Annotated in this window: 118 protein-coding genes and 5 pseudogenes (2 of these 123 only partly in view); 64 read left to right on the forward strand and 59 right to left on the reverse strand. The window is 70.2% G+C overall.

Annotated features, from left to right (window positions below; all coding sequences use genetic code 11):
• The 3 genes in view from IEZ09_RS00525 to IEZ09_RS00535 are tightly spaced (at most 14 nt apart) and all read right to left on the reverse strand, a layout consistent with a single transcriptional unit that may run on beyond the window.
• Positions 1-922: the 5' portion of a carboxylesterase/lipase family protein gene (locus tag IEZ09_RS00525; protein ID WP_229812126.1), read on the reverse strand. Its footprint begins 557 nt before the window's first position; only the first 922 of its 1,479 coding nucleotides appear in the window; the start codon lies at positions 920-922; its stop codon lies beyond the left edge, outside the window.
• A gap of 5 nt (positions 923-927) precedes the next feature.
• Positions 928-2,427, reverse strand: a complete 1,500-nt coding sequence (locus IEZ09_RS00530) for a carboxylesterase/lipase family protein (protein ID WP_189251509.1) — start codon at positions 2,425-2,427, stop codon at positions 928-930.
• A 14-nt stretch (positions 2,428-2,441) separates the two neighbouring features.
• The gene (locus IEZ09_RS00535; protein ID WP_229812127.1) at positions 2,442-3,941 is read right to left on the reverse strand and encodes a carboxylesterase/lipase family protein; all 1,500 of its coding nucleotides are present in this window, start codon (positions 3,939-3,941) and stop codon (positions 2,442-2,444) included.
• A 146-nt stretch (positions 3,942-4,087) separates the two neighbouring features.
• Here IEZ09_RS00535 and IEZ09_RS00540 point away from each other — a divergent pair, with 146 nt between their 5' ends.
• From IEZ09_RS00540 to IEZ09_RS00550, 3 genes are read left to right on the forward strand one after another with little or no spacing between them, the layout of a single operon-like run.
• The gene (locus tag IEZ09_RS00540; RefSeq protein ID WP_229812128.1) at positions 4,088-4,741 is read left to right on the forward strand and encodes an HAD family hydrolase; all 654 of its coding nucleotides are present in this window, start codon (positions 4,088-4,090) and stop codon (positions 4,739-4,741) included.
• Positions 4,738-5,742 (forward strand): phosphotransferase family protein, encoded by a 1,005-nt coding sequence (locus IEZ09_RS00545; RefSeq protein WP_189251510.1) that lies wholly within the window; start codon positions 4,738-4,740, stop codon positions 5,740-5,742. The genes IEZ09_RS00540 and IEZ09_RS00545 overlap by 4 nt, the downstream gene beginning before the upstream one ends.
• A 1-nt stretch (position 5,743) precedes the next feature.
• On the forward strand, positions 5,744-6,961 hold the full coding sequence (locus tag IEZ09_RS00550; RefSeq protein ID WP_189251511.1) for an acyl-CoA dehydrogenase family protein: 1,218 nt from the start codon (positions 5,744-5,746) through the stop codon (positions 6,959-6,961).
• A gap of 62 nt (positions 6,962-7,023) precedes the next feature.
• Here the strand turns inward: IEZ09_RS00550 and IEZ09_RS00555 are convergent, their stop codons facing one another.
• A complete protein-coding gene (locus tag IEZ09_RS00555; RefSeq protein ID WP_229812129.1) occupies positions 7,024-7,737 on the reverse strand; it encodes a poly-gamma-glutamate hydrolase family protein in 714 nt (237 codons plus the stop codon).
• A 54-nt stretch (positions 7,738-7,791) separates the two neighbouring features.
• Entirely contained in the window at positions 7,792-8,223 is a 432-nt protein-coding gene (locus IEZ09_RS00560) for an Hsp20/alpha crystallin family protein (RefSeq protein ID WP_189251513.1), read from the reverse strand.
• Between the two features lie 70 nt (positions 8,224-8,293).
• Here IEZ09_RS00560 and IEZ09_RS00565 point away from each other — a divergent pair, with 70 nt between their 5' ends.
• A complete protein-coding gene (locus IEZ09_RS00565; protein ID WP_229812130.1) occupies positions 8,294-8,872 on the forward strand; it encodes an HSP18 transcriptional regulator in 579 nt (192 codons plus the stop codon).
• A 149-nt stretch (positions 8,873-9,021) separates the two neighbouring features.
• On the opposite strand, the gene IEZ09_RS00570 is transcribed toward IEZ09_RS00565, so the two are convergent.
• Together IEZ09_RS00570 and IEZ09_RS00575 are read right to left on the reverse strand one after the other, a co-directional pair.
• Positions 9,022-9,870, reverse strand: a complete 849-nt coding sequence (locus IEZ09_RS00570) for a S66 peptidase family protein (protein WP_189251515.1) — start codon at positions 9,868-9,870, stop codon at positions 9,022-9,024.
• On the reverse strand, positions 9,867-11,753 hold the full coding sequence (locus IEZ09_RS00575; protein WP_189251516.1) for a prolyl oligopeptidase family serine peptidase: 1,887 nt from the start codon (positions 11,751-11,753) through the stop codon (positions 9,867-9,869). The genes IEZ09_RS00570 and IEZ09_RS00575 overlap by 4 nt, the downstream gene beginning before the upstream one ends.
• Positions 11,754-11,831: 78 nt before the next feature.
• Here IEZ09_RS00575 and IEZ09_RS00580 point away from each other — a divergent pair, with 78 nt between their 5' ends.
• Both IEZ09_RS00580 and IEZ09_RS00585 read left to right on the forward strand, forming a co-directional pair.
• Positions 11,832-12,398 carry a DUF3090 domain-containing protein gene (locus tag IEZ09_RS00580; protein WP_189251517.1) on the forward strand — a complete coding sequence of 189 codons (567 nt, stop codon included), beginning with the start codon at positions 11,832-11,834 and terminating at the stop codon, positions 12,396-12,398.
• Between the two features lies 1 nt (position 12,399).
• Positions 12,400-13,188, forward strand: coding sequence for an SCO1664 family protein (locus tag IEZ09_RS00585; protein WP_189251518.1), 789 nt, complete (start codon positions 12,400-12,402; stop codon positions 13,186-13,188).
• Here IEZ09_RS00585 and IEZ09_RS00590 read toward each other — a convergent pair.
• Positions 13,185-15,662 carry a KAP family P-loop NTPase fold protein gene (locus IEZ09_RS00590; RefSeq protein WP_189251519.1) on the reverse strand — a complete coding sequence of 826 codons (2,478 nt, stop codon included), beginning with the start codon at positions 15,660-15,662 and terminating at the stop codon, positions 13,185-13,187. The two genes, IEZ09_RS00585 and IEZ09_RS00590, sit on opposite strands and share 4 nt — an antisense overlap.
• A 262-nt stretch (positions 15,663-15,924) precedes the next feature.
• Here IEZ09_RS00590 and IEZ09_RS00595 point away from each other — a divergent pair, with 262 nt between their 5' ends.
• From IEZ09_RS00595 to IEZ09_RS00630, 8 genes are all read left to right on the forward strand, one after another.
• A complete protein-coding gene (locus IEZ09_RS00595) occupies positions 15,925-16,365 on the forward strand; it encodes a hypothetical protein (RefSeq protein WP_189251520.1) in 441 nt (146 codons plus the stop codon).
• Between the two features lie 5 nt (positions 16,366-16,370).
• Positions 16,371-17,072 (forward strand): aminoglycoside phosphotransferase family protein, encoded by a 702-nt coding sequence (locus tag IEZ09_RS00600; RefSeq protein WP_189251521.1) that lies wholly within the window; start codon positions 16,371-16,373, stop codon positions 17,070-17,072.
• A gap of 60 nt (positions 17,073-17,132) precedes the next feature.
• Entirely contained in the window at positions 17,133-17,945 is an 813-nt protein-coding gene (locus IEZ09_RS00605) for a DUF3097 domain-containing protein (RefSeq protein WP_189251522.1), read from the forward strand.
• Positions 17,946-17,987: 42 nt separating this feature from the next.
• Positions 17,988-18,413: an NfeD family protein gene (locus tag IEZ09_RS00610; RefSeq protein ID WP_189251523.1), complete on the forward strand. Its 426-nt coding sequence runs from the start codon at positions 17,988-17,990 to the stop codon at positions 18,411-18,413.
• 21 nt (positions 18,414-18,434) lie between these two features.
• Entirely contained in the window at positions 18,435-19,640 is a 1,206-nt protein-coding gene (locus tag IEZ09_RS00615; protein WP_301324600.1) for an SPFH domain-containing protein, read from the forward strand.
• Between the two features lie 181 nt (positions 19,641-19,821).
• Positions 19,822-20,244 (forward strand): YciI family protein, encoded by a 423-nt coding sequence (locus IEZ09_RS00620; RefSeq protein ID WP_189251524.1) that lies wholly within the window; start codon positions 19,822-19,824, stop codon positions 20,242-20,244.
• Positions 20,245-20,257: 13 nt separating this feature from the next.
• The gene (locus tag IEZ09_RS00625; RefSeq protein ID WP_189251525.1) at positions 20,258-21,535 is read left to right on the forward strand and encodes an RNA polymerase sigma factor; all 1,278 of its coding nucleotides are present in this window, start codon (positions 20,258-20,260) and stop codon (positions 21,533-21,535) included.
• Positions 21,536-21,619: 84 nt separating this feature from the next.
• Positions 21,620-22,696, forward strand: coding sequence for a hypothetical protein (locus IEZ09_RS00630; protein ID WP_189251526.1), 1,077 nt, complete (start codon positions 21,620-21,622; stop codon positions 22,694-22,696).
• 36 nt (positions 22,697-22,732) lie between these two features.
• Here IEZ09_RS00630 and IEZ09_RS00635 read toward each other — a convergent pair whose 3' ends face one another.
• Complete coding sequence (locus IEZ09_RS00635; protein WP_189251527.1) at positions 22,733-24,157, reverse strand: amidase; 1,425 nt, start codon at positions 24,155-24,157, stop codon at positions 22,733-22,735.
• A 50-nt stretch (positions 24,158-24,207) separates the two neighbouring features.
• On the opposite strand from IEZ09_RS00635, the gene IEZ09_RS00640 reads away from it, so the two are divergent.
• Both IEZ09_RS00640 and IEZ09_RS00645 read left to right on the forward strand, forming a co-directional pair.
• A complete protein-coding gene (locus IEZ09_RS00640; RefSeq protein ID WP_229812131.1) occupies positions 24,208-24,714 on the forward strand; it encodes an NlpC/P60 family protein in 507 nt (168 codons plus the stop codon).
• Positions 24,715-24,784: 70 nt separating this feature from the next.
• Complete coding sequence (locus IEZ09_RS00645; protein WP_189251528.1) at positions 24,785-25,618, forward strand: pentapeptide repeat-containing protein; 834 nt, start codon at positions 24,785-24,787, stop codon at positions 25,616-25,618.
• Here the strand turns inward: IEZ09_RS00645 and IEZ09_RS00650 are convergent.
• Positions 25,606-26,106 (reverse strand): CGNR zinc finger domain-containing protein, encoded by a 501-nt coding sequence (locus IEZ09_RS00650; RefSeq protein ID WP_189251529.1) that lies wholly within the window; start codon positions 26,104-26,106, stop codon positions 25,606-25,608. The two genes, IEZ09_RS00645 and IEZ09_RS00650, sit on opposite strands and share 13 nt — an antisense overlap.
• Positions 26,107-26,132: 26 nt before the next feature.
• Here IEZ09_RS00650 and IEZ09_RS00655 point away from each other — a divergent pair, with 26 nt between their 5' ends.
• Both IEZ09_RS00655 and IEZ09_RS00660 read left to right on the forward strand, forming a co-directional pair.
• A complete protein-coding gene (locus tag IEZ09_RS00655; RefSeq protein WP_189251530.1) occupies positions 26,133-26,339 on the forward strand; it encodes a hypothetical protein in 207 nt (68 codons plus the stop codon).
• Positions 26,326-26,940 carry a TetR/AcrR family transcriptional regulator gene (locus tag IEZ09_RS00660; RefSeq protein WP_229812132.1) on the forward strand — a complete coding sequence of 205 codons (615 nt, stop codon included), beginning with the start codon at positions 26,326-26,328 and terminating at the stop codon, positions 26,938-26,940. The genes IEZ09_RS00655 and IEZ09_RS00660 overlap by 14 nt, the downstream gene beginning before the upstream one ends.
• Here IEZ09_RS00660 and IEZ09_RS00665 read toward each other — a convergent pair.
• The 5 genes from IEZ09_RS00665 to IEZ09_RS00685 form a co-directional block, all read right to left on the reverse strand.
• On the reverse strand, positions 26,894-27,571 hold the full coding sequence (locus IEZ09_RS00665; RefSeq protein WP_189251531.1) for a hypothetical protein: 678 nt from the start codon (positions 27,569-27,571) through the stop codon (positions 26,894-26,896). The two genes, IEZ09_RS00660 and IEZ09_RS00665, sit on opposite strands and share 47 nt — an antisense overlap.
• Positions 27,572-27,580: 9 nt before the next feature.
• Complete coding sequence (locus IEZ09_RS00670) at positions 27,581-28,129, reverse strand: AAA family ATPase (RefSeq protein WP_189251532.1); 549 nt, start codon at positions 28,127-28,129, stop codon at positions 27,581-27,583.
• Between the two features lie 9 nt (positions 28,130-28,138).
• On the reverse strand, positions 28,139-29,002 hold the full coding sequence (locus tag IEZ09_RS00675; RefSeq protein WP_189251533.1) for a ferredoxin family protein: 864 nt from the start codon (positions 29,000-29,002) through the stop codon (positions 28,139-28,141).
• A gap of 83 nt (positions 29,003-29,085) precedes the next feature.
• Positions 29,086-29,409, reverse strand: coding sequence for a hypothetical protein (locus IEZ09_RS00680; protein WP_189251534.1), 324 nt, complete (start codon positions 29,407-29,409; stop codon positions 29,086-29,088).
• A complete protein-coding gene (locus tag IEZ09_RS00685) occupies positions 29,406-29,993 on the reverse strand; it encodes a PadR family transcriptional regulator (RefSeq protein ID WP_189251535.1) in 588 nt (195 codons plus the stop codon). Before IEZ09_RS00685 ends, IEZ09_RS00680 begins: the two co-directional genes overlap by 4 nt.
• A gap of 48 nt (positions 29,994-30,041) precedes the next feature.
• Here IEZ09_RS00685 and IEZ09_RS00690 point away from each other — a divergent pair, with 48 nt between their 5' ends.
• Both IEZ09_RS00690 and IEZ09_RS00695 read left to right on the forward strand, forming a co-directional pair.
• On the forward strand, positions 30,042-30,740 hold the full coding sequence (locus IEZ09_RS00690) for an SDR family NAD(P)-dependent oxidoreductase (RefSeq protein ID WP_189251536.1): 699 nt from the start codon (positions 30,042-30,044) through the stop codon (positions 30,738-30,740).
• Positions 30,741-30,795: 55 nt separating this feature from the next.
• Complete coding sequence (locus IEZ09_RS00695; protein WP_189251537.1) at positions 30,796-31,425, forward strand: class I SAM-dependent methyltransferase; 630 nt, start codon at positions 30,796-30,798, stop codon at positions 31,423-31,425.
• On the opposite strand, the gene IEZ09_RS00700 is transcribed toward IEZ09_RS00695, so the two are convergent.
• Genes IEZ09_RS00700 through IEZ09_RS00715 form a run of 4 tightly spaced genes read right to left on the reverse strand, consistent with a single transcriptional unit; the run spans position 31,422 to position 34,599 of the window.
• Positions 31,422-31,781, reverse strand: coding sequence for a VOC family protein (locus tag IEZ09_RS00700; RefSeq protein ID WP_189251538.1), 360 nt, complete (start codon positions 31,779-31,781; stop codon positions 31,422-31,424). The genes IEZ09_RS00695 and IEZ09_RS00700 overlap by 4 nt on opposite strands.
• Positions 31,782-31,791: 10 nt before the next feature.
• Entirely contained in the window at positions 31,792-32,718 is a 927-nt protein-coding gene (locus IEZ09_RS00705; protein ID WP_189251539.1) for an isopenicillin N synthase family dioxygenase, read from the reverse strand.
• A gap of 42 nt (positions 32,719-32,760) precedes the next feature.
• On the reverse strand, positions 32,761-33,510 hold the full coding sequence (locus IEZ09_RS00710) for a ZIP family metal transporter (RefSeq protein WP_189251540.1): 750 nt from the start codon (positions 33,508-33,510) through the stop codon (positions 32,761-32,763).
• Positions 33,511-33,513: 3 nt separating this feature from the next.
• Positions 33,514-34,599 carry an epoxide hydrolase family protein gene (locus IEZ09_RS00715; protein ID WP_189251541.1) on the reverse strand — a complete coding sequence of 362 codons (1,086 nt, stop codon included), beginning with the start codon at positions 34,597-34,599 and terminating at the stop codon, positions 33,514-33,516.
• A gap of 51 nt (positions 34,600-34,650) precedes the next feature.
• Between IEZ09_RS00715 and IEZ09_RS00720 the strand changes: the two genes are divergently transcribed.
• Both IEZ09_RS00720 and IEZ09_RS00725 read left to right on the forward strand, forming a co-directional pair.
• Complete coding sequence (locus IEZ09_RS00720) at positions 34,651-35,595, forward strand: helix-turn-helix transcriptional regulator (RefSeq protein ID WP_189251542.1); 945 nt, start codon at positions 34,651-34,653, stop codon at positions 35,593-35,595.
• A gap of 2 nt (positions 35,596-35,597) precedes the next feature.
• Positions 35,598-35,864 carry a hypothetical protein gene (locus tag IEZ09_RS00725; RefSeq protein WP_189251543.1) on the forward strand — a complete coding sequence of 89 codons (267 nt, stop codon included), beginning with the start codon at positions 35,598-35,600 and terminating at the stop codon, positions 35,862-35,864.
• Here the strand turns inward: IEZ09_RS00725 and IEZ09_RS00730 are convergent.
• Complete coding sequence (locus IEZ09_RS00730) at positions 35,824-38,709, reverse strand: NACHT domain-containing protein (RefSeq protein WP_189251544.1); 2,886 nt, start codon at positions 38,707-38,709, stop codon at positions 35,824-35,826. The genes IEZ09_RS00725 and IEZ09_RS00730 overlap by 41 nt on opposite strands.
• Before the next feature lie 29 nt (positions 38,710-38,738).
• Entirely contained in the window at positions 38,739-39,203 is a 465-nt protein-coding gene (locus tag IEZ09_RS00735) for a cadmium resistance transporter (protein ID WP_189251545.1), read from the reverse strand.
• Between the two features lie 93 nt (positions 39,204-39,296).
• Between IEZ09_RS00735 and IEZ09_RS00740 the strand changes: the two genes are divergently transcribed.
• A complete protein-coding gene (locus IEZ09_RS00740; RefSeq protein ID WP_189251546.1) occupies positions 39,297-40,181 on the forward strand; it encodes an SDR family NAD(P)-dependent oxidoreductase in 885 nt (294 codons plus the stop codon).
• A 10-nt stretch (positions 40,182-40,191) separates the two neighbouring features.
• Positions 40,192-40,752: a TetR/AcrR family transcriptional regulator gene (locus tag IEZ09_RS00745; protein WP_189251547.1), complete on the forward strand. Its 561-nt coding sequence runs from the start codon at positions 40,192-40,194 to the stop codon at positions 40,750-40,752.
• Here the strand turns inward: IEZ09_RS00745 and IEZ09_RS00750 are convergent.
• The 3 genes and pseudogenes from IEZ09_RS00750 to IEZ09_RS00760 all read right to left on the reverse strand — a co-directional run.
• Positions 40,741-41,538: an LLM class flavin-dependent oxidoreductase gene (locus IEZ09_RS00750; protein WP_189251548.1), complete on the reverse strand. Its 798-nt coding sequence runs from the start codon at positions 41,536-41,538 to the stop codon at positions 40,741-40,743. The two genes, IEZ09_RS00745 and IEZ09_RS00750, sit on opposite strands and share 12 nt — an antisense overlap.
• Positions 41,539-41,574: 36 nt before the next feature.
• Positions 41,575-42,375 (reverse strand): LLM class flavin-dependent oxidoreductase, encoded by an 801-nt coding sequence (locus IEZ09_RS00755; protein WP_189251549.1) that lies wholly within the window; start codon positions 42,373-42,375, stop codon positions 41,575-41,577.
• A 36-nt stretch (positions 42,376-42,411) separates the two neighbouring features.
• Positions 42,412-42,828: pseudogene (locus IEZ09_RS00760) on the reverse strand (DinB family protein); the annotation flags it as partial.
• A 699-nt stretch (positions 42,829-43,527) separates the two neighbouring features.
• On the opposite strand from IEZ09_RS00760, the gene IEZ09_RS00765 reads away from it, so the two are divergent.
• The 5 genes from IEZ09_RS00765 to IEZ09_RS46110 all read left to right on the forward strand — a co-directional run bounded on the left by IEZ09_RS00765 (position 43,528) and on the right by IEZ09_RS46110 (position 48,781).
• Entirely contained in the window at positions 43,528-44,505 is a 978-nt protein-coding gene (locus IEZ09_RS00765; RefSeq protein WP_229812133.1) for a tyrosine-type recombinase/integrase, read from the forward strand.
• Between the two features lie 73 nt (positions 44,506-44,578).
• Positions 44,579-45,403 carry a non-homologous end joining protein Ku gene (ku, locus tag IEZ09_RS00770; RefSeq protein ID WP_189251551.1) on the forward strand — a complete coding sequence of 275 codons (825 nt, stop codon included), beginning with the start codon at positions 44,579-44,581 and terminating at the stop codon, positions 45,401-45,403.
• Positions 45,404-46,849 (forward strand): non-homologous end-joining DNA ligase, encoded by a 1,446-nt coding sequence (gene ligD, locus IEZ09_RS00775; protein ID WP_189251552.1) that lies wholly within the window; start codon positions 45,404-45,406, stop codon positions 46,847-46,849. It abuts the gene before it with no gap.
• Positions 46,839-47,711 carry a non-homologous end-joining DNA ligase gene (gene ligD / locus IEZ09_RS00780; protein WP_189251553.1) on the forward strand — a complete coding sequence of 291 codons (873 nt, stop codon included), beginning with the start codon at positions 46,839-46,841 and terminating at the stop codon, positions 47,709-47,711. The genes ligD (IEZ09_RS00775) and ligD (IEZ09_RS00780) overlap by 11 nt, the downstream gene beginning before the upstream one ends.
• 32 nt (positions 47,712-47,743) lie before the next feature.
• On the forward strand, positions 47,744-48,781 hold the full coding sequence (locus IEZ09_RS46110) for a GrpB family protein (protein ID WP_229812134.1): 1,038 nt from the start codon (positions 47,744-47,746) through the stop codon (positions 48,779-48,781).
• Here the strand turns inward: IEZ09_RS46110 and IEZ09_RS00795 are convergent.
• Positions 48,759-49,730 (reverse strand): GlxA family transcriptional regulator, encoded by a 972-nt coding sequence (locus tag IEZ09_RS00795; RefSeq protein WP_189251554.1) that lies wholly within the window; start codon positions 49,728-49,730, stop codon positions 48,759-48,761. The two genes, IEZ09_RS46110 and IEZ09_RS00795, sit on opposite strands and share 23 nt — an antisense overlap.
• A gap of 49 nt (positions 49,731-49,779) precedes the next feature.
• On the opposite strand from IEZ09_RS00795, the gene IEZ09_RS00800 reads away from it, so the two are divergent.
• Both IEZ09_RS00800 and IEZ09_RS00805 read left to right on the forward strand, forming a co-directional pair.
• Complete coding sequence (locus tag IEZ09_RS00800; RefSeq protein WP_370467606.1) at positions 49,780-50,175, forward strand: cupin domain-containing protein; 396 nt, start codon at positions 49,780-49,782, stop codon at positions 50,173-50,175.
• Positions 50,176-50,223: 48 nt separating this feature from the next.
• The gene (locus tag IEZ09_RS00805) at positions 50,224-52,947 is read left to right on the forward strand and encodes an AfsR/SARP family transcriptional regulator (protein WP_189251556.1); all 2,724 of its coding nucleotides are present in this window, start codon (positions 50,224-50,226) and stop codon (positions 52,945-52,947) included.
• Here the strand turns inward: IEZ09_RS00805 and IEZ09_RS00810 are convergent.
• Genes IEZ09_RS00810 through IEZ09_RS00830 form a run of 5 tightly spaced genes read right to left on the reverse strand, consistent with a single transcriptional unit; the run spans position 52,868 to position 58,691 of the window.
• A complete protein-coding gene (locus IEZ09_RS00810) occupies positions 52,868-53,629 on the reverse strand; it encodes a hypothetical protein (protein WP_189251557.1) in 762 nt (253 codons plus the stop codon). The two genes, IEZ09_RS00805 and IEZ09_RS00810, sit on opposite strands and share 80 nt — an antisense overlap.
• Before the next feature lies 1 nt (position 53,630).
• Positions 53,631-55,154, reverse strand: a complete 1,524-nt coding sequence (gene nikE / locus IEZ09_RS00815; protein WP_189251558.1) for a nickel ABC transporter ATP-binding protein NikE — start codon at positions 55,152-55,154, stop codon at positions 53,631-53,633.
• A gap of 4 nt (positions 55,155-55,158) precedes the next feature.
• Positions 55,159-55,977, reverse strand: a complete 819-nt coding sequence (locus tag IEZ09_RS00820) for an ABC transporter permease (RefSeq protein ID WP_189251559.1) — start codon at positions 55,975-55,977, stop codon at positions 55,159-55,161.
• Positions 55,974-56,936: an ABC transporter permease gene (locus tag IEZ09_RS00825; RefSeq protein ID WP_268247589.1), complete on the reverse strand. Its 963-nt coding sequence runs from the start codon at positions 56,934-56,936 to the stop codon at positions 55,974-55,976. The genes IEZ09_RS00820 and IEZ09_RS00825 overlap by 4 nt, the downstream gene beginning before the upstream one ends.
• Positions 56,937-58,691: an ABC transporter substrate-binding protein gene (locus tag IEZ09_RS00830; protein WP_229812135.1), complete on the reverse strand. Its 1,755-nt coding sequence runs from the start codon at positions 58,689-58,691 to the stop codon at positions 56,937-56,939. It lies immediately after the preceding gene.
• Between the two features lie 45 nt (positions 58,692-58,736).
• On the opposite strand from IEZ09_RS00830, the gene IEZ09_RS00835 reads away from it, so the two are divergent.
• The gene (locus tag IEZ09_RS00835) at positions 58,737-59,564 is read left to right on the forward strand and encodes a M55 family metallopeptidase (protein ID WP_189251560.1); all 828 of its coding nucleotides are present in this window, start codon (positions 58,737-58,739) and stop codon (positions 59,562-59,564) included.
• Between the two features lie 64 nt (positions 59,565-59,628).
• Positions 59,629-60,915, forward strand: a complete 1,287-nt coding sequence (locus tag IEZ09_RS00840; protein WP_189251561.1) for a M20/M25/M40 family metallo-hydrolase — start codon at positions 59,629-59,631, stop codon at positions 60,913-60,915.
• Here the strand turns inward: IEZ09_RS00840 and IEZ09_RS00845 are convergent.
• From IEZ09_RS00845 to IEZ09_RS00855, 3 genes are all read right to left on the reverse strand, one after another.
• Positions 60,892-61,395: a pyridoxamine 5'-phosphate oxidase family protein gene (locus IEZ09_RS00845; protein ID WP_189251562.1), complete on the reverse strand. Its 504-nt coding sequence runs from the start codon at positions 61,393-61,395 to the stop codon at positions 60,892-60,894. The genes IEZ09_RS00840 and IEZ09_RS00845 overlap by 24 nt on opposite strands.
• Positions 61,396-61,468: 73 nt before the next feature.
• On the reverse strand, positions 61,469-62,044 hold the full coding sequence (locus IEZ09_RS00850) for a pyridoxamine 5'-phosphate oxidase family protein (RefSeq protein WP_189251563.1): 576 nt from the start codon (positions 62,042-62,044) through the stop codon (positions 61,469-61,471).
• Complete coding sequence (locus IEZ09_RS00855; protein ID WP_189251564.1) at positions 62,037-62,963, reverse strand: helix-turn-helix transcriptional regulator; 927 nt, start codon at positions 62,961-62,963, stop codon at positions 62,037-62,039. Before IEZ09_RS00855 ends, IEZ09_RS00850 begins: the two co-directional genes overlap by 8 nt.
• 63 nt (positions 62,964-63,026) lie before the next feature.
• On the opposite strand from IEZ09_RS00855, the gene IEZ09_RS00860 reads away from it, so the two are divergent.
• Positions 63,027-64,094, forward strand: a complete 1,068-nt coding sequence (locus IEZ09_RS00860; protein ID WP_189251565.1) for an epoxide hydrolase family protein — start codon at positions 63,027-63,029, stop codon at positions 64,092-64,094.
• Positions 64,095-64,620: 526 nt separating this feature from the next.
• On the opposite strand, the gene IEZ09_RS00865 is transcribed toward IEZ09_RS00860, so the two are convergent.
• The 3 genes from IEZ09_RS00865 to IEZ09_RS00875 are packed head-to-tail and all read right to left on the reverse strand — an operon-like array spanning position 64,621 to position 66,546.
• The gene (locus IEZ09_RS00865) at positions 64,621-65,214 is read right to left on the reverse strand and encodes a DinB family protein (RefSeq protein WP_189251566.1); all 594 of its coding nucleotides are present in this window, start codon (positions 65,212-65,214) and stop codon (positions 64,621-64,623) included.
• A 5-nt stretch (positions 65,215-65,219) separates the two neighbouring features.
• Complete coding sequence (locus IEZ09_RS00870; RefSeq protein WP_229812136.1) at positions 65,220-65,831, reverse strand: DinB family protein; 612 nt, start codon at positions 65,829-65,831, stop codon at positions 65,220-65,222.
• Positions 65,824-66,546 (reverse strand): class I SAM-dependent methyltransferase, encoded by a 723-nt coding sequence (locus tag IEZ09_RS00875; RefSeq protein WP_189251567.1) that lies wholly within the window; start codon positions 66,544-66,546, stop codon positions 65,824-65,826. The genes IEZ09_RS00870 and IEZ09_RS00875 overlap by 8 nt, the downstream gene beginning before the upstream one ends.
• A gap of 104 nt (positions 66,547-66,650) precedes the next feature.
• Between IEZ09_RS00875 and IEZ09_RS00880 the strand changes: the two genes are divergently transcribed.
• Entirely contained in the window at positions 66,651-68,309 is a 1,659-nt protein-coding gene (locus tag IEZ09_RS00880) for a M14 family metallopeptidase (RefSeq protein WP_189251568.1), read from the forward strand.
• Between the two features lie 18 nt (positions 68,310-68,327).
• On the opposite strand, the gene IEZ09_RS00885 is transcribed toward IEZ09_RS00880, so the two are convergent.
• The gene (locus tag IEZ09_RS00885) at positions 68,328-69,545 is read right to left on the reverse strand and encodes an FAD-dependent monooxygenase (RefSeq protein WP_189251569.1); all 1,218 of its coding nucleotides are present in this window, start codon (positions 69,543-69,545) and stop codon (positions 68,328-68,330) included.
• Between the two features lie 85 nt (positions 69,546-69,630).
• Here IEZ09_RS00885 and IEZ09_RS00890 point away from each other — a divergent pair, with 85 nt between their 5' ends.
• Positions 69,631-70,167, forward strand: coding sequence for a TetR/AcrR family transcriptional regulator (locus tag IEZ09_RS00890; RefSeq protein ID WP_189251570.1), 537 nt, complete (start codon positions 69,631-69,633; stop codon positions 70,165-70,167).
• A 15-nt stretch (positions 70,168-70,182) separates the two neighbouring features.
• Here the strand turns inward: IEZ09_RS00890 and IEZ09_RS00895 are convergent, their stop codons facing one another.
• A complete protein-coding gene (locus IEZ09_RS00895) occupies positions 70,183-70,968 on the reverse strand; it encodes an SDR family NAD(P)-dependent oxidoreductase (RefSeq protein ID WP_189251571.1) in 786 nt (261 codons plus the stop codon).
• Between the two features lie 86 nt (positions 70,969-71,054).
• Between IEZ09_RS00895 and IEZ09_RS00900 the strand changes: the two genes are divergently transcribed.
• Positions 71,055-71,906, forward strand: coding sequence for a helix-turn-helix transcriptional regulator (locus IEZ09_RS00900; protein ID WP_189251572.1), 852 nt, complete (start codon positions 71,055-71,057; stop codon positions 71,904-71,906).
• 123 nt (positions 71,907-72,029) lie between these two features.
• Positions 72,030-72,794 carry an alpha/beta fold hydrolase gene (locus IEZ09_RS00905; protein ID WP_189251573.1) on the forward strand — a complete coding sequence of 255 codons (765 nt, stop codon included), beginning with the start codon at positions 72,030-72,032 and terminating at the stop codon, positions 72,792-72,794.
• A gap of 7 nt (positions 72,795-72,801) precedes the next feature.
• On the opposite strand, the gene IEZ09_RS00910 is transcribed toward IEZ09_RS00905, so the two are convergent.
• From IEZ09_RS00910 to IEZ09_RS00920, 3 genes are read right to left on the reverse strand one after another with little or no spacing between them, the layout of a single operon-like run.
• Complete coding sequence (locus IEZ09_RS00910; protein WP_189251574.1) at positions 72,802-73,215, reverse strand: hypothetical protein; 414 nt, start codon at positions 73,213-73,215, stop codon at positions 72,802-72,804.
• A 43-nt stretch (positions 73,216-73,258) separates the two neighbouring features.
• The gene (locus IEZ09_RS00915) at positions 73,259-74,029 is read right to left on the reverse strand and encodes a pentapeptide repeat-containing protein (protein ID WP_189251575.1); all 771 of its coding nucleotides are present in this window, start codon (positions 74,027-74,029) and stop codon (positions 73,259-73,261) included.
• Between the two features lie 10 nt (positions 74,030-74,039).
• Entirely contained in the window at positions 74,040-74,915 is an 876-nt protein-coding gene (locus IEZ09_RS00920; RefSeq protein ID WP_189251576.1) for a hypothetical protein, read from the reverse strand.
• 731 nt (positions 74,916-75,646) lie between these two features.
• Between IEZ09_RS00920 and IEZ09_RS00925 the strand changes: the two genes are divergently transcribed.
• The 3 genes from IEZ09_RS00925 (at position 75,647) to IEZ09_RS00935 (ending at position 79,425) form a co-directional block, all read left to right on the forward strand.
• Entirely contained in the window at positions 75,647-76,753 is a 1,107-nt protein-coding gene (locus IEZ09_RS00925) for a response regulator transcription factor (protein ID WP_229812137.1), read from the forward strand.
• 258 nt (positions 76,754-77,011) lie between these two features.
• The gene (locus IEZ09_RS00930) at positions 77,012-78,037 is read left to right on the forward strand and encodes a coiled-coil domain-containing protein (RefSeq protein WP_189251577.1); all 1,026 of its coding nucleotides are present in this window, start codon (positions 77,012-77,014) and stop codon (positions 78,035-78,037) included.
• Positions 78,034-79,425, forward strand: coding sequence for a tyrosine-type recombinase/integrase (locus tag IEZ09_RS00935; protein WP_189251578.1), 1,392 nt, complete (start codon positions 78,034-78,036; stop codon positions 79,423-79,425). Before IEZ09_RS00930 ends, IEZ09_RS00935 begins: the two co-directional genes overlap by 4 nt.
• Here the strand turns inward: IEZ09_RS00935 and IEZ09_RS00940 are convergent.
• The 3 genes and pseudogenes from IEZ09_RS00940 to IEZ09_RS00950 form a co-directional block, all read right to left on the reverse strand.
• Positions 79,397-80,638, reverse strand: a pseudogene (locus tag IEZ09_RS00940) (xanthine dehydrogenase family protein molybdopterin-binding subunit); the annotation flags it as partial. The gene IEZ09_RS00935 and the pseudogene IEZ09_RS00940 overlap by 29 nt on opposite strands.
• Positions 80,638-81,207: pseudogene (locus tag IEZ09_RS00945) on the reverse strand (FAD binding domain-containing protein); the annotation flags it as partial. The pseudogenes IEZ09_RS00945 and IEZ09_RS00940, both read right to left, overlap by 1 nt.
• Positions 81,194-81,652: a (2Fe-2S)-binding protein gene (locus IEZ09_RS00950; protein WP_189251579.1), complete on the reverse strand. Its 459-nt coding sequence runs from the start codon at positions 81,650-81,652 to the stop codon at positions 81,194-81,196. The gene IEZ09_RS00950 and the pseudogene IEZ09_RS00945, both read right to left, overlap by 14 nt.
• Positions 81,653-81,771: 119 nt before the next feature.
• On the opposite strand from IEZ09_RS00950, the gene IEZ09_RS00955 reads away from it, so the two are divergent.
• Positions 81,772-82,338: a TetR/AcrR family transcriptional regulator gene (locus IEZ09_RS00955; RefSeq protein WP_189251580.1), complete on the forward strand. Its 567-nt coding sequence runs from the start codon at positions 81,772-81,774 to the stop codon at positions 82,336-82,338.
• Here the strand turns inward: IEZ09_RS00955 and IEZ09_RS00960 are convergent.
• The gene (locus IEZ09_RS00960) at positions 82,335-83,594 is read right to left on the reverse strand and encodes an ArgE/DapE family deacylase (protein ID WP_189252165.1); all 1,260 of its coding nucleotides are present in this window, start codon (positions 83,592-83,594) and stop codon (positions 82,335-82,337) included. The two genes, IEZ09_RS00955 and IEZ09_RS00960, sit on opposite strands and share 4 nt — an antisense overlap.
• Positions 83,595-83,725: 131 nt before the next feature.
• Here IEZ09_RS00960 and IEZ09_RS00965 point away from each other — a divergent pair, with 131 nt between their 5' ends.
• Positions 83,726-84,163, forward strand: a complete 438-nt coding sequence (locus tag IEZ09_RS00965; RefSeq protein WP_189251581.1) for an Lrp/AsnC family transcriptional regulator — start codon at positions 83,726-83,728, stop codon at positions 84,161-84,163.
• Positions 84,164-84,170: 7 nt separating this feature from the next.
• On the opposite strand, the gene IEZ09_RS00970 is transcribed toward IEZ09_RS00965, so the two are convergent.
• Complete coding sequence (locus IEZ09_RS00970) at positions 84,171-84,353, reverse strand: hypothetical protein (protein ID WP_189251582.1); 183 nt, start codon at positions 84,351-84,353, stop codon at positions 84,171-84,173.
• A 460-nt stretch (positions 84,354-84,813) separates the two neighbouring features.
• Here IEZ09_RS00970 and IEZ09_RS00975 point away from each other — a divergent pair, with 460 nt between their 5' ends.
• On the forward strand, positions 84,814-85,338 hold the full coding sequence (locus IEZ09_RS00975; RefSeq protein ID WP_189251583.1) for a hypothetical protein: 525 nt from the start codon (positions 84,814-84,816) through the stop codon (positions 85,336-85,338).
• 39 nt (positions 85,339-85,377) lie between these two features.
• A complete protein-coding gene (locus IEZ09_RS00980) occupies positions 85,378-86,046 on the forward strand; it encodes a hypothetical protein (protein ID WP_189251584.1) in 669 nt (222 codons plus the stop codon).
• Between the two features lie 68 nt (positions 86,047-86,114).
• Here IEZ09_RS00980 and IEZ09_RS00985 read toward each other — a convergent pair whose 3' ends face one another.
• Positions 86,115-86,681: a TetR/AcrR family transcriptional regulator gene (locus tag IEZ09_RS00985; protein WP_189251585.1), complete on the reverse strand. Its 567-nt coding sequence runs from the start codon at positions 86,679-86,681 to the stop codon at positions 86,115-86,117.
• 66 nt (positions 86,682-86,747) lie between these two features.
• On the opposite strand from IEZ09_RS00985, the gene IEZ09_RS00990 reads away from it, so the two are divergent.
• The gene (locus IEZ09_RS00990; protein ID WP_189251586.1) at positions 86,748-87,239 is read left to right on the forward strand and encodes an FBP domain-containing protein; all 492 of its coding nucleotides are present in this window, start codon (positions 86,748-86,750) and stop codon (positions 87,237-87,239) included.
• Positions 87,240-87,243: 4 nt separating this feature from the next.
• Here the strand turns inward: IEZ09_RS00990 and IEZ09_RS00995 are convergent, their stop codons facing one another.
• A complete protein-coding gene (locus IEZ09_RS00995) occupies positions 87,244-87,420 on the reverse strand; it encodes a hypothetical protein (protein ID WP_156093641.1) in 177 nt (58 codons plus the stop codon).
• Between the two features lie 138 nt (positions 87,421-87,558).
• Here IEZ09_RS00995 and IEZ09_RS01000 point away from each other — a divergent pair, with 138 nt between their 5' ends.
• Positions 87,559-88,113 carry an RNA polymerase sigma factor gene (locus IEZ09_RS01000; protein ID WP_189251587.1) on the forward strand — a complete coding sequence of 185 codons (555 nt, stop codon included), beginning with the start codon at positions 87,559-87,561 and terminating at the stop codon, positions 88,111-88,113.
• Positions 88,110-88,517 carry a hypothetical protein gene (locus IEZ09_RS01005; RefSeq protein WP_189251588.1) on the forward strand — a complete coding sequence of 136 codons (408 nt, stop codon included), beginning with the start codon at positions 88,110-88,112 and terminating at the stop codon, positions 88,515-88,517. The genes IEZ09_RS01000 and IEZ09_RS01005 overlap by 4 nt, the downstream gene beginning before the upstream one ends.
• Here the strand turns inward: IEZ09_RS01005 and IEZ09_RS01010 are convergent, their stop codons facing one another.
• Genes IEZ09_RS01010 through IEZ09_RS01020 form a run of 3 tightly spaced genes read right to left on the reverse strand, consistent with a single transcriptional unit; the run spans position 88,518 to position 89,772 of the window.
• Positions 88,518-88,970, reverse strand: coding sequence for an SRPBCC family protein (locus IEZ09_RS01010; RefSeq protein ID WP_189251589.1), 453 nt, complete (start codon positions 88,968-88,970; stop codon positions 88,518-88,520).
• The gene (locus IEZ09_RS01015) at positions 88,967-89,311 is read right to left on the reverse strand and encodes an ArsR/SmtB family transcription factor (protein ID WP_229812138.1); all 345 of its coding nucleotides are present in this window, start codon (positions 89,309-89,311) and stop codon (positions 88,967-88,969) included. The genes IEZ09_RS01010 and IEZ09_RS01015 overlap by 4 nt, the downstream gene beginning before the upstream one ends.
• Positions 89,308-89,772, reverse strand: a complete 465-nt coding sequence (locus IEZ09_RS01020; protein WP_189251590.1) for an SRPBCC domain-containing protein — start codon at positions 89,770-89,772, stop codon at positions 89,308-89,310. The genes IEZ09_RS01015 and IEZ09_RS01020 overlap by 4 nt, the downstream gene beginning before the upstream one ends.
• A gap of 132 nt (positions 89,773-89,904) precedes the next feature.
• Here IEZ09_RS01020 and IEZ09_RS01025 point away from each other — a divergent pair, with 132 nt between their 5' ends.
• The 4 genes from IEZ09_RS01025 (at position 89,905) to IEZ09_RS01040 (ending at position 93,790) form a co-directional block, all read left to right on the forward strand.
• On the forward strand, positions 89,905-90,963 hold the full coding sequence (locus IEZ09_RS01025) for a hypothetical protein (RefSeq protein ID WP_189251591.1): 1,059 nt from the start codon (positions 89,905-89,907) through the stop codon (positions 90,961-90,963).
• 30 nt (positions 90,964-90,993) lie between these two features.
• Positions 90,994-92,040, forward strand: coding sequence for a M4 family metallopeptidase (locus IEZ09_RS01030; RefSeq protein ID WP_189251592.1), 1,047 nt, complete (start codon positions 90,994-90,996; stop codon positions 92,038-92,040).
• Between the two features lie 49 nt (positions 92,041-92,089).
• On the forward strand, positions 92,090-92,446 hold the full coding sequence (locus tag IEZ09_RS01035; RefSeq protein ID WP_189251593.1) for a DUF2019 domain-containing protein: 357 nt from the start codon (positions 92,090-92,092) through the stop codon (positions 92,444-92,446).
• Between the two features lie 138 nt (positions 92,447-92,584).
• Complete coding sequence (locus tag IEZ09_RS01040) at positions 92,585-93,790, forward strand: tetratricopeptide repeat protein (RefSeq protein WP_189251594.1); 1,206 nt, start codon at positions 92,585-92,587, stop codon at positions 93,788-93,790.
• Here the strand turns inward: IEZ09_RS01040 and IEZ09_RS01045 are convergent.
• Both IEZ09_RS01045 and IEZ09_RS01050 read right to left on the reverse strand, forming a co-directional pair.
• Positions 93,780-93,932, reverse strand: a complete 153-nt coding sequence (locus tag IEZ09_RS01045; protein WP_189251595.1) for a DUF397 domain-containing protein — start codon at positions 93,930-93,932, stop codon at positions 93,780-93,782. The two genes, IEZ09_RS01040 and IEZ09_RS01045, sit on opposite strands and share 11 nt — an antisense overlap.
• On the reverse strand, positions 93,910-94,863 hold the full coding sequence (locus IEZ09_RS01050) for a Scr1 family TA system antitoxin-like transcriptional regulator (protein ID WP_189251596.1): 954 nt from the start codon (positions 94,861-94,863) through the stop codon (positions 93,910-93,912). The genes IEZ09_RS01045 and IEZ09_RS01050 overlap by 23 nt, the downstream gene beginning before the upstream one ends.
• A gap of 62 nt (positions 94,864-94,925) precedes the next feature.
• On the opposite strand from IEZ09_RS01050, the gene IEZ09_RS01055 reads away from it, so the two are divergent.
• From IEZ09_RS01055 to IEZ09_RS01075, 5 genes are read left to right on the forward strand one after another with little or no spacing between them, the layout of a single operon-like run.
• Entirely contained in the window at positions 94,926-95,540 is a 615-nt protein-coding gene (locus tag IEZ09_RS01055; protein ID WP_189251597.1) for a dihydrofolate reductase family protein, read from the forward strand.
• Between the two features lie 22 nt (positions 95,541-95,562).
• A complete protein-coding gene (locus tag IEZ09_RS01060; protein ID WP_189251598.1) occupies positions 95,563-95,886 on the forward strand; it encodes a YciI family protein in 324 nt (107 codons plus the stop codon).
• A complete protein-coding gene (locus IEZ09_RS01065) occupies positions 95,883-97,109 on the forward strand; it encodes an RNA polymerase sigma factor (RefSeq protein ID WP_189251599.1) in 1,227 nt (408 codons plus the stop codon). The genes IEZ09_RS01060 and IEZ09_RS01065 overlap by 4 nt, the downstream gene beginning before the upstream one ends.
• Positions 97,110-97,142: 33 nt before the next feature.
• Positions 97,143-97,709 (forward strand): TetR/AcrR family transcriptional regulator, encoded by a 567-nt coding sequence (locus IEZ09_RS01070; RefSeq protein ID WP_189251600.1) that lies wholly within the window; start codon positions 97,143-97,145, stop codon positions 97,707-97,709.
• A gap of 5 nt (positions 97,710-97,714) precedes the next feature.
• Positions 97,715-99,199 carry a carboxylesterase/lipase family protein gene (locus IEZ09_RS01075; protein WP_189251601.1) on the forward strand — a complete coding sequence of 495 codons (1,485 nt, stop codon included), beginning with the start codon at positions 97,715-97,717 and terminating at the stop codon, positions 99,197-99,199.
• On the opposite strand, the gene IEZ09_RS01080 is transcribed toward IEZ09_RS01075, so the two are convergent.
• Positions 99,196-99,786, reverse strand: a complete 591-nt coding sequence (locus IEZ09_RS01080; RefSeq protein ID WP_189251602.1) for a hypothetical protein — start codon at positions 99,784-99,786, stop codon at positions 99,196-99,198. The two genes, IEZ09_RS01075 and IEZ09_RS01080, sit on opposite strands and share 4 nt — an antisense overlap.
• A gap of 39 nt (positions 99,787-99,825) precedes the next feature.
• Here IEZ09_RS01080 and IEZ09_RS01085 point away from each other — a divergent pair, with 39 nt between their 5' ends.
• From IEZ09_RS01085 to IEZ09_RS01095, 3 genes are read left to right on the forward strand one after another with little or no spacing between them, the layout of a single operon-like run.
• Positions 99,826-100,194 (forward strand): hypothetical protein, encoded by a 369-nt coding sequence (locus IEZ09_RS01085; protein WP_189251603.1) that lies wholly within the window; start codon positions 99,826-99,828, stop codon positions 100,192-100,194.
• A gap of 54 nt (positions 100,195-100,248) precedes the next feature.
• Entirely contained in the window at positions 100,249-100,851 is a 603-nt protein-coding gene (locus IEZ09_RS01090; protein ID WP_189251604.1) for a DsbA family protein, read from the forward strand.
• Positions 100,848-101,384, forward strand: coding sequence for a vitamin K epoxide reductase family protein (locus IEZ09_RS01095; protein ID WP_189251605.1), 537 nt, complete (start codon positions 100,848-100,850; stop codon positions 101,382-101,384). Before IEZ09_RS01090 ends, IEZ09_RS01095 begins: the two co-directional genes overlap by 4 nt.
• Here the strand turns inward: IEZ09_RS01095 and IEZ09_RS01100 are convergent.
• From IEZ09_RS01100 to IEZ09_RS01115, 4 genes and pseudogenes are all read right to left on the reverse strand, one after another.
• Positions 101,381-101,668, reverse strand: a pseudogene (locus IEZ09_RS01100) (cation efflux transmembrane domain-containing protein); the annotation flags it as partial. The gene IEZ09_RS01095 and the pseudogene IEZ09_RS01100 overlap by 4 nt on opposite strands.
• 37 nt (positions 101,669-101,705) lie before the next feature.
• A pseudogene (gene cmtR, locus IEZ09_RS01105) lies at positions 101,706-101,985 on the reverse strand (Cd(II)/Pb(II)-sensing metalloregulatory transcriptional regulator CmtR).
• Between the two features lie 25 nt (positions 101,986-102,010).
• Positions 102,011-102,553: an HAD family hydrolase gene (locus tag IEZ09_RS01110; protein WP_189251606.1), complete on the reverse strand. Its 543-nt coding sequence runs from the start codon at positions 102,551-102,553 to the stop codon at positions 102,011-102,013.
• The gene (locus IEZ09_RS01115) at positions 102,550-103,287 is read right to left on the reverse strand and encodes a DeoR/GlpR family DNA-binding transcription regulator (protein ID WP_229812139.1); all 738 of its coding nucleotides are present in this window, start codon (positions 103,285-103,287) and stop codon (positions 102,550-102,552) included. Before IEZ09_RS01115 ends, IEZ09_RS01110 begins: the two co-directional genes overlap by 4 nt.
• A gap of 74 nt (positions 103,288-103,361) precedes the next feature.
• Here IEZ09_RS01115 and IEZ09_RS01120 point away from each other — a divergent pair, with 74 nt between their 5' ends.
• The 4 genes from IEZ09_RS01120 to IEZ09_RS01135 all read left to right on the forward strand — a co-directional run bounded on the left by IEZ09_RS01120 (position 103,362) and on the right by IEZ09_RS01135 (position 106,135).
• Complete coding sequence (locus tag IEZ09_RS01120) at positions 103,362-104,519, forward strand: MFS transporter (protein ID WP_189251607.1); 1,158 nt, start codon at positions 103,362-103,364, stop codon at positions 104,517-104,519.
• 11 nt (positions 104,520-104,530) lie between these two features.
• A complete protein-coding gene (locus tag IEZ09_RS01125; RefSeq protein WP_189251608.1) occupies positions 104,531-105,202 on the forward strand; it encodes an RraA family protein in 672 nt (223 codons plus the stop codon).
• Between the two features lie 109 nt (positions 105,203-105,311).
• Complete coding sequence (locus tag IEZ09_RS01130; RefSeq protein WP_189251609.1) at positions 105,312-105,716, forward strand: VOC family protein; 405 nt, start codon at positions 105,312-105,314, stop codon at positions 105,714-105,716.
• Positions 105,713-106,135 carry a YciI family protein gene (locus tag IEZ09_RS01135; RefSeq protein ID WP_189251610.1) on the forward strand — a complete coding sequence of 141 codons (423 nt, stop codon included), beginning with the start codon at positions 105,713-105,715 and terminating at the stop codon, positions 106,133-106,135. The genes IEZ09_RS01130 and IEZ09_RS01135 overlap by 4 nt, the downstream gene beginning before the upstream one ends.
• A gap of 36 nt (positions 106,136-106,171) precedes the next feature.
• On the opposite strand, the gene IEZ09_RS01140 is transcribed toward IEZ09_RS01135, so the two are convergent.
• Positions 106,172-109,020: the 3' portion of a S8 family serine peptidase gene (locus IEZ09_RS01140; RefSeq protein WP_229812140.1), read on the reverse strand. It continues 211 nt past the right edge of the window; 2,849 of the gene's 3,060 nt are visible here — the last part of the coding sequence; its start codon lies off the right edge, out of view; it ends in the stop codon at positions 106,172-106,174.

Consider the following 109,020-nt stretch of genomic DNA (forward strand, 5'->3'; position numbering starts at 1 on the left):
GCATGCGGCCGGTCCGCTGCGCCACCACCGGATCCACCGGCAACACCGCGGTGTCGTAGGCGGGCGCGTTGAACAGGTCGTGCACGGTGAGCAGCTTGTCCACCGGCTGCTGCCGCAGGCACGCGAGGTCTGGGCACCCGAGCGTGCCCGCGCCCTGCTTCTCCACGTCGGTCCGGGTCCGCCAGACGTGGACGAACTCGCCGGGCTTCGTGCCCGGTGTGCTGAGCCCGCACGGACCGGACTGGATGATCGCCTTGTGGAACAGCCCCGCCGCGCGGGGTGAGGCGAGCTGGGCGCAGACGCTCAGCCCACCGGCCGACTCGCCGAACACGGTGACGTTGCGGGGGTCGCCGCCGAACGCGCGGGCGTTGCGCTGCACCCAGCGCAGCCCGGCCTGCTGATCGGCCAGACCGAACGCACCCGAGCCCGGCAGGCCGGGGTGGCCGAAGAAGCCGAACACGCCGAGCCGGTAGTTGACCGTCACCACGACGACGTCGTTCTTCGTCGCGAGCCACCGCGCGTCGTACTCCGACGCCGAGCCCCCGGTGAACGCGCCGCCGTGAATCCACACCATCACCGGCCGCGGCTTGTGCGAGCGCCCCGCTGGGGTGGTGACGTTGAGGTACAGGCAGTCCTCGATCTGCGACGGCGGCTGGCCCAGCTGCGAGTTCTGCGCGCACGCCGGCGCGGGCTTCGTCGCGTCCCGCACCCCCTGCCACGCCTCGGCCGGTTGCGGGTCCCTCCACCGGTTCTCACCCACCGGCGGGGCCGCGAACGGAATGCTGCCGAAGGAGCGGTAGTTGTCGGTCACCGTCCCCGCCACCAGGCCCTTGTCCGTCCGCACGACCGCGCCGCTGTTCTCCGCGACGGCCGGACCGGCGACCGCGAACGCCATCGCCGCCGCGATCACGGCGGTCAGCACCTTTCTCACTGTTGCCCCCAAAAGCCGCACTGGTGGTCCTTCGCGAAGTCCGCGGGCCTCACTGCACCGGGAGCCAGCGACTGCACCTCGGCACGCCACCCCGGATCACCGGTGCGCGCGAACCGGCCCCACGCCGCGATCAGGTAGTCCGACAGCCGCTGCTGAGCCGGAGTCAACGTCGCGCCGAAGTCGAACAGGTACGCCAGCTCCGAGGCGTGATACGCCCGGTAGCCGCCGGGGAACGACGGAGGCAACGGGAACACCACCGGCGCCTGCGGGTCGGCGAACTCGTAGCCCGACACCGGCATCCGCCGCGCCAGACCGTCCCGCGTGTCCTGCGTCGGGCAGGCCCACGAGTGGTCGGTCAGCGCCGCCGCCAGCTCGTCACGGGCGTCACCGTTGCCGTTGAGCGGATAGCGGGCCACGATCGCGTCCGCGTTCTTCTCACCGAACAACGCGCTCACCCGCGAGCGGTACTGCGCGTCCGGCACCGGCGCCGGTTCGATCAGCGCCATGAACAGCGTCGCCTCGTCGTGCGTCGAGCCCACCATCGTCGGCACCCGGTGCACACGACCGGTCTTCTGCGCGACCGCCGGATCCACCGGCAGCACCCGCGAGTCGTAGGCGGGGAACGCGAACACGTTGTGGACCCGCAGCAGCGTCGTCACCGGCAACGCCCGCAGGCACGCGATGTCCTGGCAGCCCAGCGGCTGCGCGGCACCCGTCTTCTCCACCTCGGCCCGAGGCCTCCACAACGTGGTGAACGTGCCGGGACGCTGCTGGTCAGGCGCCGTCAGAGCACACGCGCCGGACTGGATGACCGCCTTGTGGAACAGGCCAGCCGCCGGCGGTGACGCCAGCTGCGCGCAGACGCTCAGGCCACCGGCCGACTCGCCGAAGATCGTCACGTTGCGGGCGTCGCCGCCGAACGCGCGGGCGTTGCGCTGCACCCACCTCAGCGCGGCCTGCTGGTCGGCCAGGCCGAACGTGCCCGACCCCGGCAGGCCGGGGTAGCCGAAGAACCCGAACACCCCGAGCCGGTAGTTGATCGTCACGATCACGGCGTCGTTCTTCGTCGCCAGCCACCGCGCGTCGTACAGGCGCGCCGCACCACTGACGAACCCGCCGCCGTGGATCCACACCATCACCGGCCGCGGCTTGTGCGAGCGCCCCGCCGGGGTGGTGACGTTGAGGTAGAGGCAGTCCTCGTTCTCCGACGAGGGCTGGTTGAGCTGCGGTGTCTGCGCGCAGTCCGGGCTCGGCTTGGTCGCGTCCCGCACGCCCTGCCACGGCGTCACCGGCTGCGGATCACGCCACCGGTTCTCACCCAGCGGCGGTGCCGCGAACGGAATGTTGCCGAACGTGCGATAAGTGCTGGTCACCGTGCCTGCGACCAGGCCCTTGTCGGTGTGGACGACCCGGCCGTCGCCGTCCGCCTGCGCCGGTGGCTGCGTGGCGCCGAACGCCAGCGCGGCCGCGATCGCCGTCGTGAGCAGTCGTTTCATCGGTTGAACACCCCTCACTGTTGTCCCCAGAAGTCGCACTGGTGATCCCTGGCGAAGTCCGCCGGCCCGACCGCCCCCGCGGCCAGCGACTGCACCTGCGCCCGCCACCCCGGCTGACCGGTGCGGGCGAACCGCCCCCACGCCGCGACCATGTACTCCGACAGCTCCCGCTGTCCCGCCGTGAGCGGCAGGTCCGCGAACTCGAACAGCAACGGCAGCTCCGAGGCGTGATAAGCCCCGTAGCCACCGGGGAACGGCGGCAGGTCCGGGTAGATCAGCGGAATACCGCGGTCCGCGAACTCGTAGCCCGCCACCCGGCGGCCCAGCCGTTGCCGCGTCTCGTGCGTCGGGCACGCGAACGACCGGTCCGTCAGCGCCGCCGCCAGCTCGTCGCGCGCGTCACCGTTGCCGTTGAGCGGATACCGGGCCACGACCTGCGCGCCGAGCTCGGCGCCGAACATCGCCGCGGCCCTCGCCGGGAACGCGGAGTCCGCCACCGGCTCGGGCTCGAACAGCGCCAGGTACAGGGTCATCTCGTCGTGTGTCGACCCGACCATGACCGGCACGCGGTGCAGGCGGCCCGTGTTCTGCGCGACCAGCGGGCTGATCGGCAACGCCCTCGTGTCGTAGGCGGGGCTCGCGAACGCGGCGTGCACCTTGAGCAGCTTCGCCACCTCCAGGCCCCGCAGGCACGCGATGTCCCGGCACCCCTCGAGCCGCAACTCCGCTCCCTGCTTCTCGACCTCCGCGCGGGGCTTCCAGAACGACACGAGCTCGCCCGGCCGCTGACCCGGCGACGTCAGCCCGCACGGACCCGACTGGATGATCGCCTTGTGGAACAGGCCCGCCGAACGCGGCGAGGCCAGCTGCGCGCACACGCTCACGCCACCCGCCGACTCACCGAAGATCGTCACGTTCCGCGGGTCACCACCGAACGCACGCGCGTTGCGCTGCACCCACCGCAACGCCGCCTGCTGGTCGGCCAGGCCGAACGCGCCCGACCCCTCGACGCCGGGATAGCCGAAGAACCCGAACACCCCGAGCCGGTAGTTCACCGACACCACGACGACGTCGTTCTTCGTCGCGAGCCACCGCGCGTCGTACTGCGAGGCGTTGCCGTTGGTGAACCCGCCGCCGTGGATCCACACCATCACCGGCCGCGGCTTCACCGTCTTCCTCGCCGGTGTCGTGACGTTCAGGTACAGGCAGTCCTCGACGTCGGAGGCCTGCTCACCCAGCTGCGGCGTCTGCGCGCACACCGGCGCCGGCTTCGTCGCGTCCCGCACCCCCTCCCAGCCCGCCACCGGCTGCGGATCACGCCACCGGTTCTCACCCAGCGGCGCGGCAGCGAACGGAATGCTGCCGAACATGCGATACGTGCTGGTCACCGTGCCTGCGACCAGGCCCTTGTCGGTCCTGACGACCCGGCCGTCCCCGTCCGCCCGCGCCACCGGGACCTGGACGAGGGCAAGCGCCATCGCGGCGGCCGAAGCCACCGTCACCATCCTCTTCATCAAGTTGTCGAACCCCCTTCGGGCTCGAACGTATCGAGGCCCGCAATGGGTTAAAAGCGCTGAAGGATGACTTGTTCCATCCTCCGAAAGTCGATGTTCGCGACCACCGGTTGCCGACATACCGACCGGTCGGTACCCTCCGATCCGTGGGTGACACGACACTTCCGGAACCGCTCGTCGACGCGCTCGTCTTCGACTGGGGCGGCGTCATGACGGTCTCCGTGCCCGAGTTCGTCGGCGCGTGGCTGCACGCCGAGGCCATCGACCGCGACGTCTACGGCCGCATCATGCGCGAATGGCTCAGCCGCGACGCGCAGCCCGGCAACCCGGTGTTCCGCCTGGAGACCGGCGAGCTGAGCGTGCGTGAGTTCGAACGGCTGCTGGCCGCCGAGCTGATCACCACCAGCGGTGCGAAGGTCGACGAGAACGGGCTGCTGCGGCGCATGTTCGGCGGCGCCAGCCCCGACCCGGCGATGGTCGAACTCGTCCGCAAGGCCCGCGCCGCCGGCCTGCACACCGCGCTGCTGTCCAACAGCTGGGGCGAGGGCTACCCGAAGGACCTGCTGATCGAGCTGTTCGACACCGTCGTCATCAGCGGCCGCGTCGGCCTGCGCAAACCCGACGAGCGCATCTACCGCCACACCCTGGAGCAGATCGGCGTCCCCGCCGATCGCGCCGTGTTCTTCGACGACGCGCCGATCAACGTCGAAGCCGCCCACGCCGTCGGCATGCACGCCTTCCGCCACACCAATGCCGACACCACCCGCGCCCACCTCGCCACCCTCGGAGTGACCCTGTGACCGATCTGCCCGGCCTCGACCTGGAGGCACTCGCCACACACCTGGGCACAGGTCCGCTCACCGGCGAACTGTTCCCCGGCGGCCGTTCCAACCTCACCTACCGCGTCACCGACGGCACCCAGCGCTGGGTCCTGCGCCGCCCGCCCCTGGGCCACGTCCTCGCGACCGCGCACGACATGGCCCGCGAGTTCCGCGTCATCTCCGCCCTCGCACCCACCTCGGTGCCCGTGCCGCACGCCCACCAGCTCGTCGAGGACACCTCCGTCATCGGCGCGCCGTTCTACCTGATGGAGGAGATGCCCGGCGCCGCGCTGCGCGAGCGGTCGCAGTGCCCGTGGCTCACCCCCGACATGGCCCGCACGCTGTCCGAGCGGCTCGTCGACGTGCTCGCCGACCTGCACTCCGTCGACCCGTCGTCGGTCGACCTGCAGGACTTCGGCCGGCCGGAAGGGTTCCTCGCCCGCCAGGTCGCCCGGTGGGGCAAGCAGCTCGACGCCTCCCGCAGCCGCGACCTGCCCGGCATCGACGACCTGCGCGCCAAACTCGCCGACACCGTGCCCGTCTCGCCGCGCGCCGCGATCATCCACGGCGACTACCGCCTCGACAACGCCCTCGTCACCCGCGACCCGCTGGAGATCAGCGCCGTCCTGGACTGGGAGATGGCCACCCTCGGCGACCCGCTCGCCGACCTCGGCCTGCTCTACGTCTACTGGGCGGGCCTCGGCGTCGACAACGACCCCATCACCGGCAGCGTCCCGTCGATGCCCGGGTTCTCCTCCGCCGACGAGCTCGTCGCCCGCTACACCGCCCGCACCGGCACCGACACCTCCGGACTCGGCTGGTACATCGCCTTCGGCTACTTCAAGCTCGCCGTCATCGTCGAAGGCATCCACTACCGCTTCGCCAGCGGGAAAACCGTCGGAGCCGGCTTCGAGAAGCTCGGCGCCTTCACCGTCCCCCTCGTGCGGCAGGGACTCGCCGCCGCCCACAAGGAGCTCTGACATGGACTTCGCCTACGACGCCAAAACCGAGGAACTCCGCGCACGCCTGCTGGCGTTCATGGACGAGCACGTCTACCCGGCCGAAGCCGTCCTGGAGCAGCAGCTGCACGACGCCGCCGACCCGTGGGAACGCCAGCCGATCCTCGAGGAGCTCAAAACCGAAGCCCGCCGCCAGGGCCTGTGGAACCTCTTCCTCCCCGACAGCGAGCACGGCGCGGGCCTGACGAACCTGCAGTACGCGCCGCTGGCCGAGATCACCGGCCGCAGCCCCCACCTCGCCCCCGAGGCGCTCAACTGCGCCGCACCGGACACCGGCAACATGGAGGTGCTGGCGATGTTCGGCACCGACGAGCAGAAAAAGCAGTGGCTCCAGCCCCTGCTCGACGGCGAGATCCGCTCCGCGTTCTGCATGACCGAACCCGACGTCGCCTCCTCCGACGCCACCAACATCGCCACCCGCATCGAACGCGACGGCGACGACTACGTCATCAACGGCCGCAAGTGGTGGTCCTCCGGCGCGATGAACCCCAACTGCGCCATCTTCATCGTGATGGGCAAAACCGACCCCGACCCCGACGCCGACCGCCACCGCCAGCAGTCACAGATCCTCGTCCCGCGCGGCACCCCCGGCATCACCGTCAAACGCGCCATGCACGTCTTCGGCTACCAGGACTACGCCCACGGCGGCCACGCCGAGATTGAGTTCAAGGACGTCCGCGTCCCCGCGTCCAACCTCATCGCCGGCGAAGGAGAGGGCTTCGCCATCGCCCAGGCCCGCCTCGGCCCCGGCCGCATCCACCACTGCATGCGCCTGATCGGCATGGCGGAACGCGCCCTCGAACTCATGTGCCGCCGCGCCGCCTCCCGCGTCGCGTTCGGCAAGCCCATCGCCGCCCAGGGCGTCGTGCACGAGTGGATCGCCGAGTCCCGCGTCCGCATCGAACAGGCCAGGCTCCTAGTCCTCAAGACCGCGTGGCTGATGGACACCGTCGGCAACAAGGGCGCCCACACCGAGATCCAGGCCATCAAGATCGGCACCCCGCTGATGGCCGAATGGGTCATCGACAAGGCCATCCAGGCCCACGGCGGCGCCGGCGTCAGCCAGGACTTCCCCCTCGCCGAACTCTTCGCCGCCACCCGCACCCTGCGCATCGCCGACGGTCCCGACGAGGTCCACCGCATGTCGCTGGCCAAGCGGGAACTCAAGAAGTACCTGTAACCGCGCCACGGGGCGGGCCGACGTCGCGGCCCGCCCCGCACAGCGCTGATCGAACCGACCGGTCAGTTGTTCAGGGCCTCGCGCGCCGCCAGCGCCGCCCGGCACGCGTGCACGAAGTCCCAGAACACCTCGGTCGTCGTGTGCCGCCGGTCCGACCGCGAGTTCTCCGCGAACATCGCCGAGCGCAGGGGAGTGGTGAGCTCCAGCTGCCCGCCCTGCCGGCCGCGCGTGCGGTTCGCGATGTTGGACCGGTCGTAGCCGCCCAGTATCGGGTGGTCGACGGCGTCGATCGTGTGGAACCCGGCCCGCCGCAACCGCGTCAGCAGCTCCAGCCGCAGCAACGCGTCACGGCCACCGACCAGCACCGCCCGGTCGTGGTCCTCCAGGCCCGCCGCCGCGGCGGTGCAGCCGTGCAGGCCGAGCGCGTGCGAGGCGCCGGACACGAGATCACGGGCCACGCGGTCGTCGCAGTTGGACGAGGTGACGTGCAGCTCGTCGTTCGCGACCGACCGCAGGCCCTCGAACATCCAGTAGTCGTGCGTCTGGCCGATCGGCACGCGCGTGGACGGGTGGTAGCCCGCGATCGCGAGGCACAGTTCCGACGTGCCGACCTCGATGCCACCGCCGTGCGGGGCGAGGACGACGGACGGCGTGCGGGGGCGGTGCCGCTTGAAACGGCGCCGGTAGTCCACCCGTTCCACCAGTCGGGGATCGGCGTAGAGGTCGGAGTTGGACGCGTAGACGTCTAACGCCGTCCACTGGGGCTGGGGTCTCATGGCGGGCGGAAGCCTACCTGGCATCACCCGATCGGCCGCCGCCCGCCAGGCGTGTCACGCGTCGATCTGCTTGGGCGCGTCCTCGCCCGCGTTGATCGCGATCTTGCGGGGCTTCGCGCGTTCGGCGATCGGAATCCGCAGCGTCAGCACACCCGCGTCGTACTTGGCGTCGATGTGGTCGGTGTCGAGGGTGTCACCGAGGAACAGCTGGCGCGAGAACGCGCCCAGGGGCCTCTCGGACACCTGCATCTCGACGTCCTTGCCGACCGGCCGGCGCTCGGCCTTGACGGTGAGGACGTTGCGCTCGACGTCGAGCTCGATGGCGTCCGGCGTGACACCGGGCAGGTCGAAGCACACGACGAACTGGTCTCCGTCGCGGTAGGCGTCCATCGGCATCGCCGTCGGCCGCGACCACGTCCCCGGAGTACCGAACACCTGCTGGGTCAGCCGGTCCAGCTCGCGGAACGGGTCAGTGCGCATCAACATCTGACACCTCCTGTGATCCCTCGTGGACTGTCAATGCGCTGTACCACCGTTGTAGCATGTCGTCGGAACGATGACAAGAGCCGAGCGTCATCGGAAGGACGACATGACGAGCGACTACGAAACCGTCCGCGCGACGGCCGCCGAACCGGGCGACGCCAACCAGGTCCTGGCCGCCCTGATGCTGCTGCGCAGGCTCCGCGACGAACTGTCCGGCTGGGAACCCCAGCTCATCGAAGCCGCCCGCGCCCTGGGCACGAGCTGGGCCGAGCTCGCCCCGGCACTGGGCGTCGCGAGCAGGCAGGCCGCCGAGAAGCGCTACCTGCGCGTGCGCCGCACCGGCGAGTCCGGCACCGGCGACGAACGCGTCCAGGCCGAACGCGACCGGCGCGCCGGCGACAAGGCCGTCGCCGCCTGGGCCCGCGAGAACGCGAGCGTGCTGCGCATGCTCGCCGCGCAGGTAGGGCCACACCACCCCGCGGTGCAGCAGGCCCTCGGCCACGAGGACGCGGCAGGCCTGCTCGGACCGTTGACCGAAGCCGCGCCCGCGTTGCAGGACGGGCAGCCGGGACTCGCCGAGCAGATCGCGAAGATCGGGCAGCACACCGACCAGCTGCGCCTGAACGCGCAGAACCGGAGGTCCGGCACATGAGAACCGGGTGCCGGTCGTGCAGGATCAACCAGCGTGACGTTCGTCCGTCGTGGCTGCCGGGGGGCTCGCCGGGCGCTGACCATGCCGCCCCACCTGCCGGCGTTCGAGGCGAGACGGACCAGGCACGGCGAAAACACCCGGTCCATCGGTCACACCAGCGCGAGCGTCCCCGCCGACGCGTCCAGCACCGCCTCCACCCCCAGCGGCAACGACCACTGCCCGGCGCAGTGACCGAACCCGAACTCGCCCAGCACCGGCACCCCCAGCCCCGCCAGCCGGTCGTGCAGCACCGCCGCCACGTCACCGCAGTCCGTCCACGACCCCAGCACGATCCCCGACACCGGCTCGAACCACCCCGCCCGCACCAGCTGCGTCAGGATCCGGTCCAGCCGGTAGGGCTCCTCACCGATGTCCTCCAGCAACGCGATCGCGCCGTCGACCGGCGGCGCCCACCGCGGCCCGCCCACCGCCGCCGCGAGCAACGCCGCGTTGCCTCCCGTGAGCACCCCGCGCGCGGTCCCCGGCACCACAGGTGTTCCAGCCGTCCACGACCGCGTGCCGTCGAACAACAACGCCCGCAGCCGCTGCTGCGCCACCGGATCGTCCACGAAGTCCGACGTGCCCGGCATCGGCCCGAACACCGTCGCCTGACCCACCGCGTTCAACTCCGCGTGCAGCACCGTCACGTCCGACGACCCCACGAACACCCGAGGCGGCAGCGTCTTCCACGGCACCAGATCCGTTATCCGCAGACACCCGTACCCGCCCCGCACGCACACCACCGCGGCCACGTCCGAGCACCACGCCGACACGAACTCCGCCGCCCGCGCCTCGTCCGACCCGGCCAGATACGGCAACGACCACCGCTCCACCACAGGTGTGGTGACCTGCAGGCCCCACGACCGCAGCACCGCCACACCCGCGTCGACCTTGGCTGCCGGGGCCGGGCCCGCCGGTGACACCAGCGCGACCCGGTCCCCGGCGGACAGCAAGCTCACTCGGACAGTTCCAGCACCGGAACGCCCGGCGGCGTGAACCCGAAGACCTGCCCGTAGAACGACAGCTCCGCCTCCAGCGCCGCCTTGATGTTCTCGGCCTTGCGGAACCCGTGCTGCTCACCCTCGAACCTCAGGTAGGCGTGCCGGATCCCCGACCCCGCCAGATCCGCGGCGAACCGGTCGGCCTGCTCCGGCGGGCAGATCTCGTCCTCCAGGCCCTGCAACAACAGCACCGGCCCGGACACCTGCCGCGCCTTCAGCGACGGCGACCGGTCCCGATAGCGGTCCTCGGCCTCGGGCAGCTTGCCGACCAGGCCCTCGACGTAGCGGGACTCGAAGTCGTGCGTCTCACCGCCCTCCGACGTCCAGCCCTTCAGATCCAGGATCGGGAACGCCACCATCCCGCACTGGTACACGTCCGTCGAGGTCAGCGACGCCGCCGACGTCCAGCCGCCCGCCGAACCGCCCCGGATGCCCAGGCGCTGCGGATCCGCCGTGCCCTCCTTCGCCAGCTGCTGGGCCACGAACGCGCAGTCCTCCACGTCCACGACACCCCACTGCTCCCGCAGCCGCTCCCGGAACGCCCGCCCGTAGCCGGTCGAGCCGCCGTAGTTCACCGCCACCACACCGATGCCGCGGCTGGTGAGATACGCGATGTCGGTGTCCAGCTTCGGCAGCGCCCGCCCCGTCGGGCCGCCGTGCACGTGCACCACGTACGGCGGCAGCTCACCTTCCGGCGCCGCGAAGTCCGGGTTCGACGGCGGATACACGTACGCGGGGATCTCGCCGAACATCCGCTCCACCGGCACCGGCACGTACGCGTCCTCCGGCGACGACTCGCCACCGGTCAGATACGTCAGCTCACCGTTGGACAGATCCAGCCGCACGACCGCGAACTCCGACGTCGGGCTCGCCGCACCGCAGACCACCACACCGTCACGCACCGACAGGTCCGGCGCCCACGTCGGCAGATCGGTCTCCACGTCGGTCACCGTCGCCGACCGCTCGTCCAGCACCGCCAGGTGCCCGGACCGCACCACCAGATAGCGGCCGGGGGCGAGCATCGCGAACCAGCGGTTGCCCAGCCGCCACATCGGGCCGCCCAGCTCCTCCTCGCACGGCGCCAGGTTCGTGCGCGACCCGTCCAGGCCCACGCGGAACAGGTTCCACCAGCCGTCCGGGTCCGTCAGCGCCAGCAGCGAGTCGCCCTCCCACTCGAACTGGCACACCGCCTCCGTCTCCGACCCGCACAGCACCCGGTGCTCCGGCGAGCCGACCTCGGCCACGCACAGCTCGGTGCCGTCCCACGGCATCTGCGGGTGGTTCCAGCCGATCCACGCGAACTTCGTGCCATCAGGGCTGATCTTCGGGCCGGACATGAAGTGGTGCGAGGAGCCCAGCACCCGCACCTCGCCCTCGGCGGTGATCGCCACCAGGTCGCGGCGCACGTCGGTGCGCGCGTCACCGGTGATCGTCTCCCGCACACACCACACCTCGCCGTCCGGACCCGCGGAGAGGTCGGCGTAGCGCAGCCCGTGGTGCCGCTGCGGCTCCGGCGTCAGCGGCACCGGCCTCGGATCGTCCGGGTTGAACACGTACACGCGCTGGTCGTCCCAGTGCGTGAACGCCACCCTGTCCTCGGCCAGCACCACGAACGGCCTGCCGCCGTACTCGTGCACCCGGTTGCGGGCGTTCCATGGAGCGGGCAGCACGTCCACGCCGTCGCGCACCAGCGCCACTCTGCCGCCCTCAGCCGGACGGCTCTCCGCCCACCACACCCGCTCACCACGCAGGTCGGCCCACTGGAACCCACCACCCGGCTTCGAGGTGTCGCCGGCGCTGATCGGCGAGGTCCACGTCCCGTACGAAGCGATCTTCACCACAACCCGACCCTATACGCGGAGTGTTTGGTGGGGGAGGACCTGCCGACGATCTCCGCGTGGCCTAGGGTCGTAAGGGCCATGGCTCGCGTCATTCACGTATTCCGCGCACCCGACCGGTTCGTCGCAGGAACCGTCGGGCAGCCCGGCGACCGCACCTTCTACCTGCAGGCCTCCGAGCAGAGCAGGCTGATCAGCGTCGCCTTGGAGAAGCAGCAGGTCCAGGTCCTCGCCGAACGCATCGGCTCGCTGCTCGAGGAGGTGCACCGCCGCTTCGGCACCGACGTGCCCGACGACGCACCGCCCGACGACCTCGACACCGAACCCCTCGACGTGCCCGTCGAGGAGGAGTTCCGCGTCGGCACCATGGGCCTCGGCTGGGACGCCGAGTCCAAGGCCGTCGTGATCGAACTCCTCGCGATCTCCGAGGAGGAGGTCGACGAGGCCGTCGTGCTCGACGACACCGAGGAAGGCCCCGACGCCGTGCGGGTCTTCCTCAGCCCGTCCGCGGCCCGCGCCTTCGCCGAGCGCGCCGACCGCGTGGTCAACGCCGGCCGCAAACCCTGCCCCCTGTGCGCCGAACCGCTCGACCCGGACGGCCACATCTGCCCGCGGCAGAACGGCTACCGCCGCACAGAAGAAGACTGAGATGGACACCGCCGCGGCCCTGGAGTTGCTCCACCACGGCCGCATCGAGGTCGAGGGCCGCCTCGTCGACGCCTCCAACGCCACCTTGTTCTGCAAGATCACGTTGGACGGCGTCGAGGCCCAGTGCGTCTACAAACCCGTGCGCGGCGAACGCCCCCTGTGGGACTTCCCCGACGGCACCCTGGCGGGCCGCGAGGTGGCGACCTACCTGATCTCCGCGGCCGCCGGACTCGACCTCGTGCCGCCCACCGTGCTGCGGCCGGGCCCGTTCGGCAGCGGCATGGTCCAGCTCTGGGTCGACACCCGCGAAGAGGACGAGCTCGTCGACATCGTCGGCGTCGAGGCCGTCAAACCCGGCTGGATCCCCGTCTTCCACGCCCACGACCGCTTCGGCGACCCCGCCGTCCTCGTCCACGCCGACCACCCGCGCATCGCCCTGATGTCCGCCTTCGACGTCGTCGTCAACAACGCCGACCGCAAAGGCGGCCACGTCCTGCACGCCGTCGACGGCGCGGTCTACGGCGTCGACCACGGCATCTGCCTGCACACCGAACCCAAACTCCGCACCGTCCTGTGGGGCTGGGCCCGCGAACCCCTCCCGGACCCCGTCGTGGAGTCGCTGCGCCGGCTGAGATCCGCCCTCGACGGCTCGCTGGGGGAGTCCCTGCACGACCACCTCACCCGCGCCGAGGTCAGGGCCGTGGGCGAACGCACCGACAAGCTGCTGGCCGCCGGCGTCTACCCCGAGCCCTCCGGCGACTGGCCCGCCATCCCCTGGCCCGCCTTCTAGGTCAGCTGTTCGGCCAGCGCCGCGATCTCGCTTCCGTCGTACTCGCGCAGGATCCGGCGCAGGCCGGTGCGGAACGACTGGTGCTGATCCCCGGACAGCCCGTACCGCCGCACCTCGATCTCCCACAGAGCGTTGTCGTTCACCGCGTCGGTGAGCGCCCGCAACCCGTGCCTGCCGTCGACGCGCCGGTGCAGACACCGCTGCGCCGCCGGCCAGCGCGCCACGATCTCCGCCAGCAACACCAGGTGACACGCCCGGCTCACCCCGTCCACCCCCGTCTCCGGCCGCAACCGGTCCAGGACGCGGACGTAGAACATCCACACCGTCAGGATTCGCTTCGCCTCCCGCACCGACAGGTCCGGCTGGGCCTGCAGCCGCTCCGCGAACCGCGCCCGCACCCGCTCGTCGTGCTCCAGCGTCACCACCGCTGCCGCCGTTTCGATCTCCCCGGTCACCGGGACGTCCGACACCTCGATCACCGGCTGCCTGACGGTTGGCGTTGCCGCCGTGGCCTCGGTGATGTTGTTCTCCGTGGCCGTGATCTGCGTGCCGAGCAGACCGGTCAGCAACGGCTCGACATGCGTGCGCACCACCCGTGGCAACGGCAGGGGCAGCTGGATCAGCTTGCGCAGAAACGTCCAGCCAGGACTCGGATCGGCCGTGTCCCGCCCGGCGTCCGCGACGACCAGCGCCGAGTAGGCCGCGTCCAGATGCGCCGCGGTGGCCGCCGCGTCGATGCCCAGCACGAACCTGATCGTCGGGAACGACGCGCTCAGAAACCCGTTGATCGCCTCGAACACGTCCGCGGTCGTGCGCGGCGAACACCGGTCCAGGTCGTCGATGAACACCACCAGCTGCGAACCGGAGTCACCCAGCTCCCGGATCAGCTCCTGCACGTCCTGCTGGGCGCTGTGCAACGGACCTGTTCTGGCGCGGCGGTGCGGATCGCGCAGCGGATCATCCGTTCCCGCACCGGCGGTGTACCCGGTGAGCGGGCCGAACAGCTCGGCGGGCAGCAGCGTGTCGGCAGCCCTCGCCACATAACGCACAGCGGTGTGCAGCAGACCGGCGCCCAGCAGGACACCGGTGATCCACAACGCCAGGTCGACCGGTGCGACCTGGTACCCGATGACGGTGTACGGGTCGGGTGACTTCAGCAGCTGGGCCAGCAACGGCACCGGCAACGCGAACACTCCCAACCGCAACAACGGCGAGATGAGCCGCTTGCGCAGCGTCCGCTGCACGTGTCGCCGGTCCAGCCGCTCGATGTTGTGGGTGAACCAGAACCGCTGCAACGACGACCCGGCGTGCCCGGCGATCACCGGCGCACCCGTGCTCACGATGCACTCGTTGAGCCCGGCCCACACGTGCTCGCCCGTCTGGTACGACCACGGGTTGAACATCGCCGTCAGCACCCGAGGAGCCGCGACGTCCTTGCGCGGCTTCGACCGGGCGAACCAGCCGCTCAACGTCAGGTCGGCGTCCCACGCCCGCAGCTTCCTCCGCCGCCAGCGCTTCAACACGTCGCTCCAGGGTCTGCGCCGGCGTGACGGGGGCCCGATCGCGTCGAGCCGCGCCCGCGTCATGTCCATGAGCGTGCTCTTGCCCGCGCCCCACGCACCTTCGATGGCGATCACGGTCGGGCCCGCGAGGTCCTCGTCGCTGTCTGCGGGAGCCGCGTACGCGAGCAGTTCGGCCAGCGACTCGACGAACGCCTCCCGCGCCAGCAGGTCCGTGCGTGCGACCCGGTCGCCGTGGCCCCTGGTGCGCAGCCGCCGCACCACGTCCTCGGCGTCCGCGTCGAGCTGGACAGCCAGGGCCAAGGCGAAAGCGACCAGGTTGCTGAGCGCGGAAGACGGCCCCGTTGTACTCGAAACGTCCACACCGATGTTGGCGTGGCCTGTGACGCCGTAGATGTCGAGCGTCGGCGCGTCCAGAGCGGGCCGTGCGCTGTCAATCACGACGGCATCGCGGAAGTCGAACGTCACCGGCCGCGTCAGCGTTGTCGCGTCGCGCACGACTGCAACCGGCCCGAAGTGGAGGTCGCAGGGGGCCTCCGGGTTCGCTCCCCGCCAGCCGGCCCGCGCCAACCCGAACGCGCGGGCCTGCAGCGTGCTGTCGGGCAGCCAGGTCATCACCTCGTTGCCGAACACCTGCGAGTCCTGTCCCAGGTAGTGGTCGAGCCGGGTGGCCACCACGACGTCGTCGACAGCGACCTCGTAGCTCAGTGCCTCACCAAGCCTCGCGACCAGGATCGCCTTCGGACGGAGGTCCGCGATGGCCACCAGCACTTCCTCTGAAAGGCCAAGGCCGAGCGCGACCTCAACGGTCGTGCCCCGGATCGTTCCCACGGCTGTCAGCGGACGGTCGGACGTACCCGTCTGCACGTGGTCGAGTTGCTGCCTCACCGCGTCGAACTCGAGGTCCGACCCGGCCAGCACCAGGACGTTGACTGCGCGGTCTGACTCGGCCACCGGTCGCCCCTCGAGCACGTTGTTCGACGCCTGGTATCCCTAGGTCGCGGCCTGCCCACTCGGCGTTACCAGGCTCGGTGACCATGTCGTTGATCTACCCGCCAAGCCGCGGTGCGGTGAGCGGGGCGCGATCAGGGTCCACGGGCCGCAGCGCGCGATCACGGTGACCTATTGATCCCAATTGAGATGCGTTTGACGCGCGGATCACCGGGCCCTATCGTCGTGAAGGGGGTCCTGACCTGCGGAAACATCTGATTTGTGAATGCGGGAGACCATGGCGCAAAGAGAACGGATCGTCGTGGTCGGCGCGGCCGATCTCGGCGCGAGAGCCGCCGCGTGCCTGGCCCGCAGATTCGGGCCGGTGGACTTCATCGGCCCCGGAGCCGACGCGCTCGCCGGGATCGGGGTGCGGCGCTACCCGCGCGCGATCGTCCGCGACTTCGACCTCGACACACCCGCGGTGATCGTCGACAACGACGGCGGCCGCCTGCAGCGCCTGGTGTGCGACCGGCTCGTCGTGGTCGGCTGGCCCGTGCCGCTGTTGCCGGTCAACCGGTGGGTGATCGACGGCAAGGTCGCCGTGGCCGGCACCGGCGCGGACCTGACACTGCTCTCCACCTGCTTCGACCTCAACGGCCGGTGGCGCCCGGCCCTGGCCGACTACCAGTTCCGCCGCCAGGCCGCGGCGGACTCGCTAGCCTGAACCAGGTGATCGACGAGGACGCCAGATCCCGGCTCATCAGACGTTTCGGCCACGACGTGACGCGGTGGATCGACGCACTGCCCGGCCTGATCGACACCCTGACCGCCCGCTGGGGCCTCACCGTCGTGGGCCATGTGCCCGGCGGCACCGGCGCCACCTTCCTGTGCACCGACGCCGTGCTGAAGCTGACGCCGGACCTCGACGTCGCCGCCCTCGAAGCCCGCGCCCTCACCGCCTGGGCCGACACGCCCGCGATGGTCGACGTGCTCGACACCGACCTCGCCCGCGGCGCCCTGCTGCTGGAGAGGATCGAGCCCGGCACCCCCGCCGACGAGCCCGCGCGAGTGCTGCCGGAACTGCACGCCGCGAAGCCGGCGGGCTTCCCGCCGCTCAGGGCCCGCGTCGACTTCCTCTTCGAAACCCTGCTGACCCGCCGCACCGGCACCTACTACGCCACCGAACACCACCGCGCCCGCAAACTGGCCGAGGACGACGTCACCCAGGTGCTGCTGCACGGCGACATGCACCCCGGCAACGTCCTGCAGGGCCCGCACGGCCCGAAAGCCATCGACCCGCGCGCCCACGTCGGCGACCCGGCGTTCGACTGGATGGACTTCGTGCACGACGGCCACGACCTGCACGGCGCCGACGTGGACCTGGACCGCGTCCACGAGTGGCTCACCGCCTTCAAACCGTTCTACAGCTAGAAGCGGGGACCCCGCACGTCCACGCCCTCTCGTCGATCACAACGGCTAGGGTTGCGGGTCGTGCGATCTCACGACTACGGCCGCGACGTCCTGTCCACCCCGAAGCGCAAGAAGGTCCCCGAGATCCCGGCCGAACCCGGCCTCGTCGTCGAGGACCCCGCCAGCGGCTTCTGCGGTGCCGTCGTGAGGTTCGAGCACGGTCAGGTCGTCCTGGAGGACCGCCACGGCCGCCACCGCCTGTTCCCGCTCACCCCCGCCGGGTTCCTGCTCGACGGCCGGCCCGTCACCCTCGTCAAACCCGCGCCGCAACAGCACAAGCCCCGCATCAGCGCGTCCGGTTCCGTGCGGGTCGAAGGCCTGCGCGCGCAGACCGCCAAGGCCAGCCGCATCTGGGTCGAGGGCAAGCACGACGCCGAGCTCGTCGAACGCGTCTGGGGTCACGACCTGCGCGTCGAGGGCATCGTCGTGGAACCGCTCGACGGTGTCGACGACCTGCCCGCCCGCATCGCCGAGTTCGGCACCGCGCCGCACCGCCGCCTGGGCGTGCTGGTCGACCACCTCGTCGCGGGCTCCAAGGAACAGCGCATCGTCGAGCAGATCCACGACGCCAACGTCCTGGTCACCGGCCACCCCTACGTCGACATCTGGCAGGCCGTGAAGCCGCAGGCCGTGCGGATCGAGGCCTGGCCGGTCGTCCCCATGAACGTCCCGTGGAAGGAAGGCGTCTGCGCGGCGCTGGGCTGGGGCGAGACCTGGGAGGGCTGGCAGCGCGTGCTCGGCGCCGTCGGCAGCTACCGCGACATCGAGTCCGATCTGCTCGGCGCGGTCGAGCGGTTGATCGATTTCGTCACGGTCGGGGGCCCAGCACGGTGAATCTCGGCGCCGCGTGCTGCCCGGTGGTGTATGTATGGGCGCATGGCCGCGCTGATCTGGCTGATCGTCGGGATACTGCTCGTCGTCGCCGAGGTTCTCTCCGGTGACTTCGTGCTGGTCATGCTCGGCGCCGCCGCTCTGGCCGCGGCGGGTGTGTCCGCACTGGGCGCCGCCGACCTGGTGAGCGTGCTCGTCTTCGCCGCGACGTCGCTCGGTCTGATCGTCGGTGCCCGGCCGGTGCTCAAGAGGCGGCTGCAGCTCGGCTCGGGGATCAAGATGCACCACGAGGCGCTGCTCGGCAGCAGGGCCGTCGCGTTGACCGCGGTCGACGAGAACGGCGGGCAGGTCAAGATCGGCGGCGACACCTGGAGCGCGCGCACCCTCGACGGGTCCGTGATCGAAGCAGGCGAAGCCGTCACCGTTGTCGAGATCTCGGGTGCGACCGCCGTGGTCATCGCGGCTGTGTGACCCAGAAGGATGTGAACCGAGTTGGACCCGATCACCGCTGTGGTCGTGGCCGTCATCGCGATCTTCGTGCTGACCGTCGCCGTGAAGTCGGTGCTGGTCATCCCGCAGGCGCAGGCCGCCGTCATCGAACGCCTCGGCCGCTTCCGCACCACCGCGGCGCCCGGCCTGAACATCATCGTGCCGTTCATCGACAAGGTGCGGGCCCGCATCGACCTGCGCGAGCAGGTCGTGTCGTTCCCGCCGCAGCCGGTGATCACGCAGGACAACCTGACGGTGTCCATCGACACGGTCGTGTACTTCCAGGTCACCGACCCGCGCAGTGCGGTGTACGAGATCTCCAACTACATCGTCGGTGTCGAGCAGCTGACGATCACGACGCTGCGCAACCTCGTCGGTGGCATGAGCCTGGAGGAGACCCTCACCTCCCGCGACCACATCAACGGCCAGCTGCGCGGTGTCCTCGACGAGGCGACCGGCCGGTGGGGCCTGCGCGTCGCCCGCGTCGAGCTGAAGTCCATCGACCCGCCACCGTCCATTCAGGACTCGATGGAGAAGCAGATGCGCGCCGACCGCGAGAAGCGCGCCATGATCCTCACCGCAGAGGGCCAGCGGGAGTCGTCGATCAAGACCGCGGAGGGGCAGAAGCAGTCGCAGATCCTCGCCGCCGAGGGCGCCAAGCAGGCGGCGATCCTCGCCGCGGAGGCCGAGCGGCAGTCCGCGATCCTGCGCGCGCAGGGTGAACGTGCCGCCCGCTACCTGCAGGCGCAGGGCCAGGCCAAGGCCATCGAGAAGGTCTTCGCCGCCATCAAGGACGGCCGCCCGACGCCGGAGGTGCTGGCCTACCAGTACCTGCAGACGTTGCCGCAGATGGCCCAAGGCGACGCGAACAAGGTGTGGATGATCCCGTCCGACTACGGCAAGGCCCTGGAAGGGTTCGCCCGCATGCTCGGCGCGCCCGGCGACGACGGCGTGTTCCGCTACGAACCGCCCGCCGACACCGGTGAGCGCGTCAAGCCGGAGGAGGACGACCCGTCGGTCGCCGACTGGTTCGACACCGCGCCGGACCCGAAGGTCGCCGAGGCCGTCGCCGCCGCGGAAGCCGTGGCGCGCAAGGAGGTGCCCGGGCCGCTGAGCACCCCGCCGCGGTCGGTCGGTACCGCCGCGCCCGTGCCGGAGCTCGAGGCGGAGCAGCCTCGCTCCCTGCACCAGCCCGACGACGAGGCCTGAGCCCCGCACGACACGAGCGGCCCGCCCGGCACCCTCGGGCGGGCCGCTCACGTGTGTGACCAGCTCGAACCGCAATCCGTCAAAAATCTTCAGCCACCGTGTCGATCCAACGTGCTCCTCATCCGACCTCCGGATGCATAGGGTCCCCGACGAACGTGCACCACCACTGGGAGGAACCACCATGAAGTTCATGCTCATCTGGCGCCAGACCTCCGACGACGCGTGGGAGAAGCTCGGCGACATCGACTTCGACCAGATGCTGGAGACCGTGGGCCGCTTCAACGAGTCGATGATCGAGGCCGGTGTGCTCGTCGCCGCCGAGGGCCTCGCGCCCGCCGAGGAAGGCGTGGTCGTGGACTTCTCCAGCGAGCCGCCGGTCGTCACCGACGGCCCCTACGGTGAGACCAAGGAACTGTTCAACGGCTTCTACCTGATCAACGTCGCCTCCAAGGAGGAGGCGATCGAGTGGGCCAAGCGCTCCCCGCTCACCGGCCCCGGCTTCAAGACCGAGATCCGCCGCGTCCCCACGATCGACGAGTTCCCGCAGGACAACGAGTGGATCAAGAAGGAGCGGGCGTGGCGCGAGGCGAACAACCAGCTCTGATTTGATCTGACCCATGAGCGACCCCACCGGCCGCAAGGCCGTCGCCGCGGTGTGGCGCATCGAGTCCGCGCGGATCATCGGTGCGCTGACCCGCTACACCGGCGACTTCGCGCTGGCCGAGGACCTCGCCCAGGAAGCACTGGCCGAGGCGCTGGTGACCTGGCCGCGTGAAGGCGTGCCGAACAACCCGGCCGGGTGGTTGCTCACGGTCGGCCGGCGCCGCGCGATCGACGCGTTCCGCCGCCGCAGCACCCGTGACGAGAAGTACGCCGCCCTCGCCCGCAACCTGGCCGAGGGCGGCGCGCTCACCGGTGCCGTCGACCCCGCACCCGCGCCCGACGACGTGCTGTGGGACCCGGACCAGATCGACGACGACACCCTCGCGCTGATCTTCACCTCGTGTCACCCGGTGCTGTCGCGCGAGGCGGGGGTGGCGCTGACGTTGCGCGTGATCGGCGGTCTGACCAGCGACGAGATCGCGCGGGCGTTCCTGGTGCCGACCGCGACCGTGCAGGCCCGCATCACCAGGGCGAAGAAGACCCTGGGTGCGGCGAACGTGCCGTTCGAGGTGCCGCCCGCCGGCGAACGCCCCGCGCGCCTGGCGCAGGTGCTCAGCGTGATCTACCTGATCTTCACCGAGGGCTCGTCGGCCAGCTCCGGTGACGAGGTCATGCGTCTGGACCTCGCCGGGGAGGCCCAGCGCCTGGCCAGGATCCTGTCGCGGCTGATGCCGGGCGAACCCGAGTGCCACAGCCTGCTCGCGCTGCTCGAGCTGACCGCCGCCCGGTTCCCGGCCCGCCGCGGCCCCGACGGCGAGACCGTGCTGCTGGAGGACCAGGACCGCCGCCGCTGGGACCGTTCCGCGATCGCCCGCGGCCGCGCGGCGCTGGCCAAGGCCGCCGAGGCGGGCCGCGGCTACGGTTACTACGGGCTGCAGGCCGCGATCGCCGAGTGCCACGCGCTGGCGCCGTCGGTCGAGGAGACCAACTGGAACCGCATCGTCGCCCTCTACGAGGCCCTCGGCCGGCTCGCCCCGTCCCCGGTCGTGGACCTCAACCGCGCGGTCGCCGTGTCGATGGCGAAGGGGCCCGCCGAGGCGCTGCCGATCGTCGACGACCTGGCCGCGACCGACGCGTTCAAAGGCTCGCACCAGCTACCCGGAGTGCGCGGCGAGCTGCTGCGCCGCCTGGGCCGTCTGGACGAGGCGCGCACCGAGCTGGAGCAGGCCATTCGCTTGTGCGGCAACGAACGCGAACGTGCCGTGCTGACGCGGAAACTCGCCGAGCTGTAGGCGTCTGACCACGCGGGGTCAACCTTAAATCCGTTAGGGCGACATCTGTAGCACTCGACCGGGCGACGCGGGAATGATGTTGTGATGACCTCGCTGCCCGCCACAGTCGCCTCCGCGTTGCTCGAGGCCGACGGCGAGGACGCGGACTGGCCGGCCCGCTGGCAGGCCCTCACGGGCGTGTCGGTGGAGCTGCAGTCGTTGCTGGTCACCGACCCCGGCCCGGAGCTGGTCGGGCTGATCGAGCAGATCGTCACCCAGCTGGCCGACGGAGTGGCGAGCACCCGAAGACACCGGGTCGAGCTCGCCGAGCTCGCCCACCGCGTGCTGGGCACCCACGCCCGCGCGTGCGCCCAGACCAGGCCCGACCCGGTCCGGCTCGCCGACTGGCTGCTCGACCTGCAGCTGCAGCACCCCGACGCGCCCGACGTGAGCCTCGCCGCCTACGCCGACGCGCTCGACGAGGAGGGGCTGAGCCACTACCGGGAGCGCGCGGTGGCGTTGTTCGAGCCGCTGCCGGTGATCGGATTCGGTGAGACCGGCCGCTACGACCGGGCTCGCTGGGCGTTGCTGCGGGTGATGGAGGAGCTCGCCGAGTACACCGACGACGTCGATTTGCAGCTGCTGGTGCTGTCGAAGGACCTGTCGTCGGGCTGGCACTACCTGCAGGTCGCGACCGTGCTGCGGGACAACGGCCGGGGCGACGAGGCGCTGGAATGGGTCGAACGCGGCCTGCACGCGGTCGGCGGGCGGGGTGCCGCGCTGCGGCTGATCGACCTGGCCGTGGAGGAGCACCTGCGGCGGGGCAGTCCGCAGCGGGCGGTGCAGGTGTGCAAGGAGGCGTTCTTCGCCCGGCCCAACCTCGACGTCTACCTCAAGATCCGGGCGCTGGTCGTGCACACCGACGAGTGGCCGCCGGTGCGGGCGGAGCTCGTGAACCACCTCGTGCAGGACGGCAGCCGGCTCGCGATCGAGGTCTACCGGCGCATCGTCGAGGTCGAGCTCGCCCGGCGCGGCATCGAGGAGCAGGACCTCGTCGTCGAATGGCTCGAACAACTACGCGGCCTGCAGCCCGACGCGTTCGCCGACTACCTGGAGCACATCAAGTCCCGGCACGTCGCGGACCGTCAACTGCTCGACGAGTTGTCCCGACGAGGACTCTGACCATTTCCGGTTCGGATAGTCCGTCCTCGTACTATCCTAGTTCGCATGACCGAGGCCGGAGGGGGTCCGGTCCGCCCACGGCCGAGCACGCTCCAGCTGGGCGGACACCGACAGCAGCGTGCACTCGTCGTGGCGGCGGCCCACCAGCTGCACCGCGAGCGGCAGGCCGGAGGACGTGCGGCCCGCGGGCACGACGGCGGCCGGGTTGCCCACGACGTTCCAGATCTGCAGGAACGTCGTGTAGTGCGAGGCGGCCAGCAGCGCCGCGACGACGTTGCGGTGGTCCCACTCGCCGACGCGGATCGGCGGCCGGGTCAGTGCCGGGGTGAGCAGCACGTCGACCGAGCCGAAGATCCGGTTCGCGTACGCGGTGAGCGCCGCGTCGTCCTTGCGGGCCCAGCGGACCAGCCCGCGCGGCAGGCGCCGGCCCAGCTCGGCGACCGCGCGGGTGCGGGGCTCGACGAGGTCGGGGAACTCCATGCCGGCGCGCGCCAGGTGGGCGTTGTGCAGGTACCGCACGGCGAACTGGGTCGAGGCGACCAGGTCGCGCAGCGGCGGGTCGATGCGCACGACGTCGTGGCCGAGGTCGGTGAGCAGCGCGGCGGTGTCCTGCACGGCGTCGCGGACCTCGTCGGCGATCGGGATGCCCGGCCCCCACGGCCGCAGCGACACCCCGATCCGCAGCGTGCCCGGATCGGTCGTGGCCGCCTCGCTGAAGCTGGTCCGCGGCGGGTGCGCGACGTGCAGGTCACCGGGTGCCGCGCCGTGGATCTGGTCGGCGACCAGCGCCCAGTCCAGCACCGTGCGGGTGATCGGCCCCGCGACGACGAGGCCTCCCCACACCTCGCGGTCGGGTGCGAGCGAGACGCGGCCGCGCTGGGGCTTGAGCCCGAACAGTCCCGTCACGGCGGACGGGATGCGGATCGACCCGGCGCCGTCGGTGCCGATGGCCGCCGCCGCGAGCCCGGCCGCGACCGCCGCGGCCGACCCTCCGCTGGAGCCGCCGGGGGAGTGCGTCGGCGACCACGGGTTGCGCGTCGGCCCCGCCCAGCCGCTCTCGGTGTAGGGCCACAGCCCCAGCTCGGGCATCCGGGTGCGGCCGATGATCACCGCTCCCGCCTTGCGCAGACGGGCGACGATCGCGGAGTCCGCCGGTTCCGGCGTGCGGGCGGCGTTGGTGCCCTTCGTCGTCGGCAGACCCGCGATCGCGATGTCCTCCTTGACCGCGATCGGCACCCCCAGCAGGGGCAAGTCCTCGCCGCGCGACTTCCGTTCGTCCGCGGCCTCGGCTTCCGCGAGGGCCTGCTCGGCGAACACCGCGCGGAACGCGTTGAGCTGCGGATCGACGCGCTCGATGCGCGCCAGGTGCCCGGCGACCAGGTCACGGGCGGTCACCTCACCGGACCGCACGGCGTGCGCCTGCCGCGCGACCCCGGCGAACCACAGCTGTGTCAGCTCCATGAACCGACCCTAAGCGCCGACAGGTGATCTACGGAATGGGAGTTCCGCGCATGAGAGTTCTCGCGATGGCGGCCACCGTCCTCGTTGCCATGAGCACGACCCTGGTCTCGGCGTTGCCTGCCCAGGCCGCGACGATCAGCCGCGCCGACATGATCGCGCGCGCCAAGACGTGGCTGACGGCCAACAACGGCGGGCCCGTGCCGTACAGCCAGACCAGCTACTGGGGCGCGGAGGGCTACCGGCAGGACTGCTCCGGCTACGTCTCGATGGCCGCCAAGATCGGCGCGCCCGGCCAGCGCACCGTCGAGCTGTACGACACCTACTCGACCGCGGTCGCGGCCAAGGACATGCGGTGGGGCGACATCGTCGTCGACCCGGTCGGCACCGGCACCACCCGGCACGTCGTGATCTTCGAGAAGTGGGCCGACCCGTACAAGAGCGCGTACTGGGCCTACGAGCAGCGCGACGTCTACGGCACCACGTACCGCGTCCTGAAGTACGGCCTGAGCGGCACCGACGGGTACTACCCGCGCAAGCTCAACAACGTGACCGGCTGACAGGTCAATGGGTGCCGCGTTGAACTCCGCCACTGTCTGATGGAATGGCCCAGGTCACATCATCGAGTGCATGGTGTCTCTCTCGCGCTGGCTGACCAGGCTGACCTTCCACCACGACGTCGAGGTGCTCCCGTCTCGCCCAGCACGAACACCGTTGCAGGACATCCGCTCCCGGCTGCTGGCCCGCGACGCCGACGTGCGCCTGGGCGGTCTGCGTGACTGGGCCGAGTACGGCGCACGGGCGGTGGAGCACCGGCAGCCGGCGCTGGACGTGCTGTGCGGGGCGCTGCGGGAGCTGCCGTGGCCGGGCACCGAGATCGACCAGCGGTGGCGGATGGTCCTGCAGGCCAGCCTGACCGCGCACCTGCGGCCGGGACCCGGTTTCTGGCTGGACAGCGAGATCGACCTGCGGCACACCACGCTCGTCGGCTTCGACCTGTCGCAGTGCCGGGTGGGCCGTGCCCGGTTCGACGGCACCCGGTTCCTCGGCGACGCCCGCTTCGACCAGGCCACGTTTCTCGGCGACCTCGACCTGAACGGCGCGTTCTTCGGGCGGCACGTCGTGTTCACGCAGTCGGTGTTCGCCCGCGGGCTCGGGCTGCGCGGGGCGACGGTGTGCGGCAACGGCGAGTTCTCCGGCGTCCACGCCGCCGGCGCGGTGACGCTGCGCGGCACCCGGTTGTCCGGGCGCGCGGATTTCACCGGTGCCCGGTTCGGCTCGGACGTGGACTGCTCGCACGTGCGGTTCGGCGGGCGGGCGCTGTTCCGGCGGGCCTGGTTCGCCGGCGCGGCGTCGTTCGCCGGCACGTGGTTCCGCGGCCGCGAGGACTTCGTGGACGCCGCGTTCGGCGGCGAGACGTCGTTCGAGAACACCCGGTTCGGGCACCGCGTTCACGCCGACTGACGGCTGCGGTGATTCGCCACGGCGACGCGGTTGGCGCACTTGGTGGAGCAGAACCGGCGTCGCCCGTTCCGGCTGGTGTCGACGAACACCGTGTCGCAGCCGTCGCGGTCGCACCAGCCGATGCGCCCGGCGTCCTCGCAGAACAACGCGGCCATGCCCGCCGCCGTGTAGGCCTTGACCCGCACGTCGGTTGGGGCGTCCTCGCGCGCGTAGTGCAGGTGCGGCGCGCGGCCGTCGTGGGTGGAGATGTAGTGCGTGGTCGACGATTCGGCCAGCAGTTCGTTGAGCAGGTCGACGGCCGGTGCGCGGAAGACCTGCCGCAGCCGCTCGATCCAGTCTCGTACGTCACGTTCCTGACGGGCGTCCAGCGAGCCCAGCGGCTTGTAGTCGGAGGCTTTCAGCACGTCGAGCACGGGTGTGGCGGGGTCCGCGTTGACCAGCTTCGCGGCGAGCTCGGCCGCCGCCCCGCCGTAAGGGTTGAAATGCACTAGACCATGACATCAGGCTGGGGTGCATGATCGCCACCTGCCCCGCCTGCCGCTGGCCCTGCTCGTCCGCCGTCTCCGCCCACCGCTTCGTGTCCTACGTCCGCTGTGTCTGCGGCCTGTTCCTGGTCGTCGAACGCGGGGTGATCATCGCGACCGCCGGGACCAGCACGTTCGCCCCGATTCACCACACCCGTGGTGATCTTGCTAGTGTCCCGGACCGTGAGCCGTCGTGATCTTCTGTGCGACACCGCGATCCAGATCCTCGCGGTGGAAGGCGGCCGGGGACTGACCCACCGCGCGATCGACCGCGAGGCCGGCGTCCCCATCGGCACCACCAAGAACTACTTCCCGACCCGCGAGTCGATCCTCGAGGCCGCGGCGGCGCGCATGACCGCGTTGCACCGCGCCGCCGTCGACCGCCTGCGCGAGACCACCCCGGCCGACATCAGCGCCTCCGACGTGGCCGAGCTCTACCCGGCGCTGCTGCGCCGCGCGGTGGCCGACGACCCGACCCAGATGCTCGCGATGGTCGAGCTGTACCTGGAGGCCGTGCGCCGTCCCGGGGTGCGCGCGGCCCTGTCGGGGATGGTGGTGGCCAACGCCGAGGCCGGTGCGGCGTTGCAGCAGGCGGCCGGGCTGCCCTCGACCGTGCGCGACACCGGGCTGCTCGACGCCTACTTCCTCGGGGTGGCGATCTCGCTGCTGGCGTTGCCGGTGGAGACGCTCGAGACCGTCGGGCTGGACGACCCGTACGCGCTCGGGATCGGCGTGTTCTCCGCGACCGTGCCTAACGCCGGCCCGTCACCAGAACGGCGATCAGCAGAATCAGGCTGATCACCGCGGGCACCACGCACGCGACGGCGAGCATCGCCAGCCCGAACTGGTCACCGCCGTCCGGTGTGCCGGGAACCGCCGACATGGCCCACGCGGCGACACCTCCGCCGACGAGCGTGATCGACCCCAGCACCGCGACGGCACGCCCCTTGACCTGCTTGCGCACCGGTTCACGGGCCGCGGCGGCGCAGTGGGTGCCCAGCGCGGCGACGATCACGCGGCTGTCCTGGGTGAGGCCGGTGAAGTGCAGCAGCGCCCCGTCGTCGAAGCGGATCGTGCAGTCGATGTCCGAGCCGGTGTAGGAGTAGGTGCCGCGTTCGGCGACGTCGACGGCCGTGACCTGGTCCCACGTCCACTCCCGGCGCACGCCGCCGAACTCGTGCGCGAGACCGTCCTCGTAGAGCTCGATCACCTCGGGCTTGCCCGCCTTGCGCAGCAGCACCACCGCGGCCGGGCCGGCGATCAGCAGGGGGAAGGCGGCGAAGACCAGCGCGTACTGCGCCCCGCCCAGGTCGATCACGAACATCAGCGCCAGCAGCAGGGCGCTGGCCAGCGCGACGATCAGCAGCACGCGGCCCAGGACGCGTCTTCGGCCGTTGGCGACGACATGTGTGCTCCGCAGGGGACCCATCCGATCAACCTACCGACCGGGTCCGACAGTTCCCGGTTCTTCCGCCAGGGCGGCCATCAGCGTTTCGTACGTCCGGCCGGGGTCGGCGCCGTCGGTCTCGATCACGACGCTGGCGGGCGTGAGGTAGGCGGCGAGGTGCTGGTGGATGCGGCGGATCACGGTGGCGCCGCCCATCGCCTCGACGGCGGCGTCGACGTGGTGGTCACGCCCCCGGAAGCGGTCGATCGTGGTCTCGGGCGCGGCGAGCAGCACGAACTCCCGGTACCGCGCGCCCGCCGCCGCGGCGGCCTGGGCGAAGGCCGCGCGCTGGCCGCGGTCGGTGACCAGCTGCGGCATGACGACGTCGTGGCCGGAGGACAGGTGCCGGGCGGCCATGGCGAGGGCGAGCGGGCGGACGAGGGTGACGGTGCCGAGGAAGTCCTCGCGCCAGCCGCCGATGAGCCGGACGATCTCGTCGGCGTCGAGGTTGAGCGTCTTGGGGTGCTCGTCGGCGTAGCGGGCGGCGATGGTCGACTTGCCGACGCCGGTGGGGCCGTTGAGGTGGATCAAGCTGGGCACGAGGCCACGTTAGCGGCAGACCTTCGCGAGCTCGTCGATCGCGGTGGCGACCAGGGCGATCGCGATGTCGGGGAACTTCCCGCAGCTCGCGGGCCGCGGCGGCACCGGCTGCTCGGCGAGCGTCACCCGCCACTCGCGGCCGTCGGCGTGCCGCACGGTCGCGGAGTCGTCGGTCTCGCCGACGACGGTGAGCACGTCGCGGGTCTCGCCGATCTGGGCGCGGACGGCGACCTCGGCGACCTGCCCTCGCGGGGTGAAGCAGGACCGGCCGCGGCACCGGTCGGCGAGGATGCCCTCGGTGACGACGCGTTGGGCCAACTGGTGGTCGAGTCGTCCGTACAGGTGACCGGTGGGCAGCAGGACGCCGGTGGGGGCGAAGCGGTGCCCGCCGGTGTGCGTGCACTCCCACAGGTTCAGCGCGGTGGCGATCGGGCGGCCGTACAGGGCGCAGCAGACGTCGCGTTTGCTGTTCGTGCAGACCAGCAGCAGCGGGTCGTCGACAGGGGTGCCGAACGCGGTGGAGCGGCCCTCGCCGAGTGCGGCGAAGTCGAGTTCGAGCGCCTCTTCCGGGGCGGCCAGGTCGGCCTGTTCGAGCCAGGACGCGCCGGGCTTCGTCGAGGCCAGGTACACGCGGCGGCTGCCGGGGACGCGGTGGTCGGCGTGCTTGCCAGGACGGCGGATCAGCAGGATGCGCACACCGGTGCCGGCGGCGCGGCGCTGCAGTTCGGCACCGAGCTCGGGGTCGAGGTGGCTCTCCACGATCGCGTCGCGGCCCCACGGGCCCGGCTGCTCCAGGCACAGCCACGCCGTCGCGGTCGCGGCCGTGCCGGCCAGCGGTTCGCCCGCGAAATCGGAGAGTATCGAGCACCTCATCTGCACACTCTATACGGCCGTTCGGGTGAGGAATAAGGTCACCCTTACCTGGTTTCACTGTGACGGCCGGGTCGAAACGCGGGTCAGCTTTCGAGCTGGGCGATCCGCTCGCGCAGCCCCTGCTCCAGGCGGGCCCGGTAGCCGAGGAACAGCTTGTTCGCCAGATACGGCGCCCAGTTGCCCTGGCGGGAGATGTTGTAGACGCGGTGCACGAGCAGCGCGCCGTCGAGGTGGGGGTGCAGCGAGTCCTCGCCGCGGTACCACCAGTCGCCCCAGTAGGCGATCACGCCTCGTTCGCGGTCGACGAGCCGGTGCGACCCGGACTCGCCGGCGTCGGTGAACATCCGTTCCCGCACGTGCTCCAGCGGCGCGCGCACGACGCCGGACACCTCGAACAGCAGTCTCATCGGTGCTTGTCCTCCCAGTCCTCGTAGCCGCCGACGGTGCCGTCGCGGGTGGCGGCGGCGAACCAGGCGAGCCAGGCGCGTTCGGCGCGCAGCATGGCCATCCGGTAGTCGAGCTCGATCCACGCGAGCTGCGGCAGCCCCATGCCGGCGAGCTTCTCCAGCAGCACGGCCAGCGCGGTGAGCTGCTCACCGACGGCCGCTTCGCGTTGTTCGACGACGGCGAGCGCGTCGTGCGGTGGCAGCAGGCCGACCATCGAGATCCCGGCCTCGAACCGCCGGTACTCCTTGGCGGGGACGGCGATCAGCTCGCGCAGCCAGTCGTGCAGCTCGGCGGTGCCCGCCTCGGTGACCGCGTAGACGGTGCGTTCGGGGCGGTTGCCGGCCTTCTGCGTGGCGCCGGCGGTGATCAGCTCGTGGCGGTGCAGCTGCTCGACGACGGTGTAGAGGGAGCCGTAGTTGAGCTTGATCACCTCCTCCTGGTGGCGTTCGCGCATGGTCTGCGCCATCTCGTAGGGGTGCATGGGCCGTTCCGACAGCAGTGCCAGCACCGCGAGGGCCAGCGGGTTCGTGCGCTTGAACGTCATATCCGCTCCCGTATATCCGGCGCAGAATATACTGGTAGGGTGGGTGGCATGACAACGGTGATCACCGGGGGAAGCCGGGGTATCGGTGCCGCGACCGCGCGCAGGCTCGTGCGCGACGGGCACCGGGTCGTGATCAGCTACCGCCAGGCCGCCGAGGAGGCCCGGCTGCTGGAGAAGGAGCTCGGCGTGCTCGCCGTGCAGGCCGACACCTCCGACGAGGACGACGTCGCGCGCCTGTTCGACGCCGCGGGCGACGACATCACCGGCGTGGTGAACAACGCCGGCATCACCTCACCGTCGGGTCCGCTCGCCGAGCTGCGCACCGAGGACCTGCGCCGCGTGGTGGACGTGAACGTGATCGGCGCCTTCTTCGTCGCCCGCGAGGCGGCACGGCGGATGACGCGCGGCGCGATCGTGAACGTGTCGTCGGGGGCGGCGACGCTGGGCAGCCCGGGGGAGTACGTCCACTACGCCGCCACCAAGGCCGCCGTGGACGCGTTGACGATCGGCCTGGGCAAGGAGCTCGCGCCCCGCGGGATCCGGGTCAACGGCGTGCAGCCCGGCACCATCCGCACGGACATCCACCAGCTGTCGGGCCAGCCGGACCGGCCGGACAAGGTCGCGGGCCGGGTCCCGATGGGCCGCCCCGGCGAGCCGGAGGAGATCGCGAACGCCATCGCGTGGCTGCTGTCGGAGGAGGCCTCCTACGCCACGGGCGCGATCCTGCGCGTCACCGGCGGAACGTGAGTGCGGACTTTCGCCTCTGAAGCCGCGCGGACCGCTGCCCCTAAGCTTCACCGTCATGTCCGCGCCCACGCTCACCGACTTCGTGCTTGCCCACACGACCCTCACGCCGGTGCCGCTGGTGCCCGAGGTGGTCCTGCACAGCGCGGTCGAGGCGATGGACCTGTGGGAACTGACCGAGAACGACCAGCCGCCGTTCTGGGCGTTCCCGTGGGCGGGCGGCCAGGCCCTGGCCAGGCACCTGCTCGACCACCCCGGCCTGGTGCGCGACCGGAAGGTCTTCGACCTCGCCTCCGGCTCCGGCCTCGTCGCGATCGCGGCGGCGCTGGCGGGCGCGGACGCGGTGACCGCCAACGACATCGACCCGCTGTCGCTGGCCGCGGTCGAGCTCAACGCCGCGGCCAACGGCGTCGCGGTCCGCACCCTGCCCGGTGACCAGCTCGACAGCGACGCCCACGGCGCCGACGTCGTGCTGGCCGGCGACGTCTTCTACGACGCGCGGATCACCGCGCTGGTGCTGCCGTTCCTGACCAGGGCCGCCGCACGGGGCGCGCTGGTGCTGATCGGCGACCCCGACCGCGCGCACCTGCCACGCGACCGGTTCACCGCGCAGGCCCGCTACGAGGTGCCGGTGCCGCTGACGCTGGAGAGCACCGAGACCCGCAGCGCCACGATCTGGCGCGCCTAGCCGGTGACCAGGCAGAACGGGTGCCCGGCCGGGTCGGCGTAGACCCGGAACCCGCCCGGCTTCGCCGACCCCTTCAGCAGCGTCGCACCCAGCTCCAGCACGAGAGGCTCGGCGGCGTCGAGGTCGGCGACCAGCACGTCGAGGTGAATCTGCTGCGGGTGCTCCTGGCCGGGCCACTGAGGTGGCGAGTAGTCGTCGACGCGCTGGAACGACACCCGTCCGCGCGAGGTCACCAGGGTCGTCCACGCGCCGTCGGAGTCGGTGATCTCGCCGCCGATCACCTGCCGGTAGAACCCGGCCAGGTCGTCCGGATCGGGGCAGTCGATCACCACGTCGTAGAGCTCACCGATCGCCATGACCCCTGTTCTACCCGATGGAGATCGCGGCGAGCTTCGCTTTCAGGTACTCCCCGCCACCCACCTCGGGGTAGCGGCCGTCCAGCGACACGATCCGCGCGCCGGGGTCGGTGTTGTAGAAGAAGATCAGCGACACCAGGTCCTCGTCCGGTGCCGAGGCGTCCGGCGGCAGCACGCGGTGCGGGGTGGAACGCCACCGGTCCGACACCCAGCGGGCCATCAGGTCACCGATGTTGATCGTGAAGGCGGCCGGGTCGAACGGCGCGTCCTCCCACCTCCCGTCGGCACCGCGGACCTGCAGCCCGCCCACGCCGTGCTGGCGGTCCAGGATCGTCACGGTGCCGAAGTCGGTGTGCTCGCCGATGCGGAACTGTCCCGGCTGCGCGGGCCCAACCTGCCGCAACGGCGGGTAGTGGTTGACGTTCATGTTGTACGAGGGCGTGCGCGTGTGACGGGTGAACAGGTCCTCCTGCTCGCCGAGCGCGACCGCGAAGATCGTCAGCAGCTCGTCCGCCAGCGTCCGCATCCGCCGCAGGTAGTCGGTGACCACCGGTTCGAGCTCCGGCACCTCGCTGGGGAAGACGTTGGGGCGGAAGAAGAACGGGTCCTCGCCCTCCGTGTCGTCCGAGCCGAACGTGAGCGTCTCCTTCAGATCCGGGGGAGCCATGCCGCCGTCGGCGCGGCCGGTGGCCTGCTCGTCCGGCGGCAGCCAGCCCCGCCCGCCGGTGCGCACGGCGTAGCGCTGCTTGTCCTGCGCGGGCAGCGCGAAGAACCGGCGCGTCAGCTCACGCGTCCGCTCGCGCAGCTCGTCCGGCACGCCGTGCCCGGTGATCAGCAGAAACCCCGACTCCCGCAACGCCGCGTCGACCCGCGCCGCCACCTCGGCACGCCCCGTGCCGTCGAACCACCCGGTCAAGTCCACCAGCGGAACACCCATGGCTGCACTCCTACCGCCGCCGCACCGATCGCACCAGGTGAACTAACCCAGCCGTTCCACCACGAACGCGGTCAGGAACCCCGCGGTGGTGCACAGACCGGTGTAGAGCCGGGCCCGTTCGTAGGCCTCCGGGATCATCGTGTCCGCGATCATCGCCAGGATCGCCCCCGCCGCCACCGCCGTGATCACCGCGATCAGCTGCGGCGAGGCGCCGTCGAGCAGAACGTTGCCCACAGCCGCGGCGACACCACTGGCCACCGCGATCGCACCCCACACCCCGAACACGTAGCCCGCCCCGCGGCCCGCCTGCTTCATGCCGGCGACGCTGGACAGTCCTTCCGGGACGTTCGAGATGACCACCGCCGCCAGCATCGCCACCCCGATCCCGCCGCCACCCAGCAACGACACCCCCAGCACCACCGACTCCGGGACCCCGTCGAGCAACGCGCCCACCGCGATCGCCGTGCCACTACCGGCCTGGTCCTGTTCGGACGGCTGGTTGCTGCTGCGCTTGCGATGCCGGGCACCCCGCCGCGCCAGCACCACGTTCGCCAGCACGTACACCACCGCGCCACCGAGAAACCCGACGGAGGTGGCGAGCAGACCACCGTTGCGCTCCGCCTCGTCCATCAGCTCGAACGCCGCCGCCGCGGTCAGCACACCCGCACCGAACGCCATCACCACCGCGACCACGTCACGGGGGACACGCACGAACCAGGCGACCAGGGCGCCCACCAGGAGCGCCCCGCCACCCGCCAACCCCCACAACCCGGCCTCAGCCCACTGCGCCACGACCTACATCTTCGCGAAGAACGCCTTGAGATCACCGGACAGCTCCTCCGGCGCGTCGTGCCCGGAGTAGTGACCACCCGTCGCGAACTCCGACCAGTGCACGATGTTGTGGTGATCGCGCTCGGCGAAGCGCCGCACGGTCTGGAAGTCGTCCCGGAACACCGCCACCCCCAGCGGGAACGTCGTCGGCTCGGTCGGCGTGTCCTCGCGGTGCTTGTCCTCGAAGTACAACCGCGCCGACGACCCCGCGGTGCGGGTGAACCAGTAGATCGACACGTTGGCCAGCAGGAAGTCCCTCGTCACCGCCGGCTCACCCATCAGCTGCATCGTCCACGCCAGCTGCCCGACGGGGGAGTCCGCCAGCGCGAACGCCACGTTCTGCGGCCGCGCCTGCTGCAGGCTCGCATACCCCGACAGGTTCTCCCAGAAGTTCTGCAGCACCCCGAGCCGCCGGAAGTCCTCCTCGGTCAGCCCCTCCATCTCCGCCGGATCACCCGACGGGAACGAGAAGACCTGCGTCACGTGCACCCCCGCCACGCGCTCCGGCGCCACCCGCCCCACCTCGGGCGCGATCAGCGACCCGGCGTCGTTGCCGTGCACCCCGTACCGCTCGTAGCCCAGCCGCGCCATCAGCTCCGCGAACGCCCTCGCGATCCGCCCCGAGTGCCAGCCGGTCTCGGTCGTCGGCCCGGAGAACCCGAACCCCGGGATCGACGGGATCACCAGGTGGAAGTCGTCCCGCAACCGGTCGATCACCCCCACGAACTCCATGATCGACCCCGGCCAGCCGTGAATCATCAGCAACGGCAACGCCTCCGGGTTCGCACTCCGCACGTGCAGGAAGTGAACGTTCGTCCCGTCGACCTCCGTGACGAACTGCGGGTGCGCGTTGAGCGTGCGCTCCACCGCCCGCCAGTCGAACTCCTCGGCCCAGTACCGCGCCATCTCCTGCACCGTCTCGACGGCGTCCCCGTACCGCGCGCCCGCCCCCGGCACCTGATCCGTCCACCGCGTCCGCGCCAACCGGAACCGCAGCTCCTCGACGTCCGCCTCGTCAACCGCGATGTGGAACTCCCTGATCTCCGTCATAACCCAAGGCTAGAAGGCCTTGTGGCCAACTCCTGTCCTAAAGTCTCGGTCATGTTGGAAACCTCGGCACGGCTGCTGCGCCTGCTCGCCCTCCTGCAGTCCCGCCGCGACTGGCAAGGCGCGGAACTCGCCGACGAACTCCAGATCAGCCAGCGCACGGTCCGTCGCGACATCGACCGCCTGCGCGAACTCGGCTACCCCGTCAACGCCACCACCGGCACCTTCGGCGGCTACCGCCTCGGCGCCGGCGCCGAACTCCCACCCCTGCTGCTCGACGACAACGAAGCCGTCGCCGTCGCCGCCGCCCTGCGCACCAACGCCGTCACGGGCCTCGAAGAAGTCTCCCTGCGCGCCCTGCTCAAACTCGAACAGGTCCTGCCCTCCCGCCTGCGCCACCGCGTCTCCGCCCTGCAGCACATCGAATCCGTCCCCCGCGACACCCCTGGCCCGGCCCTCGACCCCGAACTGCTCTCCACCCTCGCCGCCGCCTGCCGCGACAGCGACACCATCCGCTTCGACTACCACTCCCACGACGGCACCCCCTCCCGCCGCCGCGTCGAACCCCACCGCCTCGTCAACTGGGGCCGCCGCTGGTACCTCGTCGCCTGGGACTGCGACCGCACCGACTGGCGCAGCTTCCGCGTCGACCGCATCAGCCCACCCCGGCCCCCGTTCGGCCCCCGCTTCACCCCGCGCGACTTCGACGCCACCACCTACGTCGCCTCCAGCACCACCTCAGCCGCCTGGCGCTTCCAAGCCCGCGTCCTCGTCCACGCCCCAGCCGACGTCATCGCCGCCCGCATCACCGCCGCCGTCGGCACCGTCGAAGCCGTCGACGCCACCACCTGCGTCCTCGTCACCGGCGCCGACACCGTCGAAACCCTCGCCGTCTGGATCGGCATGCTCGGCCACGACTTCGAAGTCACCTCACCACCCGAACTCGTGGCACACGTTCGCACTCTTGCGGCCCGCTACGCCCGCGCCGTACAAGACTGACCATGGCCATCACCGGACGGGACATCGAGCGCCTGCTCTACACCGACACCCCGGACCCGATCCTGGTGGTGCACAACGACACACCCGAAATCGTCGCCGCCGCCCAACTCGGCGGCTACACCGGCGCCGTCGTCGTCTGCTCGCGCACCGAGATCCTGCGCAGGGTGGGGGAGCGCGACCTCAGCGAGCAGGATCTCGCTCAGCTCGCGGAGTCCCTTGTGGCCGCAATTAGACACCCAGATCAGCAGCCGCCGCCTTGGCCCGCTTGAGCAGGTCCGGCCGTCCTGCGGCCACGACGGGGACGTCGATCTTGCGCAGGTATTCGGCCACATCGGGGACACCGAGATCGTCCGGGAACCGGAAACCCCACTCGTGCAGCCGCAGCCAGGCGTCCAGCACATCGGGGAGCCCCACACCGGTCAAGGCCGCGCCGAAATGCCCCACGATCGACAGATCGTCGCCACCGCGTCCGATCCGCCCGCAGACTTGCTGGAGAAACAGTTCTGTCGGCACGAGAAGGCTCGTGAAGCGCAGGAGTGCGGGCAGACACTTCTCCACCGGCGTCGCCGTCAGTTCGATCAAGGCCGAGGTGATCTCGATGCCGTATGGTCCCGCGAGCGGCGTCACCGCGTCCCGCAACGTCACGGCGACGTCGTCCAGCGTCACGTACGGCTCGGCCATCAGCACCCAGCTCGGATCGGCCTCCCCGGTCCCGACTCGCAGGCTGACGGCGAAGTGGCGATCGCGATCACGTTCGACCCAGAAGCCGCGCACGACGCTCGCCCACTCGCCCGAGGACAGGCGGGACTTCCAGAACAACGCCTCGCGCTGCCAGTCCTCGACGCTCACGTTCAGGTCGGGCGCGTAGACCTTGTCGCGCAGCACCAGCGCCAACGCGACCAGGTTCAGCGAATACGTCGCGTCCCTCGCCGAGTCGGTCATGACGTTGGGCTCGTAGACCCCACGCGACAGCCGCCGCTCGTTGCGCGCCCCGAACAATCTCACCACGAGGTCGAACAGCGCCTCCCGGTCCGCCGCCCGCGCGAACTCCTGCAGGAAGTCCAGCACCGGCTTGCTCGTGGTCAGCGCAGTGAACGACAGCACAGAGTACAACTCCGTGTCGTCCACAGTGGACTTGCGACGCGACCGGGCTGCGTCTTCGCGTCGCAGATCGTCGAGCCGGTCCCACACGAATCGCGCGACCAGGTACTCGCCGAAGGTCGCGTGCAGGAACTCATAGGTGCGCAGCTTCGTCCTGTCCTCGCGCACCGCCTCCGTCTTCTGCACGAAGAAGAACCGCCCCAGCACCGTCTCGCCGGCCGACAACGGCGTGCGGGTCCCCACCCGCCGATCAGGCGACTCGACACCGAGCAGCTGAACCAGATCGGACGTCACCTCGTGCTCGGCGACCCACTGCGCGCCGCGGTTGAACATCGCGAGCCCGACCACCGACAACCGCTCGAGCTCGAACTCCACGTCCTCGTCGACATCCGTGCCGGCGCTCTTGGCCACCTCACGCCGCGCGAACCGGTCGAGCAGCCGCTCGTACAACTGGCCTCGGCTCATGCTGAGGTGATCACGCTGGAACGAGCTGTCGACCGCGTCGTACAAGGCCAGCATCAGCAACAACAGCGGCTGCGAAGCGAGATCGCGGTACTGCAGGACGGTCTCGACGGGCAGGGGAGGGTTGACCGCGTTCCACACCTCCAGCCACGCGCCGACCTGCTCGTCGGAGAACGGCAGCAGCCGCACCACATGCGTTCCATAGGGCAACTCCAGCCCGGCGCAGACGCTCAGCCTGCTCGTGACGAGGAACACCGCCGGCCTGCCCATGTCCTGCAGCGTCTGCTGGAACTCGGCGATCACGGTGAGGTAGCGCGTCTGGCTCACACCGGTCGCCTGCAGCAGCTCGTCGAACCCGTCCAGCACCACCACGGGCAACGCCCCGCCGGTGTTCCGCGAGAACTGCGCCCAGCTCACCGGCTCGTGCAGCAACTCGTGCAAGCCGTGCTCGATCTGCCGCTTCAGATCGGCGTCCGCTGGAGTGCTGCGCAGCTCGACCCGCACCACGGCGAAGTCCGACGCCGGCAACCGCGCCGCCAGCACCTCGGTCAGCACCGACTTGCCCGAACCCGGATCACCCAGCACCAGCAGCGGCGACGACAACGCCTCCGGCGACGTCAGATACCCGACCAGATAGGCGTAGAGATCGTCACGGACCTCCACGTCGTCCCACCACGCCTGCAGTGATGGCGCTGCCGCGCGGTCTCTGCCGATCACCACCTGGAACCGCGGGTCGACATAAGCCTCGGCCAGGCTTGGGATCCTCACCCCGTCCGGCACCTCGGTCGACTTCACCAGCGGCCGCCGCAACGCGCCCCGGTACGCGCCGGACAGCTCGGCGAGCCGCACGTCTGGGGTCAGGTCTGTCGTCGTCTCCCGCAGCGTCTCTTCCAACCGCGCCAACGCAGACCGTGTCGCACGCCCGTCGTGCACCGAACACCAGAACCGGATCTCCGGGTACTCCGCCGCCAGCTGTCCGAGCAGTTCCTCGTACCGCTCGACCGCCCGCGCAGGCAGGAGAAACCCGATCGCGTACTGCACCCGGTCGCGCTGGGTCTCGTCGAGATCGTCCCAGAACGCCATGCTCGTGAGCACGTCGCACAGCTCGAGACCGAGGGTGGCGTACTTCAATCTGACTTCGGTCAAGTTCGCCTCATACGGGCGGCCAACCGACGGCAACGGCAAGTCGAGGTCCCACGGGTTGAACCCGACGACCAGGTCACGGTCCTTCGGCTGCAGGCTCACCCGTACCTGCTGTTCCTCGAACGCCTCGAAGAACGCGGTGATCACCACCACGGCGTGCGCGGCATGCAGCTGCTGTGTGCGGGTGTAGCGGCTGACGTTGCGGCGCTTCGCGGAGACCTTGGAGATCAGCTCGTTGCTGAGCCTGATGAAGTCCGGCTTGGCGTCGAACAGGTCCAGCACCTGCCACAGTCCCAACGAGCCCGCGAGCAGGGCGCCGTTCAGCAGCTTGTCCATCTTGGCGACGATCGGGTGTTCCCCGCCGCCGAGGATCTTCACGGCCTCGTTGTAGCTGTAGGTCTTTCGCACCCGAAGTGTGTACCTGACCGGGAGGCTGTTCAGCCGGAGAACAACACCAAAAGACCAATCGCGATCCACAGGCCGACCAGGACCAGGAACACCGCCACGTAGACCCACAGGGAGTCGGCGACGGTGAAGACCGGGACGTAGACGCCGATGTTGTCGCCGCCGTTCGCCAGCGTCACGCCGGCCACAGCGAGGACGCCAGGGGCGACGTCCGGCTCCTCATCGTCGTCGTTGCCGCGCCACAGCGACCAAGCCGCTTTGAGGCCGAGAGCCAGGGGGATCAGACCCAGCCACGGGCGGAACTGTTCGGGCAGAAGCGAGGCACCCAGAGCGCCGAGCACGGCCACGACGAGGATGCCCGCGAAGCCCAGGTACTGGCCGACGACCACCTGCCGGGCCGAGCGGGCCCGCGCGAAGAACAACGCCAGGAGCACCAGGTCGTCGACGTTCGTCACGGCGAACATGCCCGCTGCCCGGCCGACCACCCCAAGATCCACGGCTGCATTGTTCAGGACCAGGAAACGGATAACGAATCCGGATGTGTGCTAGCGTTCGAGGTAAGTGGATGAGCTATCCGGATTGGGGTTGTGATGGCACGCAGGGCAGTGGTCACCGCAGGGACCGGAGGCATCGGGCTCGAGACAGCCCTGGGGCTGGCGAAAGCCGGATATGCGGTCACCGTCGTCGGACGGAACGCCGAACGTGGCGCCCAGGCCGTCGAGAGGATCAACGCCAGGGGAGGGGAGCCCGCACGGTTCCTCCAGGCCGACCTCGCCTCACTCGACGAGGTGCGCGAGCTCGCGAAGCGGATCACCGCCGAGGGCGAGTTGGCCGTGCTGGTCAACAACGTGGGCGCGATGTTCGCGGACCGCAGCGAACTGCACGGGATTGAGGCGTCGTTCGTCGTCAACCACCTGTCGCCGTACCTGCTGACCGAACTGCTGCTGCCGGCGTTGCAGAGCGGCGCGCCCAGCCGGGTGGTCAACGTGACCACCGGAGCCGTGACCCTGGCGAAGAAGGTGTTCGACCAGGTCGAGCCGCCCGGCGGGTACTACGGCTTCCACTGGTACGGGCGCGCCAAGCTCGCGAACCTCACCTACACGCTCGACCTCGCCATACGGCTGGAGGGCAGCGGCGTGGCGGTGCTCGCCGCCGATCCCGGGGGAGCAGCCACCGACATGACCGACGGCACGATGCGCAACCCCAAGATCGTCTCGCCCGGCCTGCGGCTGCTCTGGCCGTTGGTGCGGCGGAAGTTCGAGCGGTCGACCTCCGGACCGGCATCGGTGGCAGCGCGCTCGTCGATCGTCGCCGCCACCGACGACACCCTGCGGACAGGCCTGCTGATCGGACCCCAGGGCACGCCCGTCACGCCCATCAAGGCAGCAACAGACCCGCACGTCGTGGCGGCGGTGCGCAGACTCACCGACCAGCACGCGCCGGTCGCACGCGTTCCGGATGGGATATCCAATTAGGCTGGAGGGCATGACCCCGCAGCGCAAGGACGCCGCCCGCAACTGGGACCGGATCCTCACCGTCGCCAGGGAACTCGTCGACGAAGGCACCCCGCTGCAGCTCAACGACGTCGCCCGCCGCGCAGGCCTGGGCGTCGGCACGGTCTACCGGCACTTCCCGACCACCGAAGCACTCCTCGAAACCGTCGCCACGCCCTGCCTCGAAGCGATCGTCCGCCACGGCGACGAAGCCCTCCGCGACGACGACGCCTGGCCCGCCTTCGCCGAGTACCTCACAAAGATCGTCGAAGCACAGGTCAGCGACCCCGCCGTCGCCAAGGTCTCCGCCACCACCCAGGACACCCTGCCGCGCACCACCGAGCTCAAACAGCAGATCATCGCGACCGGCACCGAACTGCTCGCCCGCGCCCGCACGGCCGGCGCCGTACGCCCCGACCTCGTCGACGAAGACCTCGTACCGCTCATGTGCGGCGTCGCCTACGCCACCTACGTCCACAGCGACACCCCGGCCGACCGGCTGCCGACCGCCCGCCGCTACCTCGACACCCTGCTGCGAGGCCTAAGCGCCTGACCGCGGCGGACCAGCCGCCACGAACGCCCGCAGCTCCTCCAGCCCCGAAGCGCCGCCATCGGTGAACATCCACGTCACACCCGCGGCCTCGTACTCCCGCACCCCCTCGGGCAACGGCGCACCACCCCAGATCGCCACCTCACAGTCAGCCGGCCCACCCGACGCCACGAACGCCGCCTTCATCGCAGCCGCGTCGCCGGGGGAGATCACCACCAACTCGTGGCCCACGAACGACGCCGGCACCACCCCAGCCCCATACTCCGCCGCACGGAACGGAACCGACCGAGGCCAGTTCCCACCGATCCACACCGGCACCTCCACCGGCGCGAACCGCACACCCGACGCCTCGAACAACGACCCCCGATGCTCCACCACCTCGCCCGACAACAAGGCACGTAACAACGCCACGCCCTCAGACAACGCCTCCGCACGAGACACCCGCTCACCGAACGGCACGAAATCGTCCGGCACACCAGCCCCGACACCCAGCACCAGCCGCCCACCCGACAACCGCTGCAACGTCGACGCCTCCAACGCCACCTTCCACGGCCGCCGACGCCCCAGCGACGTCACCATCGGCCCCAGCCGGATCGACGACGTCCGCGCCGCCACCGCCCCCAACGTCACCCACACATCAGCCAGCACCGACTCACCCGGCCGGACCACGTGATCCCACAGGAAGAACCCGTCCCACCCCGCCGCCTCCGCCTCCACGGCGAGCGACACCAGCACCGACGGATCACCGAGCGACGAACCGAAGTTGGGCACATAGATCGCAAAGCGCATACCCCGAGTGTGGCAAGCACCCCCGACAAGATCGTTCTAACGCGGCGGACCAGCGGAAACGTACGAACGAAGCTCCTCCAGCGACGCCTTCCACCCGTCCAGCAACAACCACGTCGCCCCGGCATCCGCGTACTCCGACACCTCAGCCGCCGACGGCCGCGCCCCACCACCCCAGATCGCCAGATCCCCATCAGCAGGACCACCCGCGGCCACGAAATCCGCCTTCATCCGCGCCGCCTGCTCAGGCGACGCCACCGCGAACCCGCCCGACCCGTCCTGAATGATCGGAAACAACCCCGAAGCCCGCGCCGCCGCCAGGAACGGCACCTTCCGCGGCCAGATCCCCGACGTCCACACCGGCACCTCCACCGGCGCGAACCGCACCCCGGACACCTCGAACACCTCCCCGCGGTGCTCGACAGGCTCACCCGACAACAACTCCTGCACCAACTCCACGCCCTCGCTGAACCGCGCCGCCCGCGACCGCGCATCCGACGGCTCACCGAACGACGTGTAGTCCCGAGGCACACCCATCCCCACACCCAGCACCAACCGGCCACTCGACAACCGCTGCAACGTCGACGCCTCCAACGCCAGCTTCCACGGACGACGCCGGGGGACAGGCGTGATCATCGGCCCCAGAGCGATCCTGGACGTCCGCGCCGCCACCGCCCCCAACGTCACCCACGGATCAGCCACCAGAGGCTGCGCGACCACGTGGTCCCACATGAAGAACCCGTCCCACCCGGCCGCCTCCGCCTCGACAGCCAGAGAACACAAGACCGCCGGATCACCGTAGGTGTCGCCGTAACACGGCACGTAGATCGCAAAACGCATGCGGGGGAGTCTGCCTCACCACCGACCCTCACCCGTCGCACCGTCGATCTGTTCCCGCACGATGTCCGCGTGCCCCGCATGCCGCGCGGTCTCCGTCAGCACATGCACCAGAACGTTGAACAACATCACCCGAGGACGCGGCCACCACGGCACAAACCCAGGGGAGTCCACCGGCAACGCCGCGATCGTCGCATCCGAATGCGCCCACACCCGCCGATAACGACCCACGATGTCCTCACGCGACTCGTCCTCCGCAGCCCGCATGTCCGCACCACGCGCCGCAAGGTCGTCCCACCGCGGCATCGGCTCCGGAAACGGCCGGTCGAACACCTCACCGAAGTACCGCGACTCCGTCAACGTCAGATGCTTCACCAATCCCAGCAGGTTCGTCCCACTCGCGACCAACGGCCGACGTATGTCCGATTCGTCCAGGCCGTCGAGCTTCCACACCATCACCTCAACCAGGAAACGGCGTGACGCCGTCGAACGAGTGGTCCGGCGCGAACAGCACAAGACGCCCGGTCTCGCGGTGCGCAGCCGTCAGGTTCCCATTGGCCTCTATCGCCACGGTGACGTAAACGCCAGCAGCGGCTCGCAGAGCCATCCGGACGAGCCCCACGCCAGCAGCTCATAAGACCGGCCCGTGACGGACACCGGCATGACGCGAGCGGAAGCCAGCCGAGGCAAGCCCGGCAGCGACCCCGCGCGTCCAATCGGAGGAAGACCCGACAACGACCTCGGCGCCCAGCTCCACGAACCGACCCCGGTCAGGCACGGCGCGCAGCATGGCAGGAGAGGCTTCACCAGAAGGCCCGATCCGCGTTACTTGACATAATGTAGATTATCGGCGAAACGGTGACCTGCGAAGATCGTCATCAGAAGGGGTTGAAACCGGCCCTGTTGCGCGTCTGCAAGCACCGCCAGCGGGCAGGCTGGCCGCACTTGCAGACGCCGCAACATCTGTGCACCGGCGATGTCGGAGCGCGGTCGACACCGACGACTCGTCAGTGAGACGTACGCAGGGGCGCGTCATTACGCTCACGATCCCCGACAAGTGACGCCACCTGGTCCAGCGTCCCGCGAACTCGGACTAAACGGACATTTCATGCATAATCGCCATTATCCAGCACGGAACACGGGATTGTCGGTGCTGTGCGGTACAAGATCCATATGCACGTGCTCGCCGCCCAGGACGCCTTCTTCCTCGCCCGCCGGACGCGCAAGGACTCGCCGCACACCACGGCGGCCTACCAGCGCGATCTCGCCGGCGTGAACACACTCCTGGCCGAGACGCTCCACTCCCCTGTCGAGGACCTGACCGTCAGCGATCTGACCGGGGCGAACCTGCGCCTGGCCTTCGGGCTCTTCGCCGACACCCACGCCAAGAGCTCCGTGCTGCGGGCATGGTCGACGTGGAACCAGTTCCTGACGTTCTGCGTGGCGGAAGACCTCATCGCCGGCAACCCGATGGGTGCCGTCGCCCGTCCCAAGACCCCTCCGCTCGTCCCGAAGCCGCTGCGGGGCGAGGACACGCCGGAACAGCTCCTCACGGCGGCCGCCGAAGGCGCGCGGAAAGCCCGCGACCCGTGGCCGGAGCGCGACGTGCTGGTGATCGCGTTGGGCCTGGTCGCGGGCCTGCGGAGCGCGGAGATGCGCACGCTGACGCTGGCGTCGATCGTCGGCAGGGAGGGCGATCGGAGGCTGCACGTGAAGGGCAAGGGCAACCGGGACAGGAGTGTGCCGATCGAGCCGCCGATGGAACGCATCGTCGAGGCCTATCTGAAGAGTTGCCGGCAGCGGTTTCCGCAGGGCCGGTTCGACCGGGACAGCGCGTTGCTGCGGGATCGGCACGGTGAGCCGATCGGGCGAGGTGGGCTGGAGTACCTGGTCAAGTCGTGTTTCCGGTGGGCGGGCCTGAACGACAGGGTGCCGACGGGGGCGAATCTGCACGCTCTGCGGCACACGTTCGCGACGCGGCTGGCCGAGGACGGTGCGAGCGCGAGCGAGATCATGGCGTTGCTGGGGCACGCGAGCTTGGCGACGAGTCAGAACTACATCGAGGCGACGGCGCGCGAACGGCGGGCGGCGGTGGCGAGCAATCGGACGTATCGGGCGCTCAGGGACATGTAGCGGTTGCCGAATCGTTAGGCCGAGTGGGTGACCTGATAGTGCGAAAACCGCATTTCAAGGGTACCCAGTGAGAATGAGATCCGTGTGGCGTGGGGCCATCTCCTTCGGGTTGGTGACGATCGCCGTGCGCCTCTACACGGCTGTCGAGGAGCACGACTTCCGTTTCAACCAGGTGCACCGGGAGGACGGCGGGCGCATCAAGTACAAGCGCGTCTGTTCGGTGTGCGGCAACGAGGTGGAGTACAGCGACATCACCAAGGGCTACGAGTTGGACGACGGCCGGATGGTGATCATGGAGAACGAGGACTTCGAGAAGCTGCCGGTGAAGACCGACAAGTCGATCGACGTCCTGGAGTTCGTGCCGGCGGAGGAGATCGATCCGATCTACTTCCAGAAGACGTACTACCTGGAGCCGGACAAGGCGGCGGCGCGGCCGTACGTGCTGCTGCGGGATGCGCTGGTGAAGACGGGTCAGCTGGCGGTCGTGAAGATCACGATTCGGCAGAAGGAGACGCTGGCGACGATCCGGGCGCGTGATGACGTGCTGGTGATGCACACGATGTTGTGGCCGGACGAGATCCGCAAGGCGGAGTTCGACTTCCTGGACCAGAAGGTCGAGGTGCGGCCGCAGGAGTTGAAGATGGCGACGTCGCTGGTGGAGTCGATGGCCGGGGACTTCGATCCGGACACGTTCACCGATGACTACCGGGATGCGCTGGAGAAGGTCATCGCGGCGAAGGCGGAGGGTGCTGAGCTGCCGGAGCAGCCGGAGGTCGAGGACAAGGGCGATGTCATCGATCTGATGACGGCTCTGGAGCGCAGTGTGGAGAAGGCGAAGGCGGGCCGGAAGGGTGCGGCGAAGAAGGCGTCGCCCAAGAAGAAGGCTTCGTCGGCGTAGATGGCCGGGCTCGACGAGTACCGGCGGAAGCGGGATCCGGGGCGGACTCCGGAGCCTGTTCCTGCTGCTGCGGACGAGTTGCCGCGGGGTGATAACGACACGTTTGTGATTCAGGAGCATCACGCGAGCAGTTTGCATTGGGATGTGCGGCTGGAGCGTGATGGTGTGCTGGTGTCGTGGGCGGTGCCGAAGGGTTTGCCGCCCACGACTGATGTGATCAGGCTTGCGGTGCACACCGAGGATCACCCTTTGGAGTACGCGGAGTTCTCCGGGGAGATTCCGAAGGGTGAGTACGGCGGCGGTGAGATGTTCATCTGGGATCGCGGTCGCTACGAGACGGTGAAGTGGTCGGATCGCGAGGTGGACGTGATCCTGCACGGTCATCGGGTCGAGGGTCAGTTCGTGTTCTTCCGTTCGGGTGAGGACGGGAAGAACTGGATGATGAAGCGGCGGCATGCGCCGGCGCGTCCGGACTGGCAGCCGTTGCCGGAGTCGCTGAAGCCGATGCTGGCGGTGCCCGGTCCCCTCCCCCACGATGATGATGATCTTTGGGCTTATGAGTTCAAGTGGGACGGTGTGCGGGCGATCCTGAGGGTCGAGGGTGGCCGGGTGCAGGCGTGGTCGCGGCTGGGCAACGACATCACGGTGGCGTATCCGGAGTTGCAGGCCCTGGGTGAGCAGCTGGGGTCGACGGAGGTGCTGCTCGACGGGGAGATCGTGGCGTTGCGGGACGGGCGGCCGAGTTTCAGCGCGTTGCAGAACCGGATGCACGTGAGCAAGGCGGAGGCGGCGCGGAAGGCGGCGCGGCTGTATCCGGTGACGTTGTTGTTGTTCGATCTGTTGCACCTGGATGGGCGTTCGGCGCTGCAGTTGCCTTTTCGGCAGCGGCGGGAGCTGCTGCGGGATTTGGAGCTGCGGGGGCCGAACTGGCTCACTCCCCCGTCGTATGACACCGATGGTGCGGCGGTGCTGGCGGCGAGCCGGGAGCAGGGGTTGGAGGGGGTGGTGGCGAAGCGGCTGGATTCGGTTTATCAGCCGGGGATGCGGTCGCCGGTCTGGCGCAAGATCACCGATCTGATGGCGCAGGAGGTGGTGATCGGTGGCTGGCGGATGGGTGAAGGCAAGCGGGCCGGGGTGATCGGCGCGTTGTTGCTGGGTATTCCGCAGGACGGCGGGCTGGCGTTCGCGGGGTCGGTGGGTACCGGGTTCAACGATGCGGAGCTGGCGGTGCTGACGCCGCGGTTGAAGGCGTTGGCGCGGCGGACGTCGCCGTTCGTGACGGGTGTGCCGAGGGAGCGGGCGAAGGGCGCGAGGTGGGTCGAGCCGGAGCTGGTGGCGGAGGTGGTGTTCCGGCAGTGGACGCCGGACGGGCGGATGCGGTTTCCGGCGTGGCGGGGGTTGCGGCCGGACAAGTCGCCCGGGGAGGTGCGGCGGGTTGAGCAGTGACGCGACTGTGCGGGTCGAGGATCGGGTGCTGAAGCTGACGAACCTGGACAAGGTGTTGTATCCGGAGTTCGGGTTCACCAAGGGTGAGGTGATCGACTACTACACCCGGATCTCGCCGGTGCTGCTCCCCCATCTGCGGGATCGGCCGGTGACGTTGAAGCGGTATCCGAACGGTGTGGACGGGAAGTGGTTCTTCGAGAAGAACGCGTCGGAGCACCGGCCGGAGTGGGTGCGGACGATGCGGTTGGAGTCGCCGGGCAGTTCGCGGGGCAACGAGACGGTCAACTACGTGATGGTGGACGAGTTGGCGACGTTGGTGTGGCTGGCGAATCTGGCGGCGCTGGAGTTGCACGTGCCGCAGTGGACGGTGGGTCCGCGTGGGGGCAAGCGGGATCCTGATCTGCTGGTGTTCGATCTGGATCCGGGTGCGCCGGCGACGGTGGTGGAGTGTTGCCGGGTGGCTGAGCGCGTGCGGATGGTGCTGGACGACGACGGTGTGGACGCGTGGGCGAAGACGTCGGGGAACAAGGGGATGCAGGTGTACGCGTATGCCCCGGCGAAGGACACGTCGGAGTACGCGAAGGCGGTGGCGCAGCGGCTGGCGAAGGAGATGCCGAACCTGGTGGTGGCGACGATGGCGAAGGCGGCGCGCACCGGGAAGGTGTTGATCGACTGGTCGCAGAACAATCCGGCGAAGACGACGGTGGCGCCGTATTCGTTGCGGGCTCGGGAGCGGCCGACGGTGTCGACGCCGATCACGTGGGACGAGGTCGAGGACTGTCAGGTGCCGGAGGAGCTGGTGTTCACGGCGGACGAGGTGCTGGAGCGGGTGGAGTCGGCTGGTGATCTGTTCGGCGGTTGATATTCTGGCCGACTGCCTACGAGGGGGTCGCCGTGAACATCGAACTTGCCGACTACGACGGTGCCTGGCCGGGTCTTTACGAGCGTGAGCGGGCTCGGATCCTGGCTGCGCTTCCCGGTGCCGAGCTGGAGCACGTGGGGTCGACGTCGGTGCCGGGGCTGTGTGCGAAGCCGGTGATCGACATGATGCTGGTGGTGGATGATCCGCGGGATGAGGCGTCGTACGTGCCGGCGTTGGAGGCCGCGGGGTACCGGGTGACGATCCGGGAGGACGACTGGCACGACCACCGGATCCTCAAGGGACCGGACACCAACGTGAACCTGCACGTGTTTCCGCGCGGGTGTGCGCAGGTGCGGCGGCATCTGTTGTTCCGGGACTGGTTGCGCGGCAACGCCGACGACCGCGAGTTGTACGCGCAGACGAAGCGGAAGCTGGCGGCGCAGCCGTGGGAGCGGGTGCAGGACTACGCGGCGGCCAAGAACGAGGTGGTGCTGGAGATCCTGGAGCGGGCGTATCTGGCGACGCGGGCGCCGTCGGACGACGTGGAGTACGTGACCGAGACGCCGACGGGGAACGTGCGGATCACGCTGGAGGACTACAACCCGGCGTGGCCGGAGTGGTTCGCGCGGGAGGAGGCGCGGATCCGCACGGCGCTGGGTGATCGGGTGCTGCGGCTGGAGCACGTGGGGTCGACGTCGGTGCCGGGACTGGCGGCGAAGCCGTTGATCGACATTCTGCTGGTGGTGGCGGACTCCGATGACGAGGACGCGTACGTGCCGGCGTTGGTGGAGGCGGGCTACTACCTGCGGTTGCGGGAGCCGGGGTGGTATCGGCACCGGTTGCTGAAGGACTCGGATCCGGAGGTGAACCTGCACGTGTTCTCCCCCGCGTGTGAGGAGGTCGACCGGATGCTGGTGTTCCGCGACCGGCTGCGGGACAACGCGGGTGAGCGTGCGGAGTACGAGGCGGTGAAGCGGGAGCTGGCGGAGCGGACGTGGGGTCGGGGTCAGGAGTACGCGGACGCGAAGACGCGGGTGGTGGAGCGGATCATTCTGCGGGCGCTGGCGTGAAGCGGCGCCGGTAGTCCGAGGGGGTCAGTCCGGTCTGGCGGCGCATGAGGGCGCGGAGGTTGGCGGCGGTGCCCAGGCCGGTGCGGCGGGCGACGACGTCGAAGCGCCGCTCCCCCAGTTCGATGAGCCGGCACGCCAGGGTGACGCGTTCGGCGGTGAGCCACGCGAGTGGTGTGGTGCCGAGCTGGGCTTGGAAGCGGCGGTGCAGCGTGGCCGGGCTGACGTTGGCGCGGGTGGCGAGGTCGGTGACGGTGAGCGGGGTGTCGAGGTGCTGCTGGGCCCAGGCGAGGACGGGTGCCAGTGACTCGTCCCGCAGGTCGGGAACGGGGCGTTCGACGAACTGGCGCTGGCCTCCGTCGCGGTGGGCGGCGAAGACGAGGCGGCGGCTGACGGAGCTGGCGATCTCGGCTCCGTGGTCGCGGCGGACGAGGTGCAGGCCCAGGTCGAGAGCGGCGGCGCTGCCGGCGGAGGTGAGGATGTCGCCGTCGTCGACGAACAGGACGTCGGGTTCGAGCCGCACGCCGGGGTATCGGGTGCGGAAGTCGTCGGCCCACTGCCAGTGGGCGGTGGCGCGGCGGCCGTCCAGGACGCCTGCTTCGGCGAGGGTGAAGGCGCCGCTGCAGAACCCGACCAGGCGTGCGCCGCGGGCGTGGGCGCGGCGGATGGCGTCGAGGACGCCCGCGCGGCGGGGTGTGGTGACGTCGGGGCGGTTGGGGACGATGAGGGTGTCGGCGGTGTCGGCGGCGTGCAGGCCGGTGACGCCGGCGAGGGTGAAGAAGCCGTCGCGCATGACGGTGTGCGGGTCGGGTGAGCAGAGGCGGAAGTCGTAGAGGTGGCCGCCGATCTCGGGGCGGTGCAGGCCGAAGATCTCGGTGGCGCAGCCGAGCTCGAACGGGTTGGAGTTCTCGTCGACGATGACGACCACGCGGTGCGAGGATTCTTGCGGCATGTGCGATTCCTAGCACTCACGCCGGGGTGGCGTCAGCGGCGAGGCTGGGGTGGTGACCAACGAACCCATCGCTCTGGAGCGGGCCCTGGCGTCGTTCGACGCCCTGTGGAGCCCTCGGATCGTCACCCGTGTCAACGACTACGACGTGCGCGTGGCCAAGGTCGAGGGCGAGCACGTGTGGCACGTCCACGACGACACCGACGAGTTCTTCCTGGTTCTGGACGGTGAGCTGCGCATCGGGCTGCGGGAGCCCGATGGCGAGCGCACGGTGGTGCTGGGCAGGGGTGCGGTGTTCACCGTGCCGCGCGGGACGTTCCATCGGCCGTCGGCGCCGCACGGTGCGCAGATCCTGATGTTCGAGCCTTCGGGGACGCTGACGGTCGGCGATCGGCACGACGAGGTGCCGGCTCACGTGGACGCGACGACCGGGCACGAGCTCGGCTGATCGCGTTCCGGCCTCGCCGGGCACCCGGCTCGGGGACAATCGGGCCTCGTGAGGTTCGGGGTGCTCGGTCCGGTGCTGGTCGACGGCGTGGAGGTCGCCGCGCCGCGGCAGCGCGCGTTGCTGGCGATGCTCGTGCTCGGCGCAGGTCGCGTCGTCGGACACGATCAGCTGATCAACGGCCTGTACGCCGAGCCGCCCGCCGGTGCGGTCAACGCGCTGCAGTCGCAGGTGTCGAGGTTGCGCCGGACCGTGCCGGGCCTGCTGATCGAGCACCACCCCGCCGGATACCGCCTGGTCGCTGACGCATCGCAGGTGGATCACCTGCGGTGCGTCGAGCTGCTGGCAGCGGGATGTGCCGCGCAGGCGCTGGCGTTGTGGCGCGGCCCGGCGCTGGCCGACGTCGACGCGCCTTTCGCCGAGGCGGCGCGGCAGCGGCTGTCAGAAGTGTTCATCAACTGCGTGCTGTCCGGCGGGACGACGGACGATCTGCGGGATCTGCTGGGGCAGCACCCGTTGCGGGAGGACGTCCGGGCGGCGTTGATGCGGGCGCTGCACCTTGACGGCCGCCAGACCGAGGCGTTGGAGGTGTTCGCACGGGGCAAGGAGTTGCTCGCCGACGAGCTCGGTGTCGATCCCTCCCCCGGTCTGGCCGCCGCGCATCTGGAGGTGTTGCGGGCGCAGGCGCCGCACCGGGGTGTGCCCGCGCAGCTCACCAGCTTCGTCGGCCGTGACGAGGACCTGCGGCGCGTGTCGAAGTGGCTGCGGGACAACCGGCTCGTCACGCTCATCGGCCCCGGTGGCACCGGCAAGACGAGGCTCGCTGTCGAGGTCGCGCACCGCGAACCCGGCGAGGTGGCGTTCGTCGACCTCAGCGCGACGACCGACGTCGCCCGCGCGCTGCTCGACGGCGTCGGGGTTCGGGAGGCCGGCCTGCTCTCGGTGGGGCCGGTCGGGGTGGAGGAGCGGCTGCGGGCGGCGCTCGCGGCACGCGAGGTGCTGCTGGTGGTGGACAACTGCGAACACGTCGTCGACGACGCCGCCCGTGTGCTCGGCGACCTCCTGGCGGCCTGTCCGGACGTGCGGGTGCTCGCGACCAGCCGCGAACCGCTCGGCATCACCGGCGAGACCCTCAGCCCGGTCACCGCCCTGGACGACGACGCCGCCACCCGTCTGTTCCTCGACCGCGCCCAAGCGGTCAAGCCGGGTTTTCACGCCGGCCACGACGTCATCACGGAGGTGTGTCGCAGGCTCGACGGCATCGCGCTCGCCATCGAGCTGGCCGCCGCACGCGTGCGGTCCCTGCCGATCGCCGAGATCGCCGCCCGCCTCGACGACCGGTTCCGGTTGCTGTCGAAGGGAAGCCGCACCGCCGCGCCCCGTCACCGCACCCTGCAGGCGGTCGTGGAGTGGAGCTGGGACCTGCTCACCGACACCGAACGCGACCTCGCCGCCCGCTTCACCGTGTTCAGCGGCGGCGCGAGCCTGGACGCGGTCACGGCGGTGTGCGAGTCCGATGTGGACACAATGACGTCGTTGGTGGACAAGTCACTCGTCGAGGTCGTCGGCGACCGCTACCGGATGCTCGACACCATCCGCGCGTTCTGCGCCGCCCGCGCGCCCGATCTCGCCGGCCGGCACGCCCGCTGGTTCCTCGCCAGAGCGCAGGAGGCCGAACCGCACCTGCGTGCCCACGACCAGATCGAGTGGCTGACCAGGCTCGGCGCCGACCACGACAACCTCACCGCGGCCGTCACCTGGGCCACCGGCCACGACATCGGGCTCGCGCTGGAGCTCGTGGCGGCGCTGTCGACCTACTACTGGTGCCGCGGCCTGCGCACCGAAGCCGCCCGGCAGGCAGAAGCCGTGATCCGCGCGTGCGGCGAGACCGCTCCGCGGGGACGGGAGCAGGAGTACGCGTTGTGCCTGCTCATCGCCTGGCCCTTCGCGCAAGGTGACCAGAGCGGCAGGATCGGCCAGGCCGACGCGTTGCTGGGCGCCCTGGACGGGCCGCCGCGCTATCCGATCATGACCATGATGTGGGGCATGGCGCTCGGCCCGCCCGAGAACGACTCCCAGACCTGGCACCGCCGCCACCGCCTCGTGGGCACCGATCCGTGGAGCGGCGCTCTCGCCCTGGTCGGCGACGGTCTCGTGGCCCGCATGCAGGGTGACCCGGAGACCGGCCGGGACCTGCTGAGGCGCGGCGCGCTGGAGTTCGGCCGCGTCGGTGACCGCTGGGGTGCCGCGCTCGCGCATCACCAGCTCGGCGAGATCGCCCTGGAAGCCGGCGAACCGGCCCAGGCGCTCGACGCGATCGGCCGCGCCCACGCGCTGCTCACCGAGCTCGGTGCCACCGAGGACATCGCCGAACTGCTCGTCGCGCGGGCACGCGCCCGCCTCGCCTCCGGCGACACCGAGGGTGCCGCGGCGGACTACGACGAGGCCCTCGACGTCGGGACCCGGGCCGGGGCGCCGCACGTGCGGGCCACCTGCCACCTCGGCCGGGCCGAGCTCGCCCGCCGCAACGGCGACCTCGGCACCGCGTGGGCCGAGTGCGACCAGGCGTGGGAGCTGACACCGGGCGGCTGGTACAGCCCCGACGAGATGCGGTGCCACATCGCGCTCGAACGCGGCCGCATCGCGAAGGCCAGGGGCGACCACGCCGCGGCCCGCGAGCACCTGCACGAAGCGCTCAGGCGAGCAGTGGGACAGCGCAACCTGCTAACCGAGAGCGCCGTCCGCGCGGAACTCGCCGCCCCAGCCGGGCCGTGATCCGCCGCCACCACAACCACGCCGGCAGCTTGTGGTGGGCGATGAACGTCCACAGGTCGTCCTCGGCCACCTCGTTGGGATGACGGCGCAGCACCTCCAGACACTCGCGTGACACCACCCCGTGGATGCGGGCCACGTGCGCCAGCGCCGTCGCGCCGTGCTGACGGACCTCGATGCGGTTGTGGTCCAACGCGCGCGCGACCCGCCGCAACGCCACCCACGGATCCGGATACGACATGGCCAGGCCGATCACCGAGATGCCGACCATGTCCTCGCCGCGGTCGAACGCCGCGTCGACCTCCTCCGGGCGGTCGGTGCCCATCAACGCGGAGAAGTCGCGCCAGTTCATGCCCTCACCACGTCTCGCCCGGTCCAGCAGGAAACGCTGCCTGCCGTCGGAACGCTCCCCCGTGCGTTCCCAGTCCGCGGCTAAGTACCGCCACACCGCCGCGGTGTCCTCGCGGGAGGTCGAGGCCAGGATCCGGCACAGCGCGAGCACGTGCGCCGGTTCCGTCGCCTCGGCGAGTTCGCCCAGCACTCCTGGCGGGCGGCCCAGGTCGTTCCACGCCAGCCACGCCAGCGTCGGCACGTCGTCGACGTCCACCCAGCCGTCGGCCCCGCCCCGCCCGATCTCGGCAGGCGTCAGCGAGGCCCGCAGACGGGCGTGTTCGATCGGGATCACGTCAGACCTGCGGCACCGCGCGCAGCAGCGCGCGCGTGTAGTCGTGAGTGGGGTTGAGCAGCACTTGTTCCACCGAGCCTTGTTCCACGATCTTCCCCTGATGCATCACCGCGACCCGATCGGCGATCTGCCACGCCAGTCCGAGGTCGTGCGTGATGATCAATGAAGCAAGGCCCAGCTCATGCCGCAACTTCAGCAGCAGCGCCACGATCTCCCCGCGCACCGAGGCGTCCAGCGACGCGACGGGCTCGTCGGCGACCAGCAGACGGGGCTGCAGCACCAGTGCCCCGGCGATCACCACCCGCTGCTGCTGACCCCCGGACAGCTCGTGCGGCAGCGAGTCCAGATATAGCTCCGCCGGACGCAGCTCCGCACGCTCCACAGCGGCGCTGACCAGGGATTCCTCGTCACCGCGAATGCCGTGGACGCGCAGTCCCTCCGCCACCGCGTCGCGGACGGTGTGGCGCGGGTTGAGCGCGCTCGCCGGGTCCTGCAGGACGAGCTGCACCTGCCGCCGGAACGCCTTGAGTGCCGCGCCTTTCACCGGCACCGGAGCACCGTCGAAGATCACCCGTCCGGAGGACGGTTTCCGCAGCCCCATTATGGTACGAGCCAGTGTCGTTTTACCGGAGCCGGACTGCCCGACCAACGCCACGATCTCGCCGTGCCCGACCGTCAGGTCCACCCCGTCGACCGCGCGGGTCCGACCGTAGTCCACCACCAGGTCCCGCACCCGCAGCAACGGCTCCGGCTGCGGTGCCTGCTCGGCCCAGCGGTGCGCCGGATCGCCGATCACCGGGAACGCCGCGGTCAGCGCCGCCGTGTGCGGGTGGCGCGGGTTCGCGATCACCTCCCGCGTGGCGCCGCGCTCGACCAGCTCGCCGCGGTGCATCACCGCCAGCTCGTCGCACGTCTGCGCGAGCACCGACAGGTCGTGGCTGATCATCAGCAGCCCCAGGTCCTGCTCGGCCACCAGGCGGGTGAGCACCGACAGCACCTGCGCCTGCACGACCACGTCCAGCGCCGTCGTCGGCTCGTCCGCGATCACCAGCCGCGGCCCGCACGCCAGCGCCATCGCGATCATGACCCGCTGCCGCTGCCCGCCGGAGAGCTCGTGCGGATACGCCCGCGCCTTCTGCGCCGACAGCTCCACCTGCTCCAGCAGCTCACGGACACTCCCAGGCGTGCCGTGCAGGCGCATCGGCTCAGCGATCTGGTCACCGACACGCCGCACCGGGTTGAGCGAATGCATCGCGCCCTGGAACACGATCGACGCCGACGCCCACCGCACCGCCCGCAACCGGCCCCACGACATCGTCCGGACGTCGTCGCCGTCCAGCAGGATCTCGCCCTCGACGCGGGCGGTCCTGGGCAGCAGCCGCAGCACCGACATCGCCACCGTCGACTTGCCCGACCCCGACTCACCCGCCAGACCCAGCGTCTGACCCGGTGCCAGCGTCAGGTTCACGTCGCCGACAACGCGCTTGTGTCCGTAATGGACACTGAGGTTCCTCAGCTCCAGCACCCTGTCACCTCTTCGGCGTCACAACGGCTTCGAGGGCGCGCCCGACGAGCGTGAACGCCAGCACCACCACCACGATCGCGACACCGGGCGGCAGCAGGAACCACCACGCCCGCTGCGGCACCGCCCCGTGCAGCTGCGCCTGGTGCAGCATCGCGCCCCACGAGATCCGCGTCGGATCACCCAGCCCCAGAAACGCGAGCGTCGACTCGGCCACGATCGCCGTCGCCACCGCCAGCGTCGCGTTCACCAGCACCAGCGGCACCACCGACGGCAACACGTGCCGCCCGATCACGTGCACGTGCCCGCCACCGAGGGCACGAGCGCGTTCCACGAACGGCCGCGCCTCGATCGTCAGCGTCTGCGCCCGCACCATCCGCGCCGTCGACGGCCAGCTCGTCAGCCCGATCGCCAGCACGATCGTCCCCAGCCCGCGCGGCAGCACCGTCGACAGCGCGATCGCCAGCACCAGCGCCGGAAGCACCAGGAAGAAGTCCGTGATCCGCAGCAACGCGCCCGCGACGAGGCCGCCGAAGTGACCGCTCACGACACCCACGAGCGTGCCGATGCCGACCGCGAGCACCGCCGCCGTCAGCCCCACGAACAACGACGTCCCCGCACCCTGCGCCACCAGCACCGCCACCGACCGGCCGGTGTGGTCGGTGCCCAGCCAGAACTCCGCGCCCGGCGACTGCCACGGCGCCGCCGTCACCCGCGTCACGTCCAGCTCGTCCGCGGAGATCAGCAGCGGCGCGACCACCGCGACCAGCGCCGCGACCGCGAGGATCGCGGCACCGGCCACACCGGCCCTGTTGAACCTGCTCATACGACCTTCACCCGTGGATCCAGCACCCCGTACAGCAGCTCAGCCAGCAGGTTCATCACCACGACCGCGCCCGCCGTGACCACCAGCAGCCCCTGCAGCAGGAAGTAGTCGGGCCCGGTCAGCGCGTCGTAGAACAACAACCCCAGGCCCGGCCACGAGAACACCGTCTCCGTCGTGATCGCCCCGGCCACCACCAGCCCGAACCGCAGGAACACCAGCGTGATCGCGGGCAGCACCGCGTTCGGCACCGCGTGCCGGCGGCGCACCAGGTCGTCGCGCAGCCCCTTCGCCCGCGCCGTCGTGAGGTAGGGAGCGTGCATCTCCTCCAGCAACGACGACCGCATCACGAGCATGTACTCCGCGCACACCACCGCGACCAGCGTGAGCGAGGGCAGCACCAGGTGATGCCCCACATCCAGCGCCTGCGAGACGAAGTCCGGTGCCGTGTCGGTGTCGCGCATGCCCCGCGACGGGAACAGCTCACCCGTCGCCATCATCAGCAGCATGCCGAGCCAGAACGTCGGCACCGCCCACAACGTCAGCGACACCCCCGTCGTGGCCTTGTCGAACGCCGAGTCGCGCCGCCACGCCGCCCGCACCCCCAGCCACAGCCCGAGACCGACCGCGATCACCGTCGACGTGCCGACCAGCAGCAGCGTCGGCCCCAGGCGTTCGAGAATCACGTCGGCCACCGGGCGGCGGAACGTGAACGACGTCCCCAGGTCACCGCGCAGCAGTGAGGTGAAGTAGCTGAAGAACTGCTCGTGCAGCGGACGGTCCAGGCCGAACTGCGCCCGCAGTTCGGCCTGCATCGCCGCTGTCGTCGGCCGCCCGCGCGTCATCGAGACCACGGGGTCGCCGGGCACCACCCGGAACAGGAAGAAGCCCAGCACCGCCACCATCACCAGGCTGAGCGCGGCACCACCGAGCCGGCCCCAGAGACGAACCCCGCGTCGCACCTACTCGCGCTCCCCGGCCGTGGCCTTCCGCCTGCGCGTGTACACCACGATCGCCAGCAGCAGCGAGGACACCGCCGCGGCGACCACCGCGAAACCGACCCACGTCGAGCCGGACGTCGCGGCCCGCGCCGCCGGTTCGGCGCCGTAGTAACCCCACATGCCGTTCTGCGCCATGATCACGCCGCCCTGCGCGGGCTGCGTGGTGAACCGGGCGAAGTGATCCGAGCGGTAGGCCTCCAGCGCGTTCTCGTACGCGAGCACCACCGCGGGTACCTGGTCGTAGAACCGGGCCTGCATCTGCTTCACGAGCTCCACCCGCTTGCCCTCGTCGAACTCCGAGAGCTGACGCGCGTAGAGCTCGTCGTAGGTCTGGTCGCAGAAGTAGGCGTCGGTGGTGCCGCCCTTGCCGTCCGCGCCCGGCCGCTGCGCGCACGTGTGCAGCCCGAGGATGAAGTCCGGGTCCACGTTCGTCGCCCAGCCGGAGAACGCCAGGTCGTAGGTCGCCACCGTGGTCGCCTCGTTGAGCTGGTTGTCCGACACCAGCCGCACGTCCAGCGCGATGCCGACGTCGCCCAGCTGCCGCTTGAGGTACTCGCTGGCCTGCTCGTCGTAGGCCCGGCCGGCGCGGCCGGTCAGCCGCAGCGAGAACCGCGTGCCGTCGGCCTTGCGCGGATAGCCCGCGGCGTCCAGCGCGGCGTTCGCGGCCGCGGGGTCGAACTTGCGCAGCTCGGACTCACCCGGCTGCCAGTGCCACTTGCCGAACACCGGCGGCACCAGCCCGGCACCCTTCTCCGCGTACCCGAGGCTGACCCGCTGCACCAGCGCGTCCAGGTCGATGGCCTGCGCGATCGCCCGCCGCACCCGCACGTCCTTGAGCGCCGGGTTGCCGTCACCGATCGGCTCGCCGGCGCGGGTCTGCGCACCGGGGTTGATCAGCAGCTCGACGAACCGGCGGCCCTGCGCCTTGTTGCGGGTGACGCCTGGCTTGTCCTTGAGCGAGTCGAACTGCGCCGGTGCCATCCGGTTGACCAGGTCGACCTCGCCCTTGGCTAGCGCCTGCACCGCGGCGTCGGAGTTCTGGAAGTACACGAAGTGCAGCTCGTCGTACTTCGGCGCGCCGCGCCAGTAGCTCTTGTTGGCCTTGAGCTTGATGAACTGCCCGGCCACGTGCTCGGTGAGCACGAACGGGCCGGAGCCCACGACCGGCATCTGGTCGTTGGCGTAGTCCTTGATGTTCGTGACCTTCTCCCACACGTGCTTGGGCACGATCGGGACGTCCAGCGCCAGCATCGTGACCTGCGGCGCCTTGGTCCTGATCACCACGGTCCTGTCGTCCGGCGCGGTGACGGAGGAGAAGTTGGTGACGAAGCTGCCGTTCGCGGTCCTGGCGACCTCGTTGGTCAGCATCAGGTTGTAGGTGAACGCGACGTCCTGCGCCGTGATCGGCTGCCCGTCGGACCACTTCTTGCCCTCGGGAACGGTGAACGTCCACGTGAGCTTGTCGGCCGAGGGCTCCCACCTGTTCGCGATGCCCTCGGTGACCCGCTGGTCGTCCGCGGCGTAGGCGGTCAGGTAGTCGTACATCAACCGGCCGACCTCGGTGCTCGACTGGAACACCGCGAGGAACGGGTTCATCGAGTCGATCTGCTGCACGATCGCGACCTTGAGGATCACCCGCCCCTCAGCCGCGGCAGGCGGTGTTGCCAGCCCCAGTGTCGTTGCCACAGCGAGCAACGCGCACAACTTCACCCGCACGAAATACCCCTCTTCCCCAGCAGCCCACCGCTACGTTACTCAGCTGTGCGGATCATGATCTCGGCGGACATGGAAGGCGCCACCGGAGTCACCTGGACCGGGGACGTCATCCCCGGCACCGAGCAGTGGCAACGGTTCCGGCGGCTGTTCACGGGGGACGTCAACGCCTGCGTGACGGGTCTGGTCGCGGGCGGCGCGACCGAGGTGATCGTCAACGAGGCGCACTCCTCGCAGCGCAACCTGCTGCTCGAGGACCTGCACACCTCGGCCCGCATGCTCACCGGCCGCCACAAGCCGCTGTCGATGATGCAGGGCATCGACTCCGATGTGGACGGTGTCGTCTTCCTCGGCTACCACACCGGCGCTGGTTCTCCCGGCGTCCTCGCGCACACCTACCTGGAGAACTCCATCACCGGCGTGTGGCTCGACGGCGTGCACGCCTCCGAGGGACGCCTCAACGCCGCCCTGGCGGCCGAGTACGGGGTTCCCGTGCTGCTCGTGACCGGTGACGACCTGACGTGCGCCGACGCCGCGACCTACGCGCCCGGCGCCGGGCTGGTGGCGGTGAAGGAATGCGTGTCGCGGTATGCGGCCGTGTGTCTTCCACCCGCCGTGGCTTTTTCACACATCACAGAAGCCGCCACCGCCGCGATGGCCTCCGCCGGGCGCGGCGAGGGCGTCGTGACGGCGCACCGCATCGAGGTCGAGTTCGACGCCACCCACCTCGCCGACGCCGCCGCCGTCGTGCCGACCGTCGAGCTCATCGGCCCGCGCCGGGTCGGGTTCGACGCCGTGTCGATGACCGAGGCGATGAAGGCGTTCAAGGTCGTCACCCACGTCGCGGCCGGTGCGATCGAGGGCATCTACGGCTGAGCAGGCCCCAGCGACCTCCCGGGGCGTGGGAATTCCACCTGACGCGTACGGCTACGGTGGCTTCATGACGCTGGACGTGGCGCAGCTGTGCGCGCAGCTCATCCGCTTCGACACGACCAACCGCGGCGGCGGCGACTCCGCGGGCGAACGCGAGGCCGCCGAGCACGTCGCCACGATCCTGCAGGACAACGGCGTACCGCCCACGCTGCTCGAACCCGCGCCACGCCGCACCAACGTCCTCGCGCGCATCCACGGCACCGACCCGTCGCTGCCCGCCGTCCTGGTCCAGTCCCACCTCGACGTCGTGCCCGCCGACCCGGCCGAGTGGAGCTTCGACCCGTTCGCCGGCGAGATCCGCGACGGCTTCGTCCACGGCCGCGGCGCCGTCGACATGAAGGACATGGCCGCCATGACGCTCGCGGTGATCAACCGCTGGCACGTCGAAGGCCGCCGGCCCCGTCGCGACGTCGTGCTGGCGTTCGTCGCCGACGAGGAGGACCAGGGCGTGTACGGCGCGCATTGGCTCGTCGACCACCACGCCGCCCACTTCGCCGGGGTCCAGGCCGCGATCAGCGAGTCCGGCGGGTTCTCCTACGACGTCGACGGCGTGCGCCTCTACCCGATCGGCACCGCCGAACGCGGCACGTCGCACATGAAGCTCACCGCCGTCGGCCGCGCCGGGCACGGCTCCCGCAGGAACGACCAGAACGCCGTCACCGCGCTCGTCACGTCACTGGCGCGCATCGCCGCCCACCAGCACCCGGTCCGCCTGACGCCGACGGTCGAGGCGTTCCTCGTCGGCGCGGGCAAAGCCCTGGGCGTCGAGGTCGACCTGGACGACGTCGACGGCACGATCGCCCGTCTCGGGCCCGCCGCGAAACTGGTGGAGAACACGGTGCGGTGCTCCACGACGCCGACGATGCTGCAGGCCGGGTACAAGGTGAACGTCATCCCCGGCACCGCCACCGCCCAGCTCGACGTGCGGACGCTGCCCGGCACCGTCGACGAGCTCGAAGCGACCATCGACTCGTTGCTGTGCGAGGGCGTGACGCGGGAGTTCCTCGAGCACCAGCCGCCCGTCGAGGCACCGGTCGACACGGAGTGGTTCGCGTCTATGGCCGATGCGCTGCGCGACGAGGACCCCGCCGCGGTCGTCGTGCCCTACTGCCTCGGTGGCGGCACGGATGCCAAGGCGTTCAGCCAGCTCGGCATCGCCTGCTACGGGTTCTCGCCGCTGCTGCTGCCCGCCGGGTACGACTACCGGTCGATGGCCCACGGCGTCGACGAACGCGTCCCCGTCGCGGGCCTGGAGTTCGGTGTGCGCGTCCTAGACCGCTTCCTGTCGGGCTGACCGCCGCTCGGCCAGCTCCTGCACCGGCGTCGGCAGCGTGGTCTCGAAGTCGATCAGCTTCGCCCACGTGGGCGTGATGACGATCCGGACCATGCCGTCGGCGTAGAGGGAACGGACCTCGCGCTCCCACTCCACGCGCTGCTCCGGCGACATCTGGTAGCTGCCGTTCATCTGCAGGAACTCCTCCGGGATGCCGTCGACCGGGTCCAGCTCGGCCGTGCCGCGGATCAGCAGGATCTTCGGCGGGTGCACCTCGGTGTCGATCGTCAGCGCCACCGCGGGGTTCGCTCGCAGCGAGTGCAGCTTCGGCGCGTTCTTCGACGTGCACAGCACGATCTGCGCGCCGTTCCAGGTGAACGCGATCGGGATCGAGCGCGGCGTGCCGTCCTTGGCCACGTACGCCAGCCGCGTCAGGTCGCGGGCCAGCAGCTCCTTGCTCAACGGCCGGTTCAGCACCTCGGTGATCTCGCTCTGCCGCATCACTGCCTCCTTCGTCGTGTGCCCCTGGGACGGAGCCGTCACGACGGTCTCGACAGCACGGCCCAAGATTTTTTCACCGGGGCGGCAAGGGCAGCGGAACCGCGGGCAGGCCGTCGAGGCTCGCGATGTTGTAGGGCTTCTTGCCGGTGTACTCGCGGAACTCCTCGTCGCTCTTGCGGCCGAAGTAGTCCGCGTGCAGCTCCCGCTCGCCGCGGTAGTCCATGAACGGCACCGCGAACCCGCACGTGTCGGAGATCAGCTCGGCCGTCACCACGATGATCGCCCGCAGCGCCGGCCCGTCCGCCTCACCGAACCCCGCCACCAGCTCCGCGAACCGCGGGTCGTCACGGAACACCGGCTCGCCACGACCGTGGATGCGCACGATGCTCGGTGGCCCCTCGAACGCACACCACATCAACGTGATGCGGCCGTTCTCCCGCAGATGCGCGATCGTCTCGGCGTGACTGCCACCGAAGTCCAGGTAGGCCACCGTGCGGTCGTCGAGGATCCGCAACGTCCCCTGACGGCCCTTGGGCGAGAGGTTCACGTGACCGTCACCGGCCAGCGGAGCGCTGGCCACGAAGAACACCTTCTGGTTCTCGATGAACTCCCACAGCCGCGGCTCGATGCGCTCGTATTCCTTACCCATGATCAGCAGTATCGACGGCCCTGCGGAACCTGTCAGCCGTCTTTCCCAGGTGCGCAACGAGCTCCGCCGGCCCGTCCACCTCGAACTCGCTGTCGAGCATCCCCAGGTACAGCGCCAGCATCTGCGGCGTGTCCGACCCCGCCGTCATCCGGCACGTCACCTCGTCCACCGCCTCCACCAGCGCGGCAGGAACCTTCGCCGCGACCTCGTGCGCCGGCGCGTGCACCGTGACCGTCGCCCGGAACCGCCACGCTGCCGTCGCCAGCCCTTTCGCCAGGTGGGCCTCCAGGTCCGGCAGCTCGCGCGGGGTGAACCTCGGCCCCGTCGGGATGCGCGGCGTGATGCGATCGGCCCGGAACGTGCGCCAGTCCCGCCTCGCGACGTCCCACGCCACCAGGTACCAGCGGCCCCGCGTGTGCACCAGCCGGTACGGCTCCACCTCGCGCCGGTCCTCCTCGCCGCCGAACTTCACGTAGTCGAACCGCAGCCGCTCCTTCGCCCGGCACGCGGTGACGATGGCGGTGGCGATCTCGGGGTCGAGCTGCGCGGCCGTGCCGACGGTGTAGTCCTGCACCGCGGCGAGCCGGTGCCGCAGCCGCGACGGCAGCACCTGCTCCAGCTTCTTCAGCGCCCGCTGCGCGGTCTCGGAATCCTGCGTGCTCAGACTCAGCGCGATCGCGACCGCCTCGTCGTCATCGAGCAGCAACGGCGGCAGACTGGCCCCCGCACCCAGCTTGTACCCGCCCGCCACCCCCGGTGTCGCGTGCACCGGATAACCCAGGTTCCGCAGCCGCTCCACGTCGTTGCGCACGGTCCTGGTCGTCACACCGAGCCGCTCGGCCAGCTCGGGGCCCGTCCAGTCACGCGGGGTCTGCAACAACGACAGCAGCTTCAGCAACCGCGCCGACGTCTCCAGCATGCCCGCCACTCTCCCCGCGAATGAGGAACGAACCTTTCCGCAATCGTTCCTAGTGTCGTCGTCATGGACACCTTTCGCGTCGAAATCGCCCAGAACGACCTCTCCGACCTGCAGCGACGCCTCACCTCGGCCCGCTGGCCCGCCCAGTCCGGCACCGGCGGCTGGACGCGGGGCGTGCCGGTCGCAGAACTCCGCGCGCTGGCCGAGTACTGGGCCGACGGCTTCGACTGGCGCGGCGTCGAGGACCGCCTCAACGCCTTCCCGCAGTTCGTGACCTCGATCGACGGCCAGCGAATCCACTTCGTGCACGTCCGCAGCCCGCGCCCGGACGCCCTGCCGCTGCTGCTGATCCACGGCTGGCCCTCGACGTTCGCCGAGTACCTGTCGGTGATCGCCTCGTTGTCACGCGACCACCACGTCGTCGTGCCGTCCATCCCCGGCTTCGGCTTCTCGGTCCCCGTGACAGGAGCGTGGGACGTCTCCCGCACCGCCGCCGCGTTCGTGTCGCTGATGCAGCAGCTGGGCTACTCCCGCTACGGCGTGCAGGCGGGTGACGTCGGTGCGGGCATCGCCGGGGCGATGAGCCGGCTGACTCCCGCGGTGGCCGCGCTGCACATCAACGGACCCAGCTCGCATCCGTTTGGCGGGCCGCTGGCCACCGAGAACCTCGCGGGGGTGGAATTGGAGCGGGCCGAGCGGTTCAACTCGCTCGTCGCCACCGGGTTGGGGTACCTGCAGCTGATGTCGACCAAGCCGTGGACCATCGGGGCGTCGTTGGTGGACTCGCCGGTGGGGCTGCTGGCGTGGATCTACGAGAAGTTCCAGGCCTGGTGCGAGGTCGTCGACCGGGACGCGCTGCTCACCGCGGTGTCGATTTACTGGTTCACCGGGACTGGGGCCACTTCGGCTGAGTTCATCTACGAGTCCATGAACGCGCCGGGGACTTGGGGAGCGGCGGCCGCGCCTACCGGGTTCGCCACCTTTGGTGCTGACACCGGGATTCGGTCGGTGCTCGATCCTGAGGAGCGGGTGGCGCATTGGACCGAGTACGACCGCGGTGGGCATTTTCCGGCTGTTGAGGTGCCGGAGCTTTATGTGGCGGACGTGCTCAAGTACTTCTCCGGGGTCTAGCGGGTCCCGGCGGGTTGCGCGGGCAGTGACGAGCCGGGTCATTTCATCGCCGCTTCGCGACGATTGCGATTGGGGCTTGACTTCGGGGCCCCTTGCGAGGCGCAGATCGGCCTTCAAAAGCCGGGCAGGGCAGCACCTCGCACCCGAAGTCAAGCCCCAATCGCGAGCGTGCGTGGTTGCGTTAGGCGGTCGGGTTGCGGAAATACCGCTTGAACGGCGTGGCAATGCCCTGCACGGCTCGCTTCGCATCGCGGGTCGGGGGGCGTGCCCCGGCTCCGCCATCGGCCGTGCCGGGCAGCAGGATCTGCTCGCCGTCGGGGTTACCTAGTGCCTCGGGCGCATGTCCGCATGCATCTCACCGCACCGCGACCGCCGACGTCCCAGCACCGGTCGTCACCGCGCCCGCTGCCTTCTCGCCCCCGCAGCCTCCGTGGTGCCGCAGCCATCCTTGGCCCTCTGCCGGTACACCGCGATGCCATCCGCCGCCGCGCTCACACCCGGCTCGCCGTCTGCCGCGCCACCTCCGTCACCCCTGCCGGTCGGCCGCCTCCCGTGCCGCCTCCTCCACCCGCGCCCGGTACGCCGCCCAGTCCTGGTCGGGCAGGTTCGACACCCCGTCGCGCAGCCCCGCCGCGCCGTCCAGGCTTTCGCGCAGGATGTCCGCGTGGCCGGCGTGGCGGTTGGTCTCGGCGATCATGTGGACCAGCAGCAGGTGCAAGGTGACGTACTTGCGGTCCTCGGACCACCACGGGACCACGCCGGGCGCGTCCAGCGGCAGTTCGGAGATCGTGGTGTCGGCGAACTCCGTGGCGCGGCGGTACAGCGACACGATGTCCTCGCGGGACTCGTCGGCCGTGGCGAACATGTCCGCGTTCGGGTCGGCGCCGGTCTCGATTTGCTCGACCCAGGGCAGTTTCTCGGGAAACTCGCGGCCCATGCAGGCGCCGAAGTACTCCTGCTCGGTGGTGGCCAGGTGTTTGACCAGGTTCAGCAGGTTCGTGGCCGTCGGGGTGAGCGGGCGCCGCACGTCGTATTCCGAGAGGCCGTCGAGCTTCCACAGGATGGTTTCGCGGGCCGCGCGGAGGTAGCGGTGCAGGTCTGCTTTCGGGTCTGAGGCCATGCCGGTCAGCCTTGCAGAGCGCGAGCCGAGGCGAGTGCGATTTCTTCCAGGCGGGCGTGGTGCTCGGGCCACCACGACTCCGGCACGCCGGGCATGTTCGTGTTGCCGTCCTGCATGCCCACGGCGCCGTCGATCAGTTCGCGCACCACGTCCGCGTGGCCGGCGTGGCGGTGCAGTTCGATCGACACCTGCACCAGGATGTGCCGCAGCGTGACGGCACGGCGGCCCTCGGACCACCACGTGACCTCGCCCGGCGCGTCCAGCGGTAACTCGGTGATGGTCGCGTCGGCGAACGAGCGCACCTGCGCGTAGAACTCCAGCACGGACTCGCGTGACTCCTCCAGCGTCGCGTACATGTCCGACGCCGGAGCGGCATCCGCCGTGGACCACAGCGGAGGGTTGGGGAACGGGCGGCCGAACACGCGGCCGAAGTAGTTCAGCTCCACCCCGGCCGCGTGTTTGACCAACCCCAGCAGGTTCGTGCCCGTCGGGGTCAGCGGGCGGCGCACGTCGTACTCCGGCAACCCCTCGAGCTTCCACAGCAACGCCGAGCGAGCCGCGGTCAGATACCCGTGCAAGAGCTGTTTCTCGTCCACGACAAGCAGCGTCTCAGACACCACCGACAGTTTTGAGCACCAGCAGGTCCAGGTGGTCGACCACCGGGCCGGACTCCACCGCGGCCGCCTCCAGCAACCGCGAACGGCCCGCCTCGAACTCCGCGGCCGACAGCGAGCGCAGCAGCGTGTCCGCCTCCCACCGCACGGATGACGCCTTCTCCGCCAACGACGACGCCGTCACCTGAGGGATCGCCTCCAGGCGGTCGACCGCGAACCCCAGGCCGGCGGCCACCTCGGCCACCGTCGGGAACGACGACAACGCCCGCGTCGCCTCAGGGAAGAAGCGGAACAAGCCGATGCCGGAGTGCCGCTCCCGGAACAACGACCGCAACACCACCACTCCGCCCGGACGCAGCACCCGGCGCAGCTCCTCCCCGGCGGCGGCGAGATCCGGCACGTGGTGCACGACCGTCGACATCCACACCACATCGACCGACGCGTCCGGCAGCGGGATCGCGGCGGCGTGTCCGGCGAGCATCGGCAGCCCGGACGCCGATCTCATGTCCTGCGAGGGCTCCACCGCCACCACGGCCACGTCCGGGAACCACTCCGCGAACGCCCGCACGAACAACCCCGTCCCCGCACCCAGGTCCAGCACGGTCGCACCAGGCCGGAAGTAGGGCGCCACCGCGTCCCGCCACGACGACAACCCCACCGGTGAAATCTCACGGGCCACCCGGTACGAGGCGGCCTCCACAGCGTCGTAGCGCGTCATCTCGCCAGGTAACCCCATACGGATGGCGGGATGACAGTGAGCCTTGACACGGACTTCACTTACCCCAGCCATGTCCCTGCCGTGGTCCGAAAGGGTTGCCCTGCATGCGAAAGAACCAACTCAGACCCCTGATCGGGGTCGTCGTCGCCGCGAGCGTCGTGTTCACGATGGGAGGCGTGCCGACCGGCGCCGCTCCCTCTGCTCAGGAGACGACCACGAACTACCAGGTCAGCGGAGTTCGCAGCGCTGAACAGCGCAGCAAGCTCGCGAAGTCCGGTGCCGCGATCGACTCGGTCGAAGAACACGGCATCGTCGTGATCACCGCGACCGAGCGCGAGGTGCGCAACCTCAAGGCCCAGGGCTTCGAGGTCACCGAGCTGCCCAAGCGGATGGAGGCGAACTCCGAGATCGGGCCGTTCGACTTCCCCGCCGCGGACTCGAACTACCACAACTACGCCGAGATGACCGCCGAGATCAACCAGGTCGTCTCGCAGTACCCGAACCTGATCAGCAAGCAGGTCATCGGCAAGTCCTACGAGAACCGCGACATCATCGCGCTCAAGATCAGCGACAACGTCGGCGTCGACGAGAACGAGCCGGAGGTGCTGTTCACGCACCACCAGCACGCCCGCGAGCACCTCACCGTCGAGATGGCGCTGTACCTGATCAACCAGTTCACGTCGCAGTACGCGACCGACGCGCGGATCAAGGGCCTCGTCGACACCCGCGAGATCTGGATCATCCCCGACGTCAACCCCGACGGCGGCGAGTACGACATCGCGACCGGCACCTACCGGTCGTGGCGCAAGAACCGGCAGCCCAACGCCGGTTCCAGCAACGTCGGCACCGACCTCAACCGCAACTGGGCCTACAAGTGGGGCTGCTGCGGCGGTTCGTCGGGCAGCACCGGCAGTGACACCTACCGCGGTCCGAGCGCGGAGTCCGCGCCCGAGGTGAAGGTCGTGGCCGACTTCGTGCGCGGCCGCAACGTCGGCGGCAAGCAGCAGATCACCGCGTCCATCGACTTCCACACCTACAGCGAGCTCATCCTGTGGCCGTGGGGCTGGACCTACGACGACGTCGCGCCGGGCCTGACCCAGGACCAGCACGACACGTTCGCCAAGATCGGCCGGGACATGGCCGCGACCAACAACTACACGCCCGAGCAGTCCAGCGACCTGTACATCACCGACGGGTCGATCCCTGACTGGCTGTGGGGCACGCAGGGCATCTTCGCCTACACCTTCGAGATGTACCCCGGTTCCTCCGGTGGCGGCGGCTTCTACCCGCCCGACGAGGTCATCCCGGCGCAGACCTCCCGCAACAAGGAGGCCGTGCTGCAGCTGCTCGACCGCGCCGACTGCCCGTACGAGGCCATCGGCAAGGAAGCGCAGTACTGCGGCACGACCCCGCCGCCGGTCGGCAAGTACTTCGAGAACACCACGGACTTCCAGATCGCGGACAACAGCACCGTCAACTCCCCGATCGCGGTGTCCGAGGTGACGGGCAACGCCCCGTCGACCCTCAAGGTCGGCGTGGACATCAAGCACACCTACCAGGGCGACCTGAAGGTGGAGCTGATCGCCCCGGACGGCACCGCCTACGTGCTGCACAACCGCACCGGCGGCAGCGCGGACAACATCAACACCACCTACACCGTCAACGCCTCCAGCGAGGTCGCCAACGGCACCTGGCAGCTGCGGGTGAACGACAACGCCGCGCAGGACACCGGGTTCCTCGACAAGTGGAGCCTGCAGTTCTGAACGTCGTGAGCTGAGCCGTCAGGGCGCCGGGATCCCGGCGCCCTGACGCTCGTCGTAGTCCTTCACGCGCATCGAGTCGTGCAGCCGCACGCCCTTCGAGTTGAGCTTCGCCAGCGGCCGCACCACCCACGACGGCAACGACGTCACCAGCTGCGCGCCCCGCGTCAGCGCCCACACACCGGCCCGCGTCGACGGGATCAGCGTCTTCGCCACCCCCAGCGCGAACTTCCTGCTCGCGTGGACGATGTCGCGCATCTCGTTCTCGTAGCGCGCGAAGGCCGCCGCGTAGTCGTCGGTGTGCGCCAGCTCGCCGGCCAGCACGTAGGCGCCCAGCACCGCGAGGCTCGTGCTGCCGCCGATCGCCGGGCCCGGGCAGTAGGCCGCGTCGCCGACCAGGGCGACCCGCCCGCGCGACCAGCTGTCGTCGCGCAGCTGCGTGATCGAGTCGAAGTAGAACACCCGATCGCTGTCGAGGTACTCGAGCCAGCCGTCGACCTCGGGGTTCAGGTTCTCGAACGCCGCGCGCAGCAGCTGCTTCTGCCGCGCGACGTCGCGGTGGTGGTAGTCGAGCTCTTCGGCGGTGCGGAACAGGAACACCGCACGCGCGTCGTCGATGTGCCTCGCCCCGTACACCGCCGCACTGCGACCAGGCCCGATGTGCCCGCTCATGGCGCCGGGGACACCCAGCTCCCGCGGCACTGACAACACCGCCAGGTACGCCCCGGTGAACGTCTTCGCGACCTCGCCGAACACCAGCCGCCGCACGGTGGAGTGCAACCCGTCGGCGCCGATGACGAGGTCGAACCGGCGCGGCGCCCGCGTCTCGAACGTGACCTCGCCGTCCGGCCCGATGGACGTGATCGAGTCGCCGAACAGGTACTCGACGTCCGCGCGTCCAGCGTCGTAGTAGATCTCGCTCAGGTCGTCGCGCATCACCTCGACGTGCCGGTCGGACGCGGCCGCGAACAGCTTCGTCACGTCGGCGCTGATCGGCGTGCGCGTTCCCTCGCGCACGAACGTGATCCGCTCGGTCCCGGTCGCCAGCGACTCGATGCGCTCGAGCACGCCCATGCGTTCGGAGATGTCCATGGCGGGCTTGAACAGGTCGACCGCGTGCCCGCCGGTCTTGCGCAGCACCGGCGACCGCTCGACCACCGTCACCTCGTGCCCGTACCGGGTGAGCCAGTACGCCAGCACGGGCCCGGCGATGCTCGCACCGGAAACGAGAATGCGCACGTCAGTCCCCCCTTACTTAACGGTCGGTAAGTGCTTGCCCGCGAGCCTAGCACCACACTTACCAACCGTTAAGTAAGATTCGCTCGTGGCCAAGCCCTCCGACACCAAGCAGCGCATCCTGCAGACCGCGCGGGAGCTGTTCGCGAGCAAGGGCGTGCAGCAGACCAGCCTGCAGGAGATCGCCGACCGCCTCGGCATCACCAAACCCGCGCTCTACTACCACTTCTCCTCACGGGAGGAGCTGGTCCGCAGCATCATCACCCCGCTGCTCGACGACGGCGAGGAGTTCATCGCGCGGATGGAGGCCCGCGAGGACGTGCAGCCCCGCGAACTGCTCGAGGGCTTCTTCGACTTCCACCACCGCCACCGCGCCGGCATCCTGCTGCTGCTCACCGAGATGACCACCCTCGCCGAGCTCGGCCTGGTCGACATGGTTCTGTCGTGGCGCTCCCGCCTGACCCAGCTCATCTTCGGCCCGACCCCGACGCTGCAGCAGGAAGCGCGCGGGGTGCTGGCGCTCGGCGGGATGCAGGACTGCACCATGCAGTTCCCCGACGCCCCGGTGGACGAGCTGCGCGCCGCGACCGTCCAGGCCGCGTGGGACGCCCTGGGCCTGGACTGAGATCAGGCTCCGGCATCAGGCTCCGGCACCGCCGTCGACCGGCACGATCGCGCCGGTGACCATCGAGGCCCGGTCGCTGAGCAGCCACGCCGCCACCTCGGCCACCTCCCGCGGCTCGGCCATGCGTCCGAGCGGAATCGCCGTGGTCACCTGATCGAGGATGCCGGGGGTCGCCGCCTCCCACGCATCGATCATCGCCGTCGCGGTGCCGCCGGGCGTGATGCCGTTGACCCGGATGCCGTCACGGGCCCAGCTCACCGCCGCGGTCTCGGTGATGCTGTTGAGCGCGCGTTTCATGGCGCCGTACGCGGGCAGCGCCGGGTTCGCGCGGCGGCTGCCGATGCTGGAGGTGTTCACGATCGCCCCGCCACCGGAGCGTCGCATGAGCGCGGCCTCGGCGGTCATGGCGACCCAGTGCGACCGGAAGTTCACCGCGAACTGCTCGTCGACGTCCTCGTCACTCGTGGTGTCGAGCGGGCCGGGACGCTGGATCGTCGCACCGTTGTTGAAGGCACCGTCGAGCCGTCCGTGCAGCTGCTCGACCCGATCGACCGCCGCGCGGATGCTCGCCCGATCGGCCAGATCCAGCCCGACGGCGTCGGCGACGCCTCCGCCGGCGCGGATCTCGGCGACCACGCGGTCGAGCGCGTCCGTGTCACGGGCGGCGAGCACGACGGCGGCGCCCTCGGAGGCGCACAGCCGGGCCGCCGCCGCCCCGATGCCGCGGCTGGCGCCGGTGATGAACACGACCTTGCCGCTCAGCAGGCCGGCAGGTGTGCTGCCGATGTTGTCGTTCGTCATGGACAACAGCGTCACGCCCGGCCCGGACCGCAGGCAGGCACAACCGGTACCAGGCTCCGCCGCCCCGCACCGGGCAGACTCGGCGTATGGACAAGCAGGAGCTCGCAGGGTTTCTCCGCAGCCGCCGCGAACGGCTCCAGCCGCAGGACGTCGGCCTGCCCACCGGACCACGACGCCGCACACCGGGCCTGCGCCGCGAGGAGGTCGCGGTGCTCGCGCACATCTCGACCGAGTACTACGTCCGCCTCGAACAGGGCCGGGCGCCGCGGCCGTCGGGCGAGGTCCTGGCCGGGCTCGCCACGGCGCTGCGGCTCACCGACGCCGAGTCGGACCACCTGCACGTCCTCGCCGGCACCGCACCGGCCACCACCAGGGCACTCCGGCGCGACGTCCGCCCCAGCATCCTCGCCCTGCTCGAACGGCTGCCGCAGACCGCCGCGTTCGTGATCTCCGCCGCGTTCGAGGTGCTCGCGTGGAACGATCTGGCCGCCGCGCTCATGGAGGACTTCGCCGCGCTCGCCCCGCACGACCGCAACCTCGCACGCCGGGCGTTCCTCGGCCCACCGGACACCCCGCTGTACGGGATCTCCGACGCGGCCGAGTTCCGCCACCACGTCGTCATGCAGCTGCGCTCCGCCCTCGCCCGCTACCCTGCCGACCCCGCGCTGACCGCCCTCGTCGACGAGCTCCGCGACACCAGCACCGACTTCGCCCGGCTGTGGGAACGGCACGACGTGCAGGCCGCACCGGTGCTCACCAAGACGTTCCACCACGCGGTCGTCGGCAAGATCACCGTCGACTGCGACTCGCTCCAGCTCACCGACCGCGATCAGCACCTCGTGCTCTACAGCGCACCGCAGGGATCCGCCGACGCCGACGCTCTGGCGCTTCTCGCGATAGCCAGGGGGAGCGCGATCACGCCCTCCGCGCGGCCATAGGATTCAGCCACACACCTCAGGGTTCACCGCCGCGGATCAGATGAGAACCGGCTCTCGAAACCGGTCTCACTTCCCGTGAACGCGAGGTAGGGTCCGGAAGCCGAGAATCACGCGGGGAGAGACATGCGCGCCGTCGAGATCAGACCTGGGGTCCGGATCCGCTGGGTCGAAGTGCCGGGCGACACGCCCGCTCGCGTCTACCTGCACGGCCTCGGCGCCTCGTCGGCGCCCTACTACGCCGAAGCCGTCGCCCACCCGCTGCTCGCCGGCCGCCGCAGCCTGATGATGGACATGCTCGGCTTCGGCATCAGCGACCGCCCCACCGGCTTCGCCTACTCCCTGGAGGGCCACGCCGACGCCCTCGCCGTCGCGCTCGCGAAGATCGGCCTGCGCCGCAGCGAGATCATCGGCCACAGCATGGGCGGCGCCGTCGCCATCGTGCTCGCCGCCCGCCACCCCGAGATGGTGCGCTCGCTCGTCCTCGTCGACCCCCACGTCGACCCCGCCACACCCGCGCTCGGCGCACCCGGCAGCCGGGGCATCGCCGCCTACGGCGAAGCCGACTTCCTCTCCCACGGCTTCGACCGCGTGCTGCGCGACGTCGGCCCGCACTGGGCGGCCACCATGCGCATGGCCGGCCGGGAAGCCCTCTACCGCAGCGCCGTCGACCTCGTCCGCGGCACGTCCCCGACGATGCGGAAACTGCTGATGGAACTGGAGATCCCGCGCGTCTTCCTGCACCCGGAGGACGCCCCGCCCCGCGGCGCCCGCGAACTGGCCGCGGCCGGTGTCCAGATCATCTCGGTGCCGAACACCGGCCACAACATCATGATCGACAACGTCGAGGGCTTCGCCCGCGCGGTCGCCCAGCAGCGCCTGTCGGTCTAGCCCGCGATCAGCAGTCGCGGTTGGTGTACGCGCTCCACCCGTCCTCACCCAGCGACACGACGCCGAGCGCACGCGTGCACCGGCCCGTCGTGTTCGTCGGCGAGGACCACACCTCGCGCTGGTCGAGCCGCCCGAACACCTTGCCGTGGTCCTTGCCGTCGCTGGTCGTCTCGACAGCGGTCGTGACGTGGAAGAGGTCGTGCTTCGCGGCCCAGTCCGCCCACACGAACACGTAACTCCAGTTCTTGCCACACCCCGCGAACTGCTTCACCGACGCGGCGGTCTGCCCGCCCATCTTCACGTACGCGGTCGGTCCGAGCTGGTAGGCCGACGCGCAGCCCGGCGGGGTCTCGGCGTGCGCGACGCCGGGTGCGAACAGTCCCGCCACCGCGGCGGCGACGATCAGCAGTGCCTTCTTCATGATCAGCACTCTGGCAGCGGCCGCTGACACCGCCCTGACACCGTCAGCGGCCCCAGTGTGACGGCCGGGTCAACGCCGCGGGAAGCTTCGTCCGAGCGTTCCCCCGCGCCGCGTTGACCTGCGGCTGCGTCAGGAACAGGCACGTGCTCAGGTCCGCGCTCGACAGCTCGGCGCCCCGCAGGTCGGCGCCGATCATGTCCGCCCGCGACAGGTCCGCGTTCGTGAGATCCGCACCGATCAGGTAGGCGCCGCGGAAGTCGGCGTTGCTCAGGTTCTTGTTCCGCATCCGCGCGCCGATCAGGTCCGCGCCCCGGTACGACTTCGCACTCGCCCGCAGCCGCTCGCTCGTGCGCAACAGCAACACGTTGACCTTCGCGCGCACCTCCGCCACGTCCAGCGCGAGGATGTCGTCCGGCCCGGCGACCGCGTGCCGCTCGACCTCGGCGAAGGCGTCGTCGAGATCCGCGTGCGGGTCGAGGCGGCGGGCCTCGGCGAGGTACCAGAGCAGCTCGTGCAGCTGCCGCACGACGGGGAACACCGCGAACATCTTCTGCCGCTCGCCGGTGCGCCAGTCGTTGCCGCGGAACACCGTCTGCGACACCCGCTGACCCGCACCGAAGCAGTCGTAGACCGTGCAGCCGGGATAGCCCTTCTGCCGCAGCTGGTCGTGGATGCCGCAGCGGTGGTCGGCCAGCAGGTTGCGGCACGGTGTCCCGGCGTCCTTGGTGGCCGCGAAGTCCGCCGACTTCGCGAACGGCAGCGCGACGCAGCACAACCCGAAGCAGTTGGCGCAGTCGCCCTTCAGCTCGTCCATCACGATCAGCCTACGACGTCGCTTCCGGCGCGGCTTTCACAGTCCAGGTGAACGTGGTCGTCGCGGTCAGCTTGGTCTTCGCGCTCTGGACCTTCACCGTGATCGGATATTCGTCGGGAGTGTCTCCGACGGTGCCGGTGATCACGCCTTTCGTCTCGTCGGCGATCTTGACGTCACCCACCGCGGCCAAGCCCTCGGCCGTGAACTTCAGGTCGTCCGCGCCTTCGGCGGTGATGGTGATCGGTTTGATCTCCTCGCCCGTGACGCTGTCGAGGGCAGCGATCTGCTGCACTGTCAACGAAGGCGCCTCGTCCTCCTCGTCCTCCTCGTCCGCGGCGGCACCCGCCGAGGCGTCGACCTTGAGCACTTCGAGGGTCTTGTTCGCGACCGCCGCGTAGGAACCTGCCAGGGCGGCGAATCGCGCGCTCGCCTTGTCCGCCGCCGAGGTGAGCCGGCGGGGTGTGAGGTCCGGGTCGGCGGCCTGGACCAGGAACGTCATGGTGATCATGTCGGCCCAGCGGCGGAAGATGATGTCGCGTTCCATCGTCTGCAACGGGTTGACCAGCCCGGCGAGCAGGAGGCCCGACACCGTGACGGCAGCGGATCCGATGATCTTCCCGAGATCCGGCGACGTGAAGATCGCCCACAGCAGCCCGAACGTTCCTCCTGCTGTCGTGAGGCCGAGGAAGAGCATGAAGAAGATGCGGTACCGGGCGGCTTTGCCGTCCCACTTGGGGATGAGCCCTGCCGCGTGCGTGAGCGACCGGTTGAACCGGTCCACCCGGTCCTTCTTCTCCTGCAGGTCCGGGGTGAGGGGCTCCTTCTTGTCCAGCTTGTCCTTGACATCGTCCGGGTAGGCGATCTGGGTGGTGAGTGATGCGGTCATCGCCGACCTCCTTGCCACGCCGTGTCACCACTGCGTCGCCGCGGGCACCGGAATCGTTACTCGGCGTGTCCCCACCACCTCAGCATCTTTCGTCACGGTGACGACATGCCGGCTGTCTTGATGTTTGTGCTCCGGCCTTGCGGGCTGGTGAGCGTTCCCGAGACGGTGGGCTTACCACTCTCCGGTGAGACGGATGTGAGGACGGTTTCCGGCGGTGCCTGATCCCGCGTGCTCGTCGCGACAGCTCGCGATGGTCGCGTGCTGCCGGGAGGAGGTCTCGCATGACCGTGTCCTTGCGCAGGCTGGCGCGAGCCGGCCGGGCCCGCCCAGCGCGTCGCCCCCGCCGCACGGCGGGGCATCGGAGAGCGCGGTGGCGCCGGACCTGCGTACCCGTGCTGTGCACGGTGGCGTGTGTCGTCTTCCAGCTTCTGGAGGGCGTAGCGGCGCTGCTCAGCGGGGAGGACGCCCTCACCGCGGTGGTGAGGGCGCTCCTCGTGGCAGGTGCCACGATCGCAGGAGCTGGCAGGCACAAGCGATCGTGATACCGGTGGTCCGGTCGTCCACAGGGGCGGCCGGACCTCTCCTCCAGGGAACACCACCGCCTCGCAGGAGCCAAGCCCCGGTCTCCCGCCGGGTACCGTGAGCCGTCACGAAACCCGTTTCGTGACAAGGAAAGGGGGCGTGATCCGGTGGTGGCGACCCCGTCCGGGAGCACCTGCGTGGTGTGCGGCGTGGCACTGCCCTCCGCGACGGCGACCGGCAGGCCGCGCAGAACGTGTTCGGACAAGTGCCGGTCACGAGCCCGCCGCGACCGGGAACGGCAGACCGCGCGCAGCACCGCCAGGCAAGCCGGACGCTGCGAGACCGCACTGGCCGGACACGCCTGCGACCGCCCAGCCGCCTTCGTGCTGGTCGTGGACGGCACCGAGATGAAGGTGTGCCGCACCTGCCGCGAACCGACCCTGGCACTGCTGGTCGGGCAAGGCGTGGGCGCGACCGCGATCGAGGTCCGCGCCGTCACCGCCGAGCGGATGGCACCGGCACCGGACAGCAGCCCGTCGCGCACCGTGAAGGTCCTGCTCATCGAGGACGACGACCGCGTGAGCAGCGCCCTCGTGCCCGCGATGCAGCGCCGCGGGTTCGACATCCGGTGTGCCGCCACGGGCAAGGACGGGCTGCGGGACGCGCGCCTGCACGACTTCGACGTCGTCCTGCTGGACCTCGGCCTGCCCGACATGGACGGGATCGAGGTCCTCCGACGTCTCAACCGCACCTGCGACACGCCCGTCATCGTCGTCACCGCACGCAGCGAGGAGAGCGCACGGATCCTCGGCCTGAGCAGCGGCGCCGCCGACTACCTCGTAAAGCCCTACGACTTCGGCGAACTGATCGTCAGGATCCGCAAGGCGGTCCGTGCCAAGACACCGCTGCCCGGTGTCTACGAGGACGCCGTCCTGCGAGTCGACCTGCTTCGGCGGGAGGTCCACGTCGGCGGGCACGCGGTCGCGCTGACCTCGCAGGAGTTCAAGGTGCTGACCCTCCTGATCCAGTCACCAGGCGTCCCCGTGGCCACGGAGACGATCCACGCTCACCTCACCCGGTCCGACACGGCGGCGGCGCGGCAGAGCCGGCTCGTGACCGTGTACATCGGGATGCTGCGCAACAAGATCAGCGTCAGTCCCCTCGGCCGGGACCTCATCGTCAACGTCCGGGGAATCGGCTACTCCTACCAGCCGCCCCGCACACCCGCGACCACGTCCCGGATCGGCTACAGCCACGCCGACCGGTTCCTCGCCACTCCGAACCCGCAGACCGGACCACACGACCACAGCGCCTGAGCGCCGTGTTCCTGGCGCTGCTCGCGCCCTGAGAGCCGACCCGCCGGGGTCCCGTCACCCGGACCTCCTTTCGTCACGGTGACGGCCTCCCAGTTTTCATCCGCGTGTTCAGAGCGCCTTCACCGCGACAGATTCGCGTATGCATACCTTGCCGACATAATGACACTTATCTCGGTAACCTCGTCTCACCGGTTCCTACTTCCAGAAACACTTACTGGTTTCTGGTTCCAGAAATAGTAACTGTGCTAGGCTGCACGGGTGACGGAAGTTCTCGAAACCGCAGGTCAGACGGCACGGACGCGGCCATGCCGCTTCTGCGGCGCGCCGGTGTCGGCCAGGAAGCCCACGGGCCGCCCGCCGCTCTACTGCTGGGCCGACGGCAAGGACTGCCAGGCACAGGCGAAGCTGCAACGCGCCGCCGCGAGGGCGACCGACATCGCCGGCGGTGAAGTGGTGTCGATCCGGCAGTCGGCCGCGGACCTGGCCGAGCAGCTCGACGAGGCCTGGGAACCGATCAACGGCCTGCTGGAGACGATGACCGCGGCCCGCGCCGACCTCGACGCCCTGCGAGAACACCTGATCGCCCGCGCGGAGACCGCCGAGGCGGACGCCCGTGAGGCCCTCGAGCAGCGCGACCAGGCACTGGAAGCCGCGCACGCCGCCGAGCTCGCCAGGGACGAGGCGCTGCGGCAGGCCGCTGACGCACGCGCCGCCGAGACCGCCGCGCTCAAGACGCGCGACGCCGCCGAACAGGCCCGCGTGGAGGCCTACAGCGCCCGCGACCGCATGCAGGCCCAGCGTGACGCCGCCGAACAACGTGCCGCCGAGGCCGCGGCGCGCGAGGCCGCCACCGCGCAGGCCGCCGACACCCGTGTGGCGCTGGCGCACGAGCAGGCCGCCCACGCCAGGGAGAACACGGCCCGCCTCGCTGCCGAGCTGGCGGCGGTGCAGCAGCAGCTCGACGAGGAACGCCGGAGGTTCGAGGCGGAACGAGAGGCGTTCAGCGGCCGGCTCGAGCAGGCACGCACCGCTCACCGCGACGAGCTCGACCGTCTGCAGCGCGGCCGGGCCGACGAGATGACCGCGCTGAAGGCCGCCTACGACAGCTCGCTGGCCACCGTCACCGCCGCGTTCGACCAGCGCACGCGACTTCAGCAGGACGCCTACGAGGCGTTGCGCGTCCAGGCCGGGCGGGACGCCGAAGAGGTGCGGCGGTTGCGCGACCTGGTCGAACAACTGCGGCAGCCGGAGGTCGCACCCGAACAGGAAGAGCGCCTTCAGTGAAACCGGACCATGGCGAGCTGACGGTGCCGGCGTCCGGTGCGGTGGAGTTGCCCTCGGCGTTGTTCAGCGAGCTCGCCGAGCTGGAACGGCTGCTGCGGGACTGGCTGCTGGGCTACACCTCGCGGGCGACTCGTCTGTCGTACGCCGACGCGCTGGGCATCAGCCGCGCCTGGGTCACCTCGCTCACCGCGGAACCCTCGCCACAGCCGTCCAAGACCAGTCCTCCGGTGCGCACCGGCAAGTTCCGGCACCTGGCGTGGTTCCGCTGGTGCGACCAGGCGCGCCTGCACCCGCTCGCGGTGACCTCGACGGACGTCAAGCAGTGGCAACAGGATCTCGCCAACGCCGGGGTGCCCAAGTCCACCCGCGCGCATCGGCTGGCCGTGGTGGGCAAGCTCTACGGCTACCTGTGGGAGCACGGGGCCGTGCCGGGTGATCCGACCAGCTTCGACCGGTCGGGCCTCGGGCTGAGCCGCAGTCACGACACGTCGGCCACGGTGGTGCTGACCGCGGGGCAGGTCGAGTTGTTGCTGTACACCGCGGCACGGGTGCGGCGCGGGGTGAGCGAGCTGATGGCGTTGCGGTCGGTGGCGCTGACCGGCCTGTTCACCCTCGGGTTGCGGGTGGGTGAGGTGACCGGACTGAACCGGGGTGACCTGCACCAGAACCGGGGGCGCAAGGCGCTGCGGGTGCTGGGCAAGGGCGGCAAGTTCCGCGTCGTGTACTTGTCCGAGCTCGCCGACAACGCGCTGACCGCCTACCTCCGGGAACGGGATCGCTGGTCGCGGGCCTCGGTGCTGTCGCTGCCGCACCAGGTGGCCCCGCACAGCACGCCGCTGATCGCGACGCGGGACGGCGGCCGGATGAACCCACGGGACATCTGGGCGCTGCTGCGGCGCATCGCCGCGGCGGGAGGGCCGGAGCTGGCCGAGGTCGCGGGAGCGCTGGGGCCGCACGTCGTGCGGCACTTCTACGTCACCAGCGCCGCGGAGGGTGGCGCCGACATGACCCACGTCCAGGCCGACGTCGGTCACGCCTCGGTCGAGACGACCCAGCGCGTCTACAACCAGGCCGCCCGCGACCCGTCCCGCTCGGCCGTCGACATCGTCGAGGCCACGCTGGTGCGGGCGCGCAACGACCGCACCAGCGTCACCGCGCTCGGCGAGGCCGCGGACGCACTGGCCCGCGCCGCCGAGGCCGGTGACCCCGTGGAGCTGCTGCACCAGCTCCAGGAGGTCGACCGGTTGTGCACCGGTTCCGCGGCACCGGACGCGGTCGTGGCGTGCCTGGGCGAGATCACCCGCGCCCAGACGCATCCGCGGGTCGTCTCGCACGCCCGCGCACTGCTGGAACGCCTGGTCAGTCGACCAGCAGGTCCTCGATGGTGATCGGGATGTGCCGGACCCGGATGCCGGTGGCGTTGTAGATCGCGTTGGCGACCGCGGCGGCCATCCCCACGATGCCGATCTCGCCGACTCCCCTGGCGCCGACGGCGTTGTGCAGGGTGTCCGGGTACCTCAGGAACTCGACGTCGATCTCCGGGATGTCCGCGTTGACCGGGAGCAGGTAGCCCGCGAGGTCACCGTTGGCCGGGCGGCCGTTCGCCTCGAACTCCAGGTTCTCGTGCAGGGCCGCCGAGACACCCCAGATCATGCCGCCGGAGATCTGCCCGCGTGCTGCCTTCTCGTTGATGATCCGGCCCGCGTCGAACACGCCGAGCATCCGCGACACCCGCGCCTCTCGGGTCCACCGGTGCACCCTGACCTCGCAGAACTGGGCGCCGAACGAGCTGAACGAGTGCTTGGTGAGCTCCTCGCCGGGCGCCGAGGTGCCGGTCGCGGAGAGCGACTCGCGGTTCAACGCGCGCAAGAGCTCACCGAACGGCATGGAACGTCCATCACCGACCACGCATCCCTCGGCGTACGACACGTCGACGCCGTCGAACGGTGCGCCCGGTGCCGACGCGAGGGCGAGCAGGTCGTCGATCACCTGGGCGGCCGCGATCATGATGGCGGTGCCCGCGCTCGCGGTGGCCGTCGAACCCGCCGACATGCCTCCTGCCGGGTAGGCGGAGTCGCCCAGCCGGGGCGTGATGCGGTCGGGCGTGATGTCCAGGGACTCGCCGCCGATCATCGACAGCACGGTCAGCAGGCCGGTTCCCGGGTCGGAACCGCTGGTCGAGACCACGGCGGTGCCGTCGGCGCGCAGGACGATCTCGACGGTGGCCGGGAAGCGCAGCGCGGGGAACAACGCGCTCGCGGTGCCCATCCCGACGAGCCAGTCGCCGTCGACGCGGCCGTGCGGCGTGCGTTGTGCCCAGCCAAACCGGGCCGCTCCGACGCGGAAGCACTCGTCGAGGTGCTTGCTCGACCACTGCAGGTTCTTGCCGATCGGCGCGGTGGAGTTGTTGCGCAGCCGCAGCTCGATCGGGTCCATGTTCAACGCCACGGCCAGCTCGTCCATCGCGCTCTCCAGCGCGAACGAGCCAGGAGCCTCGCCGGGCGCCCGCATGAACGTGGTCGGCGGGATGTTCAGCGGCACGATCTTCTGGCTCAGCGCCAGGTTCTGCGTCGCGTAGTACTCCCGCGCCGTGCCGTGTGCGGGGTGTTTCCCGGCAGCCGGTAGAAGTCCGCCAGCGCGACGACGCGTTCTCCGTCCTCGCTGCGCAGCGTGATCTCGGCGTCGAGCGCCACCAGGGCGACCGCGACGTCGCTCGCGTGGGTCGCCACGCAGTGGTCGCTGGTGCCGAGGAGGGCGTGCATGCGGTTGGCGCCGGTGAGCGCGGGGCAGCCGCTGCCGGGTTCGCGTTTGTTGCACGGCGTGGCGACGTCGCGAAAGTAGGTGCAGCGGGTGCGTTGCAGCAAGTTGCCACCGATGCTGGCCATGTTGCGCAGCTGCTGCGACGCGCTCAGCAGCAGGGCGCGGGAGATCGCCGGGTACACGCCGGGGTGCGCGGCGATGTCGGCCATCCGTTCCAGTGCGCCGATGCGCAGCCCGTCGGAGGTGTCGATGCCGCGCAGCGGAAGCTCGTTGATGTCCAGGACGTGCTGGGGCGTCAGGACGTTGAGCTTCATCAGGTCGACGAGGGTGGTGCCGCCCGCCAGGAACGTGCCGGGTGTCGCGAGCGCGGCGTCGAGGGTCGCGGGTGCGGTGAGCTCAAACGGTCGCATCGGCGCTCTCCGTCCTCGCCTGCTCGACGGCCGCGACGATGTTCGGGTACGCCGAACAGCGGCACAGGTTGCCGGACATGAACTCCCGGACGTCGCCGACGTTCTCGCGCACCGCCGCGACCGCCGACATGATCTGCCCCGACGTGCAGAACCCGCACTGCAGCGCGTCCTGCTCGACGAACGCCCGCTGCACCGGATGCAGTCCGTCCTCTGTGGACAGTCCCTCCACCGTGGTGACGGGACGCCGCACGGTCGCGGCCAGGGTGAGGCACGAGAGCACCGGACGGCCGTCGACGTGCACCGTGCAGGCGCCGCACTGTCCCCGGTCGCAGCCCTTCTTGGGGCCGGTGAGGCCCACGCGCTCGCGCAGCGCGTCCAGCAACGTCACGCCGGGATCGACGTTCAGCCGTTCGGTTTTACCGTTGATTTCGAGTGAGATGTCCACCGGATCTCTTTCGTCGCCGGTCGAACCGGATACTCATCCGCTTCCACGGCCCGACGGTAGCGGATTAGAATCCGCTTCGCACCCCTGGAGCTGCTCCAGCCCCGACGACCGGAGACACGATGACGGGATCGGTCAGCCCGCGGCGCGCGGACACGCGGCGCAACCACGAGCGCATCCTCGCCGTGGCCGCGGAGTCCCTGTCGTGCTCGGCGGAGCTGTCGTTCAACGCCATCGCCAAACAGGCCGAGGTCGGGGTCGGCACGGTGTACCGCCACTTCCCGACGCCGGAGTCACTCATCCTCGCGGTCTACCAGCGCGAGGTCGACCACCTCGTCAACGTCGTGCCACGCCTGCTCGCCGAGCACCCGCCGGACGAGGCCTTCCGGATCTGGACCACCGACTACCTGGCGCACTACATGATGAGCAAGCGCGGCCTGGCCAACGCACTGACCGTCGCCACCAGGTCACGCGGACAGCTGCCCGTGAGCGCGTACGAGGCGATGGTCGGCGCCGTCACCACCCTGCTCAAGGCGAACGCCGACGCCGGCAACATCCGCGACGACCTCGACCCGCAGACGGTGCTGCGGGGCCTCGCCGGGCTGCTCTACCTCAGTCCTGACGAGGACTGGCGCGGGCAGACCGCGGCCCTGACCGACCTGTTGTGGCGCGGCATGCGCAGGGACTAGCGGCAGCCGGCCGCGCGCAGAGTCGCGAGAACCAAGGTGCGGGTGACGGTGACGATCTCGCTGACGCCGACCTGTTCCCGGGGACCGTGCGCGAGCCGGACATCACCCGGCCCGTACTGCAACGTCGGGATGCCCGCCCCCGCGTACAGCCGCAGGTCGCTGCCGTAGGGAGCACCTCGCTCGGCAGGCCTCGGCCCGCCGGTGACGTCGGCGTGCGCGGCACCGACCAGCGCCGCGAGCGGATGCCCCGCGGGCAGCCTGCCGCTGGCGAACTGGCCGCCGGGCCACGTCACGGTGGCGGGGTGGGAACGCAGCCACGGGTCCGCGGCGCACGCTTCGGCCACACACGCCTCCAGATCGGCTCGTGCGAGAGCGGGGTCCTCGCCCAGCGCGACGCCCAGTCGTCCCTCGGCCACCAGCAGGTCCGGCACGCTGCTGGCCCAGTCACCGGCCTGCACCGTGCCGACGGACAACGGGTACGGCACCGGGTACTCGGCCATCAGCGGATCGGCGCCGACGTTGCGACGGGCCTCGAGCCGGGCCAGCGCGTGGTGGATGGGCAGGTAGGCGTCGATGGCGCTGACCCCCGCGTACCTGGTGCTGCCGTGAGTGGCCCGGCCGGGCACCTCGATCCGGAACGTGAGGGCGCCGGCGTTGGCGGTCATGAGCGCGCCGCCGGTCGGTTCGGTGATGATGCACGCGTCGCCGGTGTGGCCCCGCTGCACCGTGCCGAACGCCCCGAGGCCGCCGTCCTCCTCGCTGACCACGAAGTGCGCCCACACCTGACCCCGCAGCCGCACGTTCGCCGCCCGGATCGCGGCCAGCGCGGCGAGGATCGCCACCACACCGGCCTTCATGTCGCACGCGCCTCTGCCGTGCACCACGTCCCCGGCGACCCGCGGGCGGAACGGATCACCCTCCCACTGCGCGAGGTCGCCGGGAGGGACGACGTCGACGTGCCCCTGCAGGATCACCGTCGGCCCGTCGTTTCCTCCCCGGCTGCCCACCAGTCCCCAGGCCTCCGTGCGCGGAGCCTCGCCACCGGGGAAGTCGTCGTGCGCCCGCAGCTCGGGCAGGTTCATCGACCACAGGTCGACGTCGTGGCCCAACCGTTCCAGGTGCCCGGCCAGCACGTGCTGCAACTCCGACTCCGCCGCACTTCCCGTCACGCTGGGAACCTCGAGGAGCTCCAGCAACAGCCGGCCGATCGCCGCTTCGTCCACCGCGGCCAGCGCCGCCGCCTCGACATCGTTCATGGTCACGAACCGGGAGACTAGGGTCGGCTGACCTGCGCAAACAATCGCCATTTCCGCCGATTTGCAGCGGATTTCTTGCAAAGTACGCGGCCCTGTAGCGCTTTTTTGCACCGCACCGGATGCTCGCGGGCATGGACGTCATCGACGAAGCGATCATCCGGTGCGTGGTGCGCAACGCCCGTGCCACCTACGCCGAGATCGGCAAGGCCGCCGGGCTGTCCCCGTCCGCCGCCAAGAGGCGGCTCGACCGCCTGGTCTCCACCGGGGCGATCCGGGGCTTCACCGCCCTGGTCGACCCGCAGGCGCTGGCGTGGCACACCGAGGCGTTCGTCGAGGTCTACTGCGCGGGCAACCCCACACCGGCCGACCTGCGCCAGGCGCTGGACGACATCCCCGAGGTCATCGACGCCTGCACCGTCTCCGGTGCCGCCGACGCGATGCTCTACATGCTGGCCAGGGACATCCCGCACCTGGAGCAGGCCATCCAGCGCGTGCGCTCCACCGCTCCCGTTCAACGGACCGAGAGCGCGATCGTGCTGTCGCGGCTGCTGAACCGGCCGCGCCTGTGACCTCCCGCTAGCAGACCAGCGCGACGTGGTGGCACAGGTGCGCCGCAGCGCGCCGCACCGCCGCCCCGAGCCGCCGGACGAGGAGACCGGGCACCGCCAGCAGACCGCGCAGGCAGCCGGGCCTGGTCTCGTCACGCCGGTGGCGAGAGCGGGGACCGGCCGCGTCGATCAGCAGGACTACACTTTCCATGTTGGTTCATCCTTGAAGTGGTGTGAACAACGAACTCGCGGCTTCCTGATGCCAGTCAGGGAGCCGCTTCTTTTTGCCGCCCACACGAAGCGTGGGCCTCACCCACTATCGCAGTGTTGATCACCGTCCACACCCGCGCTCGAATTGGGCCTCGTCGAACGGCGATTCCACGTCATCACTGACACCGAAGAACAGGTTGTCGCGCTCGGCGGATTTGCGGACGAGGGCAGGGCTGATCAGGCTGCCGTTATTCGGCGCCAGTCACATGGCGCGGACGTTGTCGAACAGCCACGACATCACTCGAACGGGTTGCGCAATGGGATCTTGTAACCTGTCCAAGTTCCAACGAGACGCTGGGAGCGGGCGCCACATCGGCCCCAGCGAAAGATGAAATTGAATTACCGCCCATTTTCAACTCCCCGGTCGTTCGGCCGGCGAACCCCCACCAGAGGAACCCACGATGCGTGGCCAACTTCGCAGAGGACGCCCGCTGCCCGCCGCAGCCAGCGACTACTATCACCTTGACTCATACGCGGCCGAGCTGGCGTTTCAACTGGTCAAACTCATCAACGCGAGATGTTTGACATCGAGCAACTTCCTCCGCAAACACATGGCCGGCCCCGGCGCACCTGCCTGCATCGCGGGCGATCCTGGCGACCACCGGGCGTTCGTCGACGCGAAACGCTCCATGAGCAAGTGCATCGGCTGGACCGCGCGGGAGATCCCGGACTGGGACCTCGTCTTCTTCATCCTCGCCATGTGCGGCAGCGGTGCCGACTACCACATACCCCGACTGGCCGGGCTCTGGCGTGCGTCGCAGCGCTACGGACCACCCGACTACGACGGCGAGGTGCTGCTCCCCGACGGAGCACCTGCGCCCTATTCCGATATCAACGAGGCGCCTTCAGACAAGGTCCGCGTCCAGGTGTTGCTCACGCGGTTGTGCGCGGAGCGCGAACACCGCGACTTCACCAGACCAGCCTGAAGTTCCACGAGCTCGACTACCCCGCGCGAATGCCAGAAGGTGCTGATCCGCATCGTCTCGGAACAGGACAAGCAGAACAGGAGCGGCGTCGAGCACGAGCTGCACGACACCGTGACCCGTCTGCGCGACGAACTGCAGGAAGCCACTACCGCACTCGCCCGCGAGAAGGCCGACCACAACCTCACCACGAACCAGCTGGCGTTCGCCGCGGCCTGTCTGGACGCCGTGAGCGCGGGCGGCGACACCGACCCGGTGCTGTGGCTGCGCGACGCCGACTTCCCGCTCGGCGCCGGCCTCTACAGCCTGCTCAACCAGCCCGTCACCACCCACGGCCGCACCGAACAGGAAGGCGTCACCCGGTTCCTGACCGTCTACCTGCGCGCCTACTTCATCAGCTGGTTCGGCGACGCCGCCGACCACGACGACACCGTGGGCCTGTACCGGGCCATCGTGCGCGACGGCGTGCTGCCACCGGTCGACGTGCTGCACAACGTGCTGGAGCCGCACACCATCGCATTGCAGGTGGCGCACCCGCTGCTGGCGGAGCTGGCGCCGGAGCCGCAGACACCCGAGCTGCCCGAGCACGCCGCCGACGTGCACACCCTGGAGGTGGCCGGCGGCGAACACCGGACCGGCGTGCTCGACAAACCGGTCAACGTCGTGGACCTGATCCAGAACCTGACGCGCCGCCCCGGCGACACCGCCTAGCGGCGCGCCACGGCGAACTTTCCCGGCACCGGAACAAATGCGGGACCGACCGAACCGGGGGTGGTCCGCTAGGCGGGCCAGGAGCGCAGCACGGTGTCGAGCGCGTCGAGGGCACGGGTCCACGACGCCTCGACCCCGCGCGGGTGGCTGTGGAACGCCCCGGCGCGTTCCAGCGAGACGTAGCCGTGGAACGTGCTGTGCAGCAGCCGCACCGCGTCGGTCTGATCGGGTTCCCACAGGTCATAGCCGCGCAGGATCGCGCGGGTCATCTCAGCGTGCTTGCCGGCGGCGCTGGTCGCCGCCGTGTCCGGATCCAGCGCCATCTGCGTCGCCGCGTACCGGCCGGGGTGCTCGTGGGCATAGCGCCGATACGCGGCGGCGAACGCCACCAGCGCGTCCTTGCCGGACCGGCCCGCGATCGCTTCCGCCACCTGGTCCGCGAGCTCGGCCAGCGCGAGCACCGCGAGGCGGACGCGCAGGTCGTGGGCGTTGCGGATGTGCGAGTACAGGGAGGCGTCCTTCACGCCGAAGTGCCGGGCGAGCGCGGACACCGTCACGTTCTCGAAGCCGACCTCGTCCGCCAGCTCCGCCGCCGCCTGCGTGAGGCGGTCGGCGGTGAGCCCCGCGCGTGCCATGCGCCACCTTCCTAGGGTCCTTAATAATTTGCCTAGGACCTCTAGGTAAGCCTAGCGTCCCTGGACGTGAAGCCGCTGACCGAACACGACATCCGCGCGTCCTTCGTCAATTCCACCAAGGGCGAGGCGAAGCGCATGCACGTCCCCAGGGATCTCGCCGAACGACCGTGGGACGACCTGGACTTCTTCGGCTGGCGCGACCCGGCCGCGCCCGACCGCTCGTATCTGGTGATCGAGCTGGACGGACGGCTCGTCGGCATCGCGCTGCGCAGGGCGACGCAGGCGGGGCACGCCCGCAAGACGATGTGCGCGTGGTGCCTGACCACGCATTCAGGCGACGGCGTGTCGCTGATGACCGCGCGCAAGGCGGGGAAGTCCGGGCAGCTGGGCAACTCCGTCGGCGCCTACGTGTGCGCCGACCTGCAGTGCTCGCTGTACGTGCGCGGGAAGAAGAGCGCGGGACCCGGCTCGCGGTTCCACGAGTCGATCACGCAGGAAGAACAGGCCGCGAGGATCGCCACCGGGGTGGCGGCGTTCCTCGCACGGGTGGAGTCGTGACCCCTCAGAGCTCGAGCACCAGTTCGGCCGTGCAGGCACGGGCGCACGGCCACGGGTCGCCGCACTCGGTGCAGCCGGTCGTCGCGGGCAGGTGCGTGTCGAGCACCTGGACCGCTCTGGTCCGATAGCGCTCCAGGTCCGACTCCCAGTTGTGGCGGGAGGACGCGGTCGCACTCGTCATGGTCATCAGTCCTCGGGTTGAGCTGTCGGAGAACAGGATGCACCCGAATCGCCCCGATCGGGCGGCAAATTCTGGAAACCGGACTGTCGGCGGGTCGTGGCGGCGAATCACGGCCTGGTCGCGGGGCATCATGTCCACATGGACACACCGGCGCTCGTGGCCGCGGCCGCGCGTGGCGACCAGAGCGCGTGGGACGCGCTGGTCAGACAGTTCAGCGGCCTGCTGTGGTCGATCGCCCGCGCCTATCGGCTGAGCGACGCCGACGCGGCCGACGCCGTCCAGTGCACGTGGATCAAGCTCGTCGAGCACCTGGACCGCATCGCCGAGCCGGAACGCCTGGCCGGCTGGCTCTCCACGACCGCGCGTCACGAGTGCCTGCAGCTCCTGCGCCGCTCCGGCCGTCTGCCGGAGCCCGCGGAGGAGATCGCCGACTCCCCCGACCCCGCGCCGGGGGTGGACCACGAGCTGCTCGTCGGCGAACGCAACGCCCGGCTCTGGCACGTGTTCGAGGAACTGCCGGACCGCTGCCGCCGCCTGCTGCGCGTGCTGATGGCCTCGCCGCCACCCGCGTACGCCGACGTCGCGCTCGCGCTCGACATGCCGGTCGGCAGCATCGGCCCCATCCGGCAGCGCTGTCTGGCACGACTGAAAGCGCTGGTCAGGGGCGACTCACTGCTGGAGGAGCGGTCATGAACGACGACGACTTCCTCGACGTCCTGCGTACCGCCGCCGACGAGTTCGACCCGGTGCCGGCGGGGGTGCTGCGCGATGCGAGTGCCGCGCTGGCGTTGCGGACGCTCGACGCCGAACTGGCCGAGCTCGTGGAATCCGAGGCCCTGGTGCGCGGCGAGGGCCCGGTGACGCTCGCCTTCGAGTCCGAGCGGGTGACGGTCAGCCTGGAGATCAACGACGGCGTGGTGCGCGGGCTGGTCACCGGTGCCGAAGGCGAGGCGGTGGTGGAGACGCCGCACTCACGCCGTGCGGCGCCCCTCACCGATGGCTGGTTCACCGTGACCGAGGTGCCGTCCGGACTGGTCCGGGTCCGGGTGACGGCGAGCGACGGCACCCCGGTCGTCACGCGGTGGGCCCGCGGCTGATCACCAGGGATCCGGCAGGCCCTGTCCGGTGGTGATCAGGCTGTGCAGGCTGCCGTTGACGTAGTGCAGCCAGGCCGTGGAGCACGCGCCGAAGCACTCGACGTCCGGCACCAGGCCGACGTGGGTGAACCGCAGCTCGGTGCCACTGTCCGCCGCGACGATGTCGAACACGATGTCGCTGCCGGTCCACTCGGCCGGTTCCGAGACGAACGACAGGTGGCTGTCGACCACCCGCCACACCACCCGGCGACCTGGTTCGAGCTCGGTCACGCGCTGGCGGCTGTAGTGCTGCGGCGGATGCCGGTAGGTGAACTCCGCACCCACCTCGCCAGCGTTCCCCTCGATCTCGCCCGTCCACCAGGCGGGGACGTCGAGAACGGCGGCGAACACCTCGTCCGGCGACTGCTCGACGACGTACGACGTGGTGTAGCCGCGATCGGTTCGTGTGGTCATGACTCTCCCCCTGTTTCTTCCTTGCCGCGCTGGATCCGCTCGGCGATCCGCTTGATCCGCTGCAACCGGGCGTCCCAGGTGGCGCCGACCGCCGACAGCTGGGCGACCGCGCGCGACAGCTGTTCCTCGTCCACCTCGTAGCGGCGCTCGCGTCCCGACGGCGTCGCGTGCACCAGGCCGACGCGGTCGAGCACGCCGAGGTGCTTGGCGACCGCCTGCCGGGTGACGGGCAGCTGGTCGCTGAGCGTGGTCGCCGTGCCGCCGCCGTCGGCGAGGAGCAGGTCGAGCATCCGCCTCCGCGTCGGGTCGCCGACCGCGGACCACAGGTCGTCGTCGATCACGGCCGCGCGACCAGCTTCTCGGCGTACGTGACGAGGCGCGGGAGGAAGTGGTCCCAGCCCTGCACGTGCTCGGAGTAGGCCTTCTCCAGCACGGCGGCTTCCCACCCGCGCTCGCGGAAGCCGGTCTCCTTGAACCGCAGCAGCGTGCCGTCGCCGTCCTGGACGAGGTCGATGGTGACGAGCAGCGAGTTGCCCGACGTCGCCGCCTCGCCCTTGTCGGTCACCCAGAGGAACGCGAAGCGGCGGGGCGGGTCGGCCTCCACGACGGTGAGCTGCTCGACCTTCGCCTCCGGCGAGGCCGGGTCGCCGAAGGTGATCGTGCCGACCGCGCCGGGCACCGGATCGAGCTGGGCGTCGTCGGGCCACCACTCGCGCAGGTGCTCCGGAGAGCTGATCACCTCGTAGACCACTTCGGGAGTGGCGTCGATGCGCAGCTCGCGTTCGATGCTTCCGTGCTCCATCGGACTTCTCCTGACTCAATATGCAACCAACGGTTGCACGTGAACCTATCCGGCGAACACGACTTGCGCAACCGTTGGTTGCACGAGAATTTCGGTCGACTCGCCGGCGCCCGCATCCCGATACTCCTGGGCGTGACCTCGTTGCCGATCTTGTGGCTGCACGGAGCGCCAGGAGTGGGCAAGACGACCGTCGCCTGGGAGATCTTCGAACGCCTCGGGCAGCGCGGCCTGGCCACCGGCTACGTCGACATCGACCAGCTCGGCATGTGCTCGCCAGAACCCGCCGGCGACACCGGGCGGCACCGGCTCAAGGCCCGCGCCCTCGGCGCGGTGGCCGCAGGCTTCCGCGACGCGGGCACCCGATGCCTGGTCGTGCCGGGAGTCACCGATCCCGGGCGCGGGATCGAGCCCGTGGCGAACGCCGAGCTCACGACGTGCCTGCTGCGTGCCGACCCCGCCGAGCTGACGCGCCGCATCACGGCCCGCGGCGGCGCGACCGACCTCGCCGAGGCGCTGAAGTACGCCGAGTCCGTCGACCGCGCGCCTGGTCCGCGGGTGGACACCACCGGTCTGTCCGTCAGCGAGGTCGCGGACCAGGTCCTGGCCCGCACCGGGTGGCCCGACCCTCCCGAGCCGGTGCTCAGACCTCTCCGGCCGTTCACGGAACCCGGTGAGATCCTGCTGCTGTGCGGACCGGCCGCGGTCGGGAAGTCGACGGTGGGCTGGCACGTCTACCAGCAGGTCAGGCAGACCGGCCGCAACGCCGCGTTCGTCGACCTCGAACAGATTTCCTTCCGCCGCCCCGAACCGGGCCACGAGCTGAGGGTCGCGAACCTCGCCGCGGTCTGGCGCACGTTTCGCGACGCCGGGGCCGAGTGCCTGATCGCGGTCGGCCCGCCTGGGCCGTATCCGGCGGGGATCACCGTGTGCTGCCTGCACGCCGGCCGGGACGTGCTGCTCGACCGGCTCACGCGGCGGGCCAGAGGCGAGACCCCGGCACCCGGTCTCGCCGGAGACGCGGTGCTCGGGCAACCACCGGAGGTGGTGCGGCAGCTCGCGGACGAGGCGGCCGCCGTCCGTTGCGTCGGCGACGTGCACGTGGACACCGACCACCGGCCACCGGACGCGATCGCGGCCGAGATCCTCCGGAACACGCTGTATTTGCGCGCCGGAAGTCGCGCTCTCCCCTGATACAAGGAGAACCGGAGGGGGAACACGCCCATGGTCTGCTTCATCCTGCCCGCACACCTGCTGATCGAGCTCGCCGAGGCCGGCAACGTCGACATCCGCGACACCATCCCGACCCTGCTCGCCTCGGCCGCCCTGCGCGCCCAGCGCGACACGCTCACCCAGGCCGTCCAGTTCCTGGACCTCAACGCCGCGCAGCTGCGCGGACCCGCCAGCGAGTTCAAGGCGGTGCACGACGTCCAGGGCGGCGACGAACGCAACCTGCCCGGCGTCATGCGCCGCAAGGAAGGCGACGGCGCCGTGGGCGACCCGGCCGTCAACGACGCGTTCGACAACGCCGACAAGACCTACGACTTCTACCGCGACGTGCTCGGCCGCCACAGCGTCGACGGCAACGGCCTCAAGCTCGTCTCGACGGTGCACTTCGGCCGCGGCTTCGACAACGCCTTCTGGGACGGCACCCAGATGGTCTACGGCGACGGCAGCGGCAAGGTCTTCCAGCCGGGCGCTCTCGCCCGCGACCTCTCCGTGGTGGGCCACGAAATCACCCACGGCGTCGTCCAGTACACGGCGGGCCTGCGCTACCGCAAGCAGTCCGGCGCGCTGAACGAGTCGATGGCCGACGTCTTCGGCTGCCTGGTCAAGCAGCACGCGCTCGGCCAGTCAGCGGACCAGGCCGACTGGCTCGTCGGCGCGGGCATCCTCGGCACGCAACTGCAGGGCGTGGCGCTGCGGTCGATGAAGGACCCCGGCACGGCCCACCAGCTCGACCGCCAGCCCGCCCACATGCGTGCGTACGTCGACCTGCCCGACGACGGCAACCCGCGCAACGACAACGGCGGCGTGCACATCAACTCCGGCATCCCCAACAAGGCCTTCTACCTGACGGCGACCCGGCTGGGCGGCAACGCCTGGGAGAAGGCGGGCAAGATCTGGTACGACGCACTCGCCACCCGGCTCCGGGTGAACTCGGACTTCGCCGAGGCGGCCGCAGCGACCGTGGCGTCGGCCCAGGTGCTGTTCGGGGCGGAGGTCGCCGGTGTGGTGCGCGCTTCGTGGAACGACGTCGGCGTCAACTAGCCGGGTGCTCCACGCGGCCGTCCTCCCACAGACGACCTAGCCTGACCGCATGACAGACCGGCGCGCGAACGACGTCGAGCGGCTGGCGGCCGAGTACCTGCAGAACACTCTCGAGTGGGACGAGGCGTCCGACAACGCCAGGAAAGCCAACGTGTTCTTCGACCGCATCCATGCGCTCTACAAGCAGCTGCGGGAAACCGAGGCGGGCAGGGCCGCGATCGCCTCGTTGATGAACCACCCGCAGCGCGCCGTTCAGCTGACGGCGGCGGGCCACAGCCTGGCGTGGTGCGAGGCGGAGGCCGTCGCCGTGCTGGAGGAGATCGAGAAGGACCCGGGCCTGCTGGCGATCAGCGCGAAGTACACGCTGAAGGCGCACCGGGAGGGCACGCTCGAGTTCGACTGGTGAACGCCGTTATCGCGGGCGTATCGGAATCCGCATACGACACCGCAACGCTCTTCGGTCTTCGGTGGACGCATGGACCGAAGGGGAGAAGGCGAGACTAGTGGGTGGAGCCGGCGTTCGCTGCTGCGAGGCGCCGCCGCGGTGGCCGTAGCGCCACTGCTGGGCGAGGCGGCCACGGCGCTGGCGGCAGCCGGTGACGCGGACGCGTTGTTCAAGGCGGGCAGGTTCGAGGAAGCCGGTCGCGCCTACGAGGAAATCCTGAAAACAGACCCGACGAACGTGCACGCGGCCCGCCAGCGGGGCTACGTCGGCCTGCTGGCCAACAAGTTCACCGACGCCGAGACCTACCTGAAGCGTGCCGTCGAACTCGCGCCGGGCGACAGGACCGCCCACGAGTTCCTGGCCGACTGCTACCTCCGGCAGGACAAGCTCGCTTTGTCCGTGCCGCACTGGCGAGCGATCGGCGAGGAGGCCTACGCCAAGTGGTTCACGGCGGTCCGCGGCGAGCCGTACCAGATCCACGGCGACATCGGCCGGGCGGAGTTCGTGAAGATGGACCCGATGCCGCAGGTCGAGGCCTCGGTCAACGGCGGCCCGCCGAAGAAGCTCACCTTCTACACCGGCGCCCCGAGCCTCAGCCTCACCTCGACGGTGGCCAAGGAGGCCGGGCTGAGCGCCGTCGCCAGCGAGAAGATCGACTTCGAGGGCGGCCACGTCTGGGCGCACTACGGCGTGCTGGAGTCGTTCCGGCTGGGCGGCCTCGAACTGCGCAACGTCCCGGTGGGCTGGTCGACGACCGAGGCGGGCGAAGACGTCGACACCGACAACGACGGCCTCATCGGCACGTGGGTCTTCTACCACCTGCTGACCACGTTCGACTACGCGAACCGGGCGCTGATCCTGCGCCGCCCCACGCCCGAAGCGGTCAGGACGGCGAGCGCGGGCGTCAAGCCCCTGCCGCTGTGGCTCGCGGCCGACCACTACCTGCACAGCCTGGGCAGCATCGCCGGATCGGGAACCCAGGTCGTGGGCACGAACTTCGGCGGAGGCGGTGAGATGGCCGCCGTCGTCTTCGGCGACACCGCCGAGCGGTTGCGCATCCGCACCGACCACGGCCGTCCGCTGGAGACGTCGGCCCACAGCACGCCGACCGTCGTCTATCCCTGCTATCCCAAGGAGATCCGGGTCGGCAGCGCCGTCGCCAAGGACATCTACTGCGAGAACCACCCGACCGCGTCGATCGACGGGCTCGGGTTCGACGCGCCGGCCGCGTTCTTCCACTGCTTCTGGAAGCCCTGCGCCGTGACGCTCGACTTCACCGGCATGAACCTCTACGTCAGGACCTGACCAGGCGCAGCAGGAGCGTCCACTGGTGGGCCGTGAGCGGGAGTTCGACCGAGGGCGCCTTGCTGTCCCGGATGCCGACGCCACGGCCCACTTCGACGCAGTTGCTCTCCGCGCTGTAGCTACTCTTGCGCCACCTGGTCATGCTGCGTCTCCTCACCGATGATCTCGGTGATCAGCTTCCTCGACGCCGCCTCGTCCAACGCCGTCTGATCGAGTGACTTCAGCACGGTTTCGTAGCGATCGACTGAGGGCTGATCCTCGAGGAAGACGTTAGCCCCCTCGCTTTCGAGGTGGACGAGCGGTGGGATCTTCTTGAACTTCAACAGGTTGAAGTCGCCCGAGAGCCCGGCATGCGGCCCGAAGGACGTGGGAACGAGGCGAATGTTGAGGTAAGGCCGCACCGACACGCGCAGCAGGTGGTGGAGCTGCTCCGCCATGACGGCAGGGTTTCCGACCGGAAGCCGCAACGCCTGCTCGTGCATGTACAGCGTGATGGTCCGGTACCCGTCGAGGGCCTCTTTCTGGCGTGCGATTCGGTTGCTGACGTACACCGGCAGGTCGTCCTCTGGCAGGTTCGCCATCGCCCGGCCCACGAAGTGGGCGTAGTCGGCGACCTGAACCAGGCCGTGCACGATGTTCATGGACCAGCCCGTGACCTCCGTCGCGATCTTCTCGTGTTCTCGCAAAGTGCGCGCCCGATCTGGCTTGCCCGCGCTCTTGGGCTGGAGCCAATCCCGCATGTTCGTTTCGCGGTACAGGGCCATCAGGTGGTCGAACTCGGCAGGTGGTGTGCGCAGCAGACCCAGCAGCTGCGCGAGCTCGAGGTCGGTCGTGCCTTCCTTGCCGTTGATGAGCTCCGAGACCTTGGCCTCCTGCCAGCCCAGCAACTCGGCGGCGGCGCGGTTGGTGAGGCCGGCCGCCCGCAGCAGCGCCCGTATCGCGTCGCCGAACTCCCGGCCGCGCACCGTTGATCTCCGCAAAGGCATGCAGGGGACGGTAGAACCGCGCGTCCGTTTGGCTCCACCCATCCGCCGCAGATCAACCTGAAAGCATGCTGTTTGGCGGTCTTCCAAAGTTCTGCGAAAAACTTCGGGCGGGGTTGTCGGATCGGGGCCGTGGTGTTCGTAGCAGTGTCATGAAGCTGACGACCATGACTCAGATGACCATCGACGGAGTCGTGCAGGGCAACGGCGGCGCGTCGGAGGAGGACCGCAGGACCGGGTTCGTGCGCGGCGGCTGGGCCCTGGGCAGAGGCGACGAGCAGACCCACGCGTACATCAACCAGACCTACGAGCGCGCCGACGCGTTTCTGTTCGGCAGGCGGACCTTCGAGCTGTTCCACGCCTCGTGGGGCACTTTGAGGGAACAGGACGTCCCCGGCTGGGAGGGTGTGCACCGGGCGGTGAACGAGCGGCCCAAGTACGTGGTGTCGGCGACGCTGACCGATCCGGCGTGGGCGGGCAGCACCGTGCTGGACGGCGTGGCCGCCATCGCGAACCTCAAGGCCAAGCCGGGCGGTGAGCTGCAGGTGCACGGCAGCGGCACGCTGGTCCGGTGGCTGCTCGAGCACGGCCTGGTCGACGAGATGTGCCTGATCACCGTTCCGGTGGTCGTCGGGCAGGGCGCGCGGCTGTTCCCCGAGACCGGGCCGGACCTCGCGCTCGACCTGGTCGAGTCGCAGGTCGACTCGAAGGGCGTGACGATCCAGGTCTTCCGGCCTGCCGGGCGCCCGCAGTACCCGACGTCCTGACAGCACAGGAAAGGATCTTCCAATGCGGTATCTGGTGTCAGTCATCGACGACGAGAACAGCCCCGACAACACGGACCGGCGGCCGGCGATCAGCGAGTTCAACGAGCGGCTGATGGCAGAGGGCCACTGGGTGTTCGCGGGCGGGCTCGCCGGCACCGACGCCGCCACGGTCGTCGACAACCGGGGCGAGCAGGCGGTGTTCAGCGACGGGCCGTTCGTGGAGTCGAAGGAGTTCCTCGCGGGCGTCTGGGTGTGGGAGGTGCCCGATCTGGACATGGCGCTGAAGCTCGCGAGCGAGGCGTCCAAGGTCTGCGATCGCAAGATCGAGGTGCGGCCGTTCCTGTGAACGACGTGGAAGAAGCGATCACCCGTGCCCACCGCGAGGAGTGGGCGCGGGTGGTGGCCGCGCTGACCAGGCGTTTCGGCGACCTCGACGTCGCGGAGGAGGCGGCGGCCGAGGCGTTCGCGACCGCGGTCGAGCGGTGGCCTGCCGACGGTGTGCCGCCCAACCCCGGCGCCTGGCTCACGACCACCGCCACCCACAAGGCCATCGACCGGATCCGGCGCGAGAACAAGCGCCACGACAAGCACAAGGAGGCTCAGTCGATGCATCACGACGACCCGCCTGAGTCTCTGGGCGCCATCGACGACGACCGGCTCCGGCTGATCTTCACCTGCTGTCACCCCGCGCTGGCGGTGGAGGCACGCGTGGCGCTGACGCTGCGCCTGGTCGGTGGTCTGACGGTGGCCGAGATCGCCCGCGCCTTCTTGCTGTCCGAGGGTGCCGTCGGGCAGCGGATCACCCGCGCGAAGGCCAAGATCAAGGCGGCCCGCATCCCCTATCGCGTGCCGTCGGCCGAGGATCTCCCTGCCCGCGTCACCGGCGTGCTCACGGTGTTGTACCTGGTGTTCAACGAGGGCTACCTGGCGACAGGTCCCGACACCGATCCCGTGCGGCAGGACCTGACGAGCGAGGCGATCCGGCTCACCCGCCTCATCCGCGCGCTCCTGCCGGACGACGGTGAGGTGGCCGGGCTGCTGGCGTTGATGCTGCTCATCGAAGCCCGCCGCCCCGCCCGCGTGTCGGCGAGCGGCGAGCTGGTCGCTCTCGACGAGCAGGATCGCGGGGCCTGGGACAGAGCGCTGATCGCCGAGGGGCACCAGCTGGTGCGGGAGCGCCTCGCCACCGGGCAGGCGCCTGGCCGCTACCAGATCCTCGCCGCGATCAACGCCGTGCACACCTCGGCCCGCGACATCCGCGACACCGACTGGTCGCAGGTCGTCGCGCTGTACGACCAGCTCGTCCGGCTCGACCCGTCGCCGATCGTCGCGCTCAACCGGGCCATCGCGGTCGCCGAGCTCGACGGGCCGGAGGTGGCGCTGGCGGCCGTCGACCGGCTGGACGGCGCGTTGGCTGGCTACCACGCCTACCACGTGACCCGTGCCGATCTGCTGCGCCGGCTGGGCAGGAGCCGGGAGTCGCGCGAGGCCTACGACAAGGCCATCGAGCTGGCGGGCAACACCGCCGAGACCGCGTACCTCATCCGGCGCCGCGACCAGCTGCGATAACGCACTCTTGCTCAGCTGTGCTAATTTTTGCTCATGCGAGCAAAGTCGGTGACGGAGCAGGCCCGCCGGGCGCAGATCGTGCAGGCCGCGATCGCCACGATCGCCGAGCTGGACTACGCCGAGACGTCGTTCAAGGCGATCGCGGCACGCGCCGGGCTGAGCAGCACCGGGCTGATCTCCTACCACTTCCGCAACAAGCAGGAGCTGGTGGACGTGGTGTTCGCGGACATCTTGGAGCGATTCCAAGCGTTCGTGATCGAGCGGATGGACCAGCCGACCGCGCGCGCCGAGCTGGAGGCGTTCCTGCGGGCGAACATCGCGTTCCTCCGCGAGCACCGCGCCGACATGCTCGCGTTCCTGCGCATCAGGGCGCATGCGGCGGTGACCGACGGGGGCATCGCCGACTCCGATCACGTGGCGCTCGCCGAACTCCTCCGGCAGGGGCAGGAGGCCGGCGAGTTCCGCGCGTTCGACCCGGACGTGATGGCGGTGTTCATCCTCGCGATGCGCAACGGCGTCGTGCTGCGGTCCGGGGCACTCGATCTCGACGTCTGCGAACGGGAGCTGGTCGCGGCCGTCGAGCTGGCAACAGGGGGTTAGTCATCTTGCGTCGGGGGATCTTGCTGGCCGTCGCGCTCCTGGTGAGCGCGTGCGGGAAGGGGGATGCGGTGCCGTCGAACGTCGTGGCGACCGACACCGGGCAGGTCAGGGGTGAGCAGCGCGACGGGCACCTGGTGTTCCAGGGGGTTCCGTACGCGGCCAGGCCCGAGCGGTGGAAGCCGCCGGTCAGGGCCGCCGCGTGGAGTGGCGTGCGGGACGCGCTCAAGCCGGGGAGCCCGTGTCCGCAGGTCGGATCCAGTTATGCGGCAACGAAGAGCACGGACGAGGACTGCCTGTTCGTCAACGTCACCACGCCGTCGGTGACCGGCGCCAAGCCGGTGCTGGTGTGGGTGCACGGCGACGGCGCGGTCGGGGCAGGGCACTACTTCAACGCCGAACGTCTTGCGCGGCAAGGGGATGTCGTCGTGGTGACGTTCAACTACCGGATGGGCGTGTTCGGCGGGTTCGGGCTGCCGGGACTCGAGCACTCCGGCGAGTTCGGTCTGCTCGACCAGCGGGCCGCGCTGGAATGGGTGCAGCGCAACATCGCCGCGTTCGGCGGAGATCCGGGCAACGTGACGCTGTTCGGGGTGTCGTTCGGCGCGACGGCCGTCAGCGCGCACCTCATCGGGCGGCAGCCGTTGTTCCACAAGGCGATCATGCACAGCGCGTTCACGCTGGTGGACGTGCCGAAGGGCGCCTGGTACCCGGACCTGGACGCGTTGCCGTCGCTGGCGTGGCGGCCAGTCGCCGAGATCCAGGAGATCGGCACGATGATCACGCGGGAGCTTGGGTGCGCCGACGTCGAGTGCCTGCGGCAGCTGCCGGTGGAGAAGCTGCTCGAGTACCCGCAGATCATGAACATCTTCCAGCCGATCGGGTACGGCGGCGCGCTGCTCCCCCGGCTGCCCGCGGAGTCGCTGGAGGCGGGCGAGTTCGCGGACGTGCCGATCCTCGCCGGGACCACGCGGGACGAGCACAACAGCTTCGTCGGGCTGTTCCGGCAGGACCCGATGTCGGCTGAGGACTACTCGCGGCTGGTGCGCGAGGCGTTCCCCGATCGCGCCGCCGAGATCGAGCGCGAGTACCCGGTCAGCGCTTATGCGTCACCGAAGCAGGCGTGGGCCGCGGTGCTGACGGACCGCATGTGGGCGCGGGCGACATTCCGGCAGAACACGTTGTACGCGCGCAAGGCGCCGGTGTACGCGTTCGAGTTCGCGGACCGCAACGCCGCGACGAACCCGGAGTTCCCGGCGGAGCTGCACGGCGCGAACCACTCGTCCGACATCGACTACCTGTTCCCGGACGGCGACTTCGGCTCCGACCGCGGGCTGTCCGACCACATGATCAAGGCGTGGACGGACTTCGCCCGCACCGGAACGCCGGGGTGGCCTCGGTTCTCCGAGGGGCAGTACGTGCAGTCACTGGCTCTGGGCGCGATCGGGCGCGCCGACTACGCGGCCGAGCACAAGCTGGCGTTCTGGGGCTAGCTGCCACGCCGGGATCCGGTCATCGCTTCGGCGACGCCGCGGACTTCTTCCGCCTGTGCGCGGGTGAGTCGCCGGACGGCCCAGATGATCTCGCCGAGACCGGGTACCGCGATGCCCTCCGGGGTGACTCCGGTCAGCGTCCCGAGCACGTCAGCGGGAATGTCCAGCAGTGGCGCCAGGTCGCCGAGCAGGTCGGGGGTGAGTTCTTTGCGGCCGGTGCCCACCAGGGCGTAGGTGGAGGCCGCCCAGTAGCGCCCGCCTCGCGTGATCTCGAAGACCGCACGGGCGACCGCACTCTGGTTCATGTTCCTGTTGGCGAGCAACCGCATGATCTGGGCGCCCGGCCCTTCGCTGCGCAGGTAATGGTCGAAGGACACCGGCATCTGGGCGGGCTGCGTGCGTTGTTGTCGCGGCAGTGAGTCCGCGAACGCAAGGACTTCTGCCCGCTGTTCGTCCGACAGGGGAAGGACGGCTCGGACGATCTTCGGTGTCTCGCCGCCGGCGAGGCGGTCCTGCGGCATGAGTTCGGCCGGGACGGGGTGCCCGCCGAGGACCAACCGGTCTGATTCGTGCGGTTTCCGCCCCATCTGACCAAGCGTAGGCGGCGGATCGCTACCCTGGATCACGTGCCCGGCACCCGCAGCTCGCGAACCCGCGCGTACCTCGCGCGGGTCCTCGCCGTGCTGGCGCTGGTGGCCGGGGTGGCGATGATGCAGGGCACCCCGTGCGAGACGGAGTTCGCCTGGACCGCCCAGTGCCCCACGTCGAGCACCCAGGTGGTCGCGCACACCGATCAGGCCGATGACGCCGGGTTGCTCGAGGGCATCCTCGTCGCCGGTGCGTGCCTGGTGGTGGCGCTCGCGGTGCTGGTCGGGTTCGCCGTGCTGCGGCGGTCCGGCTCGGTGCCGGTGCGGCTGGTGCCCCTGCCCGTGTGGTCTCGTCCTTCACGTCGGCTGGAAGTGCGGCTGGCGCAGCTCTGCGTGCTGCGCACCTAGACCGGCCTCGGTCTTCGGCCCGTCGTTTCCCGCCTTCGTGGAGGTTTCTTCGTCATGTCCAAGAACGCTCGTCTGTCCCTGGTCATCGTCGCCGTCGTGGCGGTGGTGATCGCCGGTTTCCTCTTGTTCGGCCGCGACAACAACACGACCGCCGCACCGAAGTCCGGTGACGGCAAGGTGTCCGTCGTCGAGTATCTCGACTTTCAGTGCCCGTACTGCCGCGCCGTCTCCTTCGACGTCGAGAAGCTCAAGACCGAGTACGGCGACCGCGTCTCGTTCAGCACCAAGCACTTCCCCATTCCCGGCCACCGCCACGGCGAGCTCGCCGCCGTCTCCGTCGAGGCGGCCGCCGCGCAGGGCAAGCGGGACGAGATGGCGAAGATCGTGTTCGAGACGCAGCCGGAGTGGGGCGAGCAGCAGACGTCGCAGCGGGCGACGTTCGTCGGGTTCGCGCAGCGGCTCGGGCTCGACACGGCGGCGTTCGAGAAGGCGCTCGACGATTCGGCGGTGCGCGAGCGGGTGCTGGCCGAGCGAGCGGAGGGCAGCAGGCTCGGGGTGAAGGGCACGCCGACGTTCTTCATCAACGGCACCAAGTTCAGCGGCACGCCCGCCTACGACTCGCTGAAGGCGGCGATCGACCGGGAGCTCGCGCAGTGAACCGGATCGTGGCCTGGGTGCTCGCGGTCGGCGGGTTCGTCGGCCTGGTCGCATCGTTCGTGCTGACGATCGAGAAGATCGCGCTGCTCAAGGACCCGTTCTACGTGCCGACGTGCAGCATCAACCCGGTGCTGAGCTGCGGCTCGATCATGAAGACTCCGCAGGCGGAGCTGTTCGGGTTTGCGAACCCGTTGCTCGGCATCGCGGGGTTCGCGGTCGTGACGACGCTGGGTGTCGTGCTGCTCGCGGGTGTGTCGTTGCCGTCGTGGGTGTGGATCGGGTTGCAGGTCGGCGCCACGTTCGGGGTGCTGTTCGTGCACTGGCTGATCTACCAGAGCCTGTACGAGATCGGGGCGCTGTGCCCGTACTGCATGGTCGTGTGGGCGGTGACGATCCCGATCTTCTGGTACACGACGCTGCGCAACATCCGGCCGTCGTTCCAGTACCACAGCGTCGTGCTGATCCTGTGGTACCTGGTGATCGGAGCCGGTGTGCTGCAGGCGTTCTGGTTCTACTGGTCGACGCTGGTCTAGCAGCAGTCGTCGCCGCGCCAGGCCTCCCTGCCCTCCCGGACGGCCACCGCGGCGATCACCAGTGCCGCCAGCGGGTCGGCCCACCACCAGCCGAACAGGCTGTTGACCCCGAGCCCGGTGAGCAGCACCGCGGACAGGTAGGTGCACAGCAGCGTCTGCTTCGAGTCGGCCACCGCGCTCGCGGATCCGAGCGCACGGCCGGCTCGGCGCTGGGCGTAGCTGAGTGCCGGCATGACGAGCAGCGAGACGGCGGCCAGCACGATGCCGACCGTCGAGTGATCGGCGCGGTCGAGCCGCACCCGCCGCACGAGCACCGCCGTGTCAGTCATCGACGCACTCCGGCTGCGGGTCGACGGCGAGGACGACGTCCGCGAGCTCGCTGACCGCTCGGGTGAGCCGCGGGTCGGCGAGCTCGTAGCGCACCTGCCGGCCCTGGTAGGTGCGCTACGACGAGGCCGCAGCCGCGCAGGCAGAACAGGTGGTTGGAGACGTTCGACCTGGTCAGCTCCAGTTTGTCGGCGAGCTGGGCCGGGTAGCCGGGGCCGTCGAGCAACGCCACCAGGATGCGGCAGCGGGTGGGATCGGCCAGTGCCTTGCCCAGCCTGGCGACCGCGGTCTCGCGGGTCTTACAGCGTTGACTGCAGGCAAGCGCGCAGGTTCTCGATGCCCGTGAAGTGGTGGCCGCGCATACCGGCACGCTCGGAGGCCCGCACGTTCTCCAGCCGGTCGTCCACGAACAGGATGTCGCCGCCTCCGAGCTGCTCCCGGCACCACTCGAACGCGCCGGGCTCCGGCTTCGCGTGCCCGATCCGGCACGAGAACCCGCGCACCTCGAACAGGTCCAGCCACTCGTACGTGCGCTCGAAGTTCCGCGCGTGGTCCTCGGGAATGTTGGACAGCAACGCGATCCGGCGCCCGGCCGCGTGCAGTTCGCCGAGCAGGGCGACCATCTCGTCGTCGACGCGGCTCCAGCTCTGCACGTCCAGCTCGACGAGCGGCGGGTGGCCGACGAGCGCCCAGTACTCCTCCGCGGTCACATCGCCGCGGTCGTAGGCGGGGCGGTGGGCCCAGTAGGCGCCCCAGAACTCCGGTGAGGTGCTCATCGACGCCATGACCTCGGGTGACTGCTCGCGCGCGATCACACCGAACATGTCGAACAACACGATCATGCCGTCACCACCGCAACACCGGCCGCCGCAAGGCCTTCGTCGCCGTCCGCGTCGGTCACCACGGCGTCCAAAGAGGACGCGGGCGCGACGAACGCCAGCGCGGTGCGGGTGAGTTTCGACGCGTCGACGGCGGCGATCACCCGTCGGGCCGAGGCGATGGCGGCCCGTTTCACCGCGGCGTCCTCCAGGTCGAAAGCGGTGAGTCCCTGCGCGGCGGACAACCCGCAGCAGCCGATCACGGCGGTGTCGAAGCGCAGCGCGGAGATCGAGGCCAGCGTCAGCGGCCCGGTCAGGGCGAGCTCACCGGGGCGCGGACGGCCGCCCGGCACGAGCAGGGTGAGGGAAGCGCTGGACGACAACGCGTTCACGGCGTGCAGCGACAACGGCATGACGGTCAGGCGTCGGTCGTGCAGCAGCCGGGCGACCTCGAGGCACGTGGTGCCGCTGTCCAGCACGACCGACTCGCCGTCGGCGATCAGGCCCGCCACTGCGGCGGCGATGCGGCGCTTGGCGTCGATGTTCTCGTCGGAGCGCAGCGCGAACGGCGGCTCGGAGCCGCGCAGCAGGAGGCTGCGGGCGCCGCCGCGGAAGCGCTCCAGCACGCCCTGGGCCGCGAGAACCTCCAGATCGCGGCGGATGGTCATCTCCGACGCGCCGGTCAGTGCGGCCAGGTCGGCCACGCCGAGGGAGCCGGCGTCACGGACGGCCTCGGTGATCTGCTTCAAGCGGGACACAATCGCGATTGAACACGACTGGTGTTCGAAACTCAATCTTTCGAACAAGCGATTCGTTCGTTAGCGTGGGGCAAGTGAACGCTCTCAAGGCCGCGCGGGTGGCCACCTTCACGTACTTCGCGCTCAACGGGTTCCTGCTGGGGCTGTGGCTCGTGCACATCCCCACGGTCGAGCAGCGCACGGGCATCGACCACGCCGAACTCGGCCGGTTGCTGCTGTTGCTCGGCCTCGGCGCGTTCGTGGGCATGCGGATCGGTGGCAAGGTCACCGACCGCGTGGGCGTGAAGCTGGTCGTGCCGGTCACGGGAGTCGCGTGCAGCCTGACCGCCTTCCTGCCGGGACTGGCCGTCGACCAGTGGACGCTCGGTGCGGCGCTCCTCGTCTTCGGCATCGGCCAGGGGCTGATGGACGTCAGCATGAACGCGCACGCCGTGGTGGTGGAAAAGCACTACAAGCGCCCGGTGATGTCGGCGTTCCACGCGACGTGGTCGCTCGGCGGTGTGGCGGCGGCGTTGACCGGCGCGCGCACGCTCAGCTGGGACCTCTCCCCCGCCACCACGCTCGGTGCGGCAGCGGCGCTCGGCGTCGTCGTCAGTCTCGTGACCGCGAAGGCGCTGCTCGACGAGAAGGAAGTGCACCACGTCCAGCCGACCGGCAAGCGCAGGGTGCCGCGCCGGATCTGGATCATGGCGGTGCTGGCCGGGTTCGTGATGCTGAGCGAGGGCTCGGCCAACGACTGGAGCGTGCTGCACCTGCAGGACGTCCTCGGCGCCTCACCGGAGATCGCGGCCCTGGCCTACGGCGCGTTCGCGACGACCATGACCACCGGACGGCTGCTCGCGGACCGGATCGCCGCGAAGGTCGGGCCGGTCGCGGTGCTGCGCTGGGGTGCGGCGATCGGGGCGCTCGGCATCGCGACGGCGGCGCTGTCGCCGTGGATCTGGCTGGCCCTGGCCGGCTGGGCGGTCGCGGGCGCCGGGTTGTCGGGCACGGTGCCGCAGCTGTTCAGCGCCGCCGGGCACGCCGAAGCGGGCGCGGCCGCGGCGAACGTGTCCCGCGTCGCCGGGCTCGGCTACCTCGGCGTCCTCGCCGGACCCGCGGTGATCGGCTGGCTGACGCACGTCGTGCCGCTCAACATCGCGTTCCTGCTGCCGGTGGCGATCTGCGTGGTCGCGTCCTTCTCGGCTGGCGTGTTGCGGACGGATGCGGACCGGGAGCGCGTGGCGGCGTAAGACTGTCGGGCATGGATCTCGCTGAGTTGGATCTCACCACCGCACACGTCGCCGACGCCTGCATCCGGGCGAACATCCCGGTCCGCACGGCCACTCTGGTGCCGGTCATCCCCGGCACCCGGCTGGCAGGCCGCGTCCTGCCCGCCCGCCACGCGGGCAGCGTCGACATCTTCCTGGAGGCCATCGACCGCGCCCAGCCCGGCGACGTGCTGGTCGTCGACAACGACGGCCGCACCGACGAGGCGTGCGTCGGCGACCTGATCGTGCTCGAAGCCCAGGCCGCGGGCCTGGCGGGCGTCGTGATCTGGGGCCTGCACCGCGACACCGCGGACATCCGCGCGATCGGTCTGCCGGTGTTCAGCCTCGGCGCCAACCCGACCGGCCCGCTCAGCCTGCGCGACCGTGCGCCCGAGGCTCTCTCGACGGCGGAGGTCGGCCCGTGGACCGTCACCTCAGACGACGTGGTGTTCGGTGACGACGACGGCGTGCTGTTCGTGCCGGGCTCCGAAGTGGACGCGGTTCTGGCCAAGGCCGCGAGCATCCGCGACGTCGAACGAGCGCAGGCCGGCCGGGTCAGGCAGGGTGAGTCCCTGCGCAGCCAGCTCCAGTTCGCCGACTATCTGGCGAGCGGGCTCACGTTCCGCGAGCATCTGCGCAAGATCGGCGGCGCCGTGGAGGAGTGAGGGCCATGATCGCCAGGACTGCTCGGGTATGCGGGCCGGGACCCCGTGTCGAAAAGTGTCCGAGCGCTTCGACGGAAGAGCTGTAGGCCCCCTGAGAGGAACTTCGGACATGGACTGGACCCTGGAAGTCGTCGTGGTGCCGGTATCGGACCTGGACCGCGCGAAGCACTTCTACGCAGAGCAGCTCGGCTTCACCGTCGACCACGACACGACGTTCGACGAGAACACCCGCATCATGCAGCTCACGCCGCCCGGCTCCGCCTGCTCGATCGTGATCGGCAAGGGCATCGTCAAGGGCGAACCGGGTTCGCTGAAGGGCGTGCAACTCGTCGTTTCCGACCTGGAGAAGGCCCGCGCGCAGCTGGTCGAGCGCGGCGTCGAGGTGGGCGAGATCGTGCGCATGAACGAAAAGGACGGTGGGTCGTTCATCTTCTTCGACGACCCGGACGGCAACAGCTGGGCCGTGCAGGAGATCAAGGCCCGCGCGACCGGTGGGGAGTGGAAGCAGTCATGAAGTACATGCTGGTCACCTTCGGTGGCAACCAGGAGGACTGGGAAGGCGTCGCCGCCTGGTCGGACGAGGACATGCACCGCATGGTCGACTACATGCGCGCGCTGAACGACGAGCTGCAGGCCACCGGCGAGCTGTTGCAGTCGGAGGGACTGAGCGGGCCTGCGCGGGCGTTCGTGGTGCGCGGCGGCGACGACGGCAAGCCGATCGTGGTCGACGGGCCGTTCGCGGAGTCCAAGGAGGTCATCGCCGGGTACTGGGTGGTGGACGTGGACAGCCGCGAACGGGTCGTGGAGATCGCACGGCGGGCCTCGGCGTGTCCCGGTCCCGGCGGGAAGATCCTCAACGCGCCGATCGAGGTGCACCCGATCATGGGACCACCGACCGAGGACCCGGAGACGTTCGCGCCCTACAAGAAGTAGCGGTGAGGGGCCGGGCGGACCCGGCCCCTCACGCCGTCACTTCAGGTCGTACGCGCGGATGATGGTCTGCTGAACCTCACCACCCGCGTCCGCCGCCCGAGCCTTGAACGACACGTTCTTCGCCCCGTGCGGATGGATCAACGTGACCTGCCACCCCTCGCGCGTCTTGCGCAGCGGCACCGGCTTCCACGTCTTGCCCTCGTCGTAGGACACCTGCACCGCCGGGTCCTTGATGTCGGTGACGGTGCCGGTCCCGTTGCGCTCCACCGTGATCGGCACGGTGACGACCTTGCCCGCGCGGTTGAACTCGTCCAGGCGCGGCGCGAACCGGACCGCGAGCAGCCCGATCGGCTGGTACTCCTCGCCGGGCACGTGCTCGGACGTGAACGACCAGTCGGCGGTGACCTGCGACGACTGCGTGTCGCGGGTCGCCTCGACGTGGGCCTGGTAGCGCTTCTTCTCCGCCGGCGCGTTCTCGACGTAGCCCGAGCCCGCGTAGGTGCCCTCGTACAGCACCTTGCCGTCGAGGCTGATGGTCGTGCGGCCGGTGTGCTGGCTGCCGCCCGCCATGCCCTGGGCGCCGAAGATCGGGACGTCCAGGCGCAGCTGGTCGCCCAGGCGGCCGGCGAACCGGACGTAGCGCGAGTCGTTCGGCACGCCGGGGCCGTACACGGCGCTGTTCCAGTGCTCCGTGACGGGCCGGCCGAGCTTGAACACGCGGGGCAGGGCCGAGTACTGGTAGCCGTGGCCGGGGTACTCGCCGAGCTTCGCGAACTCCGTCAGCGAGCCGGGCCAGTCGACGCCGGGCGTGTAGAACTCCTTGAGCCGCAACGGGAGCGGGCCCGAGGCGCCGTTGTCGCGCTCGCCGATCGAGCCCGGTACGCGGGCGTGCGTCACGGAGTTGACCTGGGCCAGCTCGCGGTCGGGGACGGTGCGCTGGAGGTCGGCTGGCACGCGGGTCTTCTCGGTGATCCGCACGTGGTACTGGTACGGGCTGCCCGCGAAGGTGCCGTTGCCGTCCGGGCGGGCCAGGACGCTCTGCGCGTGGAAGGTGAACTTCGGCCAGGCGGTCTTGGACGGGCGGACCGCCAGGTTCTCGAAGTCGCGCAGGATCCAGGTGGTGCCGGTGAGGCCCCAGTTGGTCTCCATGTCGAAGCCCAGCTCGGACGCGGCGGGCGCGGCTTCCTTCTGGTCGACCGTGATGGCGGGCTTCTTGCCGTCACGGGCGTCGATCACGAGTTCCGTGTCACCGGTGACGGTGAACGCCGGCTCGATCGCCGCGGTGGTGTGGCCGCGCTTCGTCGGGTCGGCGTTGCGCGTGTAGACCGACGAGTCGAAGAAGTACGCGCCCTTGGGCAGACGCTGGACGAACGTGCCGGACGTGACGGAACGGCGGTACGCCTGCTGCCGGTCGATGCTCACGAACCGGTAGGTGTAGCTCTCCGGCGCGTTGCCGTTCAGGTCGAGGAACTTGACCTTCACGTCGTAGCTCTCGACCTCCTTCACGACGCCGATCGGCACGCGGGCACCGTCGGACGACAGGAGCACGGCTCCGTAGATGGCATCCGGCACGGAAGCGCGCGTGTCGGCGGTGACCACGGCGTCCGCCGAGCCGCCGGCGGGGATCGTCAGCTTCGCCGGCGACACGCTGAACAGGCCGGACGCCGCGGGCTTGACCTCGGCGACGGTCAGGTCGACGGTCACGTCGGCAGTGCCGTTGTTGCGGTAGGTCACCTTCTGCGTGATGGGCTTGTCGTCGTCGTGCGGCCACTGAGCGGTGCCCAGCGAAAGGCTGCCGACGGACGTGGAGACCCTGGCGGACACAGCGCGGCCCACGTCGAGACGTCCGGCGCCCTGGTCGTAGATGGTCAACGACGGGTTGGGCTTGGCGGTGTTCATCAGCGCCGCCTTGATGTCCTCCGCCTTCCACGCCGGGTGCTGCGAGGCGAGGATCGCCGCCGCGCCCGCCACGTGCGGAGTGGCCATCGAGGTGCCGGACAGCGCGACGTGCGCGTCGCCGACGGGCGTGCCGATCCGGCCGTTGCGCGCCTTCGCCGCCACGATGTCCACGCCTGGCGCGGTGATGTCGGGCTTGACCGCGTTGTTCTCCCAGCGCGGGCCGCGTGAGGAGAACTCGGCGAGCTTGTCGTCCCGATCCACGGCGCCGACGGTGAGGGCCGCGTCGGCGGACGCGGGAGAGCCGACCGCGCCACCGGAGTTGCCGGCGGCGACCACGAACAGGGCGCCGGTCTGCGCGGTGATCCGGTTGAGCGCGAGCGACATCGGGTCGAAGCCCTCGTCCGGCCACGGGCTGCCCAGGCTCATGTTGATGACCTTGGCCTTGGTGGCGGCCCACTCCATGCCGGCGATGATGTCGCTCTCGCGGCCGCCGCCACCGTCGCCGAGCACCTTGCCGTTGACGATCTTCGAGTCGGGTGCGATGCCCTTGTACTTGCCCTCACCCGTGATCGTGGACGCGACGTGCGTGCCGTGGCCGACGAGGTCGTCGGTGGTGGCGCTGTCGCTGAAGTTCTTCGACTCGACGACGGCGCCCGCGAGGTCGGGGTGCGTCTCGTCGATGCCGGTGTCGAGCACGGCCACGGTCACGCCGGCGCCGGTGAAGCCCTTCTCCCACGCCTGCGGCGCCCCGACCTGCGCGGCGCTGCGGTCCAGCGACGCGGTGACCTTGCCGTCGAGCCAGATCCGTCCGGTGCCCGCCGCCCGGACACCGGTCCAGAAACCGCCGTTCTTGTCGACCTTCACGGCGTGAGCGCCGATGCTCGGCAACGATTCGCCGCCCGCCGCGCTGATCCCCTGCCCCTGCACGATCAGCGGAACGGTCTTGCTGGACGCGTCGTCGTAGCCGGACCTGGCGAGCAGCGAGA

This window comes from Lentzea flava (genome assembly GCF_014648475.1).
Taxonomy (GTDB): Bacteria; Actinomycetota; Actinomycetes; order Mycobacteriales; family Pseudonocardiaceae; genus Lentzea; species Lentzea flava.

What these genes read in the sequence shown, in the direction of transcription:
- IEZ09_RS00530 (WP_189251509.1), bottom strand. Translation starts at nt 2,427, where the DNA reads ATGAAACGACTGCTCACGACGGCGATCGCGGCCGCGCTGGCGTTCGGC.
- IEZ09_RS00535 (WP_229812127.1), bottom strand. Translation starts at nt 3,941, where the DNA reads ATGAAGAGGATGGTGACGGTGGCTTCGGCCGCCGCGATGGCGCTTGCC.
- IEZ09_RS00550 (WP_189251511.1), top strand. Translation starts at nt 5,744, where the DNA reads ATGGACTTCGCCTACGACGCCAAAACCGAGGAACTCCGCGCACGCCTG.
- IEZ09_RS00555 (WP_229812129.1), bottom strand. Translation starts at nt 7,737, where the DNA reads ATGAGACCCCAGCCCCAGTGGACGGCGTTAGACGTCTACGCGTCCAAC.
- IEZ09_RS00560 (WP_189251513.1), bottom strand. Translation starts at nt 8,223, where the DNA reads ATGTTGATGCGCACTGACCCGTTCCGCGAGCTGGACCGGCTGACCCAG.
- IEZ09_RS00565 (WP_229812130.1), top strand. Translation starts at nt 8,294, where the DNA reads ATGACAAGAGCCGAGCGTCATCGGAAGGACGACATGACGAGCGACTAC.
- IEZ09_RS00580 (WP_189251517.1), top strand. Translation starts at nt 11,832, where the DNA reads ATGGCTCGCGTCATTCACGTATTCCGCGCACCCGACCGGTTCGTCGCA.
- IEZ09_RS00585 (WP_189251518.1), top strand. Translation starts at nt 12,400, where the DNA reads ATGGACACCGCCGCGGCCCTGGAGTTGCTCCACCACGGCCGCATCGAG.
- IEZ09_RS00595 (WP_189251520.1), top strand. Translation starts at nt 15,925, where the DNA reads ATGCGGGAGACCATGGCGCAAAGAGAACGGATCGTCGTGGTCGGCGCG.
- IEZ09_RS00610 (WP_189251523.1), top strand. Translation starts at nt 17,988, where the DNA reads ATGGCCGCGCTGATCTGGCTGATCGTCGGGATACTGCTCGTCGTCGCC.
- IEZ09_RS00620 (WP_189251524.1), top strand. Translation starts at nt 19,822, where the DNA reads ATGAAGTTCATGCTCATCTGGCGCCAGACCTCCGACGACGCGTGGGAG.
- IEZ09_RS00625 (WP_189251525.1), top strand. Translation starts at nt 20,258, where the DNA reads ATGAGCGACCCCACCGGCCGCAAGGCCGTCGCCGCGGTGTGGCGCATC.
- IEZ09_RS00630 (WP_189251526.1), top strand. Translation starts at nt 21,620, where the DNA reads ATGACCTCGCTGCCCGCCACAGTCGCCTCCGCGTTGCTCGAGGCCGAC.
- IEZ09_RS00635 (WP_189251527.1), bottom strand. Translation starts at nt 24,157, where the DNA reads ATGGAGCTGACACAGCTGTGGTTCGCCGGGGTCGCGCGGCAGGCGCAC.
- IEZ09_RS00640 (WP_229812131.1), top strand. Translation starts at nt 24,208, where the DNA reads ATGAGAGTTCTCGCGATGGCGGCCACCGTCCTCGTTGCCATGAGCACG.
- IEZ09_RS00645 (WP_189251528.1), top strand. Translation starts at nt 24,785, where the DNA reads ATGGTGTCTCTCTCGCGCTGGCTGACCAGGCTGACCTTCCACCACGAC.
- IEZ09_RS00655 (WP_189251530.1), top strand. Translation starts at nt 26,133, where the DNA reads ATGATCGCCACCTGCCCCGCCTGCCGCTGGCCCTGCTCGTCCGCCGTC.
- IEZ09_RS00665 (WP_189251531.1), bottom strand. Translation starts at nt 27,571, where the DNA reads ATGGGTCCCCTGCGGAGCACACATGTCGTCGCCAACGGCCGAAGACGC.
- IEZ09_RS00675 (WP_189251533.1), bottom strand. Translation starts at nt 29,002, where the DNA reads ATGAGGTGCTCGATACTCTCCGATTTCGCGGGCGAACCGCTGGCCGGC.
- IEZ09_RS00680 (WP_189251534.1), bottom strand. Translation starts at nt 29,409, where the DNA reads ATGAGACTGCTGTTCGAGGTGTCCGGCGTCGTGCGCGCGCCGCTGGAG.
- IEZ09_RS00685 (WP_189251535.1), bottom strand. Translation starts at nt 29,993, where the DNA reads ATGACGTTCAAGCGCACGAACCCGCTGGCCCTCGCGGTGCTGGCACTG.
- IEZ09_RS00690 (WP_189251536.1), top strand. Translation starts at nt 30,042, where the DNA reads ATGACAACGGTGATCACCGGGGGAAGCCGGGGTATCGGTGCCGCGACC.
- IEZ09_RS00695 (WP_189251537.1), top strand. Translation starts at nt 30,796, where the DNA reads ATGTCCGCGCCCACGCTCACCGACTTCGTGCTTGCCCACACGACCCTC.
- IEZ09_RS00700 (WP_189251538.1), bottom strand. Translation starts at nt 31,781, where the DNA reads ATGGCGATCGGTGAGCTCTACGACGTGGTGATCGACTGCCCCGATCCG.
- IEZ09_RS00705 (WP_189251539.1), bottom strand. Translation starts at nt 32,718, where the DNA reads ATGGGTGTTCCGCTGGTGGACTTGACCGGGTGGTTCGACGGCACGGGG.
- IEZ09_RS00715 (WP_189251541.1), bottom strand. Translation starts at nt 34,599, where the DNA reads ATGACGGAGATCAGGGAGTTCCACATCGCGGTTGACGAGGCGGACGTC.
- IEZ09_RS00720 (WP_189251542.1), top strand. Translation starts at nt 34,651, where the DNA reads ATGTTGGAAACCTCGGCACGGCTGCTGCGCCTGCTCGCCCTCCTGCAG.
- IEZ09_RS00725 (WP_189251543.1), top strand. Translation starts at nt 35,598, where the DNA reads ATGGCCATCACCGGACGGGACATCGAGCGCCTGCTCTACACCGACACC.
- IEZ09_RS00740 (WP_189251546.1), top strand. Translation starts at nt 39,297, where the DNA reads ATGGCACGCAGGGCAGTGGTCACCGCAGGGACCGGAGGCATCGGGCTC.
- IEZ09_RS00745 (WP_189251547.1), top strand. Translation starts at nt 40,192, where the DNA reads ATGACCCCGCAGCGCAAGGACGCCGCCCGCAACTGGGACCGGATCCTC.
- IEZ09_RS00750 (WP_189251548.1), bottom strand. Translation starts at nt 41,538, where the DNA reads ATGCGCTTTGCGATCTATGTGCCCAACTTCGGTTCGTCGCTCGGTGAT.
- IEZ09_RS00755 (WP_189251549.1), bottom strand. Translation starts at nt 42,375, where the DNA reads ATGCGTTTTGCGATCTACGTGCCGTGTTACGGCGACACCTACGGTGAT.
- ku (WP_189251551.1), top strand. Translation starts at nt 44,579, where the DNA reads ATGAGATCCGTGTGGCGTGGGGCCATCTCCTTCGGGTTGGTGACGATC.
- ligD (WP_189251552.1), top strand. Translation starts at nt 45,404, where the DNA reads ATGGCCGGGCTCGACGAGTACCGGCGGAAGCGGGATCCGGGGCGGACT.
- IEZ09_RS00795 (WP_189251554.1), bottom strand. Translation starts at nt 49,730, where the DNA reads ATGCCGCAAGAATCCTCGCACCGCGTGGTCGTCATCGTCGACGAGAAC.
- IEZ09_RS00820 (WP_189251559.1), bottom strand. Translation starts at nt 55,977, where the DNA reads ATGAGCAGGTTCAACAGGGCCGGTGTGGCCGGTGCCGCGATCCTCGCG.
- IEZ09_RS00840 (WP_189251561.1), top strand. Translation starts at nt 59,629, where the DNA reads ATGACGCTGGACGTGGCGCAGCTGTGCGCGCAGCTCATCCGCTTCGAC.
- IEZ09_RS00845 (WP_189251562.1), bottom strand. Translation starts at nt 61,395, where the DNA reads ATGCGGCAGAGCGAGATCACCGAGGTGCTGAACCGGCCGTTGAGCAAG.
- IEZ09_RS00850 (WP_189251563.1), bottom strand. Translation starts at nt 62,044, where the DNA reads ATGGGTAAGGAATACGAGCGCATCGAGCCGCGGCTGTGGGAGTTCATC.
- IEZ09_RS00855 (WP_189251564.1), bottom strand. Translation starts at nt 62,963, where the DNA reads ATGCTGGAGACGTCGGCGCGGTTGCTGAAGCTGCTGTCGTTGTTGCAG.
- IEZ09_RS00860 (WP_189251565.1), top strand. Translation starts at nt 63,027, where the DNA reads ATGGACACCTTTCGCGTCGAAATCGCCCAGAACGACCTCTCCGACCTG.
- IEZ09_RS00865 (WP_189251566.1), bottom strand. Translation starts at nt 65,214, where the DNA reads ATGGCCTCAGACCCGAAAGCAGACCTGCACCGCTACCTCCGCGCGGCC.
- IEZ09_RS00875 (WP_189251567.1), bottom strand. Translation starts at nt 66,546, where the DNA reads ATGACGCGCTACGACGCTGTGGAGGCCGCCTCGTACCGGGTGGCCCGT.
- IEZ09_RS00880 (WP_189251568.1), top strand. Translation starts at nt 66,651, where the DNA reads ATGCGAAAGAACCAACTCAGACCCCTGATCGGGGTCGTCGTCGCCGCG.
- IEZ09_RS00895 (WP_189251571.1), bottom strand. Translation starts at nt 70,968, where the DNA reads ATGACGAACGACAACATCGGCAGCACACCTGCCGGCCTGCTGAGCGGC.
- IEZ09_RS00900 (WP_189251572.1), top strand. Translation starts at nt 71,055, where the DNA reads ATGGACAAGCAGGAGCTCGCAGGGTTTCTCCGCAGCCGCCGCGAACGG.
- IEZ09_RS00905 (WP_189251573.1), top strand. Translation starts at nt 72,030, where the DNA reads ATGCGCGCCGTCGAGATCAGACCTGGGGTCCGGATCCGCTGGGTCGAA.
- IEZ09_RS00910 (WP_189251574.1), bottom strand. Translation starts at nt 73,215, where the DNA reads ATGAAGAAGGCACTGCTGATCGTCGCCGCCGCGGTGGCGGGACTGTTC.
- IEZ09_RS00915 (WP_189251575.1), bottom strand. Translation starts at nt 74,029, where the DNA reads ATGGACGAGCTGAAGGGCGACTGCGCCAACTGCTTCGGGTTGTGCTGC.
- IEZ09_RS00920 (WP_189251576.1), bottom strand. Translation starts at nt 74,915, where the DNA reads ATGACCGCATCACTCACCACCCAGATCGCCTACCCGGACGATGTCAAG.
- IEZ09_RS00955 (WP_189251580.1), top strand. Translation starts at nt 81,772, where the DNA reads ATGACGGGATCGGTCAGCCCGCGGCGCGCGGACACGCGGCGCAACCAC.
- IEZ09_RS00960 (WP_189252165.1), bottom strand. Translation starts at nt 83,594, where the DNA reads ATGAACGATGTCGAGGCGGCGGCGCTGGCCGCGGTGGACGAAGCGGCG.
- IEZ09_RS00965 (WP_189251581.1), top strand. Translation starts at nt 83,726, where the DNA reads ATGGACGTCATCGACGAAGCGATCATCCGGTGCGTGGTGCGCAACGCC.
- IEZ09_RS00970 (WP_189251582.1), bottom strand. Translation starts at nt 84,353, where the DNA reads ATGGAAAGTGTAGTCCTGCTGATCGACGCGGCCGGTCCCCGCTCTCGC.
- IEZ09_RS00975 (WP_189251583.1), top strand. Translation starts at nt 84,814, where the DNA reads ATGCGTGGCCAACTTCGCAGAGGACGCCCGCTGCCCGCCGCAGCCAGC.
- IEZ09_RS00985 (WP_189251585.1), bottom strand. Translation starts at nt 86,681, where the DNA reads ATGGCACGCGCGGGGCTCACCGCCGACCGCCTCACGCAGGCGGCGGCG.
- IEZ09_RS00995 (WP_156093641.1), bottom strand. Translation starts at nt 87,420, where the DNA reads ATGACGAGTGCGACCGCGTCCTCCCGCCACAACTGGGAGTCGGACCTG.
- IEZ09_RS01000 (WP_189251587.1), top strand. Translation starts at nt 87,559, where the DNA reads ATGGACACACCGGCGCTCGTGGCCGCGGCCGCGCGTGGCGACCAGAGC.
- IEZ09_RS01005 (WP_189251588.1), top strand. Translation starts at nt 88,110, where the DNA reads ATGAACGACGACGACTTCCTCGACGTCCTGCGTACCGCCGCCGACGAG.
- IEZ09_RS01010 (WP_189251589.1), bottom strand. Translation starts at nt 88,970, where the DNA reads ATGACCACACGAACCGATCGCGGCTACACCACGTCGTACGTCGTCGAG.
- IEZ09_RS01020 (WP_189251590.1), bottom strand. Translation starts at nt 89,772, where the DNA reads ATGGAGCACGGAAGCATCGAACGCGAGCTGCGCATCGACGCCACTCCC.
- IEZ09_RS01030 (WP_189251592.1), top strand. Translation starts at nt 90,994, where the DNA reads ATGGTCTGCTTCATCCTGCCCGCACACCTGCTGATCGAGCTCGCCGAG.
- IEZ09_RS01035 (WP_189251593.1), top strand. Translation starts at nt 92,090, where the DNA reads ATGACAGACCGGCGCGCGAACGACGTCGAGCGGCTGGCGGCCGAGTAC.
- IEZ09_RS01045 (WP_189251595.1), bottom strand. Translation starts at nt 93,932, where the DNA reads ATGACCAGGTGGCGCAAGAGTAGCTACAGCGCGGAGAGCAACTGCGTC.
- IEZ09_RS01055 (WP_189251597.1), top strand. Translation starts at nt 94,926, where the DNA reads ATGAAGCTGACGACCATGACTCAGATGACCATCGACGGAGTCGTGCAG.
- IEZ09_RS01060 (WP_189251598.1), top strand. Translation starts at nt 95,563, where the DNA reads ATGCGGTATCTGGTGTCAGTCATCGACGACGAGAACAGCCCCGACAAC.
- IEZ09_RS01070 (WP_189251600.1), top strand. Translation starts at nt 97,143, where the DNA reads ATGCGAGCAAAGTCGGTGACGGAGCAGGCCCGCCGGGCGCAGATCGTG.
- IEZ09_RS01080 (WP_189251602.1), bottom strand. Translation starts at nt 99,786, where the DNA reads ATGGGGCGGAAACCGCACGAATCAGACCGGTTGGTCCTCGGCGGGCAC.
- IEZ09_RS01090 (WP_189251604.1), top strand. Translation starts at nt 100,249, where the DNA reads ATGTCCAAGAACGCTCGTCTGTCCCTGGTCATCGTCGCCGTCGTGGCG.
- IEZ09_RS01110 (WP_189251606.1), bottom strand. Translation starts at nt 102,553, where the DNA reads ATGATCGTGTTGTTCGACATGTTCGGTGTGATCGCGCGCGAGCAGTCA.
- IEZ09_RS01125 (WP_189251608.1), top strand. Translation starts at nt 104,531, where the DNA reads ATGGATCTCGCTGAGTTGGATCTCACCACCGCACACGTCGCCGACGCC.
- IEZ09_RS01130 (WP_189251609.1), top strand. Translation starts at nt 105,312, where the DNA reads ATGGACTGGACCCTGGAAGTCGTCGTGGTGCCGGTATCGGACCTGGAC.
- IEZ09_RS01135 (WP_189251610.1), top strand. Translation starts at nt 105,713, where the DNA reads ATGAAGTACATGCTGGTCACCTTCGGTGGCAACCAGGAGGACTGGGAA.